This is a genomic window from Oscillospiraceae bacterium (genome assembly GCA_015067255.1).
Classification (GTDB): domain Bacteria; phylum Bacillota; class Clostridia; order Oscillospirales; family SIG519; genus SIG519.
The window spans coordinates 1-115,343 of the sequence record SVMS01000001.1 but is presented as its reverse complement, the minus strand read 5'-3'; the positions used below and the strand labels follow the sequence as shown (position 1 = coordinate 115,343).

The 115,343-nt window shown below is 37.0% G+C and carries 99 protein-coding genes, 1 tRNA gene and 1 pseudogene (1 of these 101 running past the window's edge); 53 read left to right on the top strand and 48 right to left on the bottom strand.

The window, feature by feature from the left end; genetic code table 11:
• The 9 genes from E7480_00505 to E7480_00465 all read right to left on the bottom strand — a co-directional run.
• Nucleotides 1–1,627, bottom strand: partial view of a hypothetical protein gene (locus E7480_00505; GenBank protein ID MBE6903075.1) — the beginning only. Its footprint begins 2,159 nt before the window's first position; the window shows 1,627 of its 3,786 coding nt (coding positions 1–1,627); it begins with the start codon at nt 1,625–1,627; its stop codon lies beyond the left edge, outside the window.
• Nucleotides 1,628–1,683: 56 nt separating this feature from the next.
• Nucleotides 1,684–4,164: a hypothetical protein gene (locus E7480_00500; protein MBE6903074.1), complete on the bottom strand. Its 2,481-nt coding sequence runs from the start codon at nt 4,162–4,164 to the stop codon at nt 1,684–1,686.
• Between the two features lie 29 nt (nt 4,165–4,193).
• Nucleotides 4,194–5,834 carry a hypothetical protein gene (locus tag E7480_00495; GenBank protein MBE6903073.1) on the bottom strand — a complete coding sequence of 547 codons (1,641 nt, stop codon included), beginning with the start codon at nt 5,832–5,834 and terminating at the stop codon, nt 4,194–4,196.
• Between the two features lie 14 nt (nt 5,835–5,848).
• Nucleotides 5,849–7,414 carry a hypothetical protein gene (locus E7480_00490; protein ID MBE6903072.1) on the bottom strand — a complete coding sequence of 522 codons (1,566 nt, stop codon included), beginning with the start codon at nt 7,412–7,414 and terminating at the stop codon, nt 5,849–5,851.
• On the bottom strand, nt 7,411–11,469 hold the full coding sequence (locus E7480_00485; protein ID MBE6903071.1) for a hypothetical protein: 4,059 nt from the start codon (nt 11,467–11,469) through the stop codon (nt 7,411–7,413). The genes E7480_00490 and E7480_00485 overlap by 4 nt, the downstream gene beginning before the upstream one ends.
• A 229-nt stretch (nt 11,470–11,698) precedes the next feature.
• A complete protein-coding gene (locus tag E7480_00480) occupies nt 11,699–15,532 on the bottom strand; it encodes a hypothetical protein (protein MBE6903070.1) in 3,834 nt (1,277 codons plus the stop codon).
• A gap of 106 nt (nt 15,533–15,638) precedes the next feature.
• The gene (locus E7480_00475) at nt 15,639–17,129 is read right to left on the bottom strand and encodes a hypothetical protein (protein MBE6903069.1); all 1,491 of its coding nucleotides are present in this window, start codon (nt 17,127–17,129) and stop codon (nt 15,639–15,641) included.
• 171 nt (nt 17,130–17,300) lie between these two features.
• The gene (locus E7480_00470) at nt 17,301–18,875 is read right to left on the bottom strand and encodes a helix-turn-helix domain-containing protein (protein MBE6903068.1); all 1,575 of its coding nucleotides are present in this window, start codon (nt 18,873–18,875) and stop codon (nt 17,301–17,303) included.
• The gene (locus E7480_00465; GenBank protein ID MBE6903067.1) at nt 18,876–19,790 is read right to left on the bottom strand and encodes a LacI family transcriptional regulator; all 915 of its coding nucleotides are present in this window, start codon (nt 19,788–19,790) and stop codon (nt 18,876–18,878) included.
• Nucleotides 19,791–20,181: 391 nt separating this feature from the next.
• Here E7480_00465 and E7480_00460 point away from each other — a divergent pair, with 391 nt between their 5' ends.
• The 8 genes from E7480_00460 to E7480_00425 are packed head-to-tail and all read left to right on the top strand — an operon-like array spanning nt 20,182 to nt 31,173.
• On the top strand, nt 20,182–23,091 hold the full coding sequence (locus tag E7480_00460; GenBank protein ID MBE6903066.1) for an extracellular solute-binding protein: 2,910 nt from the start codon (nt 20,182–20,184) through the stop codon (nt 23,089–23,091).
• Between the two features lie 16 nt (nt 23,092–23,107).
• Nucleotides 23,108–24,016 carry a sugar ABC transporter permease gene (locus tag E7480_00455; GenBank protein ID MBE6903065.1) on the top strand — a complete coding sequence of 303 codons (909 nt, stop codon included), beginning with the start codon at nt 23,108–23,110 and terminating at the stop codon, nt 24,014–24,016.
• A gap of 17 nt (nt 24,017–24,033) precedes the next feature.
• Complete coding sequence (locus tag E7480_00450; GenBank protein MBE6903064.1) at nt 24,034–24,903, top strand: carbohydrate ABC transporter permease; 870 nt, start codon at nt 24,034–24,036, stop codon at nt 24,901–24,903.
• A 12-nt stretch (nt 24,904–24,915) separates the two neighbouring features.
• On the top strand, nt 24,916–26,364 hold the full coding sequence (locus E7480_00445; GenBank protein MBE6903063.1) for a hypothetical protein: 1,449 nt from the start codon (nt 24,916–24,918) through the stop codon (nt 26,362–26,364).
• A gap of 49 nt (nt 26,365–26,413) precedes the next feature.
• Nucleotides 26,414–27,025, top strand: coding sequence for a hypothetical protein (locus tag E7480_00440; GenBank protein ID MBE6903062.1), 612 nt, complete (start codon nt 26,414–26,416; stop codon nt 27,023–27,025).
• 13 nt (nt 27,026–27,038) lie between these two features.
• The gene (locus E7480_00435) at nt 27,039–29,279 is read left to right on the top strand and encodes a hypothetical protein (GenBank protein MBE6903061.1); all 2,241 of its coding nucleotides are present in this window, start codon (nt 27,039–27,041) and stop codon (nt 29,277–29,279) included.
• A 3-nt stretch (nt 29,280–29,282) separates the two neighbouring features.
• Entirely contained in the window at nt 29,283–30,170 is an 888-nt protein-coding gene (locus E7480_00430; protein ID MBE6903060.1) for a sugar ABC transporter permease, read from the top strand.
• Nucleotides 30,171–30,186: 16 nt separating this feature from the next.
• Nucleotides 30,187–31,173: a carbohydrate ABC transporter permease gene (locus tag E7480_00425; GenBank protein ID MBE6903059.1), complete on the top strand. Its 987-nt coding sequence runs from the start codon at nt 30,187–30,189 to the stop codon at nt 31,171–31,173.
• Between the two features lie 60 nt (nt 31,174–31,233).
• Here the strand turns inward: E7480_00425 and E7480_00420 are convergent, their stop codons facing one another.
• Nucleotides 31,234–33,621 (bottom strand): hypothetical protein, encoded by a 2,388-nt coding sequence (locus tag E7480_00420; GenBank protein ID MBE6903058.1) that lies wholly within the window; start codon nt 33,619–33,621, stop codon nt 31,234–31,236.
• A 109-nt stretch (nt 33,622–33,730) separates the two neighbouring features.
• On the opposite strand from E7480_00420, the gene E7480_00415 reads away from it, so the two are divergent.
• The 3 genes from E7480_00415 (at nt 33,731) to E7480_00405 (ending at nt 35,920) form a co-directional block, all read left to right on the top strand.
• A complete protein-coding gene (locus E7480_00415) occupies nt 33,731–34,522 on the top strand; it encodes a class I SAM-dependent methyltransferase (GenBank protein MBE6903057.1) in 792 nt (263 codons plus the stop codon).
• A 43-nt stretch (nt 34,523–34,565) separates the two neighbouring features.
• A complete protein-coding gene (locus tag E7480_00410; GenBank protein ID MBE6903056.1) occupies nt 34,566–35,159 on the top strand; it encodes a helix-turn-helix transcriptional regulator in 594 nt (197 codons plus the stop codon).
• Between the two features lie 89 nt (nt 35,160–35,248).
• Nucleotides 35,249–35,920: a phosphatase PAP2 family protein gene (locus E7480_00405; protein MBE6903055.1), complete on the top strand. Its 672-nt coding sequence runs from the start codon at nt 35,249–35,251 to the stop codon at nt 35,918–35,920.
• A 251-nt stretch (nt 35,921–36,171) separates the two neighbouring features.
• On the opposite strand, the gene E7480_00400 is transcribed toward E7480_00405, so the two are convergent.
• The 18 genes from E7480_00400 to E7480_00315 form a co-directional block, all read right to left on the bottom strand.
• On the bottom strand, nt 36,172–36,639 hold the full coding sequence (locus tag E7480_00400) for a hypothetical protein (protein ID MBE6903054.1): 468 nt from the start codon (nt 36,637–36,639) through the stop codon (nt 36,172–36,174).
• Nucleotides 36,640–36,661: 22 nt separating this feature from the next.
• Nucleotides 36,662–37,660 carry a capsule biosynthesis protein CapK gene (locus E7480_00395; GenBank protein ID MBE6903053.1) on the bottom strand — a complete coding sequence of 333 codons (999 nt, stop codon included), beginning with the start codon at nt 37,658–37,660 and terminating at the stop codon, nt 36,662–36,664.
• A gap of 11 nt (nt 37,661–37,671) precedes the next feature.
• Nucleotides 37,672–39,003, bottom strand: a complete 1,332-nt coding sequence (locus E7480_00390; protein MBE6903052.1) for a flippase — start codon at nt 39,001–39,003, stop codon at nt 37,672–37,674.
• 34 nt (nt 39,004–39,037) lie between these two features.
• On the bottom strand, nt 39,038–44,884 hold the full coding sequence (locus E7480_00385; GenBank protein ID MBE6903051.1) for a hypothetical protein: 5,847 nt from the start codon (nt 44,882–44,884) through the stop codon (nt 39,038–39,040).
• 121 nt (nt 44,885–45,005) lie between these two features.
• A complete protein-coding gene (locus tag E7480_00380) occupies nt 45,006–45,908 on the bottom strand; it encodes a hypothetical protein (GenBank protein MBE6903050.1) in 903 nt (300 codons plus the stop codon).
• Between the two features lie 425 nt (nt 45,909–46,333).
• Entirely contained in the window at nt 46,334–47,419 is a 1,086-nt protein-coding gene (locus E7480_00375; protein ID MBE6903049.1) for a glycosyltransferase family 2 protein, read from the bottom strand.
• A gap of 25 nt (nt 47,420–47,444) precedes the next feature.
• Nucleotides 47,445–48,602, bottom strand: a complete 1,158-nt coding sequence (locus tag E7480_00370) for a polysaccharide pyruvyl transferase family protein (GenBank protein MBE6903048.1) — start codon at nt 48,600–48,602, stop codon at nt 47,445–47,447.
• Nucleotides 48,603–48,649: 47 nt separating this feature from the next.
• A complete protein-coding gene (locus tag E7480_00365; GenBank protein ID MBE6903047.1) occupies nt 48,650–49,732 on the bottom strand; it encodes a radical SAM protein in 1,083 nt (360 codons plus the stop codon).
• Nucleotides 49,733–49,762: 30 nt separating this feature from the next.
• Entirely contained in the window at nt 49,763–50,782 is a 1,020-nt protein-coding gene (locus E7480_00360; GenBank protein ID MBE6903046.1) for a glycosyltransferase family 4 protein, read from the bottom strand.
• Nucleotides 50,782–51,999, bottom strand: coding sequence for a glycosyltransferase family 4 protein (locus E7480_00355; protein ID MBE6903045.1), 1,218 nt, complete (start codon nt 51,997–51,999; stop codon nt 50,782–50,784). Before E7480_00355 ends, E7480_00360 begins: the two co-directional genes overlap by 1 nt.
• The gene (locus tag E7480_00350) at nt 51,977–53,134 is read right to left on the bottom strand and encodes a glycosyltransferase family 4 protein (protein MBE6903044.1); all 1,158 of its coding nucleotides are present in this window, start codon (nt 53,132–53,134) and stop codon (nt 51,977–51,979) included. The genes E7480_00355 and E7480_00350 overlap by 23 nt, the downstream gene beginning before the upstream one ends.
• Before the next feature lie 35 nt (nt 53,135–53,169).
• Complete coding sequence (locus E7480_00345) at nt 53,170–53,850, bottom strand: sugar transferase (GenBank protein ID MBE6903043.1); 681 nt, start codon at nt 53,848–53,850, stop codon at nt 53,170–53,172.
• 31 nt (nt 53,851–53,881) lie between these two features.
• The gene (locus E7480_00340; protein MBE6903042.1) at nt 53,882–54,871 is read right to left on the bottom strand and encodes a hypothetical protein; all 990 of its coding nucleotides are present in this window, start codon (nt 54,869–54,871) and stop codon (nt 53,882–53,884) included.
• Nucleotides 54,872–54,889: 18 nt separating this feature from the next.
• Complete coding sequence (locus tag E7480_00335) at nt 54,890–55,567, bottom strand: hypothetical protein (protein ID MBE6903041.1); 678 nt, start codon at nt 55,565–55,567, stop codon at nt 54,890–54,892.
• A 31-nt stretch (nt 55,568–55,598) separates the two neighbouring features.
• A complete protein-coding gene (locus E7480_00330; protein ID MBE6903040.1) occupies nt 55,599–56,294 on the bottom strand; it encodes a capsular polysaccharide biosynthesis protein in 696 nt (231 codons plus the stop codon).
• Complete coding sequence (locus E7480_00325; protein MBE6903039.1) at nt 56,291–57,136, bottom strand: CpsD/CapB family tyrosine-protein kinase; 846 nt, start codon at nt 57,134–57,136, stop codon at nt 56,291–56,293. The genes E7480_00330 and E7480_00325 overlap by 4 nt, the downstream gene beginning before the upstream one ends.
• On the bottom strand, nt 57,078–57,869 hold the full coding sequence (locus tag E7480_00320; protein MBE6903038.1) for a hypothetical protein: 792 nt from the start codon (nt 57,867–57,869) through the stop codon (nt 57,078–57,080). Before E7480_00320 ends, E7480_00325 begins: the two co-directional genes overlap by 59 nt.
• Nucleotides 57,870–58,093: 224 nt before the next feature.
• Nucleotides 58,094–58,609, bottom strand: a complete 516-nt coding sequence (locus tag E7480_00315; GenBank protein ID MBE6903037.1) for a hypothetical protein — start codon at nt 58,607–58,609, stop codon at nt 58,094–58,096.
• Nucleotides 58,610–59,098: 489 nt separating this feature from the next.
• On the opposite strand from E7480_00315, the pseudogene E7480_00310 reads away from it, so the two are divergent.
• The 5 genes and pseudogenes from E7480_00310 to E7480_00290 all read left to right on the top strand — a co-directional run bounded on the left by E7480_00310 (nt 59,099) and on the right by E7480_00290 (nt 62,384).
• A pseudogene (locus tag E7480_00310) lies at nt 59,099–59,290 on the top strand (hypothetical protein).
• Between the two features lie 702 nt (nt 59,291–59,992).
• A complete protein-coding gene (locus tag E7480_00305) occupies nt 59,993–60,664 on the top strand; it encodes a GIY-YIG nuclease family protein (protein MBE6903036.1) in 672 nt (223 codons plus the stop codon).
• A gap of 472 nt (nt 60,665–61,136) precedes the next feature.
• Nucleotides 61,137–61,823: a class I SAM-dependent methyltransferase gene (locus E7480_00300; protein MBE6903035.1), complete on the top strand. Its 687-nt coding sequence runs from the start codon at nt 61,137–61,139 to the stop codon at nt 61,821–61,823.
• Entirely contained in the window at nt 61,789–62,040 is a 252-nt protein-coding gene (locus E7480_00295) for a hypothetical protein (GenBank protein ID MBE6903034.1), read from the top strand. Before E7480_00300 ends, E7480_00295 begins: the two co-directional genes overlap by 35 nt.
• A 5-nt stretch (nt 62,041–62,045) precedes the next feature.
• Nucleotides 62,046–62,384 carry a hypothetical protein gene (locus tag E7480_00290; protein ID MBE6903033.1) on the top strand — a complete coding sequence of 113 codons (339 nt, stop codon included), beginning with the start codon at nt 62,046–62,048 and terminating at the stop codon, nt 62,382–62,384.
• Between the two features lie 34 nt (nt 62,385–62,418).
• On the opposite strand, the gene E7480_00285 is transcribed toward E7480_00290, so the two are convergent.
• From E7480_00285 to E7480_00265, 5 genes are all read right to left on the bottom strand, one after another.
• Nucleotides 62,419–62,748 carry a hypothetical protein gene (locus E7480_00285; protein ID MBE6903032.1) on the bottom strand — a complete coding sequence of 110 codons (330 nt, stop codon included), beginning with the start codon at nt 62,746–62,748 and terminating at the stop codon, nt 62,419–62,421.
• Nucleotides 62,749–63,255: 507 nt separating this feature from the next.
• Nucleotides 63,256–64,749 (bottom strand): lysine--tRNA ligase, encoded by a 1,494-nt coding sequence (lysS, locus tag E7480_00280; protein ID MBE6903031.1) that lies wholly within the window; start codon nt 64,747–64,749, stop codon nt 63,256–63,258.
• 83 nt (nt 64,750–64,832) lie between these two features.
• Entirely contained in the window at nt 64,833–65,300 is a 468-nt protein-coding gene (gene greA, locus E7480_00275) for a transcription elongation factor GreA (GenBank protein MBE6903030.1), read from the bottom strand.
• A gap of 201 nt (nt 65,301–65,501) precedes the next feature.
• Nucleotides 65,502–66,362: a hypothetical protein gene (locus E7480_00270; GenBank protein MBE6903029.1), complete on the bottom strand. Its 861-nt coding sequence runs from the start codon at nt 66,360–66,362 to the stop codon at nt 65,502–65,504.
• A gap of 62 nt (nt 66,363–66,424) precedes the next feature.
• Nucleotides 66,425–67,294, bottom strand: coding sequence for an EamA family transporter (locus tag E7480_00265; GenBank protein ID MBE6903028.1), 870 nt, complete (start codon nt 67,292–67,294; stop codon nt 66,425–66,427).
• Between the two features lie 157 nt (nt 67,295–67,451).
• Here E7480_00265 and E7480_00260 point away from each other — a divergent pair, with 157 nt between their 5' ends.
• From E7480_00260 to E7480_00250, 3 genes are read left to right on the top strand one after another with little or no spacing between them, the layout of a single operon-like run.
• Complete coding sequence (locus E7480_00260) at nt 67,452–67,736, top strand: hypothetical protein (GenBank protein ID MBE6903027.1); 285 nt, start codon at nt 67,452–67,454, stop codon at nt 67,734–67,736.
• Nucleotides 67,737–67,742: 6 nt separating this feature from the next.
• Nucleotides 67,743–68,504 carry a class I SAM-dependent methyltransferase gene (locus tag E7480_00255; protein MBE6903026.1) on the top strand — a complete coding sequence of 254 codons (762 nt, stop codon included), beginning with the start codon at nt 67,743–67,745 and terminating at the stop codon, nt 68,502–68,504.
• Nucleotides 68,505–68,516: 12 nt separating this feature from the next.
• Nucleotides 68,517–69,386 (top strand): Hsp33 family molecular chaperone HslO, encoded by an 870-nt coding sequence (locus E7480_00250; GenBank protein ID MBE6903025.1) that lies wholly within the window; start codon nt 68,517–68,519, stop codon nt 69,384–69,386.
• On the opposite strand, the gene E7480_00245 is transcribed toward E7480_00250, so the two are convergent.
• Complete coding sequence (locus E7480_00245) at nt 69,369–70,469, bottom strand: hypothetical protein (protein ID MBE6903024.1); 1,101 nt, start codon at nt 70,467–70,469, stop codon at nt 69,369–69,371. The two genes, E7480_00250 and E7480_00245, sit on opposite strands and share 18 nt — an antisense overlap.
• 111 nt (nt 70,470–70,580) lie before the next feature.
• Between E7480_00245 and dusB the strand changes: the two genes are divergently transcribed.
• The 4 genes from dusB (at nt 70,581) to E7480_00225 (ending at nt 74,991) form a co-directional block, all read left to right on the top strand.
• On the top strand, nt 70,581–71,516 hold the full coding sequence (dusB, locus tag E7480_00240) for a tRNA dihydrouridine synthase DusB (protein ID MBE6903023.1): 936 nt from the start codon (nt 70,581–70,583) through the stop codon (nt 71,514–71,516).
• A 4-nt stretch (nt 71,517–71,520) separates the two neighbouring features.
• The gene (locus E7480_00235) at nt 71,521–72,117 is read left to right on the top strand and encodes an RNA polymerase sigma factor (GenBank protein MBE6903022.1); all 597 of its coding nucleotides are present in this window, start codon (nt 71,521–71,523) and stop codon (nt 72,115–72,117) included.
• A complete protein-coding gene (locus E7480_00230; GenBank protein ID MBE6903021.1) occupies nt 72,117–72,914 on the top strand; it encodes a hypothetical protein in 798 nt (265 codons plus the stop codon). Before E7480_00235 ends, E7480_00230 begins: the two co-directional genes overlap by 1 nt.
• Before the next feature lie 100 nt (nt 72,915–73,014).
• A complete protein-coding gene (locus E7480_00225) occupies nt 73,015–74,991 on the top strand; it encodes a hypothetical protein (protein MBE6903020.1) in 1,977 nt (658 codons plus the stop codon).
• A 216-nt stretch (nt 74,992–75,207) separates the two neighbouring features.
• On the opposite strand, the gene E7480_00220 is transcribed toward E7480_00225, so the two are convergent.
• A complete protein-coding gene (locus tag E7480_00220) occupies nt 75,208–75,642 on the bottom strand; it encodes a hypothetical protein (protein MBE6903019.1) in 435 nt (144 codons plus the stop codon).
• Between the two features lie 123 nt (nt 75,643–75,765).
• Here E7480_00220 and E7480_00215 point away from each other — a divergent pair, with 123 nt between their 5' ends.
• Entirely contained in the window at nt 75,766–77,799 is a 2,034-nt protein-coding gene (locus E7480_00215; protein ID MBE6903018.1) for a hypothetical protein, read from the top strand.
• 214 nt (nt 77,800–78,013) lie between these two features.
• Here the strand turns inward: E7480_00215 and E7480_00210 are convergent.
• Nucleotides 78,014–78,089 (bottom strand) — tRNA-Pro (locus E7480_00210).
• Between the two features lie 399 nt (nt 78,090–78,488).
• Between E7480_00210 and E7480_00205 the strand changes: the two genes are divergently transcribed.
• From E7480_00205 to trmD, 4 genes are read left to right on the top strand one after another with little or no spacing between them, the layout of a single operon-like run.
• On the top strand, nt 78,489–79,292 hold the full coding sequence (locus E7480_00205; protein ID MBE6903017.1) for a biotin--[acetyl-CoA-carboxylase] ligase: 804 nt from the start codon (nt 78,489–78,491) through the stop codon (nt 79,290–79,292).
• Complete coding sequence (locus E7480_00200; GenBank protein MBE6903016.1) at nt 79,289–80,500, top strand: cofactor-independent phosphoglycerate mutase; 1,212 nt, start codon at nt 79,289–79,291, stop codon at nt 80,498–80,500. The genes E7480_00205 and E7480_00200 overlap by 4 nt, the downstream gene beginning before the upstream one ends.
• A gap of 17 nt (nt 80,501–80,517) precedes the next feature.
• The gene (gene rimM / locus E7480_00195) at nt 80,518–81,006 is read left to right on the top strand and encodes a 16S rRNA processing protein RimM (protein ID MBE6903015.1); all 489 of its coding nucleotides are present in this window, start codon (nt 80,518–80,520) and stop codon (nt 81,004–81,006) included.
• Entirely contained in the window at nt 81,006–83,225 is a 2,220-nt protein-coding gene (gene trmD / locus E7480_00190) for a tRNA (guanosine(37)-N1)-methyltransferase TrmD (protein MBE6903014.1), read from the top strand. Before rimM ends, trmD begins: the two co-directional genes overlap by 1 nt.
• Here the strand turns inward: trmD and E7480_00185 are convergent.
• Both E7480_00185 and E7480_00180 read right to left on the bottom strand, forming a co-directional pair.
• Nucleotides 83,222–83,824: a hypothetical protein gene (locus E7480_00185; GenBank protein ID MBE6903013.1), complete on the bottom strand. Its 603-nt coding sequence runs from the start codon at nt 83,822–83,824 to the stop codon at nt 83,222–83,224. The genes trmD and E7480_00185 overlap by 4 nt on opposite strands.
• 59 nt (nt 83,825–83,883) lie before the next feature.
• Nucleotides 83,884–84,783 carry a peptidase M14 gene (locus E7480_00180; GenBank protein ID MBE6903012.1) on the bottom strand — a complete coding sequence of 300 codons (900 nt, stop codon included), beginning with the start codon at nt 84,781–84,783 and terminating at the stop codon, nt 83,884–83,886.
• 88 nt (nt 84,784–84,871) lie between these two features.
• Between E7480_00180 and E7480_00175 the strand changes: the two genes are divergently transcribed.
• Nucleotides 84,872–86,107, top strand: coding sequence for a DUF1015 domain-containing protein (locus E7480_00175; GenBank protein ID MBE6903011.1), 1,236 nt, complete (start codon nt 84,872–84,874; stop codon nt 86,105–86,107).
• 67 nt (nt 86,108–86,174) lie between these two features.
• On the opposite strand, the gene E7480_00170 is transcribed toward E7480_00175, so the two are convergent.
• Together E7480_00170 and E7480_00165 are read right to left on the bottom strand one after the other, a co-directional pair.
• Complete coding sequence (locus E7480_00170; protein ID MBE6903010.1) at nt 86,175–86,387, bottom strand: hypothetical protein; 213 nt, start codon at nt 86,385–86,387, stop codon at nt 86,175–86,177.
• Between the two features lie 37 nt (nt 86,388–86,424).
• Nucleotides 86,425–87,591, bottom strand: coding sequence for a hypothetical protein (locus E7480_00165; protein ID MBE6903009.1), 1,167 nt, complete (start codon nt 87,589–87,591; stop codon nt 86,425–86,427).
• Between the two features lie 21 nt (nt 87,592–87,612).
• On the opposite strand from E7480_00165, the gene E7480_00160 reads away from it, so the two are divergent.
• The 4 genes from E7480_00160 to E7480_00145 are packed head-to-tail and all read left to right on the top strand — an operon-like array spanning nt 87,613 to nt 90,633.
• Nucleotides 87,613–87,912 (top strand): hypothetical protein, encoded by a 300-nt coding sequence (locus E7480_00160; GenBank protein ID MBE6903008.1) that lies wholly within the window; start codon nt 87,613–87,615, stop codon nt 87,910–87,912.
• A 45-nt stretch (nt 87,913–87,957) separates the two neighbouring features.
• On the top strand, nt 87,958–89,139 hold the full coding sequence (locus E7480_00155) for a hypothetical protein (protein MBE6903007.1): 1,182 nt from the start codon (nt 87,958–87,960) through the stop codon (nt 89,137–89,139).
• A gap of 11 nt (nt 89,140–89,150) precedes the next feature.
• Entirely contained in the window at nt 89,151–89,852 is a 702-nt protein-coding gene (locus E7480_00150) for a sigma-70 family RNA polymerase sigma factor (protein ID MBE6903006.1), read from the top strand.
• Nucleotides 89,853–89,895: 43 nt separating this feature from the next.
• Nucleotides 89,896–90,633: a polysaccharide deacetylase family protein gene (locus E7480_00145; GenBank protein MBE6903005.1), complete on the top strand. Its 738-nt coding sequence runs from the start codon at nt 89,896–89,898 to the stop codon at nt 90,631–90,633.
• Between the two features lie 285 nt (nt 90,634–90,918).
• Here E7480_00145 and E7480_00140 read toward each other — a convergent pair whose 3' ends face one another.
• Complete coding sequence (locus E7480_00140) at nt 90,919–92,160, bottom strand: hypothetical protein (GenBank protein MBE6903004.1); 1,242 nt, start codon at nt 92,158–92,160, stop codon at nt 90,919–90,921.
• 233 nt (nt 92,161–92,393) lie between these two features.
• Nucleotides 92,394–92,735 (bottom strand): hypothetical protein, encoded by a 342-nt coding sequence (locus E7480_00135; GenBank protein MBE6903003.1) that lies wholly within the window; start codon nt 92,733–92,735, stop codon nt 92,394–92,396.
• A 153-nt stretch (nt 92,736–92,888) separates the two neighbouring features.
• Here E7480_00135 and E7480_00130 point away from each other — a divergent pair, with 153 nt between their 5' ends.
• From E7480_00130 to E7480_00075, 12 genes are all read left to right on the top strand, one after another.
• Nucleotides 92,889–93,134 (top strand): helix-turn-helix transcriptional regulator, encoded by a 246-nt coding sequence (locus E7480_00130; GenBank protein ID MBE6903002.1) that lies wholly within the window; start codon nt 92,889–92,891, stop codon nt 93,132–93,134.
• Between the two features lie 372 nt (nt 93,135–93,506).
• Nucleotides 93,507–94,064, top strand: a complete 558-nt coding sequence (locus tag E7480_00125) for an ECF transporter S component (GenBank protein MBE6903001.1) — start codon at nt 93,507–93,509, stop codon at nt 94,062–94,064.
• A 14-nt stretch (nt 94,065–94,078) separates the two neighbouring features.
• Nucleotides 94,079–94,576: a small multi-drug export protein gene (locus tag E7480_00120; protein MBE6903000.1), complete on the top strand. Its 498-nt coding sequence runs from the start codon at nt 94,079–94,081 to the stop codon at nt 94,574–94,576.
• Between the two features lie 48 nt (nt 94,577–94,624).
• Nucleotides 94,625–95,887 (top strand): bifunctional folylpolyglutamate synthase/dihydrofolate synthase, encoded by a 1,263-nt coding sequence (locus E7480_00115; GenBank protein ID MBE6902999.1) that lies wholly within the window; start codon nt 94,625–94,627, stop codon nt 95,885–95,887.
• A gap of 63 nt (nt 95,888–95,950) precedes the next feature.
• Nucleotides 95,951–97,774, top strand: coding sequence for a tetratricopeptide repeat protein (locus tag E7480_00110; GenBank protein ID MBE6902998.1), 1,824 nt, complete (start codon nt 95,951–95,953; stop codon nt 97,772–97,774).
• A 115-nt stretch (nt 97,775–97,889) separates the two neighbouring features.
• Nucleotides 97,890–99,257 (top strand): Trk system potassium transporter TrkA, encoded by a 1,368-nt coding sequence (trkA, locus tag E7480_00105; GenBank protein MBE6902997.1) that lies wholly within the window; start codon nt 97,890–97,892, stop codon nt 99,255–99,257.
• Between the two features lie 6 nt (nt 99,258–99,263).
• Nucleotides 99,264–100,697, top strand: coding sequence for a TrkH family potassium uptake protein (locus tag E7480_00100; protein ID MBE6902996.1), 1,434 nt, complete (start codon nt 99,264–99,266; stop codon nt 100,695–100,697).
• A gap of 209 nt (nt 100,698–100,906) precedes the next feature.
• Nucleotides 100,907–102,307, top strand: coding sequence for a hypothetical protein (locus E7480_00095; protein MBE6902995.1), 1,401 nt, complete (start codon nt 100,907–100,909; stop codon nt 102,305–102,307).
• Nucleotides 102,308–102,317: 10 nt separating this feature from the next.
• Nucleotides 102,318–103,328 carry a class II fructose-bisphosphate aldolase gene (locus E7480_00090; GenBank protein ID MBE6902994.1) on the top strand — a complete coding sequence of 337 codons (1,011 nt, stop codon included), beginning with the start codon at nt 102,318–102,320 and terminating at the stop codon, nt 103,326–103,328.
• A 118-nt stretch (nt 103,329–103,446) separates the two neighbouring features.
• Entirely contained in the window at nt 103,447–104,601 is a 1,155-nt protein-coding gene (locus tag E7480_00085; GenBank protein ID MBE6902993.1) for an FprA family A-type flavoprotein, read from the top strand.
• A 25-nt stretch (nt 104,602–104,626) separates the two neighbouring features.
• Nucleotides 104,627–104,785, top strand: a complete 159-nt coding sequence (locus E7480_00080) for a rubredoxin (protein MBE6902992.1) — start codon at nt 104,627–104,629, stop codon at nt 104,783–104,785.
• 323 nt (nt 104,786–105,108) lie between these two features.
• Entirely contained in the window at nt 105,109–105,861 is a 753-nt protein-coding gene (locus E7480_00075; GenBank protein MBE6902991.1) for a ZIP family metal transporter, read from the top strand.
• Nucleotides 105,862–105,899: 38 nt separating this feature from the next.
• On the opposite strand, the gene hpt is transcribed toward E7480_00075, so the two are convergent.
• Nucleotides 105,900–106,454 (bottom strand): hypoxanthine phosphoribosyltransferase, encoded by a 555-nt coding sequence (gene hpt, locus E7480_00070; protein ID MBE6902990.1) that lies wholly within the window; start codon nt 106,452–106,454, stop codon nt 105,900–105,902.
• 207 nt (nt 106,455–106,661) lie between these two features.
• Between hpt and E7480_00065 the strand changes: the two genes are divergently transcribed.
• Nucleotides 106,662–107,153 (top strand): superoxide dismutase family protein, encoded by a 492-nt coding sequence (locus E7480_00065; GenBank protein ID MBE6902989.1) that lies wholly within the window; start codon nt 106,662–106,664, stop codon nt 107,151–107,153.
• Between the two features lie 43 nt (nt 107,154–107,196).
• Here the strand turns inward: E7480_00065 and E7480_00060 are convergent, their stop codons facing one another.
• Together E7480_00060 and E7480_00055 are read right to left on the bottom strand one after the other, a co-directional pair.
• The gene (locus E7480_00060; protein MBE6902988.1) at nt 107,197–107,724 is read right to left on the bottom strand and encodes a hypothetical protein; all 528 of its coding nucleotides are present in this window, start codon (nt 107,722–107,724) and stop codon (nt 107,197–107,199) included.
• 78 nt (nt 107,725–107,802) lie between these two features.
• Nucleotides 107,803–108,786 (bottom strand): hypothetical protein, encoded by a 984-nt coding sequence (locus tag E7480_00055; protein MBE6902987.1) that lies wholly within the window; start codon nt 108,784–108,786, stop codon nt 107,803–107,805.
• Nucleotides 108,787–108,923: 137 nt separating this feature from the next.
• Between E7480_00055 and E7480_00050 the strand changes: the two genes are divergently transcribed.
• From E7480_00050 to E7480_00030, 5 genes are all read left to right on the top strand, one after another.
• The gene (locus E7480_00050; GenBank protein ID MBE6902986.1) at nt 108,924–109,295 is read left to right on the top strand and encodes a hypothetical protein; all 372 of its coding nucleotides are present in this window, start codon (nt 108,924–108,926) and stop codon (nt 109,293–109,295) included.
• Nucleotides 109,296–109,301: 6 nt separating this feature from the next.
• The gene (locus E7480_00045) at nt 109,302–109,859 is read left to right on the top strand and encodes a flavin reductase family protein (GenBank protein MBE6902985.1); all 558 of its coding nucleotides are present in this window, start codon (nt 109,302–109,304) and stop codon (nt 109,857–109,859) included.
• Between the two features lie 29 nt (nt 109,860–109,888).
• Entirely contained in the window at nt 109,889–110,215 is a 327-nt protein-coding gene (locus E7480_00040) for a hypothetical protein (protein ID MBE6902984.1), read from the top strand.
• A gap of 86 nt (nt 110,216–110,301) precedes the next feature.
• Entirely contained in the window at nt 110,302–110,919 is a 618-nt protein-coding gene (locus tag E7480_00035) for a hypothetical protein (GenBank protein MBE6902983.1), read from the top strand.
• Nucleotides 110,920–110,990: 71 nt separating this feature from the next.
• Nucleotides 110,991–111,701 (top strand): SDR family oxidoreductase, encoded by a 711-nt coding sequence (locus tag E7480_00030; protein MBE6902982.1) that lies wholly within the window; start codon nt 110,991–110,993, stop codon nt 111,699–111,701.
• A gap of 62 nt (nt 111,702–111,763) precedes the next feature.
• Here E7480_00030 and E7480_00025 read toward each other — a convergent pair whose 3' ends face one another.
• Together E7480_00025 and cysK are read right to left on the bottom strand one after the other, a co-directional pair.
• Nucleotides 111,764–112,000 carry a hypothetical protein gene (locus tag E7480_00025; protein MBE6902981.1) on the bottom strand — a complete coding sequence of 79 codons (237 nt, stop codon included), beginning with the start codon at nt 111,998–112,000 and terminating at the stop codon, nt 111,764–111,766.
• Between the two features lie 156 nt (nt 112,001–112,156).
• A complete protein-coding gene (cysK, locus tag E7480_00020; protein MBE6902980.1) occupies nt 112,157–113,083 on the bottom strand; it encodes a cysteine synthase A in 927 nt (308 codons plus the stop codon).
• Between the two features lie 222 nt (nt 113,084–113,305).
• Between cysK and eda the strand changes: the two genes are divergently transcribed.
• Nucleotides 113,306–113,863 (top strand): bifunctional 4-hydroxy-2-oxoglutarate aldolase/2-dehydro-3-deoxy-phosphogluconate aldolase, encoded by a 558-nt coding sequence (eda, locus tag E7480_00015; GenBank protein ID MBE6902979.1) that lies wholly within the window; start codon nt 113,306–113,308, stop codon nt 113,861–113,863.
• On the top strand, nt 113,863–114,885 hold the full coding sequence (locus E7480_00010) for a sugar kinase (protein MBE6902978.1): 1,023 nt from the start codon (nt 113,863–113,865) through the stop codon (nt 114,883–114,885). The genes eda and E7480_00010 overlap by 1 nt, the downstream gene beginning before the upstream one ends.
• A 15-nt stretch (nt 114,886–114,900) precedes the next feature.
• On the opposite strand, the gene E7480_00005 is transcribed toward E7480_00010, so the two are convergent.
• Nucleotides 114,901–115,260, bottom strand: a complete 360-nt coding sequence (locus tag E7480_00005; protein ID MBE6902977.1) for a hypothetical protein — start codon at nt 115,258–115,260, stop codon at nt 114,901–114,903.
• Nucleotides 115,261–115,343: the final 83 nt, after the last annotated feature.

The following is a 115,343-nucleotide window of genomic DNA, read 5'->3' as shown; positions in this document are numbered from 1 at the left end:
TTGAGCCTGCGCTCTCAGCAGTAATAGGAGTTAAAGAAGCCTTAACACCTGTAAGAGCAAGCTTCCAACGTTCTTCACCGTTACTTACATAAGATAAATCGGGGAATACAATTTTTGCATTTGTAGTACCTTCGGGTAAATAGTAGGATTTACCTAAAATAAAGTGAGAAGCGCCGGCATTAGGGTCACTAAGACCTATGGTAGTTGATGAATGCATATTTAATTTAAGAAAGTCGAGAAGACCTTTATTGACGCCTTGTCCAAACCAGCAGTCAGAATCCTTTACAATATATGATGAACTACCGTTAAATCTTACCATCTTATTAAGATAGAACTCGTAAGGCTCAGCCTTCTTGTAATTTTTTCCGTTGTCGGAAGAAAACCATAGCTGCCAGCCTGTGCCGTTTCTGTCGTATAACAGATTAGCTAACTGCAGACTTTCTGCATTGGAGGAGAAAAAGTCAAAAGCAAAGTAACTGTCACCCACAACCCTGTAGGTAAGACTTTTTTCTTTAGAATATAGATCAGAGGGGAGAATATTATAACCTAAGAAATATATATCTTCAGAGAATTTATTATCTGCAGCGTATTTGATTGTATCGTTAATTTTAAGAAATTCGTCTATATTATTCAGCGGAGGTATACCGAAATTATTAAAGTTTGCAGCGCCGTATTGTGTGCTGCCAAAGTCATTTACAATAAGATTATCAACCGAGCCCGGTGTAAAGAGAGGCTTTTCGGGTTCTTTTGGTAAATCCGGCTTAGGCTCAGAAGAAACAAAAGAAAAGGTTTTGTCGTTAATTGGGGTAGAAGAAGCTGCTGCACCGCCATAAAGAAAGCCACGGTTTTGAAGCCATTCGCCTTCGGACTGAATTACTGAATCGGCAGGGAATATGTATCTTACCATTGTTGCATCTGAAGGAATAGAATAGGAATGACACATACCTACATATTCATAAAACCAAAGCATATTGCTTTGTCCTGAATTGTTGTTTATCATATGGGCAACCTGAGCAGGAAGATTATCAAGCTGAGACTGAGGATTTTGAGCTCCGTTTTCAACACTTGTAGGATTAGTTAATCTTACAAATTCAAAAAGAGCAGAATAGCTCAAAGGACCATTCCAGGTAGCACCGTTGTCCGTAGAATACATAACTCTTACGCCGTTATTATGAGTATTAAACCACATTTTAGAAATGGTATTTGCGGTAAAATTGTTTCTGTAATAGGAAAGAAAGCCGATATATGAACCGCCTTCAACGTTGTAATCAACGTATCTTTCAGAAACACCGCTTTGAGTATTAGGCGCTCTTAAGGTTACTTTATCGGTAAAAAAGCCCTGTACCTTATATTCGTTGTTGGAAATATCAACCTGACCGTTACAAACATTAAAGGTATCACTTTCAGGCACAAAGACAAGAGGGTTTCCGTCAGAGCCTTTTTGTGAAGGAGAAAAAGCACTGCCGTTCATTGAATTATTAAAATCAAAGGTAGAACCGTCATCAACTGTGCCTGGAGAGAGAATTTTCTTTCCGTTAGTGCCTGTTGTCGCAGAAATGTTGGGAGTTACAAGAAAAACAGAAAGCAATATTGAAACAGCTAAAAATAAGCATAAGATTTTTTTCATATTTTCTCTCCTTTTTTTAAAAAACGGGGGTATGAAATTCTACCCCCGTTTTAAGCTTATTTTTTACATAAAAACTGATTTACTGTATACATTATGTTGATATCATCACCCTTAAAGAAGTAAGGCTTATTGGGATAAATATCAAACATATTCTGAAGATTTTCATCTTCGCCGTCAAGGTCGGTGCATACGTTCATAACAAAGCGGTCGCTTTCAAGAAGAACACCGCCGTCAACGAAAGTTTTTCTGATGTTTGCAGGCTTGAGATTAAGCTCATAATAAAGACTGTCTATAAATTTACGTCTTGCAATAAGGTTTTTGTTTTCATCGTATATTTCCATAAAGGCAATATCGCTTTTTTCAAGGCAAGCATCATAAAAACCTATTTTCTTAATGCCATTTGCCTCAACGCAAACCTCAATCTCTTTATCTTCCTTATATTTTCCGCTTGATGTAAAGACGCCGAAATTAACGTAGCCTTTAAAGTCCTTAGGTAAATCGTTTACAACTGAAAATTCTATGCCATTATTATTTTTATAAATAGTTGCACCGATTTTAGAAAAGGCTTCTTTAACTTTATGGAAGCAAGGAGTAACGCTGAGATAATAGTCAACAACTGTCCAGCTTCTTGTGCAGGGCCAGGTATCATTATACATCCAGAATATTGCAGAAGCAGTAAGAGGCTTTCTTCTTCTGAAGTTATTTATATATTCAGAGAAGGCTTCGCCCTGAACAACACCGCCTAAATAGATTTGTTCATCTAAAGAAATATCACGGGGATTGATTTTTGTAAAGAAGGATATACATAAATCAGCAGAGGTGCCTATTTGCCACTCTTCAAGCATATTTTCGTGAATATCCCAAGTGAATGAATGTAAATACTCATCACCTTTATCAAGGCATTTCATAGTGGTTTTTCTTGAAACAGGACCTAACATACCGCCTTCATTTGGAAAACGGGATTCGTATTCGTGATATTTTCTGTAATCCTTGTCGGAGAAGCCGATTTTCCAGGGATGCTGGTCGCCCTGAGTGTCATCATCGTAAATGACATCGTCTTCAAAGGACATAGGAGAAGTAGGCTGATAATATTTTTCAATATCGTTTTCTTTTACAATAGAGGGTAAAATTTCTGAGAAAAGACCTTCTGAACCTTCAACCCATTCTTTTAAAAGCTCATTTCCGCCGCACCATACAATAAGAGAAGGATTGTTTGAAAGTCTGCGGACCTGATATGTAAATTCCTTTTGAACATCTTCAAGGAAATCTTTGTCGTATGTAGGTAAATTTGAGCAAGCACAGATAAATTCCTGCCAAACAAGAATACCGTTTTTGTTGCAAAGCTCAAAGAAATAGTCAGATTCGTATATACCTCCGCCCCAAACACGAAGGAAGTTGAAGCCTGCATTTTTAGCAAGCTCTATTAAACGCTCATATCTCTTGTTGTCAATGTTGGGGACAATCATATCAGCAGGCACCATATTTGCACCCTTGGCAAATATATTTACACCGTTAAGGTATACACAGAAGACGTTCTGCCCCTGTGCATTTTTGCCTGTATCAATGAAGATATGGCGTACGCCAAAGCTCTTTTTAAAGCTTTCGCCGGACTTGAGAGTAATTTCAAGCTCGTACATTTCCTGTGAGCCGAAATCAATACACCACCAAAGACGTGGGTTTTTAATTTGGAAATTATATTGAATAAATCCGTCACCCTGTGTAACGGTAAAGTCTTGTACTTTGTTTCCGTCCAATAAAAGCTCGTTTAATTCAGGTGCAGCAGAGCCTTTATAGAACAGCTTTGCACACACATCGGCGCTTTTTAAGTCCTCTTTAGTATCAACAGATACCTGAGCTTGAGTTATAATACATTTTTCATCATAAATAAGCTCAACATCGTCTGTAATTCCTATGTTGAGAAGACGGGGAGACCAGTCCCAGCCACAAGAACTCTGGGGCTTTCTGAGCCACATACGTTTATTCAGAAGCTCGTCCATAGTTCTTGTAGCCGAGGATAAATCAGTTATTTTCTTTTCTGCGGCATAGAAAACACCGCTGTCGAGACGTACATCAAGAATGTTTTTGCCTTCCTTAAGCTTACCGGAAACATCTATCTCAAGAGGATAGTATACGTTATTATGCCTTGCTATTTCAACACCGTTAAGGTAAACAATAGCGTGAAGGTCAAGCTGTTTGAAACGAAGAATTGCAAGAGTAGCCTTTGCAGCATCACAAGCATCAAATTCTTTGTGATAAAACCAAAGCATTTCTTCGACCCAACGACATTTAAGAACGTTTGAGCCTATGTAAGGATCATCTATTATACCCCTCTTTATAAGCTCGTCATGGACACAACCGGGTACCTTGGTGTCCATCCATTTCTTTTCGTCGTAGAAGCTTACGTCAAACTTCTTGGGCTTTCCCTGTATATCAGCAGGATAATATTCCATATTGTCGTATATGAGATGGGGAAGTCCCCCTCTCATTCCGCTTGTATGCTTTAATTTCCAGTTTCCGTTAAGTGATAAGGTTTTCATTTGAGCACGTCCTATTAGTTGATTTTAGCTTAAGAAATAGCGCCTCCGGAGGTTTTTAAGCTGTTGTTGTACCATATTTTAGCATCAGACATATTTGTCATAAGAGCATCGTCAATGGTACATTCGTTAAACTGTAAGCAGCCTGCAGTAATATTAGATTTTTCCAACAAAGCAAGCTTTGTGCCTGAACCGGTTATTGAAGTGTTGTAAATACTTGCAGTTGTGAAGGTCAAATCAAGTTTATCAAAGGTAACAGCAGCCTCTAAAGCGTTGCCTGCTTTGATTTTAGAATTTGAAAGAACAAGATGTCCATTTTTGCCGATATTAATCTTCAAAGCAGAGCTTGAGGAATCTATACCTGTTGCAGTATTTGAAATTGTAACGCTGTCAAACATATAGTGAGGTCTGTGAACACATTCGTCATCAAGAACAGCTAAGCCTATAGACTCTTTGTTTGCACGGTAGTTGGAATAGTTGATAGCGGCAAATTCGGAATCGTTTATTTCATACTGACCTGTGCAGGTTTGCATACCGATACCTGCATAAGACTTAATACCTGTACCTCTTATTGAAGCAGAGCCTTCAAAGCCCGGAACACAGCTGATACCGATATTAGCGCCAAAGAGAGTAATGTTTGCCATATTGTTACCGTCAGCTCTTGAAATTTCAATATCTGAACAGTTGTTGTGGCGGTATTGGAGATATGATTTTACAAAGTTTGTATATCCTAAGTTGATGTTGCTTACATCAACAGTATCCAATACGCCTCTGATAAAGATAGATTTCCAAAGAGAAGTTCCTGTTATGTTGTGGACACGGAGTCTACCCAAAGACAAATTAGTCGTCTGTCCAACATAATAATCCTTGAGATTCTCTCCTGTACCTACGAAAATTCCGAGATAAGGATTAGCAAGATAAATATCCTCAATTACAACACCGTCACGGGCATAGGTATATTCACGGGTTGACATAAATGAAATAGCAGGGGGATATTCATTTACTGTATTTACAACGGGAATCTGTTCCTTGTAAACAAAGCCTAAAGAAGAAACGGTTGTATTACCCTGTACTCTGATTGCAGGAGTTCCGTTAACATCACCTTTGCCGTGGTCAACTAAAATCCAGGAGCCGCTGAAATTGTCAGTTTTAAGGAAGTCTGTAGAAGCAGACTGCTCTTGTTTAGCTGAGGTTAAAACTGAAGGATTGGACCACATTCCCTTTAAGGAAGGAGAATCACCTGTAATGGTAACGCCTAAAGGAATGTTAATACCTCTTGTAAGACGGTAAACGCCTGCGGGAACGTATATAACACCGCCGGAATTTTTCAAGGTATGAACAGCTTTTTCAAAAGCCTCAGTGTCATCAGCAACGCCGTCGCCGACAGCACCTAAATTTTTAACGCTCAAATAGAATTTTTTAATACCGTTAACCTCTTCTTTTTCTTCAGGAGTATAAGTGGGCTTTGAAGAGGAAGAAGCATTGGGGTCTGTATAATTAGTATCAAACTCCATACCGTCAAATACAGAGCTTTGGGTTAAATCTGCGCCGTATTCATCGGTATTGCCGTTATTCTGGTAATCTTTGAAGTGAAGCTTATTACAGGAGGAAAGTGCTAAAACACTTAACATCACTGCAATAACAATACAAAGAAATTTGATATGATTTTTCATGCTTGCACAACCTCCTAATTATTTATAAGTGTATTTGTTTGTGATGAATTCTGAGTGCAGTAAACAAACTTAACCGAGTTATCATCAGGAATAACATTAGAAGAAGTAAATCTGCAGTATTCCATAACAGCTTCACCGTTTTTATATCCTGTACCACCTACAGTTATAAGGGGCTGATTGGTGTATGAGAATATAGTGTTTATATTGCGGAAGATACCTGAGCTTGTGCCTGTTCCGTTATGAGTATAGTATATCATTGCATTAGGCTCAGGAGAGTTATCATAACCGTAGGTTTCAACGTTCTCAAAAAGCGCAGCAGCGTTATCCTTAACGGTAATGTCGATGAAAGCGTTGTTGTACTGAGCGTTATTCAAATCAAGGCCATTACCTGCACCCACATCCTGAAGGAAGATATTTTTAAAGGTGTATGAGGATTTAACTGTGCTGTCTTCATCATCTGTAATGTATAATGCACGGTAGAAGGTTTCGTTTCTCTTATTAGCATAGTTTATGACAAAGAAGTATGAGCTTCTTATATCATAATTTCCTGCTGCTGTGAGATGAACAGGGAATCTGTTTTCAAGATTAAGACCTGTTGCCTTAAGATTTACACCGGTGTTCTTGTAAGCCTTTTCAGTTTTGAGACCAGCCTCTGCGCCGAAGCTGAGAACTCTGTCAACAGTTACATCAGAAGCAGCGGCAAGAACTATATCGTGAGCGTATAATGTTCTTTCTTCAACATATTTTGTGTTGTAAGTAGCATAGTTAAATTGAACATTTTCAATAGCAACCTTACTTGCAATACCTTTAACCAAAATACCTGTATGCATAGGAGAACCCATAACATTCTTAATGGTTACTTTACCGATGGATACGGGTTGCTTATCTTCGCCCAAATTGAAGGTGTCAACACCGTCGCCCTGAGTAACAGCTATACCTGTATAGCAGTTGGAGAGGGATACATCGGTAATATTTATAGGACCTTTTTTATCGGTCATTTTAGAGGTATCAACAGCAATGTGGGGAGGAGAAGCAAAGGTTGAGTTTATAAGGGGAGATGCAAAGAGGGAAACAAAGCCGATTTTTGAGAAGCTTGTATTTCCGTCAAGATAGAAGGTAGCATCAGCATCAGCTTCGCCTTCTCCGTGAGCAGCAACAATCCAGGAGCCTTTAAGCATAGAAACTTTTATAAAGGTGCTGGCAGAGCCGACAACAAAGCCGTGGTTTACCTTTGTTTTATCCTGAGCATCCAGATAGTTTTGCCAAGGACCTGTTGTTGCTCCGAGAGTACCGACAATTGATACTCCCGAAGGAACAAATATGTTACCCAAAGTAATTCTGTAAACACCTGAAGGGAAGAAAACAGTACCGCCTGTGTCCTTAACGCTGTTGATAGCGGCTATAATAGCATCTGTTTCGTCAACCAAGCCGTTACCTTTGGCACCAAAATCTTTAACATTGACAAAATTGTCGGTCTGTTCTTGAGCACTTACGTTTTCCAGGTCGATATGAGGGATAATAATAGCACTAACAATGAGAATGGGTAAAAGAAATGCTAAAAATCTTTTATGTTTAATCATTCCTCTGTACCTCCCTTAACTTTATTTTTGTTTTTAACAAAGAAGATAACGCCTACTGCAATTCCTGCAAGAACGATAAGACCGCCGATAGAAGCTAAAACAACGATTAAAACGGGGAAGGGCTCAGAGCCAACAACACCAACGCTGTTAAAGGGCTTAACCTTGAAGGAGATATAGTCACCCTCTAAGGTTGACTGGAGGTAAGAAACCTTACCGTCAGTTCTTTCGTAAAGACCTAAAAGATTTTCATAACCTTCAAAATCCTTTACAGGAAGAGAAATAGTAATAACCTTGTCTTCCTCAAGAGCAAATTTTTGATTGTTTAAAATGTCATAGAACTCAATTTCAAACAGAGAAAGAAGATTTGTACCGGAAACCTTGGGATTAACTCTTGCAAAAGCTTCATCCTTAGTGGATAAGCCTTTAACTTTTATACGGATATTCCATTTAAGTCCGGAAACCTTAACGCCGTTATCGGATTGGATAATAGCGCCAACCTGTTCTTTGAAATTAGCAATTTGGTCTGTTATAGAGCTGTCAAGAGTATCTCTTACTTCGGAGAAAAGTGAAGCATAGCTCTTCTCTATAAGAAGAACAGTGTTGATGTTAGCAGAGGTAAGAGTAGTGGGAAGTCCCGCTGTAAGCTCTGCAATCTGCTGAGCAACAAAAAGGTTGTCCATTTTTGTTTTCAAAAGATTGATAGCATTCTCATAATAAGCTCTCTGGTTTTCATCATATTGATAATAGTATTTGTTGTATTCTGTAATAAGGGATACAACTGCTGAGAAATCATCAATAGATAATGTTTCAAGCTCAGGAACGTTAAGAACCTTTATAGTGTCTTCTTCATTCTGAGGAACATCGAAGGTTAAGGGATAGGAATAGGTTCTTGAGTCAACAGTTGAGAACAAGTCAACATAAACGTCAGTATTGGCAAGAGTTGAGTAATCGAGAATAGTTTCAAAAGAACCGTCAGCCTGTAGCATAGAGAACATTACAGTACAGTTGTTCTTTTTGAGAAGCTTGTCAATATCACCGATTGTAAATGAATCTGAGTGAATAACAAGCACATTGTCGATGTTATCAATTTCAACTTTTGATTCATCAAGACTTGAAACAGAAACATCTTTAAGAACGGGCTCAAATAACAGTGTATACTTTGTAAATACATCGCCGTTGTTAAAGCCTTCGCAGTTATATGCACATATTAAAACATTTGCATAGTTTGAGGTACCGTCAAGGTTAATGTCAACGTATTCGCCGGCAAGTGTCTCAAATCTGAACTGAGCCTCTTTACCCTTAAGTGTATTTTTGACAGTTGCATAGGTAGGAGCGCTCTCATCCATATAGTAGAAGAAAGTTATGGTTTTTTGCTCGTGGTCAATTGTATATAAATTACCATTTTCAACAACAGAGGGAACGTCTGTTACTTTAACGGGAGAAACCTTGAAAAGACCTAAAACCTTGCCCTCGGGATAATACTGAATAACCTTGTTTTTATGAGCAGTGATGCAAAGATAAGCTGTGTTTTCAGCAGGCTTTGAAAGGTCTGTAATCTCTACGGAAAGAGTGTCGTCTGTATAGAACTTAGCCTGTGCGAAGCGAAGCTCAATTCTGTCTAAAATTTCCTGATAGGTTGTCTTTTCATCACCGAAATTACGAACGTTTAAAATATCGCCTAAAACGCTTATTTTATTGTCTTTAATTATAAATTCAGAAGCATCGTAGTTGTTAGAGTATTCGGGATCACCTGCAACTAAATCGCCTTCGGGAGTACAGGTGATTGGGGTTGAAGAAGCCTTGACAAGTGCAAGGTTAAAGCCATATTGGAAAACAACGCCGTCATTGGTAGCTACAATAGCGCCTTCTCCACTGTTAAGGAACTCATGAGTGGGAGAACACCATGCGCCGTGAATTGAACACCAGGTGTATAAAACGCTATCGTCAAGAGAATAATCTCCGTTGGCAGCATCCTTGAACCTATATGAACCAATAAGCTCTCTCTGAAGAAGGTTGTTGGGCATCTTAATCTTAAAATAGGTATAGCCTTCGGGTATATATGATGAGAAAAGCACCTGAGACCAGCCACTGAAGTGGTTGTTACCTTTTCCGTCATCGTAGGACGCTTTCAATGCTCTTTTAATATCACCTAAATAGAGGTTGTTGGTAGTGGAAATACAGCCTTTATAGGGGTCGCCAAGGTCTACCCAAATGTCGCCGTCCTTAGAAGCAAGGAACTGGACGTCTTCTATAGAGTCCAAAGCATCCTTAGCAGTGGTAAGGTTACTTCCGACAATGAATACGGCACCCACATAGGTTTCAGGCTGAACCTTATAAACCAAAGCAGGCTCTATATCCCAAGGAGCAACTGCGTTATAGTGAACCATACCGGTAGCTTCTTTGCCGAAAACAACCTTTTGAGTATCAAACCAAGCAAGTGTATCTGGACCGATATTTACTAAGCTAAGTGCCGCACCGTTTTCAAAGGTTGCATAGGAAGAGAAGGAAACGCCGGTAGTGGGGTTAACTACAGGAATAAAACGGTCTGCAATACCGGGCTTTAAAATAAGCTTGGAATCAGTCTCGGTTTCGGGGAAATCAATATATATTGGATCTAATACCAAGGAAAGATTACAGGTACTCTTAACTACGCCGTCTACCTGACCGGGACAATCTTTTGTGACAAATTTTGCGATACATTGCGGAGAAACAATAGCGTCAAGGTCAGTGATGGGAGTTCCGTCCATTTCATAGAAGAGAATATCGCCGTAGGAAATATTATAGTAGTTTTTGAAATCTTCGTATGTGATATCTTCTTCGTCAGACTTTTGTTTTATAACAATATTATTGTCAGTAATTTCAATATGAGCCAGATTGTCCTTTAAAACAAATTCAGGCTCCTTCAATTCGCTGATTTTAACTGTATATTCGTTAATAACATCACCTGCAACAAGACCTGCCACAGTACCTGTATATCCGTGTGCAACGAATTTAACCTTCATTGTTTCGTCAATCAAAGTGGAATAATTAGTAATAAGATTATCGGAAGAATCGTAGAATTGTACCTTTGACATAGTGGTATCAAAGGCTTTTTCAATGTTGGATAATGAAAAATCGGTTACGATTTCATCATTGATATATAAAATGTCTTTTGAGAAGACAAAAGATTCTTTTTGAGAAGATTTAACGCTGTAGCAAGGGTCTTCGTAGTAGTTTTTTACAGCAGTATCGCCTTTTGAAGTAGAATCAATTTTCGTTCTGGAAAGCTTAATTGAAGAAAGAGACTGAGACCAAAGACCTGCGTATTGCTGGTTGGTAACAGAATCGTATTGTTCAATAGCAGTATATTTAGGGAACATAATTCTTACGTGAGTAACAAAAGCGGGAATTTTATAAACGTGAGTAACAAGACAGTACTTGTCACAATCGGGAACAGGAATTTTATAATCAGGCTCCGAAGAATAAGTAGCTAAATAATCGAGAATATTAAAGCTGTTGTCTTTAGTAGGACTTTTATTTGCATCAGTCCAGTTATATGCTTGAGCCTGATAGATATTATCATAATTGATATTTTCAAAGTTTTTTCCGTTATCGTAGGAAACCTGTAGATGCCAGCCTGTGCCCTCAGTGTTATAAATGAGGTTTGTAAGGCTGCCTATTTTGTAGTTAGTACCTGTAATAGTATTAAAAGCAAAATAGGTGTTATCTCTTACAGGGTATGTAATGCTCTGATTACCGTCAATTGCTCTAATGCCATAAGGAACGGTAGCACGAGAGGAGCTTGCCCAATAGTTAACATCTATCTGCTTAATATAACTTCCAAAGAACATGGACATAGACACAAAATGATCAATATTGGAGAATTTTCCGCCAAGACCTGTTTGACCTGTAATATAATTTTCTGACTTGAAAACCTCAAACATTCCGGGCCTGATAGGTTGTTGCTCTTCTTCTGCAACAATAACAGAGGAAGGCAGCAATAGAGTAAACACAGAGCTAAGTAACAATAAAGCAGTCAAAACGGATAGGGCTTTAGTTTTGAATTTATTGTGCATAAGAAAATTCCTTTCTTATAAAGATTGTTGTTTATCAAAACGCTTTTTTGCGTTTTGATAAGCCGATTTTCATAGGCTTTGTCGAGAAATTGGGTCAATTTCTCGACATTCGATAATCATTATTACAATGGAGAAGTAAAAATAATAGTTGCCATAGTTTAAATGCAAGGGTGCAGGGAAGAGCCCTACACCCTTGCTAAAATCTAAATTAGATTTTTAATAAATAAGGTTAAGCTGAAATTTGTTTTGAATAAACATCTCTGTAAACACTTTCAAGTGCTTGACCATTCTTAACTAAAGAGGAAGCGTTGAAGTGGTATTCAGTCTCGCCGTTTATAGTACGTGTAGCAGTACGACGTCCGGGAAGAGAGATATATCCTGTGCCGGGATCAGTTAGCTTCAAAGAGTTAATCATATGGTTAAGGAATTTAGTTTGTCCTTCTTTGGGCTGTAAAGCAAACCATGTGATTTCATCATAACCCCAAGGATAATGAGTTGCAGGAGTAGGATCACCGGGATGGTTATTTTCAAAGTTGTCGATTTCAACTACATAGAAGTTTTCGGATACATTGTAACCCTGAGGATGTTTTCCGCCAGAAGTTCTTTGATAGATAGAATCTAAGTATCCTGCCTTCAAGGTACAAGGCATATATCCGTTAGCTTCTATTGCATATTCTCCGTCACCGTCGTAAATACGAGAGGGGAATGTATCAAAGTCGAATAATAAATTGCCGTCTTTAAGAATGAACTTGGATATATTGTATTTGTTATGTCCTGTAATAAGAACGTTGTTGTTTCTTCCGTTTTCAGCAGCGTATTCTCTTATCATTGTGAGAAGTTCGTTAAGAACTGTACCGTCATCCTCCTCGAAGGACATAGCTACCTGACCAAGATTGATAACATCAAAGCCAGCATCAATATACTGTGTAGCTAAGTAGTAGAACCACATCTGAGCTTCTGTTTCTACTAAGTTGGGAACTGAAACAGTGTCTCCCCATTTATTTTCATAATTATAGTTAATAATGCTCCAGTAATCGAAAGCTCTTGTTTCAACGGGAAGATCAAATGCTTCAAATACATATGCAGGAATCATTGTTCTTTCTGCTGTTGTTTGAGCAATTGATTCAAAGATACAAGCCTCAAGAAGAATTCTTGAATCGATTCTGTGAACATAATCAGCCCACTTAAAGCAGTTTGCAAAGTGAATATTCATATCAAGACCTGCTCCCCAAACAAAGCCTGCGCGAGCGATAAGCTTAGCACCTGTTGTTAAAACAGTGTTAAGGTCTGCTTCGAATGTGGGGTCAACACCGGGCTCAAGAGTACCAACTGTTGTAGCGCTGATAAAGCCTTCAACAGTCAATGCAGTAGCAAGGTAATCTTTGATAGCCTGAGCAGAAGCAGTATTCTTAATTGAATATTCGCCGTCTAAAGAAATGTATTTGGGAGAGTAAGCTTCTTCTGTCTCAAATGTCTTTCCTGCAAGGATATCATCCTTAAGTGAAAGAAGCTCAACGATTGTAATTTCATCAGCGCCTGCAGCTTTCTTGGAAGCAGGAGCTAAGTCAGTAACGTTCAAGAGGTAATTTCTTACTGTAACAAGGTCAAGAACGTTGAAATCAGCATCGCCGTTTACGTCGTTTTCGAGAATAATGTCATATCTGTTGCCGTTAACAACTGCATAAGTACCTGTTCTCAATATCTCGTTGGAAGCAAGAGCTTTTCCGTCGATGTTGTAAAGAGCTACAGACTCTCCGTTGCCCATGATAAAGTTGTTTACGGTTGTGCCGTACTTAATGTTGTTAACCTTACCGTCTGCAAATGTATACTTGGAAGAAACATCAGCAAAGTTCAAGGTCTTGAAGCCTGCAAGGCTACCGCCGTTGATGCTTCCTGTAGAAAGCATTGTGCTGTCGCCTTCGTTGTAAGCTGCAACGTGGAATAAGAATTTATCGCAAACTGTGGAACGGGGAACAATAAAGGATACGCCTGTCTCTGTAGCCTTAGCATATTTAGCATCGTCAGCAGAGAATACGCCGCCCATATTGCCTGTTGTGAATTCACCTGTTGTTTTGTTGTAGGAAACCTTTCCGATAGCGCTGGAAATATCGCCGTCAACGTTAGCAGGAATGTTGAATAAATCAAATACTGTGTTACCTGTTATGTTCTGGAGGAAGTTGATGTTGTTGATGTAGTAGAAATCAACGATATCAGCATCTGTTTCAACGTTAACATAAACAGCAGAGTCATTATAAGAATAGTTAACGTTAGCAGAGCCTGCTGCAGCAACTGCTGCGCCTGTTGCTTTATTGAAGGTATCTAAAGCAATGGTATTGTCATACTCGGGAAGAGTTACGCCGTCAGCTGTAGCCATTGTTCCTGTGCTATCAGCAGTGATAGGAGTTAAAGAGGATTTAACACCTGTAAGAGCAACGTTCCAAACAGCATCGCCGTTGCCTACAAAAGAGAAAGAGGGGAATACGATTTTTGCATTTGTAGTACCTTCGGGTAAGTAGTAAGCCTTACCAACTGAGAAGTGAGAAGCACCAACACCTGCTTCACCAAGGCTCATGCCGGGCTGTTGTAAATGCTTGTTCTTTACAAGGAAGTCAAGGAGACCGAGGTGACCGCCTTGGCCAAACCAACAATCAGCGTTTGTAACAGGAATGTCTTTTTGTGCCCCATCGATGACTACTATTCTACCCATTTTATTTAGATAGTAATCATAGGGATTGATTTTCTCATAGGTTTCGCCGTTATCGGAAGAAATCCAAAGCTGCCAGCCTGTATCATATCTGTCATATATCATATCTATTAAGGAATCAACTTCTGCAGTACCGCTGTAGAAGTCAAGGCCAAAATAAGTGTCGCCGACAACATTGTATGTAAGGCTTCTCTCTGCGTTGTCAAGCGCCTCGGGAGTAGCACCGTTATAGCCTAAGAATTGAGCAGTTTCGGAATATCTGGTGTTACCAACAACATTAGGGATATCCATACCTGTTAAGAAATCCCATATTGATGTGAAATAACCAACATTGTAGTCTGAATAGTTAGCCTTACCGTAGAGTGTGCTGCCGTAGGCATTGCCTGTGAGGTCGTCAGCTGTACCGGGATAGAAGATATCCTTATCAGCTTCGGGAGGTAATTCAGGCTCGGGTTCGGGCTCGGGATCGGGCTCGGGATCGGGCTCTGAGGGGATTTCAGTTGTACCCTCGAACACATAGTTTTTATTGGAGATAGGTGTTGCAGAAGCTGCAGCGCCGCCATAGAAGAAGCCGTATGAAACTCCCCAGCTAACATCAGTAAGGAGCAGATCTTCTTCGGGGAATATGTATCTTACCATTGTTGCGTCTTCAGGAATTTGGTAAGAATGACACATACCTATGTAATCATAGAAGTAGGACATAGCTCCTGTAGCAGTTTTGTTATTTAAAACGTAGCTAGCAATTGTATTAAGCTGAGAGGTTACATCCTGACTTCCCGGAGCTGCATTTTTTGTGGAAGTTCTTGTAAACTCAAAGAGCGCAGAATGAGATAGGGGACCTTCCCAAGTAGCGCCGTTATCTGTGGAGTACATAACTCTAACACCCTTGGTGTTATTAGCGTTTTGGAACCACATTTTGTAAAGAGTAGAGGGGCTGTAATTGTTTCTGTAGTAAGAAAGGAAGCCGATGTAGGAGCCGCCTACAACGTTGTAATCAACGTATCTCGGACCGCCGCTTGAATAAGGAGCTCTCAACATTACCGTATCAGTAAAGAATCCGGGAACTTCAAATTTGTTTGTGCCCTGTGTATAATCTTCCGGATCAGTGTTGCTGAAGGCATCTCCGGCGGGAACCCAAACAAGTGGGAAACCGTTGCTTGCTGTGGGAATAGCAGAGAAAGCTGTTCCGCCTACCCAGTTGCCTATATCGAGGGTATAGCCATCATCAGCAAGGCCGGGCTCAAGAACTACTAAACCGTTAGGGCCTTTTGCTGCGTTTACTGTAGGAGCTATAGCAATTACAGAAACAAGCATTGCTACAGTCATAAGCAAACACAAAAGTTTTTTTGCTGTTTTCATTTTCATTCTCCTTTTTTAATTTTTTATGCCGTTAGGCATTATTAATAATATATAATAATTGAACAAAGCTGTTGCTCCGGACAATTAAAATAACAAATTAATCTTATTAACTTCTGTTAAATTTATCAACAGCGGAAATGTGAGCTGATTTAACTTCGTTAATAATACTTGCAGGAGTACCGAGAGCTGTATTTACAAGACCTTCTGTAAATCTTTTATCATCAAAGTCTGTAAGTCTGTTTCCGATAAAGGTAATAGGAGTAACCTTTTTATCAATATCCTTTATATAATACTGATAATCCTGGTCTGTCCAGCCGTAAGTTGTTGCATACATATCCTTCTGAGCTTTTACGAAGTTCTCATTCTCATTATAGTGCATATATCTGCCAAGATATTCCCAAGCAGCTATACCGTAGGGGTTTTTAGCGCCCTTAGGAATAGCAAAGAAGTTTGTATTGGCATTGTGATAATATTTATCAGCCTCAGGATCCTTAGGATAGGGAACAAACTGAATTGTTCCTGCCTGCTTCAAGGGGAGATATGCAGGAGTATTGTAATCCCATACGTGTCCGCTGATAAAGCCTATCTTATTTGAAGAGAAGCGGTTAGGAATATTATCCCAGGTAAGTCTGTCAAGACAGCCCTTAGCAGTTAAGCTCTGAATGTACTCATAGGTACGTAAAACATTCTTATCACTGATATTGGAAACAAGCTTGCTGTTGTCGTCCATTTTAATAATGTCGATACCTGTTGAACCTATCCAGGTAACAAGGAAAGCCCAGTTGATAGAAGCGCCGTAAACTGAGGGTTCGGGGTTTCCGGGAACTGTGATAAGCTCTACGAATTTTCCGAAAGCGTTCCAATCCCATTTGTTGTTATAGAACATTGTAACAGGGTCCTGAAGAGTGCCGCCTGATTTAGCAACTGCAGCATCAGTAAGCTTCTTATTATAAAGAAGACCGTTAGAGATAACACTTGTGCTTGTGCATACTGCATATCTTGTTCCCTTATACTTTGTATATACATCATTGGGATTTTGAGTTGTTTCAATCCACAGAGGGTCAGTAGCGTCTATGTAATTTGATATATCTTCAAAAACGCCTTTACCCATTACGAATGCAGCCTGAGTGATATCTACGCTGTAGCTGTCAGGTGCAGAGTTTGAAGAAACAAGAGTTGCCAATTCTTCGGAATAAGTATTCCAGTCTGTAGCAACATCATATTTAAAAGTAAAGGTTTTTCCTGTCATTGTCTTGAAGAGTTCAAGCTTAGCTTTTTGTTCTACTTCGTTAGGTCTAACTGTAACAAACATCTTGAGCTCAGAGGTTTCGGGTAAATCTTTAATGTAATCGGGAAGCTGTTTTCTTGATTTAACTCCGAATTTTGAAGTTACCTGGCTTCCGTTTCCGTCGGTATTATTTCCGCCGCCGTTTCCGCCGTTACCTCCGTTAATGCCGCCTAAGCTGTTTTCACCATACACATCGTCGCCACCGTAGCCGATTCCGCTTACATCATCTATTGCAGGACCGCCGCCGCAAGCGGTAAGAAGCATAGACATACATAGCAACAAGGCAAGTATGGAACTGATTTTTTTCATATGTTTTTCTCTCCTTTTCTTTATATGCTTAAGTACAAAATACTTAAAAACATCAATAAAACGAATTAATATTTAGCACAAACACTAAACCACATTAAAATAGTACCACATTTTTTGTTTATAATCAATGCAAAAACTTAAGGTGTTATTAAACAAAATCTCAGTTTTTTACTAACCTTTTTTTCGATAGCTTCCGGGGGAAACTCCGCAAGCTCTTTTAAAGGCTCTGCTGAAGGAAATAAGCTCTAAATATCCACAAGCTGTTGCAATATCGGAAATGCTCATATCTGTTTCCGAAAGCAGCCTTTTGGCTTCAATCATTCTGACATTTGTCATAAAAGAATAGAGGTTTTCTCCCGTCTGCGCTTTGAATATGCCTGAAAGATAGTTTGGATTCAAATGCACATGCTCCGCTATTGAGGTAAGCGTTATGGGGGAGCTGAAATTTTCGTAAATGAATTTTTTTATCTGATTTACAGTTTCGTTGTTTTTTAAAGTATTAGAAGTGTTGCATTTCAAAACAGAATTCAAAAATAAGCTCAGAGCATTTTTCATTTTGTCAATTCTGTAAAGCTTTGAAATACATTTAAGGATATTAAGACCGTTTGCGTTTCCCAAAGAAAATTTGTATCCGCGTTTTGAGGATAAAAACATAATTCTGTAAAGAATCAGCTCTACTATATCGGTATAATTTTTTATTGACATATTAAACTTTGCAAGGCGTTCAAGCACTATAAGGATACTTGTTGTTATCTGCTGAGTATCATTAAGCTCGATAGCCGAGTCTATACCTGTTATATAGTTATTTTCGTGGATAATTTCCTTTGATAAAGAATTGCCGTCATAAAAGAAAAAGGCTTCGTTAAGACGGTAAAAGCCGTATTCTACAGCATCTAAGGACTGCTTATAGCAGGTATAAATAGAATCAAGACTGCTTTTTATCTGGCTTACGCCTGCAAGAAATTCCAAATTGGTATGAGTATAAAAGCTTTCATTCAAATCTCTTAAAAAGTTCATAATAACCGCATTGGTTTTCTTTGCGCTTTTCTCCATAGAGCAAATGATAAAAATAATTTCATCGTTATTTTTTATGCAGACAATAAAGTCTTCGATAAAATAAAATTGCTCCAAGTCAATAGCGTAGTGCTTTAATATTTCGTAATGGTCGTTTGAAAAATCGTCAAAATTAGGGGAAAAAGTTTTTTCAAAGGGATAATCAATTTTCAAAACTATTGTGGAAAAGCTTGTATACTTTAAAATATTAAAGCTTTCGGCACGTGTCTGGAAATTGCTCTCATTTCCTTTGTTCTCTATAATATCAAGGAAAAGACGCTCAATATAGCTGTTGTTTTTTTCAAGCTTTAACAAATCGACAAAACGGTTTCTCGTTTTCTTTTCCTCAAAGCTTTTTACAATTTCGCTGTAATCTATATTCCAATCTGTTTCTATGCAGTCATACGCGCCCTTTAAAAAACATTCACGAATAGTTGACGATGTGAATTTCTTGCTGATTGCCACTACAATAACATCATTATAAAATTTCATCAGATTGGTTATTTCGTAAAAGGCTTTCATTTTTGTTTCGTCAACATATACCATAATAAGACAGTTTTCCTTATTGAATATATCAGACAGGAAAACCTCTGAAAATACGCTGATGTTCAGAACGTCAAAGTCTTTATTCAGGTTCTCGCAAATTTTATCCGAAATTGCTTTTGAGGGGAATTTATAAAGAATTATTTTCATTTAAAGCACCTCTTTCGGATTTTTCACAGAACCTCTTTTTACAAGGATAGTATCTATACAGATATCCATAGGCAAGCTGATTGTACCTGAATCTATATAAATAAGAAGGATATAAAGGGCAGTAAGAGCCATATTTACAACTGAAATTCCAAAGCTGTCAACAGAGATGTTATCAATATCGTGAGGATTGGAATTATCAAAGCTTATAATGGAAATGTCCTCGGGGACTGAAAGGTTAAGCTTTTTAAACATTGAAAAGGCAGAGAGCAAAATGAAGTCGGAAGCGCAAAAAAACGCCGTAGGCCTTTTGCTCAGTTTTAAAATATCTGAAAAATTGTAAATGTCGGAGATGTTCTTAGCCTCCGTCATAGGTGAAATACGGGGAAAGTCCTCGATTTTATTCTGAGTAAGAAAGCTGGCAAATCCGTTGTAACGCTTTTCGTAGCTCAAGGACCTGGAATCAGCGTCCAAAAAGCAAAAGGTAAGGTGCCCCATATCATAAAATATTTTTGCGCATTTATAGCCTGCTGCAAAATTATCGTGAGAAACGATAGTGCTCTGAGCTTGCTCTTTTATGGGGTCTATAAATATATGCGGTTTTTTTAAAGCTGTTATCTGAGATATAGCTGATTCTCTTTTTGCGCCTATAAATATAAAAGCATCTGAAGAAAACCTTTTATCCGAAAGGTCAACAGGCTTATCCTCTTCCAATATATATATGAAGCTTTCTATATTGAGTCTTTTAAGCTCAAGGATAATAATATTCAGCATTTTGCCCCAATAAAAAGTGTTCGAGAAAAAATTGGCATTTATTAAAATAGTGATAGCTTTAACTTTTTTTGCGACAGATAAAAAATAGTAGGTTCCCTTTGCTGCCACAAGGTCTGAAAAATTAATTTTTGCATAATCATTCATCTCTTGCTCTTTGATAATATTAAATTCTTGAAGTATGTTTATTTTCTTTCACACCTTTCTAATATATAATATTATAAACATTGTACAATAGTTTTATTTATCATTCAATTACAATTATTAATAGACGCTTAACAATTTTTCACATATAAGTTAAACTTTCCTTAAGATAACACTTTTTTTACATATAAGTTTTTGTATTATTTCCTTATTTGGAATTGATTTAAACAGTTTCAAAAAAATGGTATTTTTCTTTTTTTATCGTCAATAAACTGAAAAATGATTAATAAAATACTAATAATTGTTCTTTAAAATTCAGGCGTCTTGTTGTATAATATATAAAAAGCAATAGATAGCATTATTGTTAATTATGCTATTTGTTTAAATCTATTTAATGAAGCTTTTTATTTTCTGCGGAGGTGCAACAATGAAAAAAATACATAAGGGGATTTTTGTCGGAAAAAGAGCAGTGTGCTTACTGAGCGTATTAGCTTTGCTTTCCGGTCTATCGTTGACAGCTTTCGGGCAACAGGCTCAAGCAGTTGCTTCGGGTAGTGATGACGAAATGTTTGTAAGCTATATAAGCTACAACGAATATATGGAGAAAAACGCTTCTTTGCCGGCACTTTCCGGAGAGATTGTTTTAAATCATACTAACTTAACATCTTCTTCAGATGAGGTTAGTATTTCTTCTGTTTATTCCCGTGATAATATTATCGCTTTCCCTAAAAATACGGGAGAAGCAGAATTTACCTTTGAGGCGGAGGCTGACGGATGGTATTGTATAGACATTACCTATTGTAATATGCCTCTTAAAATGACAGAAATAGAGTTTTCTTTGTCTATAAACGGAGAGATACCGTTTTCACAGGCGGACCTTTTCTCGTTGCCGAGACTTTACACCAATAATAAGATAACTCTGGACAGCCTTGGAAACGATTTAAAAAGTGAAAAAGAAGAAATTAACACCTTCCGCACAACAAGACTTATTGACAGCAGCTACGTTTATGAAAATATGAAATTCTATTTTAAAAAGGGTACTAACACCTTGAAAATAGAAGCAATCAGAGGCGGCTTTGGTATTGAAAGCTTGTGTCTTACACAGGCTAAGAGCGATATTTCTTACGAGAAATATAAAAACGAAAATGCTCAGAAGCCCAACAACACTCCGAAGGATTTTATAACAAAAATTCAGGGTGAATTAGCTGTCAGCGTTTCTGATACAATTCTTTATCCTACATATGATAAAATGAATGCAGATACCGAGATATCCACAGGAGAAAAGAACAGCGCTTCAAAGCTTAAGCTTAATACTATCGGTCAGAATACCTTCAATCAGGCAGGTCAGTTTATAAATTGGGAGATTGAGGTTCCCGAGGATGGTTTTTATAACATTGGCTTAAGAGCAAGACAGAATTTAGTAAGAGGCTTCTACTCCTCAAGAAATATTTACATAGATGATAAAATTCTTTTTAAAGAGCTTAAAAACGTACATTTCGATTATGATTTCGATTGGACAATAAAAATGCTTGGCGATGAAGATCCTTTTGAAGTGTATCTTACAAAAGGAAAGCATACAATAACCCTTGAAGCTTCCGCAGGCGATGTAGGTTTGATTCTTGAACAGTTTGACGACTGTATTCTTGAACTCAACACTCTTTACAGAGAAATTATTATGATAACGGGACTTTCTCCCGACCCCTATCGTGACTACAATCTTAAAGCGCAAATTCCTAATCTTGAAGGCCGTTTCGAAAAGCTTGCAAAGACTCTTAAAGAGCTTGCAGAGCAGATGAAATCTAAGGAAATAATGAAGGGCAACAACGCAGTAGCTGCACAGACTGTTGTAATTCAGTTAGAAAGCTTTTTGAAAAAGCCAAGAACCGTTGCACTGAGAATCTCAAGCTTTAATGATAATATAAGCAGTCTTTCAAGCTGGGTACTTTCCTTGAAATCTCAGCCTCTTGAAATCGACTATTTATTTGTAAAGTCTTCCGAAGTAAAGGCACCTAAGGCTTCTTCCGGATTTTTCAATCAGCTTGGCTTCCGTGTAAGCTCATTTGTTGCTTCATTCTTTGAAGATTATTCGCTTATAAGTGATAACGAGGATATAGCTTCCATTAAGGTTTGGATTGGTACAGGTCGTGACCAGGCTCAGATAGTAAAGGATATGGTGGACAACAGCTTTACTCCTCAGACAGGTATAAATGTTGCACTTTCCCTTGTTCAGCAGGGTCTTCTTGAAGCCGTTGCTTCAGGACGTCAGCCTGATATTATGCTATTTACCGATAGTGGTACGGCAATAAACCTTGCAGCAAGAGGCGCTATACTTGATTTAACCGGATACGAAAGATTTAACGAAATCAAAAAGCGTGCAAGAGAAGACGTTTTCACTCAGTATGAATATGAGGGCGGCACCTATGCCTTTCCTCTTGAACAGAGCTTCCATATGCTTTTCTACAGAAAAGACATTTTCGCTCAGAACGGTCTTTCACTTCCTAAGACTTGGGATGAGTTCTATTATGTTTTAGGAAGACTTCAAAAGAAAAACCTTTCGGTAGGTGTTCCTGTCGGCTCAAGCACAGCGCCTGATATAAGCATATTTATATCATTACTTTTCCAAAACGGCGCAGATCTTTATAATAAAGAGAGAACAAAAACAGAGCTTAACACCGAAAAATCTCTTAAAGCATTTAAACAGTGGACTGAATTTTACACAAAATACGGTCTTAACGTTGAGTTTGACTTCTTTACCCGTTTCAGAAGCGGTGAGATGCCTCTTGGTATACAGGGCTATACCTTCTACAATCAGCTTTCTATAGCAGCTCCCGAAATAGCAGGTCTTTGGGCTATGGCAGAGCTTCCGGGAACAGTTGATGAAAACGGAAATATTATCAATACTGCAGTTTCCGGCGGAAACTGTGCAGTTATTCTTTCAAAATGTAAAGATGAAGAAGCCGCTTATAAATTTATTGATTGGTTTACCGATGAGCCTCAGCAGACTCAGTACGGTCTTACTGTTGAAAATATTTTGGGACCCGGCGGTAGATATGCTCCTGCAAATATAGAGTCTCTTGAAAATATGAACTGGACTCAGAAAGAGCTTGTTAAAATTGTAAGCCAGAGAGATTCTTCAAAAGTTATGCCCATAATCCCTGCAACCTATATGATTAACAGAAATATTACAAACGCATTCAGAAAAGTTGTAATAGGCAAAGAAAATCACAGAGAAACAATATATAAATATTCATTGACAATGGATGAGGAAATCACCAAGAAGCGTCAAGAACTTGGTTTAGATTAAGAAAGGAGAGATTGATATGCACTATAAAAAAGGTGAATTGAAAAAGCAAATAATCAAGCACAGAACGCAATATCTTATGATGGCTCCCTTTGCAATTTTGTTTTTTATCTTTACCGTTATTTCTGTAGTTTGTGCTATTGTTCTTTCCTTTACAAACTACAATATGATACAAACGCCTAAGTTTGTAGGTTGGCTCAATTATACTAAGATTTTATTACAGGACGACGTTTTCCTTATAGCTGTTAAAAATACTCTTATTTTTGCAATTATAACAGGTCCTTTGAGCTATTTCCTATGTTTGTTTTTTGCATGGCTTATAAATGATTTGCCGAGATTTTTAAGAGTAATGTTTACCTTTATATATTACGTTCCCTCTATTTCGGGAAGCGTATATGTAATATGGCAGATAATTTTCAGCGGTGATACATACGGCTTTGCAAACTCAATATTAATGAGTCTTGGAATTATCAATGAGCCTATTCTCTGGCTTACCGACCCTCAATATATGCTGACTATCATTATTATAGTTCAGCTTTGGGCAAGCTTGGGAACCTCATTCTTATCATTTATCGCAGGTCTTCAGGGTGTTGATACCACTCTTTACGAAGCAGGCGCTATAGACGGTGTTAAAAACCGTTTCCAAGAGTTTGTAAAAATAACTCTTCCCTCAATGGGACCTCAGCTTATGTTTGCTGCGGTAATGCAGATAGGTGCAGCCTTCTCAGTAAGTGCTATTTGTAGTCAGCTTGCGGGCTTCCCGTCAACAGACTATGCGGCGCATACGATAGTTACTCACATTCAGGACTACGGTACAACGAGATTCGAAATGGGCACTGCCTGTGCACTTGCTACAATATTGTTTATAGTTATGATATCTACAAACAATCTTATTGAAAAATTACTTAAGAAGAAAACAAATCTGTAAAGAAGGAGGAAAAAGCAATGCTATTTAAAATAAACCGTACCGGAAAAAGACAAACGCACTCAATAGCAGGCGACATTGGTGTAATGCTTTTTCTTCTTACTATCGGTGCTTTCATGATATTGCCGTTTGTATATGCAATTGTACAATCATTAAAGCCTTTGGAAGAGCTGTTTATTTATCCCCCTCAGTTCTTTGTAAGAAATCCCACCATAGAAAACTTTACAAATCTTTTACTCAGAACAAACAATATGTGGGTTCCTTTTGAAAGATATGTATTTAACAGTGTAGTTATAACAGTATTCGGAACAGGCTTAAGCGTAATAGTGTGCTGTATGGCAGCTTTCCCACTCGCAAAATACAAATTCCCCGGAAGCGCAGCTTTTGAAAGAATTATAGTTCTTTCCCTTTTGTTTGTTTACGATGTTACCTTTATTCCTCAGTATATATTACTTTCATCTTTAGGAATGATTGACTCTGTTTACTCAATAATTGTCCCTGCGATTGCTTCTTCATTAGGTCTTTATCTTATGAAAAACTTTATGTCGCAAATTCCTACAGAGCTTATTGAAGCGGCAACTGTTGACGGAGCGGGAACCTGGAAGATATTTATGACGGTTGTAATGCCGAATGTTAAGCCTGCGTGGATAACACTTGTAATTCTATCCTTCCAGGCTCTTTGGAACAGAGATACCGGCTCTTACATATTTACTGAGCAGCTTAAAAACCTACCGGCTATTTTCAGACAGATTTCAGTATCGGGAACTGTTGCAACTGCCGGAATAGCTTCTGCATCAGCAGTTATTCTGATGCTACCTCCTATCATTATTTTCTTGTTTACCCAATCTAAGATTGTGGAAACAATGGCCCATTCGGGAATAAAGGGTTAAGGGGGGCATCATATGAAAAAGAAAATTTTAATTTTAGCGTTGGCTGTAATTTTATGTGTGTGCGCATGCCTTCCTGCAAGTGCCCGAAGCTTTGCTCCTTACAACGGCTATGAATACGATGATGACGGAAATATCGTACCTTCAACCTTGGCGTATACCCCTGTCTCTGTTTATCAGGGAGATGTTGATAATACAGAGCGTCTTATAAACCCTACGGATATGTTTATTGACGAGGAAAACGGACTTATCTATATTGTAAATTCAGGTAATTCAAGTATTCTTATCACAGATACAGACTTTAAGCTGAAGGAGAAAATAACATCTATAACCGATAAAGACGGAAATGAAATTACTTTCTCCCAATTAAACGGTATCTTTGTAAGAGATGAGCTTATTTATCTTTGCGACACAGGTGCGGCAAAGGTTTATATTTTCAATAAACAAAAAGAGCTTCAGAGAGTTCTTGAAAAGCCTAAGAGTGAGATTTTTCCGCAGGATACAGAATACCGACCTTTAAAGGTTTTATCGGATAATCTTGGCTTTACATATGTTTTATGTCAGTTTATAACAACAGGCGCTTTGTCATATGATGAAAACGGAGAGTTTACAGGCTTTTTCGGAAGTAATACCGTTACGGTTACTGCTTCAATGCTTGCTGAACGTTTCTGGCGTAACTTTATGACAGAGGACATGATTGAATATACAGTTCAGTATGTGCCTATAGAGTACAACAGCTTTGATGTTGACGATGAAAACTTCGTTTATACCTGCACAGGTATAAATCAGAACAACGTAGACCAAATAAGAAAGATAAATCCTTTGGGAAATAATATTTTCCCAACAAAAACTTACGGTGACAGAGAGCTTGTGTGGTATAAAAACGTTATGCAAGCAACTATTATGACAGACATTGCCGTTAATGCTGACGGCTTTGTATACGGACTTGACAGTCAAAGAGGACGTATCTTCGTATATGACAACGAGGGTAGCAATCTTACAGTTTTCGGAGGCTCAAACAATCAGGACGGAACCTTTATGCAGCCTGTGGCAATAGATACAGTTGGAGACGATGTCTACGTACTTGATGCAAAAGCTTCAAGTATTACAACATTTGAGCTTACCGAATACGGCAAAAAGCTTTATGAAGGTACCCTTTTAAATCTTGACGGCCGTTATGAACAGGCAAAGGGAATCTGGCAACAGGTTCTTATGCAAAATGCAAACTGCCTCAGCGCATATTACGGCATAGGAAAGGCAGAGTTTTATACAGGCAATTATATAGAAGCTATGAAGAATTTTAAGCTTGCCGGAGAAAGAGATGCGGAATCTATGGCTTTTGACAGCTTGCGTACAGAGTTCTTGAGAGAGTTTATAGGTATTATAATAAGCCTGATTGTTATACTGTTTATTTTGAAAAAGGTTATCGGTATTATCAAAAGAAGGAGGAAGAGCGAAAATTAGCTTTCGCTCGGCAAATGCTGTGGTTGATATAAAGTCTTTTAAAGCTTTTATGAAAAAGCTTATGCACATTTATCTTCATCCTGTTGACGGCTTTGATGAGCTTAAGCAAAAGGATGATGGCTCTGTTTTAGCAGCTTCTGTAATAATGGTGCTTTACTTTATTGCAACTGCTTTTTCAAGACAGTATACAAATTTTCGCTTTAACTATTACAATGTAGATAATACAAATATTTTATTTATTTTCATTTCTTCAGTTTTAGTATTATTTTTCTTCTGCGTTGCCAATTGGTCATTTACGGCAGTGTTTGACGGAGAAGGAACCTTCAAGCAAATATATGTAGTTACAATGTATTCAATACTTCCCTATACAGTGGCTATGACAATATCTACAATATTGAGCTATGCATTTACCGTTGATGAAAACGCATTTTTATCCATTATTACAACGGTGGGACTTTTGTATTCTGTGCTTTTGATAATAATATCAATGCAACAGATACATAGATTTTCAGGACAAAGAAATATTTTTGCTTTATTTATTACTTTGGTAGGCGTATTTATTATTTTGTTCTTAGGATTTCTTATTTTATCTTTGTTTCAACAGATTTCCAGCTTCATTTCAACAGTGTTTGATGAGCTGATAGTAAGATTTACAATGTAAGGAGGGCGGTAAAATGAAACTTTCAAAAAAGATTGCATCTGTTTTAATTTCGGCTTTGATTTTGTCATCTACCGCAATTCTTGCAGATGAGCCGACAAACCCGTTTTTAGACGAACCTAAAAACCCCTTTGATGAAGGAACAAGTACAACTCCCAGCTTCGAACCGGGTGAATTTGAGGTAATAACTCAAAATAATAATTTTCTTATGTATTTTGAAGACGAAACGGGAACATTTTACATAGAGAGCAAAAAAAGCGGTGAAAAATGGTACAGCAATCCTCAAAATAAGGATGATATAATAAACTGCTCCTATGACGACCAAAATCGTCTTAAATCCGTAGTCAGCGGAAAGCTTTTGAAATTTGAAGAGATTACTACACCTATTATAGATATAAGCTCTTATGCTGACAGCGTTATGAAATCAGCCCAAAAAGCTGAAAAAACTGACAAAGGAATAAAATACGACATTTCATTTCCTCAGTATGAGATATCTCTTTCTCTTATTGTTGAGCTGACAGAGTACGGTATAGAGGCTTACGTAGACACAGCTTCTATGGTAGAAAAGGCTCCTTATTGTTTTTATGAAATTGAAATTTTACCGTTTTTCTTTGCGGGAGATACAAAGGAAGAGGGAAGCCTTTTTGTTCCTGACGGAGCAGGCGCTTTAATTCCTTTTAACGATGAGTTTAATTTGGAATATCCGATATATGAAGGAAAGGTTTATTGTGAGAATTTAACTACTACGATTTTCTCAAAGTCCACGGTAGAGCAAAGTGTAAGACTTCCTGTTTACGGTATAATAAAGCCCAAAAGCTCAATGCTGGCAGTTATAAATTCGGGTATGGCAGATGCAACTATTTACGGTAAACAGTCTACTCTTGCAAACGTATTCAATGCAGGCTATGCAAATTTCTCTTTGAGAACAAGCGACCTTTATATATATGAGGACCAAAACAAGTCGGATATGCAATTCTTTCAGGAGCAAAAGCAGGAGGACAGAGTTTTAGGCTTAAGCTTTTATCTGATAGACAAAGAAGATGCTACATATATTGATTTAGCTAAGACATACAGTAAACATTTAACAGATAAAGCTTTGATAAACGAAAAGGTAGAATTAGCTGCTAATACATATGTAAGTATTTGCGGCGGCACTTACAGAAAAAAGAGCTTTCTCGGTATTCCTTTAATGCAAAAAGAGAAGCTTACAAGCTTTGCACAGGCAAAGGATATACTTTCCGATATGCAGTCAGGCGGTCTTGAAAATATCGTTGTAAGGCTTGAAAACTGGTCAGATGCAACAATAAAGGATAAAATTCCCTCCAACGGCTCGCCTTCATCTTTCTTAGGCGGAAAGAAAGGACTTAAATCCCTTACCGAATTTTGTAACGAAACAAATACATTGATTTATCTCGATGCAAGTCCTACCAAGATAAAAAAAGGAAGCAATATCTTCTCAAGCTTTTATGAGTATGCAAAAAATTTGAGAAATATAGCATCTCCTTTATACACTTACCGTCTTAACGTTTATTTCAGAGATTCTGAGGGCGTAAAATCATATTTCTTAACAACAAATAAAATTGCAAAAACAATTTCTAAAATAGACAGCTATACGACAAAAAACAATGCATCGGGCGTAAGCTTAAGCAATACAAATCTTATGTATGCTGACTATCGTTTGGAAAATACATCCTTACAGCAAACAACAAACGAAATTATAAAGGGATATGAGGCAGCAAGCAACAGTCTTATGCTTTTAGGCGGAAATGACTATATGCTAAAAACAGCATCTCATATTCTTAATGCTCCCAACGATTCAAGCAGATATAATACACAAAGTCAGTCAGTTCCTTTTTATCAGATAGCTCTTCACGGCTATACCAATATAGCAGGTGAAGCTATAAACCAATTTGCAGATTATACAACAGCATTTTTATCAGCAGTTGAAACGGGAAGCTGTCTTAACTATACTGTTATGCACGAAACAGGAGATAAGGTAAACAGCTCCTACGAGCAAAATCTTTACAATGCAAATTATGATGCTTGGAAAGAAGTTATAAAGCAATTCAACGAAAAATATGCTCCTCTTCACAAGAAGATTTATAATCAGAAAATTAAAGACCATAAAATGATTGCCGAAAATGTTTATAAGACAGTATATGAGGACGGAACATACAGTGTGGTAAACTACTCAAATGAGAAAGTAACTACAGCCGAAGGCGAAGTCGAAGCATTTTCGTTTATATGGGGGGTATAAGAAATGAAAAGAAGCGGATTGGAAACCAAAAACAGACGAGCAGCATTTTTATTTACAGTACCCTTTTTAATAGGATTTGTTTTCTTCTTCTTTATTCCGATTTTCCGTTCAATTATAATGAGCGTTTCTAAGGTTACCCTTGAAAACGGAATACAGTATGATTTTATAGGCTTTGAAAACTATCAATATCTGTTTAATAAAGACCCTTCCTTTATTCCTAATTTGGGAAATACTATCATAGGCATTTTAAGTGAATTGTTTTTGATAATAATATTTTCCTTTTTTATTGCTAATATTTTAACGCAAAACTTTAAAGGAAGGCTTTTGGCAAGAGCAATATTCTTTCTCCCTGTTATTATTGCTTCCGGTGTTATAATGGGCTATATTACAGGTGATGCAAACTCTCAGGAGATTATGCAATCTGCAACTAAAACGGGAAGCCAGTTTCAAGCTACCGTTATGCAGAATATTCTTCTCAATGCAAATATGAGCTCGGATATTGTAAATATTATAATTTCAACACTTAACAATATCTTTGAAATTCCTTGGAAGAGCGGTATACAAATACTTATCTTTATGTCGGGCTTACAGGCAATATCACCCTCAATTAAAGAGGCGGCTAAGGTTGAAGGCGCAACAGGCTGGGAATTTTTCTGGAAAATTACTTTCCCTCTGTTGATGCCGGTGCTTGAGCTTAATATTATTTACAGTATTATTGACGGATTTACCGATTTATCAAACCCAATAGTAAAACAGATTTTTGAGTACAGCTCAAAGCTTGACTATTCATATTCTTCGACTATTGCTTGGACATATTTTGCAATAATCTTTGTAATTATTGTAGCTGTTTATTTGTCAATTCGTAAGAAGAGCGATATCTATAACAGATAGGAAAGGAGGAACAAATATGATATCATTTAAAAAGCTTACCACTACATCAAACAGGAAAAAAGCAGGACATATTCTTCAGATATTGTGGAAAATCTTTCGTTTTTTCCTCATTTTCGGCTTAGCGTATATAATAATGTATCCGCTTTTGTATATGATTTCAATGAGCTTCCGCGGACTTGTAGATATGTACGATTCATCTGTAACATGGATACCTAAGCATTTTACTCTTGAGCATATTACCCGTGTTATGAAGGCTATACATTATCCGCAGGCACTTATGGTTACAGTATTCATAAGTATAGTTACATCTGTTATTCTTGTTATCATTTCGTCTATGACAGCTTACGGCTTGTCAAGACATAAATTCAGAGGCAGAGAAATTATATTTGTTATGGTGCTCTTTACAATAATTGTTCCTCAACAGTTCTTTGTATTGACTACATTTTTAAACCTTAAATTTTTCGATATTTTCGGAATTTTAAAGTTAGGTTCATTGATAGTAGGAGAAAATTTATCTATTTCTCTTGTTGACTCTCCTCTCGCTTTCTTTATTCCCGCCATTTTTGGAATAGGAATACGCTCAGGTCTTTATATTTACATATTCCGTCAAAGCTTTAAGGGAATGCCTAAGGAATTAGAGGAAGCAGCGGCAATAGACGGCTGCGGAGTTTTTGAAACCTTCGTAAAAATAGTTGTTCCTACAGCAGTTCCTGCTTTTGTAACAACCTTCCTCTTTTCGTTCGTATGGCATTGGAACGATTATCAGTTCTCATCAATTTTCCTTACCAATGCAAAAACATTGTCAGCTTATCTTGTAAATATCACAGGATATGTATATGAGCTTACTATGGATGTAGGAAGCGTCTATGTTGTTGATACAACAAAGAGTATACTTGATATTCAGTCAGGCTGTCTTGTTGTAATTATTCCTGTGCTTATTCTTTATATTTTCTTACAGAAATTCTTTACAGAGAGTATAGAGAGAACAGGTCTTGTAGAATAATAAGAACCCTGCAATAACAAATGGGCTGTCTCACTAAATAAGTGAGACAGCCCATTATTTTTAAAAAATAACAGATGAGCCGCAGGATGCGCTGTAAACATCAGCAACGTGGGGGAGAGAGTATTTATCATAATACTCACGGTTTAGTTTTTGGGTAATTGAGTCAGAGTAAGCTTTTTCAATAAGAGCGATAATACAGCCGCCAAGACCTGCGCCTACCAATTCACTTCCCAATACACCCTTAGTATTATTAAGTAAATCACAAAGCTCGTCAATCTCTTTTGCAGAGCATTTATAAGAGCCGCTTTGAAACTCAAAAGGAGTATTGTCAGCAATAAGGAGCTCGAGCTGTTCATCGCTTATTGAACAAATATCTAAACGATCTCCGTTATGGCTTATTTTCATCATATCTCCTATAGCATAGTAATCCTCATCTTTTAATAATTTCATAAACTGCTTTGCTCTTTCACATTCTGAAATACCGTAAAGAGCAACATTACGCAGCTCGTATACAGATGGGTCCTTATGAGTTGAAAATATTTCTTCAAGACGCTTTTTATATTCGGGAAGCAGAGCTTTAATACCGCCTCTTGTAATAGTTTCGGGAAGAGAAGCAATCATTTTATATACTTCAGAATACGGTCTGATTTGAGCCAAATCTCTGAACTCTTTTAAATCATATTGCGGATAGTTGCGTTTCAAAAGCATAAATGCAAATTCATAAGAAGCAACCTTGGCATTAAAGGTATCCTTGCTTCCTTCAGATTTTTTAGCCTGTAGCATAGAGTTGGCTACAAGTATTGCATATTTATCGGAAAAGCTTTGCTTTTCACCAATTTTAAAGGGTTTAAAATCCAAATGAACAATGGCATTTTTTTCGGCGCATTTCATTGTAGCGTGGTCGCCTGAGCCTCCTCGGGAGCCTACAAACCATTCGCCCTCTCCGCAAAGGTCGATAAATTCACGCTCTGAAATATTAAGACAGTTGAGCGCCACCAAAGCTTCCATTACAGCCACAACAATACTTGAAGAGGAGGAAAGTCCTGCGGCAACAGGAATATTTCCCGTTGATATAATATCCATACCGCACAAAGAATAATCAGTATTGAATTGAGCACGTAAAACGGCGGATTTTACATAGTTGGACCAGTCTCCTGCGCTTTCCTTTAAAGCAGAAACGACCTTTGGACTGGAGAGATAATTGAGCCACGTGTCATTAGCTCCTAAAGAAAGAGCTTCACTTATTGAAAAACTGCAGTCAGGATATGCTTTATCCAAATTGGAAAGACGAACAATATCGTCCTTTCGGCAGGAAGCTACAATCACCTGATCCTTATTTATTGCCATAACATTTATACCACCGCCACGGTGGTCGATATGTCTGCCCATAAGATTAATTCTTCCGGGGGCACGGGTGATTACAACCTTCCGGTCTCCGTATTTTTCAATGAATTTAGTAAGCAAGGAAAGATATCTCTTTTTTTGTTCATCAATATTTTTTTCGTAAAGCTCGATAAAAACGGAGTCCATTTTATTGCTTTCAATATCATTTATATATTCCGAAGCTTTACGCATAAAATACTCATTTATTTGACAAAGCTCTTTTTTGGTACTGTATGTAAGCATATCGTTTTTCTCAGAAACTTCATATAAAACAGCGCTGTTTTTTAAAGCAAAATGCTCTAAAGCATCGGTGAGGTAAATTTCGCCCTGAGCATTGTCAGAGCCAAGCTTCGAGATAATATTGATTGCTTCATTTATATTAAAGCAGTATAAGCCTGCATTGGAATATGGGGAGCTGAGAACTTCATTAGCACCAAAGCTTTTGTTACAAAGAGTTTTAGTTGATACAGGAGCTTTTTTTTGTGCACGCTCAAGCACCTTCTCTGCTTTTTTGGGGTTAAGACCGATTTCCTTTAGCTTAGCCTTATATTGCTCAGAGGGAATGTCGGCAAGCGTCATAAGCGCCGCATCGGTAAGCTCAATAACACCGTAAGGCTTGTTATCACGTACTACAACACGTCCGCCGTTGAAATTATCTGAAACGGGCTGTACGCCCCAAACGGCATCTGCGGTTTCAGCGTGCTTTAAAAGCTCAGAAATAACATTTGAAGATATTATTTTATCACCCATAGAAATTATAGCGGAGCCTGAAAAATTCATAGAATGTAAGGCTTTGAGGCCGCAAAGAGCGGCGTGTCCTGTGCCCTTTTGTTCCTTTTGATAGGCATAAACTATGCCGTCAATTCCGTCAAGACAATCCATAACGCTGTAAGCCAGATGTCCTATAACTATAACAAAACGCTTAACGCCTGCTATTTTCATACTATCTATAATTCTGCGTATAACAGGAATGCCTGCACAATCAAAGCAGACCTTACTTTTTGAATCGTCATTCATTCGGGAGCCTTTACCCGCGCATAAAATAATAGCCGCAGTATCTTTCATATATAAAACCCCATAATTTGATTTTGGAAACTAATATTATTTTAACATAAAAAAACAAAAAAGCAATACAAAATCCTATGGCTTGTATGCTTGTGTTTAATGTGATATAATGAAAATAACAAGCATAAATTTTGGAGAGAAAAGAATGGATATTATACAGACTTTTTATAATAATTTAGCTTCTGAATACGATAAGCTTTTTTTCGATTGGCAAGCTACGACTAAAGAACAAGCTTTGGTGCTTGACAGGATTTTTAAAGATAATGGATTTGATTTTGATGCTCAAATTCTTGACTGCGCCTGTGGTATAGGAACGCAGGCAATAGGACTTGCTTGTCTTGGGTATAACGTAAACGCTTCCGATATAAGCGAGAATGAGCTCTCGCAGGCAAGACAGAGGGCTTTGGATAACAATGTAAAAATAGACTTTAAATATGCAGACTTTCGTGCTTTGTCCAAAACCTTTTCACAACAATTTGATATTGTTATTGCCATTGATAACGCTTTGCCCCATATGCTCACAAAAAGTGATTTGGAAACAGCTGTTAAGAGCATTATAAATCAGATTAAGGTTGGAGGACTATTTGTTGCCAGTATAAGAGATTATGATTCGTTACTTATGGATAAGCCGCCGTATTCTCCGCCGTATATCCATAAAACAGATAAGGGACAAAGAATATCTTTTCAAGCTTGGAATTGGGAAGAAGAGCGTTATAAGCTCACCCAATATATTATTGATGACGAACAAGCTTTGCAAATAAGCAAATTTGAATGTGAATACAGAGCAGTTCTCAGAGAAGAGCTTACAGACTTGCTTGTTTCTAACGGCTGTAGCAGTGTAGTATGGAAGTTTCCCAAAGAAACAGATTTTTATCAGCCTATTGTAATTGCAAAGAAATAAATTTTTATTGTGATTTATAAAGAATATCAGGAAGAACGATAATATGGAATTTAATGAAAAATTACAGGAGCTTAGAAAACAAAAAGGCTTTACACAGGAAGAGCTTGCAGAAATGCTCTATGTTTCAAGAACTGCAATTTCAAAATGGGAGTCAGGCAGGGGATATCCCAGTATAGACTCTTTGAAAAGAATATCAAAGTTATTTTCTGTTACGGTAGATGAGCTTTTATCAGGGGAAGAGATGCTAAGCATAGCAGAGGAAGACAATAAACAAAAAGAAAATCATTTTAAAGATTTGGTTTTCGGCTTGCTTGACCTTTGCGTTTCTATGCTTCTTTTCTTGCCGCTTTTTGCACAGAGAACACAGGGGACAATAAATGAGGTTTCTCTTTTGTCGCTCAACGGAGCGCTGTATCTGAAAATCGGCTATTGTGTAATTGTAGCCTTGATTATAGTGTGGGGAATATTGACACTTGCCTTACAAAACTGTAACAAAGCATTTTGGATGCTCGTAAAGAGTAAAATATCTCTTATATTAAACGCTGTCGGGGTACTTGTTTTTATAATAAGCCTGCAGCCCTATGCGGCAATATTTTTGTTTGTATTTTTAATAATTAAAATACTCATAAAAAAGTAATGATACGAAAAGTATCACTAATGTAACGCTTAGTTTCTTGCAGTCGGCTATCTCTTGAGATACAATGTGTCTGAAAGGGGACTGCAAAAATGAAAAAGAAAAATTTTTATGCGGCAGTATTTTTACTTGCCGCATTTGTATTGTGGACAGTGCTTATTCGCCTTGTAGATGTCAAAGCAATCGGGCCTATGGAGTCGTCCGTTGGATTTGCAACGCTTAACGCATTTTTCCATAAGCTTACAGGCGTTAATATGACGCTTTATATAATAACCGATTGGTTAGGCTTAGTACCTGTTTTCGTTGCCTTTGGATTTGCAGCTTTTGGCCTTATACAATGGATTAAAAGGAAAAGTCTTTTAAAGGTTGATTACAGTATTTTTGTTCTTGGCGCCTTTTATATTGCCACAATTACAGCATATCTTTTCTTTGAAAGCTTTGTTGTGAATTACAGACCTATATTGATTGACGGCTTTTTAGAAGCGTCATATCCCTCTTCAACTACTCTGCTTGTTATGTGTGTTATGCCTACCGCTGTGATGCAGCTTAACGGCCGCATAAAGAATAAAACAGCAAGAAAATGTATCACTATAGCAATTACTGCTTTTATTGCTTTTATGGTAGTGGGCAGACTAATTTCAGGTGTACATTGGCTCAGCGATATAATAGGCGGAATTTTGCTCAGTACAGGGCTTGTAAATTTGTATAGGCATATAGCAAAAGGGAATGTAAAAAAAGCGCAGAACGCAAAAACAAGTAAATAAAAGGATTATATACTATCATCTCTTGAAAGAAAGAGCGAAAATTAATAGAAAAACATCTTTTTGCTAATTCTTTTAAGAAATATACGTTTTATGCTATATGCCAATTTCGCCCTTGGAGTACCTCTGTACACCGTTGGGGAACCACCGACAAAAATTTGTCGGTGCGAAATTGACAGATTCTGCACCTTTTTTTCTATACCCTAAAAAACAAGGCTGTAAAAAAACAAAAAAGTTTTTTACAGCCTCTTTTTTCATTTAGTTGCGAGTAAGCTTTTAAGCTTATTTATTATTAATTTAAGAATCAGTATAATAGCAAAGCCAATAAGCGCTCCTAAAAAGTCAAGCAGGATATCAGATGTAGAGCTTGTCCGTTCATAAAAGCTTTGAATATGCTCGTCAATTACAGCTACTGCCAACACATAAAAAAATGCATTACCGAAAAAGTGCTTTTTAAATGCTTTTTTTATATTGAGTATAAGACTCATAACTAAAGCACCCAATAGGGCAAATTCAAAAAGATGAGCAGCTTTTCTGACTAAAAAATTTATTTGTTTATTATTCTCAGCATTTTGGTTAGGAACAATAACATCTATTACAGCGTTGCTTGATTGCTGTGAGGTTGCAATATTTTCAGACGAATTTAGAAAAATTACTGACGTAACAACTATTATTGCTATAATAATTATTATTCTTACAATCAAACTTTTTGAAATTTTCATTCACATAACCTCAATTATATAATTAAATTTCAAATGAAGATTTTTCAGGTAAAATCTTTTCGAAGGCTTCTACAATCATCTTTTTATGTAATTCAAAATCTGTTTCGTCCTCACTGTCATTCAGACAAATAATTTTACCCTTTTGTTTTTTAAGATAATTGATTGCTTCGTCGCTGTGAGAAATAGAAGAGGTGTGAAATAATTTACCTATCGGTTTTTTAGGATAAAATTCTCCAGAAAAAAGCTGCCAATCACGTAAGCACCACGGCGTTATATCATCTTTAGTTCTTAATTTGTGCTGACAGGTAGCATCAATAAGTTCAGCTTCGTGTTTCCATAATGTTTCATAGGTTTTTTTGTTGTATGAAATATGTATGTGACGGCTGTTGCTATTAGGTATCAAATCCTTACGGCCGTATAGCATTAGCTTGAAAAGTCCGCCTAAAGACTGCTTTTGTATCCATTTTTTTGGATTAGCTTGTATACTTTTCTTTAAAGAAAAATGACGATTTAAGAGGCAAATATTATTAAACAACATATTAGAGAAAAAATCGGTGGGATATAAAGGTCCTAAATCGGGTAAATCACAGGGCAAACCATCTACAAAAAAGTCCTCAGGTTTAGTTTCTTTAATGATAAACATATCATCATTGAAATAGACAAAGTGTTCAGATAAATCTTTTATTTTATGAATATTCCACTCTATTGTGTGGCTGTTAAATGTAGGAAGGTATTCTGCGGGAATATAATCTGTATGCTTTACCCATTTGAGCTTCGAGTGTTCAATATTGAGCCATTCAGGTTTTTGGTCGTCGGTTATAAAATGAACATATCTTACCCAAGGCGCAAATTTATCAATTCCTCGGAACCAATATTTTAATATATCCCAGTCACGATAACGTGCGTCTGTGTTTCCTTCCTGTTCTTCAACGCCTGTATATTGTGCTTTTTTAGCTCTCCATATCGGGTCAGAGTTATCTACCCACGGAACAACGAAATCTATTACAGAGGTTTCTTTCATTCAAAATTCTCCTAATTGTTTTTATCTAACAACGATAATAAAATTTTAGGATTTAATCCCTTTAACAATAAACGATTATTTTCACGAATGGGTTTAATAATAAAGCCTAAAACAAAGTTTGTGAAAAATTGTGTAAAAAGTGATGCTGTAGCAGCACCGACGGCACCCATACTTGGAATAAGCAAAAGGTTTATAAAGGCATTTGCCAATGCACCTACAAGGTTTATTTTCCATAAAAGCTTATGCTTTCCTTCTGCAAGAATCCAGATATTTCGGACTACTCCCATATATGAAAAAGCAATATACCACACTAAAATTTGTAATACCAAAACAGACGGTGCATATTCAGTGCCGTATAAAATCCACACAATCAACCGTGCAAATACTGTAAATCCCAATCCCTGCACCAGTGCCATATAGGATGTGATGCAATAAAGCTTGGAAATATTCTTTTCGTATTTTTCTTGATTTTCTTTTTTGTATTTAAGTATTACGGGACGCATGGAATCGACAATAGCCATATAAACAAATTGAAAAACTGATGCACAGGTGATAGCGGCTGTATAATATCCGTTTTCAGCATCTCCTGACATTAGCTTGAGCATAATGTGGTCAGTATTATGAAACAGCGTTACCATCATAGAAGCTAAGATATAAAACTTGCTTCGTTTAAAAAGCTTCTTTATCAAAGCCGGAGAAAATGATAATCTTGGGGCTCCGCGCTTTATATAAATGACTAATAAAGCTATGCCTATAATTGCGAAATCCAGAGCGTTAACAACTGCAAACCAATAAATGCTTTTACCCGTCACTAACAAAAAAATACGGTAAGCGGAAACAACTATATATGACAAAAGCATTATAATCGACGGATATTTAGATTGAAGCTTATACTGAAACCAATATTGTAAAAGCTCAAGCGCACGGAAAATCAAGGATATACTGTATAATATACAAACGATTATTGTTTCGGGTTCGCCGTAATTCGCAACGGAAACAAAGGCTCCAACCATCAGCATACAGAAAACGCCGGACACCAGATTCATTATTAGTGAGGTGCCCATTATTTTTCCTTCATCATCAGGGTTTTCCACAAATTCCTGCATAAGTGTCGATTGCAAACCTAACTGCATTATAGGTATAACAAATGCAACTACTGATGATGCATAGTTAATCACACCGTAATTAGACGGTCCCAAATATCTTGCGCAAAGCATTCCTACGACAAACTGCAACAACGATTGCGCTATTTTGCAAATAACAATCCATTTTGCATTATTAAAGACCCTATTGCTTGACATAGACACCTCCATATAACACAGAATTTCCCCAAATGATATCACAGAGCCCCTTCAAAAGAGGCTCTGTGCGTTAGATTTAACCAATAATTTGACCTAATTCATTGAAAACATAATTCTTTTCGAATAGAAGACCGTTACCTAACCATACATAGTATGTCTGGTTAGTAATAATCATACCGTCATATCTTGCATAGTAATAGTAGCCATCCATAATGAAAAGACCTTTTTCCACAGCTTGACCGTTCTCGTAGTAATAGCGCTTTCCGTTCTTTTCTACAATACCGTTCAGCATCTTACCGTCTGCACCGAATTCATAATGACCTACGGGCAAATCGCAGCTGCTATCAATTTTATATGCATAGTATGACTTGCCGGTAATCAACGAGCCGTCATATCTGGAGTAATAGTAATTATCCTCATACTTAAACAATCCCTTTTCAACAGGATTACCGTTTTCGTAGAAGTAAAGAACACCGTTCTTTTCAACGATACCCTGAAGCATCTTACCGTCAGGTCCGAATTCATAATGACCTACAGGTAAATCACAATTTGCATTGGTCTTATATGCATAATACTTATCATTAACTACCAATGCACCGTTGTATCTTGAGTAATAGTAAGCACCCTCATATTCAAAGAGGAACATTTCCTTAGGATTACCGTTTTCGTAGAAGTAAAGAACACCGTTCTTTTCAACGATACCACGAAGCATCTTGCCATCTGCACCAAATTCATAGTGACCTGCGGGTAAATCGCAGCTTGCATCAGCTTTGTATGCATAATATCTTTCGTTAACTACCAATGCGCCGTTGTATCTTGAATAATAGTACTCGTCTTCATACTTGAAGAGACCTTTTTCTACGGGCTTTCCGTTTTCATAATAGTACAGTACTCCGCCTTTATTCACAATACCGTTCAGCATCAATCTGCCGTTTTCATCAAAATCGTATTTATCCTTAGGAAGATTGCAGCTATCATCCAGTTTCCATGCATAGTAGCTTTCATTTACTGCCAGCTTACCTTTGCTTTTTGCACAATAGTAGTTGCCGTCATACAGGAACAGACCCTTTTCTATTCCGACACCGTTTTCGTAATAGTAAAGTTCACCGTTCTTTTCTACAATACCATTTAGCATCTTACCGTCGGGTCCAAATTCATAATGACCTACGGGTAAATCGCAGTTGCTGTCAACTTTGTATGCATAATATGTAGTATTTACTACTAACTGACCGTTGTATCTGGAATAATAGTAATCGCCGTTATATTTGAATAAGAACTTTTCAGTAGGATTACCGTTTTCATAATAATAGAGATTGCCGTCTTTTTCAACAATACCGCTAATGCCGGTTTCTTTATTTACACCAAGCATTTTACCGTCTGCACCAAAGTCATAATGGCCCTTAGGTAATTCACTGCTTTCGTGAATAAGCCAAGCATAATAGCGCTGATTGGTAATAAGCTTACCGCCAATGTGTGAATAGTAATAATCACCGTTTAAGCAGAATAAGCCGATTTCTTTTTCCTTACCTTCTTCGCACCAATAAAGTTCGCCCTCATTGTTTACGATGCCGGTAACAAGACCGCGACTTGCGCCGTCCTCGCCAAAATCATACCATCTTCTTAGACCTGTATTATCAAGTGCAGTAACACGGCTCTTGCCTGTTACACGAACACCATCTCTGAAGTAATACCATTCGCCGTCAATTTCTTGCCACTTTGTGCGGTAATAGTCTGGGCCGTAATAATATCTCCAACCGACAAATACATTTACCCAAACGCCTGATTTTAATCTGCCGTTTCCGTCAAATTCATAAGTAACGCCGCCAAGCTTTTGTTTTCCGTTTACTGCTTTGAGAGTGGTCTTATCAAAATAATACCAATTTCCCTCAAAAGACTGCCAACCGCCTTCAAGAACACCGTTCTTAGCATAGAAATAAGAGCCTACTCTGTCATCTCTGAATACACCGGTGTATTTAACCTGACCGATATTAATTCCGTGGTCGTCAAAGTAATAGTAATAGCCGTCAGCTTCCTTAACACCGCCTGCCATCTTAACGCCTTGGATGTAGTATGCAAAGCCGCCGTCTTCTGCGTACCAACCGTTCTTAAGTGCATTAACAAGAGTGTAGGAATCTTCAAATTCCTTATAAACGTTGCTGAAATATGCACCGGATTCGGAGGGTAAATCAGGATTTACAAAAGGTATTAAGCCAAAGATTTGCTGATTTTCAGGCTTAAGAGCAAAGGAGTAAAGGGCATTTGCTCTAAGATAAATCTTGTAGCTGATTTTGCCTGCGTGAGTTATCTGTAAACGCTTATTGGAATCCCAGTTAGCATCAGCTTTGGGAGTAAGCTTGATTCCGCTTACAAGACAAAGAGGATTAGCTGTTGCAGGGTCAATAGCTGCTGTTCTGTCAATCCATTTTAGCTTTAGGCTGAGTGTATTGGCAGCTTCATCAAAATCTGTGCTAACCAATTCAAAGTAATCGTTAAGGATTTTCAATTCGCTGTAATCTACATCAACGTCAGAATCAAAATGGAGTACAGGTGTTACCTCGGTTAAAGTACTTACACGCTCAGCCAACTGAAGAAGGAAGTTCCAAGCGGAAGCATCTGCCATATCTGCACCGGGCAGCATATAAACAAGGTCAGCCAGCTGTGCAGGAATCGGGATTTGGGACATATCCATCGCAAAGATATAAGATGTAACCATTTCCTCATCAGTGTCAACTGCTACAAAGGACATACCGTCAGTTGTTGTGGAGTTGGAAATAATACGGTCCCAAGCAAGTAAACGGTCTCCGCCGGTAGCTTTATCAAAATCAAAGGAATTTTCGCCTTGCTTATAAAGGCTTACAGTTATAACTGCAACAATTGAAGAATCAGTATTTAAGGATGCAGTAATTTTAGCAACCTTTATGCTTGAAGTTTCCGCAGCTGTGAAATTAAAGCCGTCAATTGTGCCTGCTTTTGCATTATCAAGAACAAAGTCAATATCATTTGTATTGATAGCAACCTGCTTACCTTCACAAAGAGCAGCTATAGGAAGCTTAACAGTAGAACCATATACTGCATCAACAGTATTCTTAGTAAAATAAATTGTTTCAGGAACTACAATATTCATAGTTTTGCTGCCGATGATTGCGCCATCAAACATAAGATATACATCAACAGAACCGTTTCTCTTACCTGTGAATACACCGTCTTGAGAAATTGCAGCCCATCTTTCATTAGAAACTGCCCAGGTATAGCCTTCGGGAAGGTCTGTAATATTACCTGTTGCGCTGATACCTACAGGAGTAATCTGAACAGGTGTGCCTATAGTAGCATAGCTATAGTCGCTTTCGAGATTTGCGTGGTCAAAAGCGGTAGAGCTGGGAGCAGTAGAAACCATCAAAAGAGATGTACTTACTGAACGAGCAGCACCGTCGGAAGGTTTGTTCATAAGAGTCAGTTCTTCTTCACCCTGTTGTTTTGCAACAAAAGTAGTGGAGCCGCCGCCGTCCAAGTTAACTGCATCTACACAGCCTGCTTCAAACATAATCTGCGCAATTTCCTGCATACTACCGCCGCAGGAGTAGGGCTCCTGACGTCCGTCAAGTACCATAAGTACAACCTTACCGGTTTTAGTGATACCAACGGCTGTTCTGGGTGCACGGCTATTGTAATAGTCATCAGTTTTTGAAATAGCAATCTCGCCATTTCTGATAAGCATAGTACCAAAGCCGCCGACAGCATCAGCAAGCTGTCCTTTGTAAGTGTTGTTGTAATCAGCCTTAGTGCCTATAACAGCTTTGCCCTCTTTTGTAATACCAAAGAAGCCGCCGTTATCAATTCCGTGCCATTCTTTACCGTTCATAATCAACAAGCCGCCGGGCTCACCGGTAGTCATATTATAGCCGTCAGCGTTTGTGCTGATTATTACGTTATAGTTGGGAATGTAATCAGGACTGTTGGGGTCGCCGTATTTTGCCTGTGCCGCATTTGCCTGGTCTTTTACACGCTGCATAGCCCAACCGTCTTCGGGAGCTGCGTTATGATAGTTAGCAAATACGTGAACATCATCTCGGGTAATATCAGCAGTTGCAACGTAGTAAACCATCTGTTTACCGTCTACAGTTGTTGCCTGATAATACTCCTGAGTAATACCGGGGGCTAAAACAGACATATTTGATGTAAATACGTTATAATAAGGATTGTCTATCTTTTCAACATAGTCGCCTGCCAGCTTACAGATATAATCAGCAAAGCTATAGCAAACAGCTTTTCTTAAGTCAAAAAGATTATTGCTTTGAAATTCTCTGGTTCCTTCCAGTGTTGCAATAAGCTTGTTGCCTGCATACTCAGTATATACAGCGTTACGAACATGAGCACGTGTGCCTGTGGTTTCAAGTCTGTTGCGAAGGAAGAAAGCAGCTCGCTGTTCAATTGAAAGGTCCTCAGTGAAGTAGTTCATCAGGATTTCGGTTAATGTACCTGAAACATAGTCTTCTTCTACACTGTTAAGTACATACATAATGTAGTATGCATCAAGGTCACCGTAGATATCTTCCTGACTCATACTGGGAGCGCCGAGAATTGTAGGAACTTTACCTAAGAGATTTTCGGAGATATATTTTATCATTGTATCTATATCACCGGAAACGCCAACCATATCAGAAAATTCCAAAAGGTCAACTAAGTCGCCTGCCCAACCGGAAACGTCGGCGTGATTCTGGCTGCCCTTATTGTGATAGGTGATGTCCATAGCGCCGAATACGTGTCCGATATCAGCGTTGTCACCGTTAGGAAGCTGGAAATTGTTGATGTTCTTAAGGCCGGTAACCATAAGATAATTGCCATCGGTAACCTCTGCATTTACCGTATCTTCCATACGTTTTACATATTTGGCAAAGTCCGCATCCTCATAACCTGCCATAATACCCCAGGAGCCTGAGTTGTAGCGGTCAACACCGGTACGGATATATTTAATAACAAGAGCAATAGGATTTTTGCCGGGATTTTCTTTTACATACATACTTGCGATTTCTTCAAGCAAAGCTAAATTGAAGATAAGCTCGTCGTAGCTTGAAATAGAAGCTTCACCGAGTGCGGGAATAACAACGATTTCTCCGTCAATTGCTCCGCATTCCTCACAGGTTATGTAAGGCTCATAGCCGTTTTCAGTACGTCCGGGAGCTTTACCGGGTACATCGGTCCAAACGTGATCTATAGCATTTACTAATATAGTGCCGCATACAGTACAAGTTTGAGCGGTGGTACAAGTAGCTTCTGCACCGGGAGTATGCATTTTAACGGGGACAACAGCCTGCGCAACAAGAACTTCGCCGCAAACAGAGCAGTGCTTACCCTCTGTTAAGCCTGTTTGAGTACAGGTGGAAGCTTTAGCAGGGTCAATAACCTCGATATGTTCGCATGCATCAACAGCCTGCGCAACAAGAACTTCACCGCTTGACATACAGCTGTCGATAGTGTCGCTAACAGTAATGTCAGTAACAGCTGAAGAATTGCAAATTTCGTTCAATGAAGCATAGAAATAACCGAAGGTTTCGGTGCTTTCGTGCTGTTTCAAGAAATAAACTTCTGCATCTGTCATAGTTTTTATTAACTCTACAATAGCTGAAGTCTCTTCCCATGAAGAAATTAAGTATCCGTCATCCATATCAGAAACAATATTCTCAACATCTTCTTTAGACATTATTGTTGTGCCTAAATATGTGCCGAGAACAGTGTCAATTTTGGATTTGACTTCTTTAAGAAGTACTGTTTTGACGAATGGGTTTGGTTCCATATGCTGAATTTCATTTTGGTCTGTATTTTCTGTGCTGCTTTCAAGCGCAAAAGCTTGAACGGGCACAAAAGAAACAACCATCATTACTACTAACAGCAATGAAATAAGTCTTTTGCTTGTTGTCTTAGCCATAATTACTCCTCCTAAAATAAATGTTAAATAAATATTACTTTATATTAACCGCATTAGTGAAAATTTACTTACTAATGACAGCTGAAAACTTTATTTATGTTGAAGCCGATATTTATCATTATTAATCTGTGGAAATGTTTTGAGAATTTTCATCTTCAGTATTTATCATGAACGGTAACGCTAAAGCAAAATATACCATATAACCTGCTTCTATTCTGAGTGATGCATTATAAAATGCAATAACTATGCTCAATATTGCCATAAGTATTCCGAGTTGACAAAACAGTCTGTTACCTGTATTGTTTTTGAGTTGTTTGCGTGAATAAACAGCACATAAGACAAAGAATGCCAAAAACAGACCAAGACCAACAAATCCGGTTTCAAGAAAAATCATTACAAAGGCAAACCAACTGTAATGCAAGAAAGAATAGTTTTGATAAAACGGTGAATTAAATATTGAAACATCAGATCCATCGCAATTGCCAAGCCCTTTACCAAAAATCTGTTGTCCCGGTTCAACGATATATTTGTCCATCATAACAGATATTGCAGACAAACGGTTTATGTCGTTTTCAGACGAATAATTTTCCTTTGTGGCAAGCTCAAAAAGAGTTTCCAAGGAAAAGAAGTTATCAAATTCAGAATACCAGAAAGTCAGCAGAGATGCAGCCGCAACCACTATTACAAAAGCCAAAATCAAGAAAACGATTTTTTCTTTTGTAAATCTCGTCAGACAGGCGGCTACCACTAATATCAAAACAAAAGCAAAATAATAAAACTTCATTTCGGCCATTGCCGCAATCACAAGAGATGCTGCACACTTTAAAGCACAGTAGACATAGCTTTCATTACCGTCAAAAGTCTTAAGTAAAGACCTGCCGATAACAATACAGAAGAACACAAGCATATAACCGTTTGCAGAGGCATTGACGCCGAAAATACCGCCAAGCAAGTCCTGATGAACCTTCAAAACCGCAAACTGATAAATTGTAATGGCTAAATTTATCCAGAAAATAATATCCAAAAATTTAAGCCATGTTTCCGCTTCAGCTTGTGAAACATAAGAAACAAATATCAAAAAAGCAAGATAAAACCTAAAGGTATTGCGTGTTCCCCATAAAAAATAAAATATTGATTGGTAATTAAAAAAGTACATAATAAGGGAATAAACAAAAAAGACTATTACCAACAAGAACAATGGCTTTAGTTTTTGAGGTATTGTAATCTGTTTTCTGAAATATAACAGAACACCCAGACAAATCAGAATTACATCCATCAAGTAACGCACAGAGGATGTCAGTCCCAAAAACTCGGTCAAAAATGCCAGAATTAGCGGCATCATAAAAAATATAAGCACAAACCATTCTTGCAGAGTTCTTTTTTTTATTTTAATTAATTTGAATTGATTTTCTAACATATCTTTCTTTCGCTTCTTAATTTTTTAAAAAACTATTTTCCAATCCCTATAATTTTTAAACTTTGTTTTAAGAGCTTTTGACCTTTAGCAGCTTCACGGAATTTTATCAAATAATAAACACCTGCTGCATTTTTCGACCTCATAAATTTTGCAAGCAATTTTATTGCAGGAACAAAAGTGTCAATGGGGTAATTTGCTAACACAGCCGCTACCGTCTCATTGTTAAGATAACGTCTGATTTCGCTGAATTTTTGCTTACGAGTCATATCCGACATTACAACAAGCTTTACTGCCGTGCGCAGTTTAAGCAAAAAGGTTCTTTCTGCGCGGTGAGATATTTTATCTTCAAGACCGCATTTTTTTACAAGGTCGCAAGTGTTAGTGTAAAAATTTATTGTTCTTTCATATCGCAAAGGATTATACTTTCGGGTGGTGGACTTTAAATTTTCAAAATAATTATAGCCCACTTCATTTATAGCTACTACCCGTTTCGAAAAATTTATGCACAAAGCATTAAAAAACATATCCTCGCCAACTGCAATTCTTTCGCTGGGAAATTTTATATTGTTTTCTGCGATAATGCTTCTGCGGTATAGTTTCCCCCAAACCGCCGATTCGATTTGTACATCCTTAGGAAAGCTTACATCAGGACCTATAACAGACAATAAGATTTCTTCTTCAACTTCTTTTCCGCTATATACCTTTTGCTCTATACGAATTTGTTGAGGTGTGATATTTTCCGTATCGGTTGCCACGGAATGTGAGCCAATCACGACATCTGCGCTGTTTTCTGTAATAGCTGAATACAGATTTGCTATGTGAGTGTCTGCAATCCAGTCATCAGAATCTACAAAAGTGACATATTCTCCTGTGGCAATTTCAAGCCCTGAATTACGTGCCAGCCCCTGACCGCCGTTGTCTTTATGGATAACTTTAATTCGTTTGTCTTCAGATGCCAATTCATCACACATTTGCGGGCAATTATCCGGAGAGCCATCATCAACAAGTATTATTTCGAGATTGGCATATGTCTGATTTTTAATGCTTTCAACACATCTGTAAAGATATTTTTCAACATTATATACGGGAATAATTACGCTGATAAGACTCACACACAACCCCCCGAGTAATTATTTTAATTGTTTACTCAATTTCAAACGCTTTTTTTAAGTATGAAATTGTATTTTCACGATATTGTGAAATTTTTTGGGACACTTTATTATAATCAATATCACGTTGCATAACTTCTGCTATATCAAACTGATTTGAATACCGCCTGTCATTAAGTCCGAGTATATCACAAACAGAGCTTATCCGTGAATTTTTAGAATTTGCAGATGTGTCGCTGTAGCGGTCAAACACCACAAATTTCTTTTCAAAAATAACTGAAAATGCAGTACCGTGAAATGAGTCTGTACATATATAGGCTGCATTTCTTAAAATATTTAAAAACCTTTTCGGCGTAACATCATAGGGCGCATAATCGCCAAACTCTTCATCCTGCTTTACATAACGGTCAAGATGGCGTAAGGTTACGATTTTCATACCCGTTTTTTCGGCAAGCGCCTTTGCGATAGCACGGTGTTGGGGATTAGAGCCCAAAAAGTAACAAAATATGTAATCGCCGAATTCACTTTTTTCATAAGGAATAAGCTCATTCCATTTATCTTTATCAAAAACAAATACAGGGTCCATTAAAACAGGGACTTGTCTGCCGGTAAGCTCTTCAACGATTTCGGCACCTCGGTTTTCACGCATACTGATATGTTCAATTCGGTTTAAATACTTTTTAGTTCTGCCTACCTGATACCAAGGAATTTTACTTACTCCAAAGCTTGATGCCCAAGAAATTTTAGTAACCTCTTCAGGTACAAACATAAGGTTATAAAAGCCTGAGCCCAATGCAGCGGGGGACCATAGCTGGTCACTGCAGGTGATGACACAGTCATATTTTTCTTTGCATTTGCTTTTAAGCTCCTCATAGCTGCCGTATTTTTCGGAAAGGTGGCTGTTAAAGGGCTCATCAAAAGACCAAAACGCTTTTTGCCGTATATTTATTTGTTTTTCAACTTCGGGGTGGCGCTTATATTCAATAATACGTTGAAACTGGTCATATCTATCATTTAAAAAAATAAAATTAAAAAATCGTGGAAGTGTTTTTAGAATAAAACGAATTGTTTTTTTATTATACTCAATTATTTCATAATCAAGACCGAATTCTTCAAAGATTTTAACGGTGGCCAGTGCCTGTAGCTTACTGCCGTAATTATTCTGCGTATATTTCAGACAAACACCTTTCATAGCCGACCCCCATCATTATAAAGATAGTCCTATTTGAAGTTTAACGGTTAACACTTATTGCCGCAATTTTCACAGGTAGAGCAGGTGTCTAAATATTCCTTGCTCACCTTACCGTCACGAAAATCACGTACGATTTTATTTTCATACATAGAGTACTTCTTTTTCTTGAAAAAGAACAAAAACTTATGCTTGATAACCCAAAGCATAGGCTTATGAATATATTTATGCATAGCGGGGGAAACTGAGCCTATCATCCAGCAGTTTCTGTCACAGCAACGTACCTTTTTGCGAACCTCTTCCGCTTCTGCGCTGTTCCATAATTCCTCCCAGCTCTGCTTATTCAGATTGCCCATTACCTCTTTTTCTTTAGTTCCGTTACAAGGCATAACATCGCCGTAGGGGTCAATAAAGAAAGTATCAAAGCTCATATCGCAGGGGAGTAATCTTTTCTGGCTGAAAATGTAATTTATAAGTCCGTGATTAAAGTAAGCTCTAAACCACTTTTTAGGACTGTTTGACTCTAAAAGGCGATTTATAAGGTCTTCAAAATGTTGTGCAACCATCATTCTGTCATGAATGATATTGTTTGCTTCAACAAAATAGAAGCTATTGTGAAGCGAGGCAGTGGCAAATTCCATACCAAGCTCATCGGATATATCATAAAGTGCAACAAGGTCAGGTGCATTTTTATCCTGTACCGTCATACCGAAGCCTACGTCCTTCATACCCATATCAACAAGGGTTTTAAGGGTTGTATAGCCTCTGTTAAAGCCGTCCTCAAGACCTCTGATTTCATTATTGGTTTGCTCTAAGCCTTCAATTGAAATGCGAATTCCCACTTGCGGAAATTCTTTACATAAATCAACTATTCTTTCAGTAAAGAAGCCGTTGGTTGAAATTACAATACGTTCACTTTTTTTGTAAAGCTCTCGCACTATTTCTTTAAGGTCTTCACGTATAAACGGTTCGCCACCGGTTATATTGGTGAAATACATTTCAGGAAGCTTTTTAATAGTTTCAATAGAAATTTCCTCTTCGGGCAGTGATGGAACTTTATATCTGTTGCACATAGTGCATTTTGCATTACAGCGATAGGTTACAATTACTGTGCCGTTAAGTTTTTTAGCCATAATTTCACCTTACTATTTTATAATTAGAAATTATATTTTTTCTTTTATACGTTTCCCCATACTCATTCTTGAATAATTGGTAAGATAGCTTTCACGTGCATTATCTTGTAAATAATCGTATTTATCAGAAAAAAGCATTTCTTTTACGAGAACTTCAAATTTAGATTTGTCCTTTTCGACACAAAGACCGTTTTGAAAATCAACAATATACATCTCAGATAAAGTGCTCGGTGCAGTTATAAGCACCTTTTTCTTCATCGCAAGAGCAGTAAGCAAAACAGTATCTCCTGAACAAATAGTTCCGTCATCAATAGGGAGAACCATAGCATCACAGTTTGCTATCCAAGGGTAAGAAGCTTCGCCTGCAACGTTACGAAGAATATGAACATTTGGATTTCCTCTGTTGCTTCCTTTATATGTATCAGCAATAATTACTAAAGGATACTCTATTTTTTCCCAAGCAGAAATCAAAAAATCATAGTCACGGTTTGACCTTCCGATTGCCAAAACATATCCGTTTTCGGGAGCCTCAGAGGGAGCTGCAAGCTTTGAAAAATTTTCATAAGGGTCATTGATGCCAAAGGGTAAGATTATTATTTTTTCAAGGGGTAAATTAAATTCTTCACTTATTATTTTTGCATAATTCTGAGAGAGCACACAAAGATAATCAATGTATCCTGTTTCCAGACATTTACCCATAAACCATCGATATATTTTCTTTGCCTTGCCGTTTTTTTCTTTATATGTAAAATTAAGTGCAATCAATTTATTTTGTTTTTTTACGTGAAAGACAGAGCAGAAAAAGCAAAATATCAAAACATAAAATTGTTGCCAACCGATTATGGTATCATATTTTTTTCTGCCCATAAAATATTTTAAAGCAACGGCAAAATATTTTCCGTAGCGACGAAGCTCGCTCATTTTACCTGTTCTTTTCCAATTGGCAATATGAGAGCATATTTCAAATTTTTTATCGGAAGAACTAAGTGCATCGCACAAAGATTCGACTTCATCCGAAACGCAGTCGCATAAGATTATATGTTTTTTCATTACTTGCACTTTCCTTTATATAGTTTAAGTAGCTCAGTACAATATTCGGACAGGGATGCAAACTGAATCTTTTGACAGTTAAGGGAGTATTTCTCCAATCTTGATTTATCTTCCCACAGAGCTTTTATTTTCTCTTTCAGCTCCTGTGCATTTCCGCTTTCAAAAAGCTCGCCCGTTTCTTGTCCGGATGTGGATATAAGTTCCGGAATTCCTCCGATGTTTGCACCGATAACGGGAGTGCCGTACATCTGACTTTCCATAACGGAAAAGGGGCAATTTTCATACCATTCCGAAGGATAAACAGTAAAACAAGCCTCTCTTATAATAGAAAATAGCTCTTCACCGCTTTTAAAGCCGACATTTTTTATATTGGGAATTTCGGCAATTTCATTTTCCAATGGACCGCCGCCTGCAAAAACAAACTGTATTTCAGGAAGTTCTTTTGCAACCTTAAGAAGTGTTTTAATTCCTTTTTCCTGAGAATAACGGCCGAAATATAAAACATAATCTTTTTTATTGACATCAGTTTTGGAGACAGGGTCAATAAAATTGTGCATAGCGACGCTTTTGTTTGCAAAAACAGGATTTGTGTCAATTTTAGTTTTCATAAAATCAGAACAGCAAATAACGGTATCCAGCTTTTTATACACTCCAAGCGCCTTCCAAAAGGTCGCTTCTGCGGTTCCTATCAGGCTTTTAGCAAAGGAATTATGAATACACTTGCCCTTGGTACAGCTTAAAAAGCTTCCCTGCAAACATTTTTCGCAGTTCTCGTGGGTCTGTGGATTGTGGCACATATGATTGGGACATACAAGCTGATAATCATGTGCCGTATATAAAATCTTACATTTATGCCCGGTTTGTTTTTCCCATTTTCGAATTTCAAGAATTATACTGGGTGTAAGCTGATAATTGAAATTGTTGAGATGACAAACGTCCGGTTGAAAATCATCAAGCACTAAACGGATTTTTTTGCGTGCTTGCGATGAATATATTGTTTTTATCGGATAAGTAAGCTTTGAAAGCTTGGAGCCATTGTGAAAATCCATATCGGAAGTGTAGGCTTCAACGTGGTTTCCGACTATTCTGCCCTCGTGTTCCATACCAAAGTATTGAACCTCATGTCCTTGAGAAAGCAAATAATCTCCAAGCTTAAATATATATGTTTCAGAACCGCCGTTTGGGTGCAAAAACTTATTTATCAGCAATACCTTCATATTCTTTCTCCTCTATGGGAGCAACAGCTTCGTCTGCTCCGTATAGCTTCAAAGTCTCTTTGGTTACGTCGTCCCAATTATATCTGTTACAAATATAGTCAGAAGCTTGCTCCTTGAACAGAGCAACAGCTTGCGGATTGTCGCAGAGATATTGAAGCTTTTCTTTAAGCTCCTGCACGTCTGACTTTTTAAAGGTAATTCCATATTCGCCCATAACGCTTGCACATTCGGGAATATCTGACGTAAGACAGCAATTTCCGTAGCTCATCGCTTCAAGCAAGCTAAGCGGCATACCCTCCAAATCGGAAGGTAATACATATATGTAGGCATTACTGTAAAGTTCTTCAAGAACTCTGCCCTGAATAAAGCCTGTAAAAATTATTCTTGAATCACCGTCGGCAAGCTTGACTAACTCTTCCGGATATTCTCCGCTGTCAGATGTTCCGCCGGCAATAACAAGCTTTTTGTCTGTATCAAGCTTTTTATATGCTTCTATTAAATATTTAACACCCTTTTCAGGAACAAGTCTTCCCAAAAAGAGAATGTATTCATCTTTATCAATTCCGTACAGCTTTGTAATTTCCTGCGCCTCTTTCGGCTCTGCAGGAAGCACTCCGTTGGGAATAAAAACTGTTTCACGGTTATAGTTTTCTTTAAAATAATTCTTTACGTTTTCACTGAGGACTATAATATCATCAGCAAAACGAACAGCGCATTTTTCTCCTGTGAGTATATACCACGAGGCAAATTTTCCCCACTTAGCTCTCTGGTGGTCAAGCCCGTGGACAGTTGCTATACATTTTTTTCCAAACAGTTTGGGAAGCCATAGCATAGCGCAAGGCCCTTCTGCGTGAAAATGAACAACATCATATTTTCCGAAGGCAGCACGTATAGCACCTGAAAAAGAGGCAGTCATCGCTGCCAAACCTTTTTTATCAAGAGTCCATACACTCTTGAGCTTTACACCGCAATATTCATCTGTTTGTGTTTTATCAAAGTCTGCACCGCTGACGTGGTGCCCTTTTCTGTTAAAACAGGTTACATCAAAATCTGATTTTACCATTCTCGTTGCAAGCTCACTCACAACGATTTCAACACCGCCCTCACGGGAAGGGATTCTTTTGTGCCCAAGCATTGCAATTTTGATTTTTTTGTCTTTTTTTTGGGGCACTATTCTCCCTCCAATCCGAGTACAGCCCTAACAGTTCCAAAAAGTATCTTTAAGTCTGTCCAAAGGCTTCTTTCGGATATGTATTTCAAATCTAATGCCAGCCATTCATCAAAGGAAAGGCTGTTTCTTTTAGGCTGAATTTGCCAATAGCCTGTAATACCGGGGATAACGGATAATCTTTGGAACTGATGCTCTGTGTATTGCTTAACCTCTCGAGGAAGCGGGGGACGGGGTCCCACAAGGCTCATATCTCCTTTAAACACGTTCCAAAGCTGAGGAAGCTCATCTATACTTGTAATACGTATAAAATGACCGAAGCGTGTAATTCTCGGGTCATCCTTTATTTTAAAAACAGGACCTTCCATCTCGTTTTTATCAAGAAGCTGTTCTAACATCTTGTCTGCATTGGGAACCATAGAACGAAATTTATAAAACTTAAATTTGCGGCCGTTCTTTCCGATTCTCTCCTGAGCATAAATCGGAGATGCGCCTGGACTGTCAATAACTACAATCAATGCCACAATCAAAAGCGGTACTATAAGCAAAAGAAGTCCAAACAAAGAAAAGATAATATCAAAGGTCCTTTTCAAAAAAGAATATATCGGTTTTTTCTCTATATGTAGCTTCGGGTTTTCCTCTAAAGAGGGAACCGCTATTAAATTTTCTTCTTTTACATTCATTTATATAACAGCTCCCTTCGTTTAAAGATTTTTATTGTTTCTTTGTGTAAAACAAATCTAATACGATTTCCCACAAAGAATCATCATTGGGATAAAATTCAATGAACTCTTCGCCAAGCTTCGATTCGCCTTCAATTTCTCTTATTCCGAGAAATTCGTAGTCTTTGAATTTCTCGCCAAATTTAATCATTTTTTGGTCAGAGGAATCGTATACTGCATAATCGTCCATTGTGTTAATTAGTTTTAAAACAAAGCCTTCATCGGCATTTATACAAGAAATAAGCTTATTATACAGCGCATTTATAAACTGCTGCTGACGTGCCATTCTTGTACTGTTACTGCTGTCCTCAAGACCGTAACGGGTACGCACGTACGTAAGTGCCTGTTCACCTGTCAGGGTAACCTTTTCACCCTTAATAAGAGTGTCATCAATTCCTTTGAAATCGTCAAGCACGGTAACCTCAACACCGCCAACAAGATTACAGCCTGCAGAAATTGAATCCATAGTTAAGGCTAAATAGTGGTCGATTTTTATATCCTTAAGCAGATATTCAACCGCATCTTTTGTATTTCTGCATCTGATTTTATCGTTATTGTCGTTGACATTGTTGTAGGCAAGAGCTATTTGCTTTGTAGTCGTTTCAACAACCGAGGCGCCGCCGACAGAAAGCTTGTTTACCCTTGTCATAGTATCACGGTTGATGTGAATTGCAGTGCTTTGCTTAGAGTCATTATCAAAGACTATAAGCATCAGAAAGTCTGCTTGAACACTGTTGTCGTGAGATTCGGCAGAGGTAGCATCCTTATATCTGTCCAAGCCAATTACTAAAAAGGTTTCAATATTTGACTTTTTAATATAGTCATCGTTGTCGTAGGTAATTACGCCATCTTCTGTGCTTGTTACAGGAAATTTATTTCGATTTTTTTCCCACACCTCAAGAAGTAAAAACGCAGCGGCTATAAGAAAAATAATCACAAGCGCAATGGCTGTATATTTAAGATAATTCTTCTTAATGCTCATCTTTCCAATACCCGAAACTTAAGCCTTCTTCTTGTTTATAACAAAAACAAAAACAAGAGCTAAAGCACAAACAGCCATAACAACAGCGCAAATATAGATATTGCTGTTGCTGCCTGTGGGAGGAGATACCTGACCGCCTGCACTTGTATCAACAACTACAGCAAAGGGAGAGAAAGAATCAACGGAAAATTGTAAATGTTCGCCGTTGTTTACTACTTTTGCATCCTTAACAAGCTCCCATTCACTGTTTTTGTTCATATGGAGTAATGCAACAAAATGACTTAATGTATCAGCATCAAGTATAACGTCAAAATCCATATGCTCATCGTGATAATCACAGCCTGTAACATGGATATCAAACAAATCGCTTACTGCAAGATTCTTGCCGTTAATTTTCTTGTCAGTAATAAGCTTCAAAAGGTCATTGTTGAGAAGTGAAATATCTTCTGAATTTACAATTGAGTTATACGCTTTTTCAAACATTGCAAGAAGTGCACCTGTCAACTCGTGACGATCTGCATAAGGAGTAATAACCAGCCTTGCAGTACAATCTTCATCAGCAGGATTAAATTCCACAACAATAGGAGCATCGTTTCCGGAAGGGCTGGAAACAAATCCGTTTGGTGCAGCGAATACGCTTACACACATACTCACCAACATTACGATAATCAAACAACTTGCCAATACTTTTTTCATTTTTAAATTCATCCTTTCGATAAATAATTAATTATTTTATAGCGAGCAGGGAATATCCATACTCGTTAATTTGCTTTATATAATCTCCGCCAAGCTTTCTTTTGATTATTTCAAAGGCTTTGTCAATCATAGGCGGTCTCGATTTCATATTATGACAATCAGAGCCCACAATGTGAATGCTTCCTTCATTGAGAAGTGCTATTGCTTTTCGCCTTGATGCAAGGGTTATAAAAAAGCTTGCGTTTACCTGCATTAAAATACCGTTTTCAAAAAGTCTTTCCCATACGGCTTGCTTTTGAAGATGCAAATATCTTTCAACGTGGGCAAGAATAATTTTAATACTGCTTTTTGAGGATAACTCAATAAGCTCTCTAATCATATATTCCGACCAACTTGACATCGGCATCTCTAAAAGAAGAAGCTTAGTTCCTTCAATTCTGAGCGCCTTAAGATTTTCCAAGCGGCTTATTCCACGGTAATATCTTACCTCTGCCCCTAAAAGTATCTCGGGAGCTTCTTCGGATAATTCACCCTTTAAAATTTCAAAAGCCTTGTTTCTTCTTTCAAGAAATGCTTCCACCGTTTCATCGTTTGCGTAAAAGTGAGGAGTAGCTATTATAGTTGATACCCCTTGCAGCGCAAGCGCATTTATCAGCTCTTCGCTTTCTGATGTGTTTCGACTTCCGTCATCTATTCCCGGTAAAATATGGCTATGCCAATCTATCAATTTTTAGACCCTTTTGATTCACTTTGATAGTAGCGATAGTTTTTGTAATATCTGTATTTCTTGTATCTGCCGTAAGTACCGCTGCCTTCCTTAGCTTCGTTCATAACACAGCCAAGAACATGCACATTGGAAAGCTTTAACTGTCTGAAGCAACGCTCAAGCTCCTTCTTCTCAGTGTATTCTTCACGGATAACGACAATCATACCGGAAATAAGACTTGAAATAGAAACTGCATCGGATACGATATTGACCGGCGGAAGGTCAATAATGATATAGTCAAAAGCCTCTTTTAGCTGGTTTAATACGTTTTCCATTCTGCTTGAACCCAAAAGCTCGGAAGGATTGGGAGGAATATCACCCGACGGAAGAACAAACCAGTTGCTGAGCAAGTGTGTTTGAAATTCGGACATTTGTGCGCCCTTACCTCTCAGAAGGTCCGTAAGTCCGGGAGTGCTTTCAATTTCAAGCTTTTTTGCAATTGAAGGAATTCGAAGGTCGGCGTCAATCAGAAGTACTTTACTGCCTTTTTCTGCAAATACGTAAGCAAGGTTTACTGCAGTTGTGCTTTTTCCTTCGCCTCTCATTGAGCTTGTAACACCGATTACGGGACATTTTTCATCCTCAGGAAGCGTGAAATCAAGATTTGCACGAATTAGCTTATACTGTTCAGTTGCTGTAAATGCAAGATTTTTATGAAGCGTCTTTTTAATGTCGTTGTTGACAGACATAAAGCTTCTATGTTTACGTCTTTTTTTAAATAAATCCATTTTAATGCCCCCTTCCTTAATTTTCGGTTTTCCGATGTCTTTGAGAATAATATCTGTAAGACTTTCCGTTAACATTTACAAGGTCAGGAACCTTACCGAGTATAGGATAATCGTAAGTTCTGAGAATATATTCTTCATCGTGAATTGTATCGTCCATAAGAGCTATAATAATCAACACAATAACAGAAATAAGAAAACCAAGTATAAGTCCTACCGCTGTAAACTTAGTGATGCTTGGAGCAATCTTTTCGGTATCCGCAAAAGCAGAATCAACAATTTCCATAGAAGCTCCGTCTATAATTTCGGAAATTCGGATAGGCAAAACCTTTGAAATGGTTTCAGCAATCTTGCACGCTTCATACGGGTCATTACAGGTAACTGTTACCAGCATAATTTCCGTATCGTTGGAAGGTGTGTATTTAACCATATCAGCAAGCTCTTTCCAGGTATAGTCAACGCCGGCTTCTTTTATAACAAGCTCAAATGTGCTTCGGCTGTCCAAAATTTCACCGTAAGTCCTTACAAGGCTCTGTGCAGCCATAAGCTCAGAAGAGCTGATGCTAAAGCTGGTATTACCAAGAGAAAAAGAACTGTTGTTAACGTATAATTTAACGTAGGAGGAATAGGTAGGCGCAATACCGAATGAAGACACCAAAAATCCTATGATACCTGCCAAAAAGCTACACAAAACAACAACCCAAGCTCTTCTCCATAGCGACTTGATAATATGTAATACGTCAATCGTATAATATTCCCTGTTGTTATTTTCTTGTCTTTCCATTAATTTACTTCGCTCCTTAAATGACATCAATCAAAGCTTGACCGAAAAATTTATTGAAAGGTTTTTGTACCCAATTACCAATTATATTATCTGACTTTAGGCGCAATAACCCTATTGTTTAGTCTATAATATCATATTTTTTTTGATTTTGCAAGCAATATTACATAAGTTTTAAAAAAATAAGCAACAAAAAAAATAAGCGCTGCCTCACTTTTTTAGTGAGACAGCACTTTTGCTTTTTAGTTTATGAATTAGTGTTCATCAACTAATACAAAATATAGTGCGCTGTTGGGATCTGTGTCATTTGCAACAATCATTACTGTAGTTCCCTGAATGTCAGTAAACACAGCGTGATATTTGTATTCATTGAAGTCCATATAAAGCACTTCGTCTGTGATTTTATATGTACTTTCCAATGCATTATCGCCGTTTGATAGCATAACCTTTGTGTTGTCAACGAAATAGAAGTTCATAGTTCCGCCGAAATTATTGCGAACATTATCAAGGTCTTCTTGTTCCATTTCAACTCCGTCAATCATACCTCCGGAAAGAGTCCAACCGGTATCAGCAATGTTGGGTACATTGATTTTTGTAATATTGGCTAATGCTGCAGGAAGAGTTACATCGTTTTTAGAATTTGTGTCAGTAGAGCTTGTGCCTCCAACAGAACTTGTATCAGCAGCTGTTTCGTCGCCACAACCGGTCATAATGCCAATTACGGATAGAAGCATCATAACTATCAACAATACGCTTAAGATTTTTTTCATTGTTTTCATCTCTTTCAATTTATTTTTTATTTGCTTTTGAAATCATATCACATTCTGTTTTTTTTTGCAAGATAAAAACACGAAAAAAATCATAGTTTCTGTTTGTATCAGCTGTAGCGAATCGGTTTTTGGTTTCTTCCAAAGCCCTGTAATACCGCTATTTTACGGCATTTTCTAATCAAGGGGCTTCATCGTGAAAAGTATGAAAGGATTATAAAACGCAAGATAAAATATCTTACCTCAAATTATCTTTTCAGAATATATCATACCTATAAAATGGTCTAAAACTAAATCTTAATAACTCTATGTTTAAGATAAAGACTCATAATGCTTATATAATCATGAAGATTTATAAAGAATCTTATATAAAAGAAAAAGAGTCATAAAGATTCTATAAGAATCGTTATAACTTATGAAGATTGTAAGAGACATTGAAATTATGATTGATTTATGGTATAATAAAGAAAAGTAAAAATTGCGAGGAATGTTATGAAAATTGGTATGCGGAAGCCGAGCATAAAAAGGTCTATTAGTGCTCATACAACAGGAAAACTCAAAAGAACAGTAAACAAGGCGGTAAATCCTTTATATGGCCAAAAAGGTATGGGTTATATCAACAACCCCAAAAAAGCACTCTACAACAAAGTTTACAACAAGACAACCGTTGGCTTTAATGATGTAATTAATTCCACACCACATAAAACATCGTCTAATAATTCAACTGTCAATTATCAAAGCCAACAACAACCAACTCAACAGAAATCTCCTGCAATTGACATTAGCAAGTATCGTTCTTCTGCAAGTACATATAAAGGCACAGGCACATTTCTAATTATAGTCGCTTGGATAATGGGTATTGCAGGAGTGTTTACATTGCCGATAGGTTTGATTTTTATTGGTCTTGCTATTTTGTTCGGTTCAGTCGGTAAAACCTATAAAAAGGTGGCAAAAATCAAAAGCGGTGTTACTGCACCCGATATTGTAGAAACATCACCCAAACAAGAAACTGCACAAACCACCCAAAACTTCTTTGCCCCAACAGAGCAACCCAAAAAGGTCACAACTAGCAATTTCCCACCCTTATCATTTGATACGATGTTAGTCTATAATGGAACACCGAAAATGCAGTTTGAAATCAAGCAATGCTCAATCGGAGACACATTGACATTTGACCAAGACGAAAACGACAGTTATCTTGTATCAACTCAAAATGCATATGATATAGGATATCTTCATAAGCGGATAGTGGACAAAATTGATTCTCTTGCAAATGAGGGTTATGAAATAACGGGCGGACATATTGCCGAAATAATACAGGCAGACGAGAAATTGAATGTAAAAGTTCACATTGTTCTTGAATATCAAGACGAATAGGAGTATAGTATGGAATCAAGTAAGGGTGTAATATATATCTTAACCAACCCCTCATTTCCCGATTATGTGAAGATAGGATATGCAGACGATATTGACAATAGATTACAACAGTTAAACCGAAGTGAATGCATTCCGTTTGCTTTTCGTGTTTATGCAACCTATGAAGTTAATTCCCGATTATCAGACTTAAAGATTCACACCATAATAGATAAACTAAATCCAAATTTGCGGTCCATAGATAACTTTAAAGGACAAAAGAGAGTCCGTGAATTTTATGCTATGAAGCCCGAAGATGCTTATTCTATTTTAGAAGCCATTGCAGAGATTCATGGATGTGCCGACAAATTGAAGTTGATTCCGCCTAGCGATGAAGATATAGATGCAGAAGGGGTTGCAAAAGAAATAGTTGAAGAGAGAAAGGCACGAGCCGTTCCTTTTTCGTTCTCACTTTGTAACATTCCCATTGGGGCAACTTTGCGATTTTGGAAAACCGCAACACAAGAAACCGACATTGAATGTACCGTCATTGATAACAAAAGAGTTGAATATGAAGGTACTGCTTACTCGCTTTCTGCTTTGGCAGCCAAACTCTCAAATGTTACATATGCCGTTCACGGTCCTTGCTATTTCAAGTATAACGGCGAATGGTTAAACGATATTCGTGACAGATTGGGAGTTTAAGAAAATACACTCTACAGCAAAACACCCTATGACTTTTTACGGTCATAGGGTGTCTTCATTTTTTCATTTGTCGTAAATGTGTCGTAAATCGGTTTTGATAGAGTTTCAAAAACCCTGTAATACCGCTATTTTACGGCATTTTCTTAATCAAGGGGCTTCATCGTGGGAGTATGAAAGGATTATAAAACACAAGGTAAAATATCTTACCTCAAATTATCTTTTCAGAATATATCATACCTATAAAATGGTCTAAAACTAAATCTTAATAACTCTATGTTTAAGATAAAGACTCATGATACTTATATAATAATCATGATTAATAAAGAGTCTTATATAAAAGAAAAAGAGTCATAAAGATTCTATAAGAATCGTTATAACTCATGAAGATTGCAGGAAATATTGAAATTTTGAATAATTTATGGTATAATGCAATCAATTCGATAAACTTGAATTTGAAAGAGGTATTATATAGATGAACGATAATAAAAAGTTGTCAAAAGATACTTTTAATCTGCAGGCAACAACATATGATATAGATAAAAACGGAGCACACGCAAGAACACTATATCCGCACATTATAGATAAATTATCAGATATATCGTTTGATAATGTGCTTGATGTGGGCTGTGGTACAGGTGAAATCTTAAATACTATTAAAAACATATACCCTGCTGTTTCGCTATACGGAATTGATATCTCAGAAGAAATGTTAAAAAAGTCAAAAGAGAAATTGTTGAATACTGCAGAATTATCTCTTGGGGATGCCGAGCATTTACCATATGAACATGGTAAATTTGATTTGCTGATGTGTACTGATAGTTTTCATCACTATCCTAATCCGCAGAAAGCGATGGAGGAATTCCATAGAGTACTGAAAACTGACGGTCATATACTATTGGCTGATTTTTGGAAGCCTTTCCCTGTTCGCCAGTTGATGAACATTTTTATTCCATTCAGTAATGAGGGGGATGTTAAAGTTTATTCTAAAAAAGAAATTATAAGCTTTTTGTCATATAGTGGTTTTCAAAATATAGAGTATCAGAAAGTGAACAACTCGAGTTATTTAGTAATAGCAAAAAAGCAACAAGGAAAACATAGATACATTAACACCAACAGGGAAATTGATGTTGACTATGATAGGAGCAATAAACGAATTTGAGCGTGTAAACCTATTGGAGCGACAAAGAGAGGGTATTGCAATAGCAAAGCGGAGCGGAAAATACAAAGGTGGTAAGTGTAAAACTGTCGGCAACTTTGCCGAATGTTACGCCCGCTATATATCAAGGGAAATCACAAAATCGGCTCTTGCCTGTGAGCTTGGCATAAGCAGACCGACACTTGACAAACTTATAAAAGAATTTGAGGAAAAGAGGTAATCAAAATGGATATGCTGAATATAACTGAATTTAAGGACTATATAACAGAGAAAAGACCGAAAGAAATAATCTACAATGACGAAAACAACGGCGACTATATGCAAGGCACAGAACGGCGGTGTTATTCAATCGCACAGCCCTTGCATATGTGCTTAACTTTTAATGATATACTTATAGCAACTAACCCAAACATTGTACAGCTTCAATCCAAAAGCGGTAAAATGAGATTTAACCATATACACGGGGTAAGTGTTGATACAAGCTGTTGTCTGCTTGGTGATGTTGTTACATTGTACTGTAACGCAGACGAAAAGACAAAGGCTTATACATTGATTATAAGATAGAAATAGCGGGGCATAAACCCCGCTTCATTCTATATTACCATTTATGTTTGCAATGGGTACATTCGTATTGTTTTCCAATCTTGGAAGAAGCAAGACCATTTAAAAAGATAGAAAAAGAACGATTTAAGTTTGATATTCTCTTTACATTGTCTTTATTTTTACAGATAGGACATTCAGGCAAGAGGGACTTTTTTACTTCCTCTTTATATGCTTTTGTAAGTTTATATTGCCTTTCTCCCTCATCAATCAATTCCTGCTGTTTCTGTGCCAAAAATTTATCATCTAACCAATGCCTACAGTATGGACATATTTGCCCCCTGTCGCTTATTTCTTTGTTGCATTTAGGACAATTTATCAATGCCATAATTCCACCTCGCAAAATTTAATTATCATTGGTAAGTTTCTTGTAGCTCTTTACACTCTTTAGCATTGACATCATTATATCTTATAATTATTACAAAGTCAATACATTGCAGTATGATGTTTATACTATGGTTTTAGATACAAAGAAAGAGCGGTTTCCGCTCCTTGCTTCGTGTGGTTGTTTTATAAAAGAATTAAAGTAGCGGTTGCGTTTCCCTAAATATAGTGTAACACAATTAACTCTACTTGCACACTTCAAAAACATTATACGGATACTTCAATTATTGATTAAAGGTTATTCCCGATTTTTGAAAAGCGCACATCAAAACAAGTTAATAAAACAGGACATTGAAAAAGCACTATCAGTAAAAGATAGTGCCTTTTTGTTACTATATCGTGTGCTTTTGAATAAATTTTTTGGTAAACAATTTGGTAAATTTATATTGCTGTTACTCCTAAAACACAAGATGTCGTTACAAACAATCCTCTCAAAGCTGTATATAGTGGTTTACTTCTCCAATGTTTTCATTGTGGGGAAGAGTAAAACGTCTCTGATTGAAGCGCTGTCGGTGAGGAGCATAACAAATCTGTCAAGACCGAAGCCTAAGCCGCCTGTTGGGGGAAGACCGTATTCCATAGCCATTAGGAAGTCTTCATCAACCTCAGCGTTAGCGCCCTGCGCTCTTTTTGCTTCAACCTGCTTAACAAATCTTTGACGCTGGTCAATGGGGTCGTTAAGCTCGGAGAAGGCATTTCCCATTTCTCTTGTATAAATGAAAAATTCAAAACGCTCTGTAAAGAGAGGGTCGCTTGCCTTTCTCTTTGCAAGAGGTGAAATTTCAACGGGATAATCGTAAATTATTGTGGGCTGAATAAGCTTTTCTTCAACATACTCCTCAAAGAAAGCTGCCAATACGTCGCCCTTTGTTGCGGTTGCTTCAACCTCTACGTGTTTTGCCTTAGCAGCCTGTCTTGCCTGCTCGTCATCTGCCCAGTCGTTGTAATCAACATCAGCATACTTTTTAACGGCTTCAACCATAGTAAGACGTTCCCAGGGAGCACACATATTGATTTCTGTGCCCTGATAAGTAATAGTTTCTTTTCCTGTTATTTTCTTTGTGATAACCTTAAACATGTCTTCAATAAGGTCCATCATACCGATATAGTCGGTATATGCCTGATAAAGCTCTATTGAAGTAAATTCGGGGTTATGCTTAACTGACATACCCTCGTTTCTAAAAATTCTGCCAACCTCGTAAACCTTATCAAAGCCGCCTACGATAAGTCTCTTAAGATAAAGCTCTGTTTCAATTCTCAGATACATATCTATATCAAGAGTGTTGTGATGTGTGATAAAGGGACGGGCGGAAGCTCCTATTTCAAGGCTGTGTAAAACAGGAGTGTCAACCTCAAGGAAGCCTAAATTATCAAGATAATTTCTTACCTCATTTGTAATTTTACTGCGCAAAACAAAGGTGTTTTTAACCTCGGGATTAACAATAAGGTCAACATATCTGCGACGGTAGCGAGTTTCTGTATCCTTAAGGCCGTGCCATTTTTCAGGCAGTGGAATAAGAGATTTTGATAAAAGAGTATATTCTGTAACGTTTATAGAGGTTTCTCCCATATGAGTTACAAAAACAGTACCCTTTATTCCGATAATATCGCCTATGTCGAGCTTTTTGTACTGTGCGTATTCTTCTTCACCGATATTGTCACGGCGGACATATATCTGTATTCTGCCGGTATTATCCATAATATCGGCAAAGGAAGCCTTACCCATCATACGCTTGCTCATAAGTCTGCCGGCAAGACAAACCTCCTTGCCGTCATAATCACTCAAATTAGTTTTTATGTTGTTTGCATAAGCATCTACAGGATATTTAACCTCTGCAAAAGGGTTTTTACCCATTTCCTGAAGCTCTTTAAGTTTTTCTCTTCTTATTTGCATTTGCTCGTTAAGCTCTTCGGTGCTTTGCATTACTTCCATTTCTTCAGACATTTTCAGTTTTCCTTTCCATTTTACGTCTATAAAAAGATATTTAAAGTGTCGCTATGAAGGAAACCCTCTCAGCGACACAAAAATTACTGTAAGCTTATTTCAAGAATTTCAAATTTTCTGTTAACTGCCGCAAGCTCTACAACGGCGCCAACTTTTTTACCTAACATAAGCTTTCCTAAAGGACTTTGGTCAGATATTTTACCTTCGCTGGGATTAGCCTCAAAAGAGCTTACTATACTATATTGCAGTTCAACATTCTTGTTTAAATCCTTAAGCTTTACAATACAGCCTAAGCCTACCTCTTCACTTGAAAGCTCATCATCAGCAATAACGATTGAATTGTTAATCATATCTTCCAATTTGCTGATTTTAGCTTCAAGCTTAGCCTGCTCGTTTTTAGCTTCATCATATTCGCTGTTTTCCGAAAGATCTCCAAAAGAACGGGCTTCTTTAATTTTTTGCGCTATTTCTTCACGCCCTACGGAAATAAGATATTCAAGCTCTTCTTCAAGCTTTTTCTTTGTGCTTGCCGAAATTTTGCTTTGACTCATCAAATTCTCTCCATTCATATTTAAAACCCATTAAATTTTTTAAAATATATCAGACTGATTGTTTCACAAAAAAGATTATATCAACAAACAGTCTAAAAATACATTTTAACATTATACTTTTTTTCTTAACGATTGTCAAGTGTTTAACAAAAGCCCGATAAAAATTGTAATTTAGTACAAAAATATAGCAGATTTATGTAGCTATATAACAAAATCGGAATAGTTTTTCTTTAAGAGTGTTTTAGGTGTAACCATACGCCCAAAGGAGTAAAAATTTGTAAATGAATTTTCTTGTGTATCGCTATTTTGCTCATCAAGAACGCAGGAGATTTCCCAAGGAGTTATACTGCCTTTGCAAAGCTCTGCCTGAGCACTTGAAAGAGGCTTTGAAAATGCAGTTATTACAGAGGATTGTAAGTAAGCTTTGGGCAAAAAATCCTTGTCAACGGTTATAATAACGGTATGATTGCTGATACGGGCATTTTTAAAGATTTCGTCTGTCAATGAAAGACATATCAGTATATCGGCATTTTCTGCCGGCTGATAGCTTTGAGTTACTATTGTTGCCGCCCCGTATTGCAAAGCTATTTCATCCTGAATGTCGGAATATCCGTCCACATCCTGAGTTATGAGAGTTACATTTTCAAAGCTTTTGGCACAGTTTGTCAAAAGGTCTGATGCCGTAATGCTTTTATCTTTTTCGCAAATACAGATTTTTAATTTTTTTGCATTTTCACCAAGCTCACAGGATAGGGATTTTATAGCTTTAAAAAGGTTTTTCTTTAAATAGTTTTCGGAATAGGCATATGTGAAGCCGTTGTCCTCCAAAAGCTTACGGCAACCGCCGGTGCATAAAAATTTGCTTATTTTATCTCTCTTCATTTCTGCAATAAGCTTTTTCTCGCATCTTTTGGTAAGAGTACCGTTTGGTAGAGGCATATAGGCTTCGTAAATTGCCATATTTTCCTTAATACTTTTTAAAACGCAAGGAAATAAAAAGCGCAAAAGCTTTGCAAAAGCGCCTCTTTGTCTGTCGTATTTAACATAGACAAGTGCAAGCATACAATCACCATATTTCTTAACAGTATATGATGAAATATATGCACACAATTTTTGAAAAATAACTAATCTTTGTCAAGTGAACAGATAATAACAGCGGATAAAATTAAAACAATCCCAAGACATATAAAGAAGTCAAGCTTGTCATTAAAAAATAAAACACCTAATACACAGGCAAAGGCAGGCTCGACAGTGGCAATAACAGAAGCTTGTCCCGAGGGTATGCTTCTGAGTCCGTATGTATAAAGAATATAAGGAAGGGCACAGGTTAAAACTCCTGCAGCAACACATATTGACAAAAGCTTTATATCTGACATCTGAGAAATAATATTATTAAAGCGAATAAAGGGGATACAGGCTAAAAGAGCGCATAAAAAAGTGTAAAAGGTTACTGTGACAGTGCCGTATTTTTTAACTCCGAAACGTCCGAAAATACTGTAAAGTCCATAGCCTAAGCCTGAGAGAATACCTACTACGATATTGTACCATATTACGCTGTGATTTTGAGAAAAAATTCCCGTTACAGCAAAGCAGCCGCACACCGTGACAGCTATAGAAATTATTTTAAATAATGACAGCTTTTCTTTGAAAATAAGAGCTGAAAAAATCATAACAAAAACGGGGGCAGTATAAAGAAGAGCAGCGGCTACAGACATAGAAATATTTTTTATCGTATAAAAATAGCATAAATTAAAGAAAAAGAAGCTGAAAACACCCATACCTATAAAAATCCATATGTCTTTAAAGCGGATTTTCAGCATAGCTTTGTCCTTAATAAGCATATAAACAAGCAAAATTAAAGAGGTAAAAAACACCCTGTAAAAAACTATGTCAAAATTGGAAAGCCCGAACTGAGAGAGCGTATTTACAAAAATGCCCATAGTACCCCATAACAGCGCCGAAGCAACAATACAAATTACAGATTTGATTTTCAAATTACCAACTCCATTTAAAAAACTATAGATATTATATCATAAAAAATAAAAAAATAAAGTACAATTGACTTTTTTACTTTAATGTGCTAAAATGATACACAGTAATATGAAAAAGGTGGGGAAGGCAAATAGCTTTATATGGGCGTTTGCTGAAGAAATGAATAAAAAGCTTAAAAACGAAAGCACCGATAAATTATTTTCTGCAATTATCAAGCTTGAGACTATTGAGGATTGCTATAATCTTTTTGACGATTTATGTACTGTTTCTGAAATTAAAGCAATGGTACAGCGCTTTGAGGTTGCAGGAATGTTAAAGGAAAAGCGTTCATATTCGGAAATCGTAGAAAAAACAGGCGCAAGCACAGCTACGATAAGCCGTGTAAACCGCTGTCTTAATTACGGTAGTGACGGCTATAAAAAAGCACTTGAGGATGCTGAATAATCATTTTTGAAAAGGAAAGATTTTTTAATGTATGGCACTTTTTCAAAGTTTTATGACAGCTTTACAGATGACGTTGATTATTTAAAAATTGCCGACAGATACGAAAAAATATTTGCAAGCTTAAAATATAAGCCCTTGGAAATTCTTGATATGGGCTGCGGTACGGGAAGTCTTACCTTGGAAATGGCGCAGCGTGGTTATGATATGACAGGGGTTGATATATCTGCCGAAATGCTCGATGCTGCTATAAAAAAAGCTCAGAGCGCAGGGGACAGTAAAACCCTTTTTATAAATCAGGATATAACCGAGCTTGATTTATACGGCACTGTTGATGCCGTTGTTTCTTCACTGGACGTTGTCAATCATTTGCTGACGAAGAATGAGCTTGTAAGCTGTTTTAAAGGTGTCAGTATGTTTCTTGTTCCCAAGGGTATTTTTATTTTTGATATAAATACACCCTATAAATTTGAAAATGAATATGCCGATAAAACGTATGTATTTGAAAATGAAAATGCCACTTGCATATGGCAAAATGATTTTGATAAAAGCTGTGGAATTTGCGATTTTTATTTAACCTTTTTTGAAAAGCAAGAAGCTCTGTACGAAAAATTTACAGATAGCTGCAGCGAAAGAATGTATACAATTTCGGAAATTGAAAAAGCTTTGCAACGTGCAAATATGAGGCTTTTAAAAGTATATAATGAGTCCCTGAAGTCCCTTAAGGAAAAGGATACACGGGCAATAATAGTAGCATTGAATGAAAAATAAGCGAGGATAACTATGAAGGATATTTTGACAAGAGCATTGACAAAGGACGGCTCTGTAAGAGCGTTTGTTATTAACAGCAAAAATATAGTGAGTAAGGCTTTTGATATTCATAAAACCTCTCCCGTAGTAACTGTTGCGTTGGGAAGAGTGCTTACCGTAGCATCTATTATGGGCGCTATGCAAAAGGAAGAAAATTCCGCCTTGACTCTTAATTTCTGCGGCGGCGGTGCAGCGGGAAATCTTGTAGCTGTATCGGATAATCAAGGAAACGTAAGAGGCTATGCTGTAAATCCCGTAGTTGATTTACCCTTAAACAGTAAGGGACAGCTTAATGTAAAAGCGGCTGTTGGGGTATGGGGAAGTATGTCTATTATAAGAGATTTGGGTAACGGTAAAAATTATAACGGAACTGTGCCTATCGAATACGGAGAAATTGCTCAGGATATAACCGATTACTATACAAAAAGCGAGCAGATACCTACCGTATGTGCTTTGGGTGTCAGCGTTGAAAAGGACTGGAGCGTTAAATCTGCAGGCGGTTTTCTTGTTCAGCTTATGCCAAACGCACAGGACGAAACTGTTGATATTCTTGAAAAAAACATAAATAAAATAAAATCGGTAAATGCTCTTTTTGAAGGGGATTTAACCAACAGAGATATTTTAAATCTTATTTTTGAGGGAATAGATTACAGTATTTTAAGCACTACAAATCCCGAGTATAAATGTACCTGTTCTCAGGAGCGTACATTGCGTGCCATTCTTTCCTTGGGAAAAGAGGAGCTCGAAAAAATGGCAGATGACGAAAAAATCGAAACCACCTGCCATTTCTGCAATAAAAAATATAGCTTTGACCCAAAAGAAGTACTATCTTTGCTCAAATAATTTCAGTAAAAACAAAGCCATAGCAATCAGAAAAATAACACAAAAGAAACCTATAAACGCAGACGGCGGGAAAAACAGTAAAAAACTGTTGAGTAAGCTTGTCTGCGTTTTTAATTTCAGCTCATTTAAAGGAATTGTTTTTGAGGTATCAATTTTTTGAGGAACGATATTTATTATAGGTAAGGACTGAGTCTTTTCCTTGTAATCTTCAAGGGCAGAGGGATATGGCTTTTTGTTAAAGCTATGGTCCTTTAAAATAGTTTCATCGCTTTTCAAAAAATAATCATAACGGATTTTTCCGCTGTCCAAAATTGTTATTGGGTCGTCCCAGGTAGCGTCCATATGATACCATAGATTATCAAGCTTTATAAGATTCCAGGTGTGCGCTTCGTTTTGAGCTCCGTTTAAGCCTTTTGCATCTAAAAGAATTATTCGGCTTTCTATTCCTGCCTCTTGAAGCAATTTATATATAAGACCCGTGTATGCACTGCAAACTCCCTTGCTTTGTTCAATCAAATCCGAAGGGTTGTGAATTTCATTTTCTGAAGAGGTATCATAGGAATATTCAGAAACAACAAAGTCGTGAATTGCCTTAACCATTTCATACTGTGTTTTGTTTTTCTGAGAAAGCTTTTCTATGACGCTTTTTGAAAAGCTTTCAAGCTTTTGTATATCGCTCATTTCCTCGTCCCAACGAAAAGAATAAATAATACGAAGCTTTGACGGTTTCCCGTTTGATGAAGAATTTTTCCATACCGTTTTTGAAATGGAATACTGCCTTAAAATCAAAGCGTTGTAGTCCTTTCCTTCGGTTTGCATATACTCTGTTATAATTTCTGATTCAAGTCCCGTCTGTCCCTTTAAAAGCTGATCATAAGTAAATTCTTCAAGTCCTTTACCTGTAAATATAACAGTTGTTTTTGTGCAAAGGTTGTCCATTTGTGAATATATAAAATTCTTTGCCCGTGAGATAAATTCCTGTGAGCTGTCTGCGTGAATAGTTAATTCATTTTCCTCTTGCGCATAGACATTTAAGCTCGAAACAAGAACAAAGACAATAATAAAACATAAAAATTTTTTCAATATTTTTATCCTTTCTCAAAATAGGATAAAAATATTTTGCGCAGAAAAATACCGATAATTCACATTGAAAAAAGACATTGTATGTGCTATACTGAGCTTAAGGTGTTTGATATGAAAATAAAAAATATTAATTTGAAAAATGAATATGCTCTTGCACCTATGGCAGGCTTTACAGATAAAGCTATGCGCATACTCTGTAAGGAAAACGGTGCGGGACTTCTTGTATCTGAAATGGTAAGTGCAAGAGGCATTTACTATAACGATAAAAAAACAAAACTGCTTATGGAATTTTGTGAATATGAGCGTCCGTTTTCTGTTCAGCTTTTTTGTAATGAGCCTCATATAATGGCGTATGCGGCGGCATTTTGCGAACAGCTTGGCGTTGATATGATTGATATAAATATGGGCTGTCCTATGCCTAAAATCGTAAATAACGGGGACGGCAGCGCTCTTATGAAAAATCCTTTGCTTGCAGGAAAATTGGTTGAAGCGGCTGTAAAGGAAGTTAAAATACCCATAAGCGTAAAAATGCGTCTTGGCTGGGATGAGAAAAACAAAAACTGTATAGAGCTTGCCCGTATCTGTGAGCAAAACGGTGCTTCGTTTATATCGGTACACGGAAGAACAAGAGAGGGAATGTACTCTGCGCCCATTGATTATGAAACAATTTCAAAAGTTGTAGAAGCAGTAAAAATTTCCGTATTCGGCAACGGAAATATCTGTGATGTCGAAAGTGCTGAAAAAATGAGAAGAACAGGCTGTGCAGGCTTGATGATAGGAAGAGCCGCAATAGGAAACCCATTTGTTTTTAAAACAGTTAAGGACGGCTTTGAGCCTACTGTTCAGGATAAGCTTGATATGGCACTAAGACATTTTAAATTACTTTGTGAATTTAAAGGTGAAAATATTGCAGTAAAAGAAATAAGACCTCATATAGCGGCATATTTAAAAGGAATTAAAAACTCCCACATTGTCAAATGCAAAATTTTTGAAACTCAGAATGCAAAGGAGATAGAGGATATACTTCAAAGTATCGGAAAGGACTGAGAAAATGCCTGTTGACAGAAAAATTATTCAAAAAGCAAAGCTTGGGGACGAATACAGCTTTGAGTGCATAGTTAAAGAGTATCAAAAAAAGGTTTACGGATACGCTCTTGCCAAAACAAAGAACTCCGACGATGCTCTTGATTTATCCCAAAATATTTTTATGAAGCTTTATAAAAGCATAAAAAGCTTTAGAGAAGAATGTTCCTTTGACACTTTTTTATATAAAATTATTTTCACCGCTACGGCTGATTTTTTAAAGAAACGCTTATCAAATCAGACCTCCTCTCTTTATAATGAGGACGGAAAAATTACAGATATCAAAGACAGCGTTGATGTGGAAAAGGATTACGAGAAAAAAGAAATGATGTCAGAGGTTATAAACGCTCTGGAAAGTCTTTCAAAAGAGCAAAGAGAATGTTTTATTTTAAGAAACATAAACGGCTATTCTTATAAAGAAATTTCAAAAATTACGGGAATTGGCGAAGAAACGGTTAAAACAAGAATACATAGGGCAAGAAATAAGGTTATTGAAATAATCAAAAAAGACGGGAACAAAAATAAAGTGCAACCGTCTAATATATCGAAGGGAGATGAGGAGTAATGGATTGTAAAAGCTTTAAAGAGCTAATAATGCCGTATATAGACGGCGAAAACATAGACAGACAAGCCTTTGAAGAGCATATGCAAGCCTGTGAAGAATGCAGAGCTGAATATGAGCTTGTAAAGAGTATTTTTGAAGCCTCCTCATCAATAGGACAGGATTTAAATGAAGATTTTTCAAGGAATGTTATGAGAGAAATAAGAAAAGAAAAAATGCGTAAAAAAACTGTTTTGAAAAGAATATTTGCAGGAGTCGGCACCGTTGCTGCAATTTTTGTGATTTGCTTTATCGGTTCAAACGATTTCTTTAAATTCGGCGGAATTAAAAACAATATGGATTCAGAGATGAAAGATGAAGCTCCGCAAGCTTCAAGCAGTAATTCAAACAGCTACTATGTTACCGATGAGGAAACAGAGAAAAAAGCGGAAGATACAAGCAGTAATCAAAGCACTGCCATTGTAGGTGACAGTGATAACAGCGCAAGCTCTAACGAGCAATTTTCACTGCTTCCTTTTTCCATTAAAAATATTTATCGAATAGACGATAATGATACCTTTAAATACGTAATTAAAATAGACTATGAAACGGGTAAAAAGCTTATAGGACATAAGGATATAGCCTTTTTATGCGACAACGATATTCCCTTGCTTATGTCAGAGCTTTCTATTGAAGAAATTGAGGCGCTTTGCAATTCAAACGGAATAAAGGTTTTGGAAAAATGCACCGATTACAGCTACGGCGGATTGAGAAAAAATGCAAGCTACGGAATAGTATATCTTTATAAAGAGGTAAATTAAAAAGCATATAGGTTGAATTTATTAGAATATAGGTTGATAAATAATTGCCTGTAAAGTAAAATTATAATGATAATAAAAATGTCAAACAAAGGAAGAAAAAATGAAAGTATTTGAAAAATCAGTTCCTGTTTGGAGTCAAAAAAAGTGCGTCAATCAATATGTCTGCTTCAGGCAAAGCTTTTGTCTTGAAGAAATTACAGAGCTTAGCTTAAACATAAGAGCGCACAGCAATTATATTATCTATATAAATAAAATTCCCGTAAGCTTTGGGCAATATCAGGATTACAGCTTTTATAAGGTTTATGACAGCTGTAAAATTCCTGTCGATATTTTGAAAAAAGAAAACACCGTTGATATTTTAGCCTATTATCAAGGGGAAAGCACAAGCACCTACAGAGTGGCAGAGCCCTCTTTGATTTTTGAAATTCTGCAGGGCAAAGAGCCTGTGTGCGTAAGCTCGGAAAATACACTTTATTCGGATAATACAGGCTACAAAAGCGGCGAAATCGAAAAAATAACCCTACAGCTTGCCTTTACCTTTGAATTTGACTGCAAAATAGATTTTCTTGAAAATGAAGACAAGCTTTATAAAAAACCGATTGTTTTGCAGGACAATAAAAAATATTTTAAAAGGCCTGTCAAAAAGCTTGAAATTACTGAAAAAGTACCTACTGAATGTGTTTTTAAAGGCTCTTTTGCGGATACACAGGGTGAAAGTCCCGCTATGAAAATGCACAGAGCATTTTTAAGTACGGTAGAAAATATAGGGGACGGAAGCTGTTATATCTTTGATATAAAAAGAGAAACAGCGGGCTATCTAAATTTGGAAATAGAGCTTGATAAAAACTGCGATATAATAGCAGGCTACGGAGAGCATCTTGAAGATTTGAGGGTGCGTAGCTTTGTGGGAAACCGTAATTTTGCATTTTTGCTGCATGGTAAAAAGGGTGTAAATAAGTTTGTTTATCCCTTTACAAGAGTAGCAGGAAGATATATTCAGCTTCATATTTATTCCCATAATTCAAAGGTTAATTATTGCGGAGTTAATAAAGCAGAGTACCCTCTTAAAAGCATTGTAAGCTTTAAAAGCGAGGATAAATTACAGGAAGAAATTTATAATATATCAATAGATACTTTAAGACTGTGTATGCACGAGCATTATGAGGACTGTCCTTGGCGTGAGCAGGCGCTGTATGCTATGGACGCAAGAAATCAGATGCTTTGCGGATATTATGCCTTCGGTGAATATACCTTTGCAAAAGAGTCATTAAGGCTTTTGGCTCTTTCACAAAGAGATGACGGTCTTATGGAGCTTTGCGCACCGGCAGAGGTGCCTATAACAATTCCCGTATTCTCTCTTATGTGGATAACAGCTCTTTATGAATATTACATATACAGCGGGGACACAGCCTTTGTCAAAAAAATGCTTCCTGTTGCCAAAAAGGTTTTTGCAAACTTTAAAAAGGAAAACGGTCTTTTCCTTAATCCCGTAGGAAAACAGTATTGGAATTTCTATGAATGGAACGAAGGCTTAGACGGAGAAAAATTCAGCTATAGGCTTGACAGCGGTCTTAACTTATTCTATTTGTTCTCCCTTAAAAATTTTGTTGAGCTTTTAAAGCTTTTAGGTGAGGACAACAGCTTTTATGAGAAAGAGAAGAAAAATCTTGCAAGGGCAATAAACAGTACCTTTTATAAAAAGGAAAAGGGCGGCTATATATTCAGCCTCGAAAAAGAGGAAACGCCTGAGCTTATTCAGGTTTTGGCGCTGTGCTGTGATATTGTAAGCAATAAAAAATCGCTTGCACAAAAGGTTATGAAGGATAGCTTTATGCCTAAGTGTACATTGAGCCATACCATATTCAAATACGATGCGTTGCTTTATAATCAAGAAAACAAGAGATACGTTTTTGAGCAAATAAATAAAATATGGGGCGATATGATAAAGAAGGGAGCAACAAGCTTCTGGGAAACTCAGAAGGGCGCAGCTGATTTTGATAATGCGGGAAGTCTTTGCCACGGTTGGTCTGCAATCCCTGTATACATATATTTAAAACATAAGCAAAAAAATCCTTAACAGCCAACAGCAAGAGCAGGGTGAAACAGGCATAAACATAAAGCCTTGTACTGCATATGATGACGAAATAAAATATTTTACAGACTGTGTTGAAAAAAATCTTTGGCCGGATATCATAAAACAGCAGGAATTAGAAACAGTAATAGAGATATTGAACAAATAAAAATTGCCAAAAAATCCGAGGTTCACATTTTATCGTGAATCTCGGATGCTTTTTTACAAATATTGTCTTATATCGATGGCAAGCTGTTCTTCTAAATTTATAAGACGCTTTGTAATATCTTTGGACGCCTCGTCTGCGGCTTTGTATTGGTTAAGATATTTATTGAGCGACTTTACCCCCATATTACAGCCGTCAGTCATTAAATCGGCAATAACATTATCAGACGTTTCCATAGCAATTTTCATTTCCGTTTTCATTTTAGACATACCCTTAGCTATGGGATTTGGCTCTTTTCCCTCATCGTGAAATCTTTCTAATGCCGCCTGTAATTCACGGTCTAATTTTTCGTGCTCTTTTTTGCAATCAATAAGCTTTTCACGAAATTCTTTTTGTTGTACATAGTCTACAACATCGTCAATAGATTTTACGCCCATTTTAATTCCCGCATCACACTCACGAAGCAATTTTATAGTGTCTTTTTCTATCATATCAAACATCTCCTGAATATTTTTGTTTAGTATATCTCAAAAAGATATTTGTTATTCATTTAATTTCTTGTAATGCTGATTAAATTGTGATATAATAGGCAACATTGAAAAGGAGATGTTCGTATGTGGAACATAATTATTATCTTAATTTTAATTATCGAGGTATTGATGCTGCTGCGTTTTATCGTTGGCAGGTTTCAAAAAAGAAGGTTAAATGAAACTGCGGTATTTGTCGGCGTTGTTTTTGCACTCAATATGTCGTTATACTTTGTTCCGTTTCTGTATAAAGTAATAGAGCTTGGAGAAGAGTCCAATTATATTTTAGGCTTTATTGGTTGTATAGGACCGTCAATCAAACTATTTGTCGGTGAAGCTAAAGTGGAAATGGTAACAAGCTTTGCGAAGGAATTTGTACTCTTTCCCTTTACTTTTATGATAGGCGTTATTGTTGCAATGCTAACTACCATTACCGCAACAGTAGAGGCTTTCAGCAATTCTATTGTCAGTGCTTTTCGTCTTGCAAAGGCTTTGAAAAAAGACACTTGTGATATTGTTGTCGGCAATAGCTCCAAGGCACTTCATTATGTCAAAAATTGTAATGCGGTATTGTTGCTTGACGATAGTGTGGGCAAGGCCTCTGTAAAAGAGCTTATTGAAGACGGCTATGCAGTTATGCGTAAGGATTTTACTGTGCGTTTGCTGAAAAGCTGGTATTTAAATACATCAACCCGTTATAATATTGTTTGTCCCGATTCCGAAAAAGCTTTGAATTATATCGATACATTTATTGCATATAAAAAGGTTGAAGAAAAAGCTAAAAACATATACTTATATGTAGAAATGGAAGGGGACAGAGCAGAAACTATTCGCCGTGAAATCATCGAAAAAAGCGGTATGGAAGCCTATATTGATACTTTTAGTATAAATGAATTAGTAGCTCGAACCTTTACTGAGGAAAATCCCGTTACCAAGTATTTGCCTGATATATATATTGAAGATGCTGCTATTAAACAAGGAACACAAATCAATGTATTTATACTTGGATTTGGAAAACTCGGTCAAGAGCTGTATCGTCAATCAGTGCTGAATAATCAGCTTGTTACTTTTGATGGTGAATATAAAGAATTACCTGTCAATTACTATTTGTGCGATACCAATATAGATGCTACAGAATGGAATATCGGCGGCTTGTCTGAAGCTCTTAGCGAATTAAATGCGACAGAATATTTCCCGTTGCCTGAGATACCTTTTAAAACAACTGTCATTGATAAGGCTCCTGCTTCCTATAAGGTGCTGACAGCTATTAAAGCTCAGGTGCAAAAGGAAAATAGCTATACACTTGTTATTGTTGATACCGAGGAAGATTGTCATAATATTGAAATCGGCGCAAGATTGAAAACAGCTCTTATTGAGCAAAATAACTATCATATTTTTGTACGAAGCGAAGCTGCTTACATTCAAAGTGATGAAATCGTTTCCTACTTTGGCAAAAGCAACAGCGTATTTAATCACGATGTTATTGTAAACGACAGTTTATCCACAATGGCAAAGAAGCTTAACGAGGTTTATACTGCGCAGTATGCAGGCGAAGAAGAAAGAAATCGTTCCGACTTTAAAGAGTACATACAGAAAAAAGCAGAAAAAGATTGGGAAAAACTTGATTATTTCACCTTATATTCCAATATCTATTCGGCAATGAATTTGCGTGTAAAGCTCAATTTGCTTGGCCTCGATTACACAAAAGACGGAAAAAGTGCAAATATTGAGCTTATCAATGAGCGTCACAGACATAAGGAAGAATACGCTTATAACGAATATTTTAATCTCTCTGTTCGTAATGCGCTGATTGCTCAGGAACATGCAAGATGGAATGCTTATCATCTGCTTTATGAATATCTGCCCCTCAGCAAAAATAGCATCAATGTTAAATCGGATGACGGCAAAAAAGTGCGCTTTAACGTGAAGAATACAGAAGCTAAAAAGCATGCTTGTCTTACCACATTTAAAGGACTTAATGACCTTTCCTCCTACCTTGCTCAAAAAGCAGGTAACGGATGTTCTGCCGCAGATTATGACTATTACATTTATGACGAAATGCTTATTACCTCTGCGGATGAGCTATTGAGTTCTCTTGGATATTCAATAATAGAAAAATAAAAAAGTGAAATCGACAAGGCTTAATAGAGCCTTGTCGATTTTTGTGTGGATGTTTGTAATCAATCCGAAGGTAAAAATGCAAGGCTGATACCTTGATGCCATACAGTTCGCAAAAGCGAACTGATTACATGCTCGCTAACGCGAGATTACATACCAATCCAATCCTTCGGATTGGATAAAAAACAAAGCACTTCCGAAGAAGTGCTTTGTTTTTTGGTCTGAGTGGCGGGACTTGAACCCACGGCCTCTACCACCCCAAGGTAGCACGCTACCAGCTGCGCCACACCCAGACATTTAATACAGCCATAAGATAATACCATACTTTAAAAGAAAAATCAAGATGTTTTTTTAAAATTTTTTAAAAAAATTATTTTTACTGATTTTACCGTCTGAAAATGTAAAAATATCATCTTAATTGAAAGTGATAATGATTGTAGTTTGTCGAAACGCTTAAAAGCGTTTTGCAAGCCGATTTTATCGGCTTTGTGCAATTAAATTTTTTAAGATTTAATTGCACACGACACTCATTGCAATGGTTATTGTCAAATTTTCTTCGAAAATTTGCTTCCAAATCATAGGTTTGGCGTCGAAAAAGTATTTTTATTTACTTTTTCGACTATCTATAACCATTATAATGATTGACGGATATTATTGTTTATGTTAAAATTAAAGATAAGGTGACAATAATAATGAGTTTTGAAAAATGTGATTTTCTTTCAAAAACACAGATAGAAAAATATTTAAAGGGTAAGGCAAAAAAAGTTTCTTTGCAGATATATGATACTGTCGGTTCTACAAACGATATTGTAAAGCAAGAAGCGTTGCAGGGCGCTGAAGAAGGGCTTACGGTAATTGCTTTACATCAGACTGACGGGCGGGGAAGTAAGGGCAGAAGCTTTTTTTCACCTGCTTACAGCGGTATTTATATGAGTATTTTGCTCAAGCCGGATTTGTCGGAAAAGGTGGGGCTTATAACCTCTCTTGCAGGAGTTTGCGTATGTGAAGCTACTAAGAAGCTATCTGATAAAAATGCAAAAATAAAATGGGTAAACGATATTTTTATAGATAATAAAAAGGTTTGCGGAATACTTACCGAAGGCGTTTACTCAAAGGATAACACCTTTGCTTATGCAGTGCTTGGCATCGGTATAAATGTATATTCCCCCAAGGACAGCTTTCCCGACGAGCTAAAGGATATTGCAGGAGCAGTTTTTGAAAGAGAAACCCCCGATACTAAAAATAAATTAGTTGCTGAAATATTGAATTTATTTTTTGAAAAATATCACGAATTTTCTAAAAAGGAAATCTGCAGACAGTACAAAGAAAAAAGTCTTGTTATAGGGAAAGAGATAACTTTTACTGAACAAGAAAAGACAAGTCGGGCTTTAGCTTTGGATATTGATGAAAACTGCGGACTTGTTGTAAAACTTAAAAACGGACAAATAAAAACATTAACAAGCGGACAAATAAGTATAAGGAAGGAAAAATTATGAAATATATTGTTATTTTAGGCGACGGTATGGCAGACCAGGCAGTACCCGAATTAAACGGAAGAACACCTCTTGAATGTGCAAAAAAGCCCAATATAGATAAGCTGTGTCAGCAGGGAGAGCTGGGAATGGTTAAAACAGTACCCGACGGCTTTGCGCCAGGAAGCGATGTTGCAAATTTAAGCGCTATGGGATATGCTCCCGAAAAATATTATACGGGCCGTTCTCCCCTTGAGGCTGTTTCCATAGGAATAAAGCTTAAGGACAGTGACGTTACATTCCGCTGTAATACAGTAACGCTTTCTGACGAAGAAAATTACGAAGATAAAACAATGGTTGATTACAGCGCTGACGAGATTACAACAGAGGAGTCTACTCAGCTTATAAACTATATAAATGAAAATTTACACACCGATAAAATAACCTTTTATCCCGGTATCAGCTACCGTCACTGTATGGTATTTGACGGAACACATACTGATTATGATTTAACACCGCCTCACGACATTTCCGATAAATGCATAAAGGAATATATGCCCAAGGGCGAGGACGCAGAGCTTATAACTGAGTTTATGAAAAAGAGCTATGAGCTTCTTAAAAATCACCCTGTAAATCTTAAAAGAATCGAAAGAGGACTACGTCCTGCAAACTCTATCTGGCTTTGGGGACAGGGCAAGAAGCCGATGCTTTCAAACTTTAAGGAAAAGACAGGTCTTTCGGGCTGTGTTATCTCCGCTGTTGACCTTATAAAAGGAATAGGTATCTGCGCCGATATGCAGGTTATCGAGGTAGAAGGTGCTACAGGTACTGTAACTACAAACTTTGAAGGAAAAGCAAAAGCAGCGGTACAGGCTTTGAAGGACGGAAAAGATTTTGTATATATCCATATGGAAGCGCCCGACGAAGCAGGACACAGACACGAGGTGGAAAACAAGGTTAAAGCTATTGAGCTTATAGATGAAAAAGTAGTGGGATATATTTTAAAAGAATTTGAAAATGAAGAAATTTCAGTTCTTGTTATGCCTGACCACCCCACACCTCTCATCACTAAAACTCATTCAAGAGAGCCTGTACCCTATATTATATGGACAAATAAACAAAGAGCCGATATTAAGGCAAGCGGACTTACCTATACCGAAAAAAATGCGGCTTCAACGGGAATTTATGTAGCACAGGGACAGGAGCTTATGAATAAGTTTTTGAACAAATAGCGAAAGGTCGTAAAAATATGATAGAGGTCGGAAAAATAGTTAATACCCACGGCATAAGAGGGGACCTTAAGGTAGAATACTGGTGCGACAGCGCAGAGGTCTTTTTTGAGCTGGACACCGTGTTTTTAAAGGACGGCACAGAGTATAATATAGAAGATGCAAAGCTTCATAAAAACCATTTGCTTGTTCACCTTGAGGGTATAGATAACATAGAAAATGCCGAAAAGCTTAAAAATAAAATCCTTTATGCCGATGAGAACGATTTCGAGCTTGAGGAAGACGTATATTTTATCAAGGATATAATCGGAGTAGAGGTTTTTGATGCCGATACAAACGAAAGATATGGAAAAATAACCGAGGTTTTACAAAACAGCTCAAAGGACGTCTATGTTATAAAGGGTGAAAGCAGGGAATATCTTGTTCCTGCTGTTGAAGAGTGTATAATAGAAACCGATATAAATGAAAAAATAATGAAAATAAGACCGTTGAAAGGGCTTTTTGACTGATGCGATTTGATGTTCTTACGATTTTCCCCGAGCAAATTCGGGCGGTTATGGATTCAAGTATAATAGGCAGAGCTCAGAAAAATAACATTTTGCAGATAAATGCACACGATATAAGGGAATACACAACCGACAAGCACAGAAAAACGGACGACTCTCCTTACGGCGGCTCACGGGGAATGGTTATGAAAGCAGAGCCTATATACAACTGCTTTAAAGCCGTTACAAAGGATTTGAAAAATGTACATACCGTGTATATGTCCCCAAAGGGAAAAACGCTGACTCAGAAAAAGGCAGCGGAGCTTTTGAAATATGATAATATTGTAATTCTCTGCGGTCATTATGAGGGCGTTGACCAACGTATTCTTGATATGATAGTAGACGAGGAAATCTCAGTGGGCGACTATGTGCTTACAGGCGGAGAGCTTCCTGCTATGGTGCTTATAGATACCGTTGCAAGAATGGTTGAGGGTGTTTTGCCCGAAGAAGACTGCTTTACTGATGAAAGCCATTTTAATTCCCTTTTGGAATACCCCCATTATACAAGACCTGAAATTTTTATGGGAAAAAGAGTGCCTGAGGTGCTATTGAACGGACACCACAAAAAAATATGCGAGTTTAGACGTGAAAAATCTATCGAAACAACAGCGGCTAAACGTCCCGAAATGCTTTTGAATGCAGATTTGACAGAAAAAGAAAAGAAATTTGCTGCAAAAATAAAAAGAAATAATACAAGGAAAAATAAAATGCTTAATGAATTATCTAAGCTTCAGAACGGAAGCGATATAAGAGGAATAGCTCTTGAAGGAACAGAGGGGGAAAATGTAAATTTAACCCCCGCAGTTGCAGAGCTTTTAGCAAGAGCCTTTGCCGAGTTTTTATCGGTAAAAACAGGCAAGGCTGTAAATGAGCTTAAAATCGGAATAGGACGGGATTCAAGGCTTTCGGGCCCCGATTTATTAAATGCGGCGGCAAAGGGACTTAAAAAAAGCTCAGCAACAGTTTATGACTGCTCTCTTGCCACAACCCCGAGTATGTTTATGTCTACTGTGCTTGACGGCTTTAAGTATGACGGCTCAATTATGATAACTGCAAGCCATTTACCCTTTAATCGCAACGGAATGAAATTCTTCTGTGAGGATGGGGGACTGGAAAGCTTTGAAATAAAAAAGCTTATTGAGATAGCAGTTAAGGGCGAATTTTCTCAAGGCGAGGGAAAAATTTTAAAGGCAGATATAATAAGCGCATATGCAGACTCCTTAGTTGAAAAAATCCGCCTTAAAACAGGCTTGCAAAAGCCTCTTTTAAATAAAAAAATAGTAGTTGATGCAGGAAACGGTGCGGGCGGCTTCTTTGTGGAAAAGGTTTTGAAGCCTTTGGGCGCAGATACAAAAGGAAGCCTTTATCTTGAGCCTGACGGAAGCTTTCCCAACCATATTCCCAATCCTGAAGATAAAGAAGCTATGGAGTCAATAACAAAGGCAGTCTTAGATAATAAAGCCGATATGGGTGTTATTTTTGACACCGACGTTGACCGTGCGGCAGCTGTTTCGGGTGACGGAAAAGAGATAAACAAAAACGCTTTGATTGCCTTGCTTGCAACTGTAATTATGAGAGATTGCGACAAAAAAAATCCCGTCATAGTCACCGACTCTGTTACGTCAAGTGAGCTTGCGGAATTTTTAGAGGATATAGGCGTTACACACCGTCGCTTTAAAAGAGGCTATAAAAACGTAATAAACGAGTGCAAACGCTTAAACAAAGAAAATATTTACTGTCCCTTGGCGGTGGAAACCTCGGGACACGGCGCATTCTCTGAAAACTATTTTCTTGATGACGGCGCATATATTATCTGTAAGCTGTTAATTGAAATGTCATTACTTTCAAAGGATAATAAAAATCTTTTTGATAATATTTCAAAGCTTGAATATCCCGTTGAAAGCACAGAAATAAGAATTAAGCTTACAGACAGCGATTTTAAAAAACAGGGTATTGAAATGCTCGAAAAAGTACAGGAGTTTGTAGAAGCTTCTGACGAATTTACAATGCTTAAGGAAAATTTCGAGGGCATTCGGGCAGACTTTAAGTGCGAGAATGAAAAGGGCTGGTTTTTGCTTCGCCTTTCTCTCCACGATCCTCTAATGGTGCTTAATATAGAGGCCCGTACAGCAGGAACTGTTGAAAAAATAAAGAATAAGCTTTCAGAGTATATAGCTTTTTAAATGCTTTTTATATCTTCGACTATTTTGTTGAAAATTTCAATAAACTTAAATCTTACAGAAGCCTTCTTGCTGGAAGGCTTCTTTGTTATCTCAAGCTCTTTTTCATTTAAAATGTCTTCCATATCATTTTTAACGCTTCCGCTTAAGCAGATTTGCGGAAAAAGTACGCACCACCAGTTTTCACCCTTGCCTTGTCCTATTTTTATTACTAATGCGTTATAATTTCCCGCAGGTAAAAGAATATCGTTTTCATATTCTTTAGTGGGGAAAAACTTGTTTTCAATACTTATCTCAATGTCTCTGTCTGAAAATTCTTTTGCAATATTGAGTATTTTTTCTTTGTTTTGCTCTGACAGATACATAGCTTCATTTGCATCTTTTGCATTTTGAAAAATATATGAGCATTTGCTTAGTATTTCATCTCTTAAAGCATATTTTTCTATCTGGTCCTCAGCAGAATTTGAGTTTGCTACAATGTGTAAACGGAATACCTTTTGAGAAACGCTCTTAGCTGTGGCAAGGACAGTAATAGCACTGCAGGAGAAAAGTACAGCAAAAATTAAAAGAAGTGATAAAAAGAAAACCTTGATTTTTTTCATATGTCAATTACCTTCCCGAATTTTTATACGGAAATTATTGACAACTGAAAAATTTTTATTCAAATAAAAATGGGTAAAAAAATCATCATTTCCTTTAATCTGAAAAAGGCGTTTTTAGTTTGCTCTTTAGTTAGAGGATTTTTACCTAAGCCACATTCAATGGTAAAGCCCGGTCTGTTAAATTCTTCGATAAACCAATCCTTGAAGCCTCCGTAGCTTGCAATAGGCTCGGGAACAGAGAGAGTATAGCCTGTCAGCTTTTTAATTATTTTGGCAATCTCTAAGGCATTAGGGGGAGTATAACCGTTAAAATCGTAGTATATTTCTTCGCCCTGTGAATGAAAAGCCACAACGCTGTCAAAATTTAATTTTCTTGTAAGGGCGCACAGGGCAGAGCTTTCTGCTTCACTTTCGGGAAATTCTCCGCCGTAACGGGTAGCACAGCCAAAAAATATATTATTTTTTTGTTCAAGAAGCTTTCCCTTTGACCATTTGGCATTGTAATTGTGATTGAGGTCAACACCTCTTGCGTTTGCTTGCCAATTTTCAAAATTTTCTGAGCCGTTATTCATCGAAACAATTCTTTGGTACATAGGATTGTCAAGGCTTATTCCGTTAAGATGCAGCTCTGTGCCGTCTACATTAAGACAAAAAACGATATAAAGAGTACAGTTGTTATAGGCAAGGGTGCTTTTATAGCCGTAAACTGTCTTTTTTTGTGATACTGCTCTGCAGTAATCGTTAAAAAATTGCAGTAAAATCTGAGTACAGCCCCATTCAAGAGCGTGATGACCGCCGACATAAAGCAGTTTTTTCTCTCCCACTCCAATTTTTGCACAGTATATATTTCTTTGCATAAAGGATTTGCCGATAGGAAAAATTTCTATAAAATCATATTGCTTTTCAAAATCAGATAAAATTTCTTTGACATTTTTATAATCGGGTTTTATATCAAACATAAAAATATCTCCTTATTTTTTGTAGACAAAAAAGTGTTTATGTGATATTATTTATATATGATAAAATTTGAAAGGAAATACCCGAAAAATGAAAATGCCTTTTTATCCTGCTGATATATTGCTTATCAAAAATGCGCCCTTTGAAAAATGGAGCGTTGTAGCTTGCGACCAGTATACAAGCGAGCCTGAATACTGGCAAAGAGTAGAGAAAATCGTTGGAGATTATCCCTCTTGTCTGAAAATAACCTTACCTGAAATTTATCTCAATGATAAAAATGTACAGGACCGTATTGAAAATATAAATAAAAATATGGATAAGCTTCTTGAAGAGAATGCTTTTGAAGAGTATAAAAACAGCTTTTTCTATATAGAAAGAACTCAGAATGACGGCAAAGTCAGAAAAGGACTTATAGGTGCCGTTGATTTGGAGCAATATTCTTATGAAAAAGGCTCTCAAAGTCAGATAAGGGCAACAGAGGGCACTGTTCTTGAGAGAATACCGCCGAGAGTTGCTGTAAGAAAAAATGCTTCCTTGGAAGCACCTCATATTATGCTTCTTATAGATGACAGAGAAAAAAGTGTTATAGAGAGTATAGCTCCAAGCTCAGATACTGTATATGATTTTGAGCTTATGGAAAAGGGCGGAAAAATAAAGGGCTATGCTTTAAATAAAGAGGAATGTGAAAAGGTTTCCAAGGCTTTGGATTTATTGGCAGAGAAAGCCTTTGAAAAAAATGAAAATCCGCTTTTGATTGCAGTGGGTGACGGAAACCATTCCCTTGCAACCGCAAAGGCTTGCTATGAAGCTCTTAAAAAGACAACTGAGCCCGAATATTACTTAAATCACCCTGCACGCTTTGCTCTTTGTGAGCTTGTAAATCTACATAGTGAAGCTTTGGAGTTTGAGCCTATCCACCGTGTGATTTTCAAGGTGGACGGTGATAATTTCTTAAAAGAAATGAAAAATGAATTTGAAATATGCGCTCAGAATGAAGCAACTCAAAGCTTTGAAATATTGTATAAAAATAAGCTTGAAAAAATCTTTATAAAAAATCCTCCTTGCGACCTTGCCGCAGGAACAGTACAGCAGTTTATTGATAAATATATTGAAAATAATGGCGGAGAGGTGGACTATATTCACGGAGAGGACACCGTCGAAAAGCTTTGTCAGCAGGAAAATTCAATAGGAATTTTGCTTCCCTGCCTTGATAAAAACGAGCTTTTTGATAAGGTTATTTCAAACGGCGCGCTGCCGAGAAAAACCTTTTCAATGGGACACAGCTACGATAAGAGATTTTATTTAGAGTGCAGAAAAATTAAGTAATTGAAAGCCGATAGGTCAATTTGACCTATCGGCTTTTAACTATTGTGAAACAACAAGGTTCTGGGTCTCATATTTCAAAATCTTCTTTGGTATATCCTTCAAGCATTTGAGCATTTTGCTTTTTAGGCTCTCTTTTGAAAGGGTCATATTTGAATTTGCGGCATTTGTAATCAGCTTCTACGACACCCTTTTTCTTGCACATTATTTTTTCTGAATTTATAAGTAAAGTAGCACGTTGACAAACTGCACAGCATTTTTCAATGTTTTTATTAAAAAGCATAATTCGCATACTCCTTCTTTGTGTTCTCTTTTCATTATTATACATCATTTTTTTTATAAAGCAAATATCTTTTTTTAATAAAAATAATAATTTTATAAAAAAGTACAAAAAACAAGCATATAACAAAAAATATATTTAAAATTTTTGTTGTTGAATAAAAGAAATTTTCATTTTTAAAGTTAAGGAAAACCTGTTTTTCAATGGGAAATAATAAGGCTAAAATATAAGTTATAAAAAAAGAACTAATGCTTTGAAAAAGCTTTCCTAATATATAAGGCTTTGCTGAAAACGGACTTTCTTTTAAAAAAGTAATTATCTGACAGTGCACCGATATTCCCGCCCAGCCCAAAATGCTTCCTGTGACGGCAAGGGGGATAGCGCCTGCACTGCTTTTTTTAACCCCTGCAGTAATTTCAAAAAAGCCGATAATTAGCTGAGAAATATTTTCTTTTTCTAAAAAAATACCAAGCCCCGCAAAATGTAAAAGCTCACTTAAAAAATTTATTATATAACAGCATTCAAGTAAATTTATAAAAACACAAAAGAAAACAACAAAAGCGCAAATATAAATAATAGAAAGGGAAGAGGCTTTAATTGCATCAATAAAAGAAAGAGGTATATTTTGAAAAGCTGTTTGAGTATAGCTTTTATTTAAGAGCTTTTCCTTTGGCTTCCAAAATCTGCCGAAGACAATTCCTGTAAGCATAGAGGAAAGAATTTGAGCTGAAAGAAGCATAATACCGATAGTTAAGCTTTTGTATATACCTACGCCTACCGTTATCAGAATAAAAGCAGGACTTGTGTTGTTGCAAAAGGTTAAAAGTCTTTCTCCCTCTGTCTTTGAGCAAAGCTTATTCTGATATAGGGAAACAGCAGATTTTGTACCCATAGGATATCCGGAAATCAAGCCTAAAACGACGGTGCCGGCACAGCTTTTGTTGAGATTAAAAAGCTTCATTAAAGGCTGTAAAGCCTTTGAAAAGCTATTGAGAATACCGCTGTTTATCATAACGCAGGATATTACCATAAAAGGAAAAATAGAAGGAATAACGGCATTTAAGGAAAGCTCAATTCCTGTTCTTGCACTATCTGCACTTTGAGATGGAAAAATAAGTATACCCATAGCTGTAAACAAAACTAAAAGAGAAAATAAACGTCTTGAATAATTTTTCATATTTCTCACCCTGTAAAAGTATATTCCCATAGGTTATTTTAATTGACCTTTATGAATAAAATAAAAACGGTGGTGAAAAAAATGAAAGAAAACTCAAAAATCAGTAAAATAGCCAGAGCTATGGACCTGCCTGCCGACGTGTTGAAAACAACACCGCATATAGAAATTTCGGGAAATAATGAAATACTTGCCCAAGGGTATTTAGGAATACTTTCCTTTGATACTGAGCAAATAACCTTAAGCGCAGGTAAATATTCCTTAAAGATAAGCGGTTATAATCTTTTTATAAGGAATTTTACTGTCGATGCCGTTTTGATTTCGGGGACAGTTACCCATCTTGAATTTATTTAAAGGGGGACAGGGCATAGGTATTATACTGCCTTTTGCTGTTTTAAATTGCTTTTTATAAAATTTATAAATATGCTTTTCGGATATGTAATAATAGATGTTTTTGACGGCTTCCCCGAAAGGTTTGTAAATCTGCTTTCAAGCTCAAATATAAACACTTGGGGAATTGCCCGTACAAAAGACAAAAAAATACGGCTTCGTATACGTTGCTCACATCTTAAGAAGATACGCCATTTTGCATTTGTTACAAAGGTTAAAGTGAAAATTGTAAAGAAATGCGGATTTCCTTTTTTGATTTACAGATACCGTAAAAGATACGGCATTGTGGTTGGCGCAGTTTTGTTTTTAATCCTTCTTTTTTTGCCCACATTTTTTGTTTGGGATATCGAGGTTACGGGAGTAGATGCAACGACAGCTCAAATGATAGAACAGACAATATATGATGACGGAATAAAGATAGGTGCTCCCACCTTTTCTCTTGACAGACGCACAGCTCAATTACATATATTAAAGGAGCATAAAGATATTGTCTGGACAAAAATATCAATAAACGGAAGCCGTGTAACAGTGGCAACGGCAACGGCGACACAGCAGCCGCCTATGATTGATAAAGATAAGGCCTGTAACATAGTGGCATTGAAGGACGGACTTATAACATCAATAGACGTATTGGAAGGTACGAAAATAGTTAAAAAAGGGGATACAGTTTTAAAAGGGGAGCTTTTGGTAAGCGGTATAGTAGATGCTAAAAATGACGGAGTTAAATACGTTCATTCCCTTGCACAAATTAAGGCTGATACGCTTACGGTAATAAGCGCTCAAATGCCTTTAAGCTATACTACGCAAATAGCTACGGGAAATAAATATAACCGTTACAGCTTGCTTTTTCTCGATAAAAATTTACCGCTTTATATAAAGGATAAAATTAAATATTTATCCTACGACAGCTTTGAAGACGATAGGTTTCTTTCTTTTTTTGATAATTTTTATTTCCCGTTAGGAATAAAAAAACAGCAAATTTTTGAAACACAAAAGCAAGAAATTTCTTTTACAAATGAACAGGCAGAAAAAGCAGCTCTCGAAATGCTTTTTCAAAAAGAAAAGCTTGCCTTAAACGGAGTTGAAATTAAAGACAGACAAATAGAGGTTGTAATTAAAGATAATGCTGTTGTTGCAACAGGAACATATCTTTGCAGCGAGCAAATAGGCTTAAAGGTTATTATTGAATAGGGGTTTTTATTATGTCTTTAATGTTTTTTGGATTGGATATTTCAACTTTTTTTCAGTTTATTTTATATATAAGCTCTCCTGCTTCTTTTCCTAAGCCTTTGACAAGTGCAGAGGAAAAGCACTATATTCAGCTTTTGAAAAACAAGGATGAGCAGGCAAGAAATGTGCTTATTGAAAGAAATTTAAGGCTTGTGGCGCACGTTATAAAAAAGTATCACGGCTCCTGTCCCGAGCACGAACAGGAGGACCTTATTTCCATAGGTACTATAGGACTTATAAAAGCAATAGACTCCTTTGATTGCGATAAAGGTGCAAGGCTTGCAACCTATGCGGCGAAATGTATTGAAAACGAAATACTTATGCATTTTCGCAACCTGAAAAAGACATCTTCCGAAATTTCTATAAACGACCCGATAGATACTGATAAAAACGGAAACACTCTTACTCTTATAGATATAATTGCCGAGGAAGATAATATAATTGACAGTATAGATACTAAAATAAAGTTAGAGCGTCTTTCAAAAATTCTTGATAAAACCTTAACTCAGCGGGAAAAAACTATAATAATTTTACGCTACGGACTATGCTTTATGCGACCTCTCACCCAAAGAGAAACTGCTGTTAAAATAGGAATTTCCCGTTCCTATGTTTCAAGAATAGAAAAAGCAGCGTTAAAGAAATTGCATAATGCAATAAATAACGCAGTTGATTAAGGAGGGTTTTTTTATGAAAATCGTATTATTTAAAAAAAACAGGATGCTGTTAATGTTCGGAATAGTTATAGCTTACTGTACTGTTATGCTCACTGCTTTCGGAGGCTTTTCGAATTTTAAAGCAGTATTAGCGCCTAAAAAAGAACTGCCCATATACTGCGTTCAGACAGAGGAGAAAAAAGCATCACTTACCTTCGATGCCGCCTGGGGAAACGAAGATACTCAGCAGCTTATTGATATTTTAGGCAAATACAATGTAAAAGCAACATTTTTTGTAGTGGGTGAATGGGTAGATAAATTTCCTGAATCAGTAAAGGCTTTGCACGATGCGGGCCACGAAATTATGAACCACAGCAACAATCACAAGCATATGCCACAGCTTTCGGCAGAGGAAATAAAAAAAGACATAGACGAATGTAACAGTAAAATACAAAAGGTTACAGGTGTAACGCCCATTCTTTTCAGACCGCCTTACGGCGATTACAGCGACAGAGTTATAACAACTCTGAGAGATATGAAAATGTATACAATTCAATGGGATGTTGACAGTCTTGACTGGATGGATAAAACAGCAGATTACATAGTTAACAGAGTTACGACAAAAGTAAAAAACGGCTCAATAGTTCTTTTTCACAATGCCGCAAAAAATACCCCCGAAGCCTTGCCGAGAATAATAGAAAAGCTTCAAAGTGACGGCTATAGCTTAATAAAAGTTTCGGAGATTATCTATAAAGATAATTATGAAATAATCCACGACGGAACGCAGTGCAAAATATCGTAACGATATTTTGCAACGATATAAATCCCTTACGGGATTTGCGATATACACCTTTGGTGTGCGATATGTGTAAACACGCGATATGCCCTACGGGCGTGAAAAGGGATTTATATCATATCGCATTTACCGCAAGGTAAATATATCGCTTTTGAAAATCAAAAATATCACATTGCGTAGCAATATATCGCAAAAAAAGACGGCATCAGCCGTCTTTTTGAGGTAATAGGTGATATAAGCGCCTTCGGTACGAAGATAAACAGGCAATAGAACTGTCTATTTATATTTTTATCAGCCGCAAAAAACATATAACGTGTTGCTACTTGAAAACATCATATTTTTAGATTTTGTTATTGCAAATTTGGTATTTCTGTTAATATTTGGATTCCATCTTGATTCAAAGGTAATAATACGGTTGCCGGTTTTGTTTTCAAATACACCCTCATATGTTGCAACATAGTCTTTATCTGCATACAAAATTCCATTGCCGCCGCGTTCATCGTTGGTATAAAACTGTTCTGCATTACATGATTTAGGATTGAATTTGAAACTGTTCCAGTAAACATATCCATCGAGCAAAATCATTTTACGTGAATTATAATTCAGAAATCCGTAGTTTGGAACACCAAAAGGAACGGTATCAAAAACATCTATTTGCTCTAATGTTTCAATATTATAGTAAAATAATTTACAGCCTGTTAAGTTCGTTTCTGCAATATATAACGTAGCGTTATCTTCATCTACTAAAACTGCAGGCTCATAAAATCCAAGCATCTCATCCCAATTACCTATGCTACCGATTTTTCCGAGAACATATTCTTTGCTTTTAGTTGTGATATCGTATCTCCATATAAGCTGTTCTCTCTCTTCTCCCGCATAAAAAATAATATTTTTATAAACATCAAAGGAAAAAACATTAAACAGTTCTTCGATACTTCTTAAAGCTTTAAAATCAGCCTTGCTATAAACATTTATGCAATTTAGTTCGGGAAAAGAAATCCATAATTCGTCGCCGTACATATGAAGCTCAGCGGGTCTTCCCGGTAAAGAATGAGAATAAACAACTTTTCCTGTATTTCCGTCATATAAATTTATCTGATTTTTATTTCTACAAATTATATAAATTAAATCTTCGTCAGCCATATAGTCCACCATTACTCCGGGTAAATCAAACGAGTAATAAGGTACTTGATTTTTTAAATCTAAAATAGAATTTGTAAGTCCGTTGCCAAAATTCGGCTTGGTTTTTTCTGTTACTGTTGGTTGAGTATTGCTTGAAGATTGCTGAACCGAAGAAGAAGGCTGTTTTGAAGAACTGTCGATATTAGAAACAGTACTACTCATGTTATTCGAAGCTTCTGTAGCTACATCAGATGAAATAGATTCAGAAGATGTTATTATGGTTCCTTCTGAAGATATAATAGATATATCTGAGGTTATGTCAGAGCTAACGGTTGTATCCTTCAAAGAATTGCAACAGGAAAAACAGAGCAGAATTGCAATAACCATAATAACAGAAATATTTTTTTTCATTTTTCAAATACCTCCTTAAACAGTATTTGTATGATATTTTTATTATATCATAGATTATCTTAAAAGTAAAGTTGTTCAAAAACTTATACAAAAATTTGTGCTTGCCTTGAACACCGCATTTCTTCTTTATTCATTAATCTTTATTATTTATTCTTTAAAACAAAAAAAGACGGCGAGTGGCCGTCTTTTTGAGGTAATAAGTAAGAGTAAAGAAGTATGGTACAATTATGTATCTATTTCTGTATTTGTGTTGGTTCTTGTGTCTGTGCTTGTGACGGTTTTTGCATTTGCGGCTGTATCGGTTTCTGTGGCTGTTTTAAGCTTTTTCTGCCTGCAATAATATCAGAATTTTCTATCAGACGACCAAAGCCATATAGGAAGAACGAATTTAACCATGAGAGCAAAGAACCAAACACTGATAGCAATATACCATAAACAGCAAGAAGAGGAGATACCTCTTCGGAAATGAATGCAACAAGTATATAAATTAGTCCGATTAAAACTGATAAAACTATACCAGCCACACATATAACTTTTGCTAAAGTCATTATTTTGCTTCCAATATTTTTAAACATAAAAAAACTCCTTAAATAAAAATTTGTGCAAACAAAGTTATACAAAAAATGCGTAACTTTGTTTTGCACATTACGTTAATGTGACGTAATAATATCATAAAATTATGATATTGTCAATACGTTAATACGACGTATTGGAGAGATACTAAAGTTATGAAAAAGATTTGTTATTACAATAATAAAAATATTATTTCGGAAAAACTTAAAATATTAAGAGAAGAAAAAGGTTTATCGCAAAGTAATTTAGCTGCTAAATTACAAACAATGAACGTTAATATTGACCAGCAAATGATTAGTAAAATCGAAAAAAACAATCGTCAGGTTACTGATTATGAGTTAGCCTGCATATGTAAATGTTTATCAGTAACACCAAACGATTTACTTGATTTTTCAAAATAAAATTATAGCTTTTGTTGTAATCCCCATGGCTTAAATCGGTATTTGTTTTCATATACTTAGTGTATAGGCATAGGGATTGACAAAAAGAGCGGGCTTTGGTATAATGCTTTCCGGGGTAAACATTAACCCTGATCGACAACATAAGACTTTAGGGCGGAGTGAAAATCTCCACCGGCGGTGAAGCGTCTGCAAGGTTGTATGACGATAAGTCCGAGAGAGCGTTTTGCTTTGAATTGGTGAAATTCCAATACCGACGGTAAGTTTACATAATGTGAACAAGTCCGGATGAAGAAGTCAGGAGAAATTCCTGAAATATCCCTCAAGACTAAGCTTTTGCTGTCGAGGAAAAATTTATTTCAGGAGGGACATTAAATGTCATCTAAAAAAATCAGTATCAAAAAAATCGTTTATGCGGCTATCCTAATTGCAATTGCGGAAATTCTTATGCTCTTTGAATTTTTCATATTGCCATCGTATAATTTTTTGAAATTTGACTTTTCAAATGTTGCAGTTATGGTAGGCGGATATATTTTAGGACCTGTTTATGCAATTATAATTCTCATAGGAAAATGTCTTTTGCATATTCCTTTAGGTAAAAGTGGTCCGATAGGCGAGCTTGCAGATTTTATAACGGGCTTATTTTTTATTCTTCCCATGTGCATAATATATCTGAAGAAAAAAACACAGCTTTGGACTATAATAGGCTTAGCAATAGGAATTGTACTTTTAATTCCCACAGCGCTTTTTGCTAACAAATTTATTCTTTTGCCTGTATATATGCCTGCAATGACTGAAGCAGCAGCCTTTAAAGCGTATGCTTTGGGCGGTTTGATTCCTTTTAATTTCCTGAAAGGCGTTATTATTTCAGTTGTTTATTTCTCGGTAATTAAGATTATAAAAAGGGTTAACATTATAAAAGCTATATCATAAGGAGTTTTTAATATATGGCACAGGCAATAGGAAGGTTTTTCTCTGAAATTTTAGGAAAGCACGTATCTGTTTTTATATGCGCTATGCTGCCCGTAGTGGAGCTTAGAGGCGCTATACCCTTGGCGAGAGTTTTTGATTTACAGTGGCTTGAAGCATTTATCGTAAGCTTTTTTGGAAACCTTCTTCCTATTCCCTTTATATTGTTGTTTTTTACTGCTTTTCTTAAGTTTTTGAAGAAATTCAAATTCTGTGGCGGAATAGTTAATTTTCTGGAAAGAAAAGTTGAGAAAGCAACTAAGGATAGAGAGAATATTACCTTTTGGGGTCTTGTTTTTTTTGTTGCAATTCCTTTGCCGGGCACAGGTGGTTGGACGGGTGCTATGGCAGCTTCATTTTTGAAAATTCCATTTTGGAAAGCTGTTACAGCAGTTGCTTTAGGAATTCTTTTTGCTGATATAATAGTTACAATTATTGTTTACGGCGGCGTTACAGCACTGTCATTTTTAGTATAATTATATGAAAGGGCAAAGCTTTATACAGCTTTGTTTTTCTTAAGATTTATGGCTTGTTTTAATCCTGTTGATTATATAAATTCTAAATTGGTTTTTGGCTCTAAGCCGGGACTTGAACGCATAACCTGTCTTTTGGAAAGATTGGGAAATCCGCAGAAAGACTTGAAGTTTATACATATTGCTGGTACTAACGGAAAAGGCTCAACTGCCAGCTATATTGCAGAAATTTTAAAGGAGCAGGGTCTTAAAACAGGACTTTATATTTCTCCTTATGTCAATCGCTTTGAAGAGCGTATAAGTATCGACGGACAGTTTATTTCATATGAGGATTTAAAGCAGGTTACTGAGTATGTAAAACCTTTTTGCGAGGAACTTGCAGAAAGTCCCACAGAGTTTGAGCTTATTACTGCTATTGCTTTTTTATATTTTAAAAATAAGGGCTGCGATGTTGTTGTTCTGGAAACAGGCTTAGGCGGTCGCTTTGATGCAACCAATGTAATTGAAAAGCCTCTTATGAGCGTTATAGCCTCTATCTCCTTTGACCATATGCAGTATTTAGGGGATACGCTTTCTAAAATAGCCTTTGAAAAGTGCGGTATTATTAAAGAAAATGCGCCTGCAGTATGTTATCCTTTACAAGATGAAGAAGCATTACAGGTTATAAAGCAACAGGCAGAAAACAAAAAAAGTAAGCTTTTTATTCCCGACATTGAAGAGCTTGAAATTATAAGCTCGTCAATTGAGGGTAATGATATTGTATATAAGGGAATGTCAATTCATATTCCTTTAGCGGGTAAGCATCAGATTTATAACTGTATAACGGCTATTGAAGCAGTTATGAGAGTATTTGAAAATATTTCTCCAGAAACAATAATAAAGGGAATAAAAAATACAAAATTCCCCGCCCGTCTGGAAATAATAAAAAAAGAGCCTCTTATAATTATTGATGGGGCTCACAATGCAGACGGAATAGAAAACTTAAGAAATAATATTCTAAGCTTGCTAAAGGGTAAAAAAATAACTGTAATTATGGGTATGCTTCTTGATAAGGGCTACGAAAATGCAGTTAAAAAAATAGCGCCCTTGAGCAACACCTTTATAGCAATTACTCCTAAAAATCCCCGTGCGGCAGATTCGTCTTTGCTTGTTGAAACGGCACAGGGACTTTGCAAAAAAACTATAGATGCAAAAACAGCTGAGCAAGCGGCAAAGCAAGCTGTTGAAGAATTAAAAAATAACGATGTTATTATAGTATGCGGCTCTCTTTATATAGCCGGAGAGATGAAGCAAGAGCTTCTAAAAATCTTATAGGTTTTCAGGGAAAACAAAAGAAAGGGGACGGCAGAAAAATAATTTTCTGTCGGAGCGCTTATTATGGAAACTCAAAACAAAAAAATCAGATTTACAAGTCAGCAAAAAAAGAACTATCTTATGTCTTTTCTTATTTCAATAGCTGTATTGATAGTTGTTTTTGTTATAATTCTCGTTGTTCAGTTTTTCTCAAGTGCAAACACTACAAAGGCGCTTGAGCTTATCAAACAGGGCGACACATATTATGACGAGGCAGACTATGAAGCAGCCATTGAATATTATACAAAGGCTATGAACGCCGATAAAAAGAACATTGATGCAAGAATAAAGCTTGCGCATACCTACGAGCTTAATTCTCAATCCGATGCTGCAATTGAACTGATTTTAAAAAGCGTTGAGGATGCACCGGGAAGCTATGCATATTATGAATATGCAATTCAGTTTTATGTACGCTCGGGCGATTTTGAAAAGGCTTTGAATTTTATAGATACAATAAAGCACCCTCCCGTTCTTTTAAAGCTAAATCAATCACGTCCCGGCAATATATCTCTTGACCCGCAGGCAGGCTCATATAATAACTTTGTTACGGTTAGTGTTTTTTCTGATTCTGATACAAAGGTTTATTATACTACTGACGGCACAACCCCGAATGCAAGCTCAAACGTATATGAAAAGCCAATTACCGTAGATACTGAAAAAATGACAATTAAGCTTATAGGAATTAACACTACAACAAACCTTATAAGCGCACCTATAACCGCTGTTTATAATATTTATAACGATGCACAGACCTATACTTTTATGGACAGCAAAATTGAACAGATTGTAAGAGCAACTCTCAAAAAGCCTACAGACCAGATAACCTATAAAGAAATAGCGTCAATAGTTGAGCTTAGCAATATTGATGAGGACGGAAACGCTATTGAAGGCTATATAAGAAACCTTTCAGACCTTGAGGTTATGAGCTCGCTTTCAAGCATAAATTTTGTAAATGAAGCGGCACTTGCTAATTTCAATGTTTTTGAATCCTTGCAGTCCTTGCGCTCTCTTACTCTTACTAACTGCGCAATAGACAATAACGATTTCCAACAGATAACACAGGCTAAATCTTTGGAGATAATAAAGCTTGACAATAATCAGATTACTGATATATCTTCGCTTGTATCTCTTGATAATCTTCAGCATCTGAGCCTTTCTTCAAATCAGATAAGCGACTTATCTCCTTTAGAGGTTATAACAAGCATTAAAACCTTGAATTTGTCATCAAATAAGATAAATAATATTGAGGCTTTAAGCGGTTTTTCAGCTTTGAGCACCTTGAATTTAGCATCGAATGAGCTGACAGATATTTCACCTGTTTTTGAGCTTGTAAATTTAAAAGAGCTTGATGCTTCCGAAAATCAGATATCCGACATTTCCGGAATAAAATCAATGAAGGGCCTTAAAAAGCTTGTTTTGTCCGCTAATCCCTTGGAAAATCTTTCGCCTTTAGAGGATTTTAACACCTTGGAACAGCTTGAGTTGGCAAAAAATAATATTTCAGACCTTTCCTCATTGGAAGGCTTACAGCTTAAAAAGCTTATTCTCACTAACTGTAATATAACCAATATAAGCTCTTTAGGATATCTTACCAAGCTTGAATATCTTGATTTGAAAAATACTACTACCGATACAAACATTATCCCTTATATAAACAATATAGTTGACATAACACCTCTTTCAAAGCTTAAAAATCTTCAGGTACTTATGCTCAATATGAACCAGAATCTTGTGGATATTTCTGCTTTGACCAAGTGTACATCTCTTAAAAATCTGTACTTGATAAAGTGCAGTAAGGTAAACGACGAGGACTTTAGGGATAAAAACCATATAAACATATATAAATAAAATATAAAAGTAAGCTTCAGGATTTTTAAAAAAGTATCTTAAGGCTTACTTTTTTTGTTGCACTTTTTTTAGAATAGTGATATACTTAGAAAAACATCTTGAAGGGAAAAATAAAATGAAAATTATAATTTCAGGCTGCGGAAAAATAGGAATGACAATACTGCAAAGTCTTGTGGAAGAGGGACACGATATAACAGCTCTTGATATAGACGATGCAGTTATTGATGAAATAACGAATATATATGATGTAATGGGAGTATGCGGAAACTGTACCGACTGCGAAACTCTCAAAGAAGCACGCATTGATACAGCTGACCTTTTTGTTGCTGTAACAGGCTCTGACGAAATCAATATGCTTGCTTGCTTTTTGTCAAAGCGTATGGGCGCAAAGCATACAATAGCAAGAATAAGAAACCCCGAATACAATTACAGCAGTCTTGTTTTCTTACGCCAGCAGCTTGATCTTTCTATGGCGATAAATCCCGAATTGCTTGCGGCACAGGAAATTTATAATATATTAAAATTTCCCTCTGCGGTAAAAATAGAATCATTTTCAAGACGTGATTTTGAAATGATAGAAATCCGTCTTAAGCAGGATTCTTTGCTTGACGGAATGAATCTTATAACTATGCGTGAAAAATATAAAGCAAAGGTGCTTGTATGCGCAGTTCAAAGAGATGACGAGGTATTTATCCCCAACGGTAATTTTGTGCTTAAGGGCGGAGATAAATTAGGAATAACAGCTACACAGGCAGAGTTTGTTAAATTTTTCAAGGCGCTTAACGTTTATCAGAGAGAGGCCAAGGATGTAATGATTTTAGGGGGCAGCCGTACTGCATACTATCTTGCAAAAATGCTTGCAAACGGCGGTAACGATGTAAAGATAATTGACCGTGACCCCGAAATATGTCAGCGCTTTTCAGAGGATATTCCAAAGGCTACTGTTATTGTAGGCGACGGTGCGCATCAGGAATTGCTGATTGAAGAGGGAATAAAGGAAACAGAAGCTTTTGTTTCTTTGACAGGAATAGACGAGGAAAATATTCTTATGTCAGTTTTTGCTTCTTCTTTAGATGTGCCGAAGGTTATATCTAAGGTCAATAGAGACGAGCTTTACGACCTTGCTGAAAATCTCGGTCTTGATACGGTTATTTCTCCAAAGAAAATTATATCGGATGTCCTTGTCAGATATGTCAGAGCTCTTAATAACTCCTTTGACAGTAGTAACATTGAAACATTATATCATCTTATGGACGAAACAACAGAGGCTATTGAATTCAGAGTATCTGCTGAATTTGAGCATCTTAATATTCCCATCAAGGATTTAGGATTAAAAGACAATATAATTATTGCGGGAATTATCAGAGAGCGCAAGCCTATAATACCAATAGGTGACGATGTTATTATGGCAAATGACAGAGTTATTGTTATAGCAGCGGGCAGACGCTTGCAGGAGCTTTCTGAAATTATTAAAAAAGGATAAATTTAAATGAATTATAAAATGATAATACATACCACAGGTAAAATTGTCGGTATAGAGGCAGTATGCTTACTGTTATCTGCACTTGTGTCCCTTATTTATATGGAAGGCAGCGGAATATGGCTTTTGGTATCTGCGGTTATTTGTGCATTTGTATTTTTTGCTTCTCTTCTTTTTAAACCTAAGGATGAGGTATTTTTTGCCAAGGAAGGACTGATTACTGTTGCTCTTTCCTGGGTAGTTTTATCATTTTTAGGTGCATTGCCCTTTTATTTCAGCGGAGAAATCCCCGGCTTTATAAACTGTTTTTTTGAAACGGCAAGCGGACTTACAACTACGGGAGCAACTATTGTTGAAAATGTTGAAATTTTAAGTAAAGGCATTTTGTTTTGGAGAAGCTTTACTCATTGGATAGGCGGTATGGGAGTGCTGGTGCTTGTTATGGCTATTGCACCATCAGCTTCAGGACGTTCTATTCATATGCTTCGTGCCGAAATGCCCGGACCTGTTATAGATAAGCTTGTGCCCAGAGCAAAGTCTACAGCGAGAATTTTATATATAATCTATATAGTACTTACTTTGTCATTGGCGGTTTTGCTTTTATGCGGAGGAATGTCTGTTTATGAAAGTATAGTACACGCCCTTGCTACTGCGGGTACAGGCGGCTTTGGTATAAAGGCAGACAGTATAGCTTCATACAGTCCGTATATTCAGTGGGTAATCACTGTATTTATGGCAATTTTCGGAATAAACTTTAACCTTTTTTATTTTATAATTGCAGGCAAGGTCTTAACTGCTTTAAAGAGCAGAGAACTTTGGATATATTTAGGAATAATTACAACCTCAGTCATAATTATATTCTTTAATATTTTGCCTCAGTATCAGTCAGGCAGTCACGCTGTACGTGACTCAGCCTTTCAGGTTGCGGCGATTATAAGTACAACAGGATATACAACAGCTGATTTTAACGCTTGGCCTGTTTTCTCTAAAGCAATACTGCTTATGCTTATGTTTTTGGGCGGTTGTGCAGGCTCTACGGCAGGAGGACTTAAGGTTTCCCGTTTTGTTGTATTGTGTAAGGGTATAAACAATAGAATTAAACATATATTGCATCCCAGAACAGTAAAATCAATTCGCTTTGAGGGTAAGATAGTAGACGAAGAGATGATGACAGGTGTCTGGTCATATTTTGCAATATATTGCTTATGTATAGTTGCGCTGTTTCTGATTTTATGTCTTGAACCTTTTGATATAGAAACTAATCTTTCAGCGGCGGTATCTACATTTAACAATATAGGTCCTGCCCTTGGAAAAGCGGCTGTTAATTACAATGCGTATTCGGGCTTTTCTAAGCTGTGTATGACCTTTGCTATGATGCTTGGCCGTCTTGAAATTTATCCTTTGCTTATTCTGTTTATGCCTGCTACCTGGACAAGAAAATAAAATTATATGAGAAAAAGCAAGGTTTAGCTGAAAAATATACAACTAAAGCTAAAAAAGTGTAAATTCTATTAAAAAATAATGATTTTTTGTATACAAATTATTGACTAAAAAAAATAATATGATATACTAAACGTAGTATATAATGATGTACATATACGTATTTTTAGTAATTAATAATTAGCAAAAAGCTAATGTTTAGGAGGATTTTTATGAAAAAGAAAACTACTTTTGCACTATTTTTCGGTAACCGTGGATTTATGCCCGGAGAGCTTATTTTAGGCGCTCGTAAGGATATGATAAAAGCGGTTACAGATGCAGGCTATGACTATATAGCTATGGACGAAGATGCTACTCGTTACGGAGCAGTAGAAACAAGAGATGAAGGCCTTCTTTATCACGATTGGCTGAAATCTCATGAGGGCGAATATGACGGAGTTATTCTCTGTATGCCTATTTTCGTAGATGAAAACGGAGCTGTTACAGCTTTGCAGGATGCAGGCGTTCCGATTTTGATGCAAGCTTATCCCGATGAAATCGGCAAGATGGACTTTAAGCATCGCCGTGATGCTTACTGCGGTAAGTTCTCTGTTACTGATGTTTTCTATCAGTATAAGATTCCCTTTACCGTTCTGAAGCCCCACGTAGTACATCCCTTGACAGATGCTTTCCGTCAGAATTTAGACGATTTTGCGGCTATCTGCCGTGTAGTAGGCGGTATGAAGCGCTTTAATCTTGGCTGTATCGGTGCCCGTACAACTGCTTTCAAAACAGTTAGATTTGACGAGGTTACTCTTCAGCGTTACGGCATAAATGTAGAGTCCTTTGACCTTTCTGAATTAGTATTCAAGGTACAGCAGAAGGCTGATGACGATGCAGCAGTTTTAGCACGTATTAAGCATCTTGAAAATTATACCGATTTTTCACGTGTACCTATGTCAAACAAGCTTACACTTGCTAAAATCAGCGTAGTTATTGATGAATACATAGAAGAATATCATCTTGATGCTATCACATTACGTTGCTGGAACGAGATGGAAACTATTTTGCGTGTATGTCCTTGCGTGCTCATTTCAGAGCTCAATGACCGCGGTATAGTTTGCTCCTGTGAAATTGACCTTTGCTCAGCTATCTCTATGCGTGCTATGGCATTGGCTTCCGGTGAGCCCACAACTTGTCTTGACTGGAATAACAACTACGGTGAAGACGAAAATAAAGTTATCCTCTTCCATTGCGGTCCTGTTGCTCAGGGTCTTATGAAAGGAAAGGGAACAGTTACAGAGCATAAGATGTTTGCTAAAGGCGATCCCGGCAGCGGTTGGGGTACAAACGAAGGCAGAATCCGTGCTTTCGATATGACTTACTCTAACTGTCTGACAGAGGACGGCAAGCTTACAATATATGCAAGCGAAGGTAAGTTTACAGATGATGAAATAGAAGCTGCTTTCTTTGGTTGCGGCGGCGTAGCTGAGATTGATGATTTACAGAATAAGCTTATAAAGCTTGCTCGTGGCGGCTTTAAGCATCATACTACTGTTGGTGTAGGTCATATGCAGGAAGTTTTGGAAGAAGCATTTGGCACATATCTTAAATATAACGTAGTGAAGATTTAAGGAGAAAAAAATGAGTATCATTCGTGACAGACAAGAAGTTTTAGATATATATAAGGCTGCCGGTGAAAAGGGCTGGGTACTTCCTTGTGTTTGCACCGAAAATTTAACTACTAATGAAGCAATTCTTACAGCCGCAGAAGAATTCAGAAAAGATCACGGCTTAGATAAATTACCTATTATTGTGGCAATAACCTGCCGCTATGACCATCGTAGCCAGGCTACTAACTATACCAATACAGGTTGCTGTGATACAGGTCTTAAGCTGTTTACTGAGGAAATGAAAGTATTGGCTGATAAGGGCGGTATTTTTGAGAACTTACAGGTAATGCTTCATCTTGACCATATACAGCACGATTTGGACGCTGTTTTATTAGAGAGCGACCTTACAGATTATGCTTCAATTATGTACGATGCTTCTAATCTTCCTTTAGAAGAAAATATCCGCAAGACCGCTGAATTCGTTAAAAAGCGCGGACACGAAATTGTTATAGAAGGCGCTTGTGACGAAATAGTAGATGCAGGAGGCGGAGCGTGCAATAACCTGACAACACCTGAAGATGCACGCCGTTTCATAGACGAAACAGGAGTAGACCTTGTAGTGTGCAATCTTGGTACAGAGCATCGTGCTTCCGGTAAGGATTTGCAGTATCACGGTGAAGTAAGCCGAGAAATCAAAAAGGTTATAGGCGAGCATATCGTTCTTCACGGAACATCTTCTGTTCCCAATGATCAGGTGGCAAATCTTTATAATGACGGTGTGTGCAAGGTTAATGTTTGGACAGCTTTGGAGCGTGATTCCTCACCTTATCTGTTTGACCAGATGGTACGTAATGCACGCAAGGTTGCAAATAAAGCTACTGTTGATAAATTAGTGGCTGACGGCTACCTTACAGAAAAAGCAAATCCAGACGAGCCTGCTAATCTTGGATATTTTACAACAGCTTATCGTCAGAACATAATTTTTGAGCAAATGAAAAAAGATGTCAGAGCATATCTTGATATGTGGTATTCAATAAAATAAAATGACAAAAACGTCTGTTGATTTTTAAATTGACAGACGTTTTTATATAATAAATTGGTTGATAATTCAAAAATTATATGGTATAATTATTTGAGAATATTATTAATCAGAGGTAAAAATGAAAATTACAAATGACATTAAATATATCGGAGTTAATGACCATATAATTGACTTGTTTGAAGGTCAGTATGAAGTGCCTAACGGAATGGCGTATAATTCATATGCTATAATAGATGAAAAAATTGCAATTATAGATACTGTTTCCGCAGGCTTTACTGATGAATGGCTCAATAATATTAAAAATGCGCTTTCGGAAAGAAAGCCCGATTATCTTATAATTCAGCATATGGAGCCTGACCATTCTTCAAATATTATTAGCCTTATAAACGCTTATCCCGATGTGAAGGTTGTTGCATCTTCTAAATCTTTTGTAATGATGAAAAATTTTTTCGGGATAGATTTTGAAGAAAATAAAATAGTTGTAGGTGAAGGAGATACCCTTTCTTTAGGAAAGCATAATATAAGCTTTGTAACAGCGCCTATGGTGCATTGGCCCGAGGTTATTGTAAGCTATGACAGTACCGATAAGGTTTTGTTTTCAGCTGACGCTTTCGGAAAATTCGGAGCTTTGGATATTGAAGAGGATTGGGCTTGCGAAGCAAGGCGTTACTATATAGGAATAGTAGGTAAATACGGTGTTCAGGTGCAAAACCTGTTAAAAAAAGCAGCGGCTTTGGATATCGAGATTATTTGCCCCTTGCACGGTCCTGTAATCAGCGAGAATTTAGAATATTATTTTAATTTATATAATATATGGTCAAGCTATCAGCCCGAAGAAGAGGGAATTGTAATTTCATATACCTCAATTTATGGGAATACTAAAAAGGCAGTTATGTATCTTGCAGAAAAATTAAAGGAAAACGGCTGTCCTAAGGTAGTAATAAATGATTTGGCACGCTGTGATATGGCAGAAGCTGTAGAGGATGCTTTCAGATACAGCAAAATAGTTCTTGCAACCACTACCTATAATGCAGAGATTTTCCCTTTTATGCGTGAATTTATCAATCATTTAACAGAACGTAATTTCAGTAACCGTACAGTAGCTTTAATTGAAAACGGAAGTTGGGCGCCTATTGCGGCGAAGGTGATGAAGGATATGCTTGAAAAAAGCAAAAATATAACCTTTTCCGATACAACTGTGAAAATTGTTTCAAGTCTTAATGAAGAAAGTCTTGCTCAGCTTGACGCTCTTGCACAAGAGCTTAGCAAGTAATATATTTTAAAAGGAGGAAAATAAAATGAAAAAGTATGTATGCGATGTATGCGGCTGGGTTTATGACGAAGCGGCAGGCGATCCCGATAACGGTATTGCACCGGGCACAAAATTTGAAGATCTTCCCGATGATTTTGTATGTCCTCTTTGCGGAGTAGGCAAAGACAGCTTCAGCGAGCAATAAGAAATGGTAAAAGGGGCTGTAAAAAAAACGAAAAAGTTTTTTTACAGCCTCATTTTTAGGGGATAGGAAAAAATGTGCAGAATCTGTCAATTTTGCGCCGACAAAGCCTTGTCGGCGGTTACCCGACGGCGTACAGAGGTACTCCGAGGGCGAAATTGGCAGATAGCAAAAAACGTATATTTATTAGAAGAATTATCAAAAAGATGTTTTTCTATTAATTTTTGCTCTTTTTTTCATAAAAAGATGGTATATGGTTACTTTATTTACTTGTTTTATGCGCTCTGCGCTTTTTTTACAGCCCCTTTTGAAAGGATGTTTTTTATATGAGCTTAGTGCTGTTAACTGCTTTCGGAGTAGGCGGAGCAACAATAATAGGTGCTTTAATAGGATTTATTTTTAAAAAAGTATCTCATAAATTTTCGGATATTGTATTATCCTTTGCCGCAGGCGTTATGCTTGCCGCAGCAGTGTTGGGACTTATTTTACCATCATTGGAATACGGCGGAAAATACGGAATACTTATTACAGTTGTCGGAATTTTTGTGGGTGCAGTTTGCCTTAATCTTATAGATAAGTTAGTGCCTCACCTTCATAAGCTTATGGGAAGCGATACAGAAGCTCATAACAATACTAATTTAAGTAAGGTTCTTTTGTTTGTAACCGCTATTGCCATACATAACTTGCCCGAAGGAATTGCGGCAGGAGTAGGCTTTGGCTCAGAAAATTCTTCTCACGCACTTATTATTGCAGGCGGTATTGCTTTGCAAAATATTCCCGAAGGTATGGTAATTATCGGGCCTATGCTGGCGGCGGGAGTAACAACTAAGAAAACCTTTATATGTGCTATGATTACGGGACTTGTAGAGGTAGCAGGAACCTTGATAGGATATTTTGCAGTAAATATCGCATCAATAATTCTTCCTTTTGCCCTTGCCTTTGCAGGAGGCACAATGCTTTATATTATCAGCGATGAAATGATTCCCGAAACGCACGCACACGGAAACCAAAGAGGCGCTACTTACGCACTGCTTGTCGGCTTTTGTGTTATGCTGATAACAGATGTTTTATTAGGTTAAAAAAGTCCGAACTGAAAAAGTTCGGACTTTTTTATCAATTATTCTTCTGCAAATTCTGCTATGTAGGGTAAATTTCTGTAATATTCACCGCAGTCAAGACCGTAGCCGATAACGAAATAATCGGGAATGGTGAAGAGTACAATATCAGCTTCAAAATCAACAATTCTTCTTGAAGGCTTATCCAGCAGGGAAAGAACTTTTAAAGAAAGCGGATTTCGTGATTTTAAAAGCTTTACGACATCTTTTAAGGTTCTGCCTGTATCAATAATATCCTCTACTATTACAACGTGGTATTTGCTGATATCTCGGTCAAGGTCCATAGTTATTTTTACAATACCGGAGGAAACGGTGCCCTCGTAATAACTTTTTGCACACATAAAACCGATTTCACAGGGGACACTTACAGCTCGGCAAAGGTCAGCCATAAAAATAAAAGAGCCCTTTAATATACTTACTAACAGTATAGGGTTGCCGTCATAGATACTGTCTATCTTTTTTCCGGCTTCCTTTATCTTCTCATCAATTTCTTCCTTTGTTATAATAATCTTTTTAATTTTGCTGTTAAAATCTTCAACACTTTTAATATCTTTCATAATTGCGTTCCTGCCTTCTATATTGTAATGGTTTGGCGTCAAAAAGTATTTTTATTTACTTTTTCGACTAACTATAACCATTATTAGACATATTATACCATATATTTAGCTTTTATTCAATTGTTTTTTTAATTAATCAGAAATTCTAAAATAACTTTTTTTCGTTTTATACATATAATGTATATGTAAATAAAACGAGGTGAGATTATGAGAAAATTCAATAGCATTTTTTCTGTTTTCAGAAGGCCTGCAAACGCAGTAGCGTTTATAAACGGCAGTGAAGAATATCCCGATATAAAAGGCTTGGTGTTTTTTTATCAGATGCGAGAGGGCGTAATGGTGCGTGCTGAAATTTTTGGACTCCCTAAAGAAGCAGAGGTTTGTGACACACCCATATTTGCTTTTCATATTCACAGCGGCTCACAGTGTACAGGTGATGAAAACGATTTCTTTGCAGATACAAAGGGACATTACAATCCAAAGGATTGTCCGCATCCCTATCATGCAGGGGATATGCCATCGTTATTTAGCGTAAACGGTAAAGCAGTTTTGGCTTTTTTAACTGATAGATTTACAGTTAAAGAGATTTTGGAGAAAGCCGTAGTAATTCATTCGTCTACAGATGATTTTGCAACTCAGCCTTCCGGAAATGCCGGTAAAAAAATTGCTTGCGGAGTAATAAAACCCACAGCCAGATAAAAAGATGCACCGATTTTACATAAGAGATAAATCGGTGCATTTTTTAGATTTTTTTAAAAAGATAAACGAACAAATCATAGCTTGAAGCTAATGCCGCTATTATACATACAGTCCAACAAAGAGGAGTTCCAAAGGGTAAGGAAAGAAAATAGGGCACACTAAACAGAACAAGACCTGTTAATTTATTTAAATATGAATGACGGGAAGCGAATTGCTTGTATTTAACTGCAGATACGATATATGCAGAAACTCTGATAAGTAAGATTAAAGCAACAACTATCCAGATTTGTTTAGGAAGCTTTTCCCATAGTATAGGGAATATTTTTAACAGCATAACAGTATAAAACATTAAATCTGCAACACTGTCAAGCTTTGTACCGAATTTACTTACAGTATTTGTTTTTCTTGCAATAAATCCATCTAAAACATCAGTAACACCCGTTAACGTATATATAACAAAAAAAGGTGTTGTTAAAGGTGCAACGAATAACAGGAATATTGTTCCGATAATTCGCAGAGATGTAATGCAATTCGGAATATTGAAATTTTGACTTCTCATGATTTTTCTCATATCCAATATATTGTGATTTAAAGGATTGTCTTATTACATTATAGCACTTTAAAATACTATTTGCAACATAAATAAACATTATATTTTAAAAATAGATATATTCCATTCTTTTTCAGTTACTAAAGAAAGCTCTTTTAATTGCTCTATACGGCTGACACTCATAACAGGAATTGTATCGGGTTGTGCAAGTAAATAAGCAAGAGAAAGCATACTTATTGATATATTGTTTTTTTGACAAAGACAAATCAAATGGTTATACATTGACCCATTTTTGTCGGTAAGCCATTCCTTATTGCCAGAAAAATCTTCTGTATTATGCCAAAAACCGTCATAGACAGCGTTACATTGTTGAAGCTTTGAGAAAAAGCCGTGAGCAATAGAAGAATAGGGAAATAAGGAGAATTTATATTCAGCTTGTACTTCACGCAAGGCATTATCAGTTGCTATCATTTGTGTCGGCGGATAATAGTTTTCTGTTCCGTCCATAGCAAGACTCCATTCGTTTGATACCCCGACAAAATATTTGTCCCAATCCTTGCCTAAATATTCAATCGCTTCTTTAACACGGTGAGCTTTAAAGTTGGAAAAACCAAAACGTGAAGCTTTACCCTCATTTACTAAAGACACGCAAAAATCAACAATACTGCGAATGTCCAAAGCCTCGTTATCTCGGTGTAAAAGAATAATATGAAGCTTATCAAGTCCTAAAGCTGTTCTGCTTTCTTCTATGTCTTTTTTTAGAGAAATACTATCAACTCGGCTGATAGAAGGTGTTTCTAAGTCATAGTGGCAGGCTTTTGTTATAATAGTAGTATCGGTAATTTTTCTTTCTTTAAGCCAAGCACCTATAATTTTTTCAGAAGCATTGGTTTTGTCAACACCCCAACGTCCATATATATTTGCAGTGTCAAGAAGACGGCCGCCTAATTGATAATAAGCATCAAGAATATCAAAGGCAGCTTCTTTTGGCTTGCCTGTTAATCCCAATTCTCCCATAGAGCCTGTTCCGAGACAAACTCGGGAAAGGGGAGAAGGATAGGAACGGACAGTAATAGTTTTCATAAAAAGCCCTCGCTTTCTTTCTATGTATTATACCGCATTTTTAATATAAACTTCAAGTGTAAAAATAGCATTGAGAAAAGTAAAAATAAATGATATAATATATATAATAGACTGGCCGTATGAAATAAGGGGGAAAAATGATGAATAATTACGATAGAGAGGTTAAAGAACGCTGGGGCGACACCGTCGCATATCAGGAATATGAAAAGAAAACCGCAGCTTATACTACAGATAAATGGCAACGGGCAAACGATGGTCTTAATGAAATACTTGCAAAATTTGCCGAGTGCAAGAGAAGCGGACACACTGCTGACTCAATTGAAGCTCAGACTCTTGTAAAAGAAATGCAAAACTATATCACCGATAATTACTACCACTGTACTGGCGAAATTCTCGCAGGGCTCGGTCAAATGTATGTCGCCGACAAACGCTTTAAAAATAACATTGATAAACACGCCCCCGACACCGCAGAATTCATTTCCAAAGCAATAGAAATATATAGGAGGTAAATTTATATGCGTAAAGATTTTGGAGTAAAAACCTGGATGTATCCTATGCCCGTATTTATTGTTGCTGCTTATGATAAGAACGGCAAGCCGTGCTGTATGAACGCAGCTTGGGGCGGAACTTATGATACAAATCAGATAATGGTATGTCTTGCAGATGACCATAAGACTACAAAAAACATAATTGAAAGCGGTGCTTTTACGGTAAGTATTGCCGATGCAAAGCACGTTATAGAAGCTGATTACGTTGGTATTGTTTCGGGAAATAAAGTTTCTGATAAAATGGATAAAGCAGGTTTTACTACTGTGAAATCCGCCTTTGTAAATGCGCCTGTTATCAACGAATTTCCGATGACTGTTGAGTGTAAGCTGCTCAAATTCAACGAGGATGGTATCTGTATTGGTGAAATTGTAAATGTCAGCGCAGATGAAACGGTGTTGGGAACAGATGGACAAATCGACCCTGTAAAGCTTGAAGCAATTACATATGACCCTGTGCATCATACATATATTAAGCTTGGCGAAAAGGTCGGCAATGCTTTTTCTGACGGAAAGAAATTAAAATAATTGGGAGAAATACCGTGGAATATTCGTATATGATAGCGTATATACCGATAGTTATGATGTTTTTGATTATTTTCATAACACAGCGTAACGAAAAAACAGTTATAAAAAATATTTTGAATAAAAGAAAAAAGGATGATACTCAAATGTATGAATTAGCTCAGAAATTTTTGGGGAAGGAATGTATTATTTATACCTTTAATTCACAGCTTACAGGAATTATCAAAGAAGTTAACGAGGGCGGAATTCTTGTGGAAAAAGCAGGCGCCGATGAATTGATAAATTTTGATTTTATTGTTAGAATAAGAGAATATCCGAGAAATAAAAACGGTAAGAAAAAATCAGTTATTTTTGATTGATACGTCGAAAAATCTCATTAAATAATTATTGAAAAAATAAAAGCTTTGTATTATAATAGGCTCAAGAACAAAAGGAGTGGAAAAATATGTGTGAAATTAGATTTTTTATTTGTGAGCATTGCGGGAATTTAATAGGAATGATTCACGATGCAGGTGTTCCTATGATGTGCTGCGGCCAAAAAATGACAAAACTTGAAGCAGGCGTAGCAGAAGCAAGCCGTGAAAAGCATATTCCTGTTGTAAGTGTTTCAGAAAATACTGTAAATGTAGAGATAGGTGAAATAGAACATCCGATGACCAAAGAACACAGTATTCTTTGGGTATATTTGCAAACAGATAAGGGCGGTCAGCGTAAGTGCCTTGAAATAGGTAAAGCACCTAAGGTAAGCTTTGCTCTTGCCGATGAAAAGCCTGTTGCGGTATATGCTTACTGTAATTTGCACGGACTTTGGAAAGCAGATGTTGAAATAAAAGCTTGTGAATTGAAGCCTCTTAATACTTCATCAGTTGAAGATTATGTGGTATGTAAATGTAACAGCGTTAGCTATTTCGACATTTTGAATGAAATACAAAAGCACAACAATATAAATAATCTGTTAGGAATATTTGATGCTGTTAAAGAAACAACCCATTGTTCTTCAGGCTGCGGTGGCTGTTATGATAAAGTAATAGCTATTATTTCTGAAGCTATGTCAAATAAGTAATACTAAGTTGTTCAATTAAAAACCTGCGGTGTAAAAACTGCAGGTTTTTATACAAGAAAGAGGAAATTGAAATGTTTAATTTTAAAGATAAAATAGTTGTAATAACAGGCGGTGCCAGAGGAATAGGAAAATGCATCAAGGAACAGTTTGAAAAGGCGGGTGCCAAGGTCTGTATAATTGATATTCTTAGTAATGATTATTTTGTTGGTGATATTGCAGATAAGGAGATTTTGGAAAGCTTTGCAAGCAAGATAATTTCAGATTGTGGCAGAGTAGATTGCCTTATTAACAACGCTCCACCTAAAATGTGCGGCATAGAAGAGGGAAGCTACGAGGATTTTGAATATGCCTTAAAGGTAGGAGTAACAGCGCCGTTTTATCTTTCTAAGCTCTTTGCACCGTATTTTTCAAAAGGGGCAAGCATTGTCAATATTTCCTCCTCCCGTGACCGTATGAGTCAGCCTCAGACAGAGAGCTATACCTCTGCTAAAGGTGCTATCAGCGCCTTGACTCATGCACTTTCGGTAAGCTTTTCCGGTAGAGTGAGAGTTAATTCTATATCACCGGGCTGGATTGATAATGATTATAAAGCTTATGAAGGAGCTGATGCCGTACAACAGCCCGCAGGAAGAGTAGGAAATCCTTTGGATATTGCAAATATGGTGCTTTATCTGTGCTCTGATATGGCAGGCTTTATTACAGGTGAAAATATTTGCATTGACGGCGGAATGACAAAACAAATGATTTACCACGGAGATTGTGGCTGGATATTAAATAAATAAAAAATATCAAAAGCTGAGAAAACCCCCTCTATCCGATTATTTGGATAGAGGGGGTTTTGGAATTATTTTATAACCTTAACAAAAACGAGAACAGAAAGTATGATGCCGACAAGAGCATAAAGTCCCACTAACGAGCCAACAATTGAAAAGATAATGCCTATAAGCGGAATCTTTGCCAGAAGGCCAATTACAAAACCGCAGACAATATCGATCAAAACATATATAACGAGAGCCGTTATAAATGATTTGAGGTCAGTTGCTTTAAAAGCGTTGGGGAAAAATTTTTTTAGCATTTCCATTTTAATACATCTCCTATGTAATATTTTAAAACTCCACGCCTGTATGTTGACGTGAAATTTTTGATAGTAACTTGGACTGCGTAAAATTTGATTTATTTTCTTATTGTGAAAACTGAATACTAACCTGCATTTCCAATGCGTAGACGTGCTAAATTCTTATTCAAATAACGGAGTCGAAAAATATCTTTCGGCAGTATCAGGTAAAACAGTTACGACACGCCTGCCTTTTCCAAGCTTTTTAGCAAGACGAATTGCTGCTGCAACGTTTGTTCCGCTGGAAATTCCGCAAAGAATACCTTCCTTAGCGGCTAAATCCTTAGATGCTTGCAATGCTTCTTCGTCTTTTACAATACAGACATCGTTATATATTTTTTGGTTAAGTATCTCAGGAATAATACCGTCGCCAATTCCCATTTGAACGTGTGTACCTATTGAACCGCCGGAAAGTATAGCAGCATTTTCAGGCTCTACCGCCCAAATAAGAATATCGGGATTAGCTTCTTTAAGCACTTCACCTATACCTGTTATAGTACCGCCCGTACCTATTCCTGAACAAAAACCGTGAATTTCACCATTTACCTGCTCAAGTATTTCTTTTGCAGTAGCGCTGCGCTGTATAGCAGGATTAGCGGGATTTTCAAACTGCTGAGGAACAAAAACATTTTTGTTTTCAGCCTTCATTTTAAGAGCTAACTCAAGACATTCTTCGATGCAAAGACCTATATTTCCCGCATCGTGAACAAGAATAACCTCAGCACCGTACTGACGCACAAGAAGTCGTCTTTCTTCACTTACAGAATCGGGCATAATTATTTTCACCTTATAGCCCCTTACTGCACCGACAAGAGCTAAGCCAATTCCTTGGTTACCGCTTGTAGGCTCAACAATAATAGTATCTTTATTTATAAGACCTTTTTGCTCTGCATCACAAATCATATTATAAGCAGTGCGTGTTTTTATTGAACCGCCGACATTGAGTCCTTCAAATTTCACAAGAACTTCAGCGTCATTAGGCCCCGTCATATGATTCAAACGAATTATGGGAGTATTGCCCATAGCTTCTAAAATATTATTGTATATCATCAATAGCTTTAACCTTTCTAAAACAATCTATTATATTATACTAAGAGCGTAAAAAAATGTCAATAAATAAAAATAAAAGAAAGAGGAAACTTATATATTTTTTAAAAATCAGCTTTTGATAATAAAAATGAATGTTGTTTATTGACATAGTGTTATTTTTTAATATAATAAATATAAATGACAATTATTGCAGTTATGTAATGCAAAAAGGATGGTTGAAAAATGGAAAAGTATATTCCTGTTGTGGTCATCAAGGAGTTATCTGAAACTGATAAAATTTTGACTGCACTTAAAAATAACAATATTAATTGTGCGGAAATTACATTCCGTACTGCTTGTGCAGCAGAGGCTATCGCTTATGCAGTAAAAAATTATCCGGATATGGAGGTTGGGGCAGGAACTGTTATCAATGCTGAACAGTGCGAGATGGCACTTGCTGCAGGCGCAACCTTTATCGTATCTCCCGGATTTTCCCCTGCTGTTGCAACTATTTGTAAGGAGAAAAATGTTCCTTATTATCCCGGATGTGTAACTCCTACCGAGATTATGGCGGCACTCGAATTTGGGATTACAACAGTGAAATTCTTTCCGGCAAATGTCTATGGCGGTCTTAAAGCGCTAAAGGCGCTTTCAGCACCATTCCCACAGGTTAAATTTATTCCCACCGGCGGAGTTGATAGAAGCAATATAGATGAATTTTTGGCATTTGATAAAATAGTGGCTATAGGTGGTAGCTTCTTTGTAAAAGAAGCGCTTGAAAAAATGGAGGCAGAAAAATAATGAAAAAAGTAGTTACATTCGGCGAGCTTATGCTTCGTCTTGCGCCTAACGGATATTATAGATTTTTCCAAAATGATCAGATGCAAGCAACATTTGGCGGAGGAGAAGCCAATGTAGCAGTTTCACTTGCTAACTATGGTTTGGATAGCCTTTATGTTACAAAGCTTCCCAAACATGCTATCGGTCAGGCTGCAGTTGATTCACTTCGCCATTTCGGCGTTGATACATCAAAAATAGTTCGTGGCGGTGAGCGAGTAGGTATTTACTATCTTGAAAAAGGAGCCTCACAGCGCGGATCTGTTTGCATTTATGACCGAGCACATTCTGCAATTGCTGAGGCTGTTTCTACTGATTTTGATTGGGATAATATTTTTGAGGACGCAGATTGGTTCCATTTTACAGGAATTACTCCTGCGCTCGGAGGCAATATGGTAGAAATCTGTCGTGAGGCTTGTAAAGCTGCTAAGTCAAAAGGTGTTAAAATTTCTTGCGACCTTAACTATCGTGGGAAATTATGGACAAGAGATGAAGCAAGAAAAGCTATGACTGATTTGTGCCAATATGTAGATGTTTGTATTTCCAATGAAGAAGATGCCAAAGACGTATTTGAAATTGAAGCAGAAAATACAGATATTTACGGCGGAAAACTTAATCATGACGGATATAAGTCTGTTGCAAAACAGCTTTCCGATAAATTTGGTTTTGAAAAAGTAGCTATTACTCTTCGTTCTTCAATTTCTGCCAGCGATAACGATTGGGCGGGAATGCTTTATGACGGAGAAAATTATTGCTTCTCTAAATCTTATCATCTGCATATTGTTGACCGTGTAGGCGGAGGCGACTCTTTCGGCGGCGGACTTATTTATGCATTGCTTAACGGAAAAGATACGCAGTCTGCTATTGAATTTGCAGTTGCGGCATCAGCACTCAAACACTCTGTAGAAGGTGACTACAACCGCGTTAGCGTTTCTGAGGTTGAAAAGCTTGCAGGCGGCGACGGTAGCGGAAGAGTACAAAGATAAGAAGGTTTAAGACGGTTATGGATTGTTTCCATAACCGTTTTCTGCGTATTGGTGAGTTATATCATCAAATAAAAATCCAAGAACCTGAAGTTCTTGGATTTTTGTTGCGAGTGCTTTTAATATCCTCAAGGATAATATAGTAATTGTAAAAAGAAGAGCCTCAACTACGCAAAATGCGTGTCGAGGCTCTCGACTGGTTGGAGTGGCAGGATTCGGACCTGCGGCATCTTGCTCCCAAAGAATTTGGGAGTACCGGTCTCCGCTTATTTCCAGCCGTTTCCGCCCCTTTCCGCTCAGAAACACATCCTTTCCGGCACTCTTACCTCCACTGTTTCCGTGTACTCCGGTCGTGTAAATGGGATAAACTGTGGTCAAGCAAAACACCCCGAATGCAGCTTTCCGCCGCATCCGAGGTGTTTTTTGTCGTCTGTATGGTAACTCTGCCCGCCCCAAAAGTC

Bases quoted from the DNA above. Each gene is read 5' to 3' on its own strand.
- E7480_00125 (MBE6903001.1), top strand. From the start codon at position 93,507: ATGTCATCTAAAAAAATCAGTATCAAAAAAATCGTTTATGCGGCTATC.
- E7480_00205 (MBE6903017.1), top strand. From the start codon at position 78,489: ATGAGTTTTGAAAAATGTGATTTTCTTTCAAAAACACAGATAGAAAAA.
- E7480_00370 (MBE6903048.1), bottom strand. From the start codon at position 48,602: ATGAAAGGTGTTTGTCTGAAATATACGCAGAATAATTACGGCAGTAAG.
- E7480_00115 (MBE6902999.1), top strand. From the start codon at position 94,625: ATGGCTTGTTTTAATCCTGTTGATTATATAAATTCTAAATTGGTTTTT.
- E7480_00490 (MBE6903072.1), bottom strand. From the start codon at position 7,414: ATGATTAAACATAAAAGATTTTTAGCATTTCTTTTACCCATTCTCATT.
- E7480_00465 (MBE6903067.1), bottom strand. From the start codon at position 19,790: ATGAATGATTATGCAAAAATTAATTTTTCAGACCTTGTGGCAGCAAAG.
- E7480_00315 (MBE6903037.1), bottom strand. From the start codon at position 58,609: ATGAAAAAAATCTTAAGCGTATTGTTGATAGTTATGATGCTTCTATCC.
- E7480_00225 (MBE6903020.1), top strand. From the start codon at position 73,015: ATGAAAGTATTTGAAAAATCAGTTCCTGTTTGGAGTCAAAAAAAGTGC.
- E7480_00250 (MBE6903025.1), top strand. From the start codon at position 68,517: ATGAAGGATATTTTGACAAGAGCATTGACAAAGGACGGCTCTGTAAGA.
- E7480_00130 (MBE6903002.1), top strand. From the start codon at position 92,889: ATGAAAAAGATTTGTTATTACAATAATAAAAATATTATTTCGGAAAAA.
- E7480_00100 (MBE6902996.1), top strand. From the start codon at position 99,264: ATGAATTATAAAATGATAATACATACCACAGGTAAAATTGTCGGTATA.
- trmD (MBE6903014.1), top strand. From the start codon at position 81,006: ATGCGATTTGATGTTCTTACGATTTTCCCCGAGCAAATTCGGGCGGTT.
- E7480_00335 (MBE6903041.1), bottom strand. From the start codon at position 55,567: ATGAAAAAAGTATTGGCAAGTTGTTTGATTATCGTAATGTTGGTGAGT.
- E7480_00035 (MBE6902983.1), top strand. From the start codon at position 110,302: ATGTGTGAAATTAGATTTTTTATTTGTGAGCATTGCGGGAATTTAATA.
- E7480_00435 (MBE6903061.1), top strand. From the start codon at position 27,039: ATGAAACTTTCAAAAAAGATTGCATCTGTTTTAATTTCGGCTTTGATT.
- E7480_00350 (MBE6903044.1), bottom strand. From the start codon at position 53,134: ATGCTTGGGCACAAAAGAATCCCTTCCCGTGAGGGCGGTGTTGAAATC.
- E7480_00345 (MBE6903043.1), bottom strand. From the start codon at position 53,850: ATGAATGTAAAAGAAGAAAATTTAATAGCGGTTCCCTCTTTAGAGGAA.
- eda (MBE6902979.1), top strand. From the start codon at position 113,306: ATGGAAAAGTATATTCCTGTTGTGGTCATCAAGGAGTTATCTGAAACT.
- E7480_00410 (MBE6903056.1), top strand. From the start codon at position 34,566: ATGGAATTTAATGAAAAATTACAGGAGCTTAGAAAACAAAAAGGCTTT.
- E7480_00395 (MBE6903053.1), bottom strand. From the start codon at position 37,660: ATGAAAGAAACCTCTGTAATAGATTTCGTTGTTCCGTGGGTAGATAAC.
- E7480_00055 (MBE6902987.1), bottom strand. From the start codon at position 108,786: ATGAAAACTATTACTGTCCGTTCCTATCCTTCTCCCCTTTCCCGAGTT.
- E7480_00085 (MBE6902993.1), top strand. From the start codon at position 103,447: ATGAAAATTACAAATGACATTAAATATATCGGAGTTAATGACCATATA.
- E7480_00325 (MBE6903039.1), bottom strand. From the start codon at position 57,136: ATGTTAACGGAAAGTCTTACAGATATTATTCTCAAAGACATCGGAAAA.
- E7480_00030 (MBE6902982.1), top strand. From the start codon at position 110,991: ATGTTTAATTTTAAAGATAAAATAGTTGTAATAACAGGCGGTGCCAGA.
- E7480_00320 (MBE6903038.1), bottom strand. From the start codon at position 57,869: ATGTCATTTAAGGAGCGAAGTAAATTAATGGAAAGACAAGAAAATAAC.
- E7480_00045 (MBE6902985.1), top strand. From the start codon at position 109,302: ATGCGTAAAGATTTTGGAGTAAAAACCTGGATGTATCCTATGCCCGTA.
- E7480_00010 (MBE6902978.1), top strand. From the start codon at position 113,863: ATGAAAAAAGTAGTTACATTCGGCGAGCTTATGCTTCGTCTTGCGCCT.
- E7480_00200 (MBE6903016.1), top strand. From the start codon at position 79,289: ATGAAATATATTGTTATTTTAGGCGACGGTATGGCAGACCAGGCAGTA.
- E7480_00355 (MBE6903045.1), bottom strand. From the start codon at position 51,999: ATGAAGGTATTGCTGATAAATAAGTTTTTGCACCCAAACGGCGGTTCT.
- rimM (MBE6903015.1), top strand. From the start codon at position 80,518: ATGATAGAGGTCGGAAAAATAGTTAATACCCACGGCATAAGAGGGGAC.
- E7480_00050 (MBE6902986.1), top strand. From the start codon at position 108,924: ATGATGAATAATTACGATAGAGAGGTTAAAGAACGCTGGGGCGACACC.
- E7480_00060 (MBE6902988.1), bottom strand. From the start codon at position 107,724: ATGAGAAAAATCATGAGAAGTCAAAATTTCAATATTCCGAATTGCATT.
- greA (MBE6903030.1), bottom strand. From the start codon at position 65,300: ATGAGTCAAAGCAAAATTTCGGCAAGCACAAAGAAAAAGCTTGAAGAA.
- E7480_00025 (MBE6902981.1), bottom strand. From the start codon at position 112,000: ATGGAAATGCTAAAAAAATTTTTCCCCAACGCTTTTAAAGCAACTGAC.
- E7480_00450 (MBE6903064.1), top strand. From the start codon at position 24,034: ATGCTATTTAAAATAAACCGTACCGGAAAAAGACAAACGCACTCAATA.
- E7480_00065 (MBE6902989.1), top strand. From the start codon at position 106,662: ATGAGAAAATTCAATAGCATTTTTTCTGTTTTCAGAAGGCCTGCAAAC.
- E7480_00305 (MBE6903036.1), top strand. From the start codon at position 59,993: ATGGAATCAAGTAAGGGTGTAATATATATCTTAACCAACCCCTCATTT.
- E7480_00285 (MBE6903032.1), bottom strand. From the start codon at position 62,748: ATGGCATTGATAAATTGTCCTAAATGCAACAAAGAAATAAGCGACAGG.
- E7480_00175 (MBE6903011.1), top strand. From the start codon at position 84,872: ATGAAAATGCCTTTTTATCCTGCTGATATATTGCTTATCAAAAATGCG.
- E7480_00180 (MBE6903012.1), bottom strand. From the start codon at position 84,783: ATGTTTGATATAAAACCCGATTATAAAAATGTCAAAGAAATTTTATCT.
- E7480_00140 (MBE6903004.1), bottom strand. From the start codon at position 92,160: ATGAAAAAAAATATTTCTGTTATTATGGTTATTGCAATTCTGCTCTGT.
- E7480_00160 (MBE6903008.1), top strand. From the start codon at position 87,613: ATGAATAAAATAAAAACGGTGGTGAAAAAAATGAAAGAAAACTCAAAA.
- E7480_00365 (MBE6903047.1), bottom strand. From the start codon at position 49,732: ATGGCTAAAAAACTTAACGGCACAGTAATTGTAACCTATCGCTGTAAT.
- E7480_00270 (MBE6903029.1), bottom strand. From the start codon at position 66,362: ATGCTTGCACTTGTCTATGTTAAATACGACAGACAAAGAGGCGCTTTT.
- E7480_00385 (MBE6903051.1), bottom strand. From the start codon at position 44,884: ATGGCTAAGACAACAAGCAAAAGACTTATTTCATTGCTGTTAGTAGTA.
- cysK (MBE6902980.1), bottom strand. From the start codon at position 113,083: ATGATATACAATAATATTTTAGAAGCTATGGGCAATACTCCCATAATT.
- E7480_00425 (MBE6903059.1), top strand. From the start codon at position 30,187: ATGATATCATTTAAAAAGCTTACCACTACATCAAACAGGAAAAAAGCA.
- E7480_00430 (MBE6903060.1), top strand. From the start codon at position 29,283: ATGAAAAGAAGCGGATTGGAAACCAAAAACAGACGAGCAGCATTTTTA.
- E7480_00120 (MBE6903000.1), top strand. From the start codon at position 94,079: ATGGCACAGGCAATAGGAAGGTTTTTCTCTGAAATTTTAGGAAAGCAC.
- E7480_00485 (MBE6903071.1), bottom strand. From the start codon at position 11,469: ATGCACAATAAATTCAAAACTAAAGCCCTATCCGTTTTGACTGCTTTA.
- E7480_00135 (MBE6903003.1), bottom strand. From the start codon at position 92,735: ATGTTTAAAAATATTGGAAGCAAAATAATGACTTTAGCAAAAGTTATA.
- E7480_00150 (MBE6903006.1), top strand. From the start codon at position 89,151: ATGTCTTTAATGTTTTTTGGATTGGATATTTCAACTTTTTTTCAGTTT.
- E7480_00420 (MBE6903058.1), bottom strand. From the start codon at position 33,621: ATGAAAGATACTGCGGCTATTATTTTATGCGCGGGTAAAGGCTCCCGA.
- E7480_00470 (MBE6903068.1), bottom strand. From the start codon at position 18,875: ATGAAAATAATTCTTTATAAATTCCCCTCAAAAGCAATTTCGGATAAA.
- E7480_00445 (MBE6903063.1), top strand. From the start codon at position 24,916: ATGAAAAAGAAAATTTTAATTTTAGCGTTGGCTGTAATTTTATGTGTG.
- E7480_00110 (MBE6902998.1), top strand. From the start codon at position 95,951: ATGGAAACTCAAAACAAAAAAATCAGATTTACAAGTCAGCAAAAAAAG.
- E7480_00500 (MBE6903074.1), bottom strand. From the start codon at position 4,164: ATGAAAACCTTATCACTTAACGGAAACTGGAAATTAAAGCATACAAGC.
- E7480_00415 (MBE6903057.1), top strand. From the start codon at position 33,731: ATGAAAATAACAAGCATAAATTTTGGAGAGAAAAGAATGGATATTATA.
- E7480_00440 (MBE6903062.1), top strand. From the start codon at position 26,414: ATGAAAAAGCTTATGCACATTTATCTTCATCCTGTTGACGGCTTTGAT.
- dusB (MBE6903023.1), top strand. From the start codon at position 70,581: ATGAAAATAAAAAATATTAATTTGAAAAATGAATATGCTCTTGCACCT.
- E7480_00235 (MBE6903022.1), top strand. From the start codon at position 71,521: ATGCCTGTTGACAGAAAAATTATTCAAAAAGCAAAGCTTGGGGACGAA.
- E7480_00455 (MBE6903065.1), top strand. From the start codon at position 23,108: ATGCACTATAAAAAAGGTGAATTGAAAAAGCAAATAATCAAGCACAGA.
- E7480_00220 (MBE6903019.1), bottom strand. From the start codon at position 75,642: ATGATAGAAAAAGACACTATAAAATTGCTTCGTGAGTGTGATGCGGGA.
- E7480_00215 (MBE6903018.1), top strand. From the start codon at position 75,766: ATGTGGAACATAATTATTATCTTAATTTTAATTATCGAGGTATTGATG.
- E7480_00480 (MBE6903070.1), bottom strand. From the start codon at position 15,532: ATGAAAACAGCAAAAAAACTTTTGTGTTTGCTTATGACTGTAGCAATG.
- E7480_00360 (MBE6903046.1), bottom strand. From the start codon at position 50,782: ATGAAAAAACATATAATCTTATGCGACTGCGTTTCGGATGAAGTCGAA.
- E7480_00495 (MBE6903073.1), bottom strand. From the start codon at position 5,834: ATGAAAAATCATATCAAATTTCTTTGTATTGTTATTGCAGTGATGTTA.
- hpt (MBE6902990.1), bottom strand. From the start codon at position 106,454: ATGAAAGATATTAAAAGTGTTGAAGATTTTAACAGCAAAATTAAAAAG.
- E7480_00260 (MBE6903027.1), top strand. From the start codon at position 67,452: ATGAATAAAAAGCTTAAAAACGAAAGCACCGATAAATTATTTTCTGCA.
- E7480_00090 (MBE6902994.1), top strand. From the start codon at position 102,318: ATGAGTATCATTCGTGACAGACAAGAAGTTTTAGATATATATAAGGCT.
- E7480_00460 (MBE6903066.1), top strand. From the start codon at position 20,182: ATGAAGCTTTTTATTTTCTGCGGAGGTGCAACAATGAAAAAAATACAT.
- E7480_00290 (MBE6903033.1), top strand. From the start codon at position 62,046: ATGGATATGCTGAATATAACTGAATTTAAGGACTATATAACAGAGAAA.
- E7480_00475 (MBE6903069.1), bottom strand. From the start codon at position 17,129: ATGAAAAAAATCAGTTCCATACTTGCCTTGTTGCTATGTATGTCTATG.
- E7480_00185 (MBE6903013.1), bottom strand. From the start codon at position 83,824: ATGAAAAAAATCAAGGTTTTCTTTTTATCACTTCTTTTAATTTTTGCT.
- E7480_00400 (MBE6903054.1), bottom strand. From the start codon at position 36,639: ATGAAAATTTCAAAAAGTTTGATTGTAAGAATAATAATTATTATAGCA.
- E7480_00300 (MBE6903035.1), top strand. From the start codon at position 61,137: ATGAACGATAATAAAAAGTTGTCAAAAGATACTTTTAATCTGCAGGCA.
- E7480_00080 (MBE6902992.1), top strand. From the start codon at position 104,627: ATGAAAAAGTATGTATGCGATGTATGCGGCTGGGTTTATGACGAAGCG.
- trkA (MBE6902997.1), top strand. From the start codon at position 97,890: ATGAAAATTATAATTTCAGGCTGCGGAAAAATAGGAATGACAATACTG.
- E7480_00165 (MBE6903009.1), bottom strand. From the start codon at position 87,591: ATGGGAATATACTTTTACAGGGTGAGAAATATGAAAAATTATTCAAGA.
- E7480_00230 (MBE6903021.1), top strand. From the start codon at position 72,117: ATGGATTGTAAAAGCTTTAAAGAGCTAATAATGCCGTATATAGACGGC.
- E7480_00095 (MBE6902995.1), top strand. From the start codon at position 100,907: ATGAAAAAGAAAACTACTTTTGCACTATTTTTCGGTAACCGTGGATTT.
- E7480_00075 (MBE6902991.1), top strand. From the start codon at position 105,109: ATGAGCTTAGTGCTGTTAACTGCTTTCGGAGTAGGCGGAGCAACAATA.
- E7480_00170 (MBE6903010.1), bottom strand. From the start codon at position 86,387: ATGCTTTTTAATAAAAACATTGAAAAATGCTGTGCAGTTTGTCAACGT.
- E7480_00295 (MBE6903034.1), top strand. From the start codon at position 61,789: ATGTTGACTATGATAGGAGCAATAAACGAATTTGAGCGTGTAAACCTA.
- lysS (MBE6903031.1), bottom strand. From the start codon at position 64,749: ATGTCTGAAGAAATGGAAGTAATGCAAAGCACCGAAGAGCTTAACGAG.
- E7480_00405 (MBE6903055.1), top strand. From the start codon at position 35,249: ATGAAAAAGAAAAATTTTTATGCGGCAGTATTTTTACTTGCCGCATTT.
- E7480_00040 (MBE6902984.1), top strand. From the start codon at position 109,889: ATGATAGCGTATATACCGATAGTTATGATGTTTTTGATTATTTTCATA.
- E7480_00145 (MBE6903005.1), top strand. From the start codon at position 89,896: ATGCTGTTAATGTTCGGAATAGTTATAGCTTACTGTACTGTTATGCTC.
- E7480_00340 (MBE6903042.1), bottom strand. From the start codon at position 54,871: ATGAGCATTAAGAAGAATTATCTTAAATATACAGCCATTGCGCTTGTG.